General features: G+C 72.4%; 97 protein-coding genes and 1 pseudogene (1 of these 98 only partly in view). 59 read left to right on the top strand and 39 right to left on the bottom strand.

Annotated elements, in window-relative coordinates; genetic code table 11:
• The first annotated feature begins 14 nt into the window (after nucleotides 1–14).
• On the top strand, nucleotides 15–575 hold the full coding sequence (locus FHU30_RS11660; RefSeq protein ID WP_253874839.1) for a hypothetical protein: 561 nt from the start codon (nucleotides 15–17) through the stop codon (nucleotides 573–575).
• A gap of 124 nt (nucleotides 576–699) precedes the next feature.
• Here the strand turns inward: FHU30_RS11660 and FHU30_RS11665 are convergent, their stop codons facing one another.
• Nucleotides 700–1,833, bottom strand: a complete 1,134-nt coding sequence (locus FHU30_RS11665) for a hypothetical protein (protein ID WP_253874840.1) — start codon at nucleotides 1,831–1,833, stop codon at nucleotides 700–702.
• Nucleotides 1,834–3,190: 1,357 nt separating this feature from the next.
• Between FHU30_RS11665 and FHU30_RS11670 the strand changes: the two genes are divergently transcribed.
• Complete coding sequence (locus FHU30_RS11670; protein WP_253874842.1) at nucleotides 3,191–3,370, top strand: hypothetical protein; 180 nt, start codon at nucleotides 3,191–3,193, stop codon at nucleotides 3,368–3,370.
• Nucleotides 3,371–4,366: 996 nt separating this feature from the next.
• Nucleotides 4,367–6,250, top strand: a complete 1,884-nt coding sequence (locus FHU30_RS11675; RefSeq protein ID WP_253874844.1) for a serine/threonine protein kinase — start codon at nucleotides 4,367–4,369, stop codon at nucleotides 6,248–6,250.
• A 167-nt stretch (nucleotides 6,251–6,417) separates the two neighbouring features.
• Here the strand turns inward: FHU30_RS11675 and FHU30_RS11680 are convergent, their stop codons facing one another.
• Together FHU30_RS11680 and FHU30_RS11685 are read right to left on the bottom strand one after the other, a co-directional pair.
• Entirely contained in the window at nucleotides 6,418–6,720 is a 303-nt protein-coding gene (locus tag FHU30_RS11680) for a DUF397 domain-containing protein (RefSeq protein ID WP_253875320.1), read from the bottom strand.
• Nucleotides 6,720–7,586, bottom strand: coding sequence for a Sco1979 family transcriptional regulator (locus FHU30_RS11685; protein WP_253874846.1), 867 nt, complete (start codon nucleotides 7,584–7,586; stop codon nucleotides 6,720–6,722). Before FHU30_RS11685 ends, FHU30_RS11680 begins: the two co-directional genes overlap by 1 nt.
• A gap of 293 nt (nucleotides 7,587–7,879) precedes the next feature.
• On the opposite strand from FHU30_RS11685, the gene FHU30_RS11690 reads away from it, so the two are divergent.
• The 6 genes from FHU30_RS11690 to FHU30_RS11720 all read left to right on the top strand — a co-directional run bounded on the left by FHU30_RS11690 (nucleotide 7,880) and on the right by FHU30_RS11720 (nucleotide 15,696).
• Nucleotides 7,880–8,563, top strand: coding sequence for an ATP-binding protein (locus FHU30_RS11690; RefSeq protein ID WP_253874848.1), 684 nt, complete (start codon nucleotides 7,880–7,882; stop codon nucleotides 8,561–8,563).
• Nucleotides 8,564–8,664: 101 nt separating this feature from the next.
• Nucleotides 8,665–9,045, top strand: coding sequence for an STAS domain-containing protein (locus FHU30_RS11695; RefSeq protein WP_253874850.1), 381 nt, complete (start codon nucleotides 8,665–8,667; stop codon nucleotides 9,043–9,045).
• A gap of 218 nt (nucleotides 9,046–9,263) precedes the next feature.
• Nucleotides 9,264–10,523, top strand: a complete 1,260-nt coding sequence (locus FHU30_RS11700) for a M16 family metallopeptidase (protein WP_253874852.1) — start codon at nucleotides 9,264–9,266, stop codon at nucleotides 10,521–10,523.
• Complete coding sequence (locus FHU30_RS11705) at nucleotides 10,520–11,875, top strand: M16 family metallopeptidase (RefSeq protein ID WP_253874854.1); 1,356 nt, start codon at nucleotides 10,520–10,522, stop codon at nucleotides 11,873–11,875. The genes FHU30_RS11700 and FHU30_RS11705 overlap by 4 nt, the downstream gene beginning before the upstream one ends.
• 108 nt (nucleotides 11,876–11,983) lie before the next feature.
• The gene (locus FHU30_RS45985) at nucleotides 11,984–13,792 is read left to right on the top strand and encodes a sporulation protein (protein ID WP_308211271.1); all 1,809 of its coding nucleotides are present in this window, start codon (nucleotides 11,984–11,986) and stop codon (nucleotides 13,790–13,792) included.
• A gap of 1,004 nt (nucleotides 13,793–14,796) precedes the next feature.
• Nucleotides 14,797–15,696 carry a hypothetical protein gene (locus FHU30_RS11720; RefSeq protein ID WP_253874856.1) on the top strand — a complete coding sequence of 300 codons (900 nt, stop codon included), beginning with the start codon at nucleotides 14,797–14,799 and terminating at the stop codon, nucleotides 15,694–15,696.
• Between the two features lie 1,773 nt (nucleotides 15,697–17,469).
• On the opposite strand, the gene FHU30_RS11725 is transcribed toward FHU30_RS11720, so the two are convergent.
• Both FHU30_RS11725 and FHU30_RS11730 read right to left on the bottom strand, forming a co-directional pair.
• The gene (locus tag FHU30_RS11725) at nucleotides 17,470–18,249 is read right to left on the bottom strand and encodes a hypothetical protein (protein WP_253874858.1); all 780 of its coding nucleotides are present in this window, start codon (nucleotides 18,247–18,249) and stop codon (nucleotides 17,470–17,472) included.
• A gap of 1,968 nt (nucleotides 18,250–20,217) precedes the next feature.
• Nucleotides 20,218–21,099, bottom strand: coding sequence for a hypothetical protein (locus FHU30_RS11730; RefSeq protein WP_253874860.1), 882 nt, complete (start codon nucleotides 21,097–21,099; stop codon nucleotides 20,218–20,220).
• 413 nt (nucleotides 21,100–21,512) lie between these two features.
• Here FHU30_RS11730 and FHU30_RS11735 point away from each other — a divergent pair, with 413 nt between their 5' ends.
• From FHU30_RS11735 to FHU30_RS11760, 6 genes are all read left to right on the top strand, one after another.
• Nucleotides 21,513–22,487, top strand: a complete 975-nt coding sequence (locus FHU30_RS11735) for a TetR/AcrR family transcriptional regulator (RefSeq protein WP_253874862.1) — start codon at nucleotides 21,513–21,515, stop codon at nucleotides 22,485–22,487.
• Nucleotides 22,488–22,986: 499 nt separating this feature from the next.
• Entirely contained in the window at nucleotides 22,987–23,589 is a 603-nt protein-coding gene (locus FHU30_RS11740; RefSeq protein WP_253874864.1) for a sigma-70 family RNA polymerase sigma factor, read from the top strand.
• A gap of 1,401 nt (nucleotides 23,590–24,990) precedes the next feature.
• Complete coding sequence (locus FHU30_RS11745; protein ID WP_253874866.1) at nucleotides 24,991–25,284, top strand: SSI family serine proteinase inhibitor; 294 nt, start codon at nucleotides 24,991–24,993, stop codon at nucleotides 25,282–25,284.
• A gap of 145 nt (nucleotides 25,285–25,429) precedes the next feature.
• Complete coding sequence (locus FHU30_RS11750; RefSeq protein ID WP_253874868.1) at nucleotides 25,430–25,831, top strand: CBS domain-containing protein; 402 nt, start codon at nucleotides 25,430–25,432, stop codon at nucleotides 25,829–25,831.
• A 44-nt stretch (nucleotides 25,832–25,875) separates the two neighbouring features.
• On the top strand, nucleotides 25,876–26,607 hold the full coding sequence (locus FHU30_RS11755; protein ID WP_253874869.1) for an ANTAR domain-containing response regulator: 732 nt from the start codon (nucleotides 25,876–25,878) through the stop codon (nucleotides 26,605–26,607).
• A 1,333-nt stretch (nucleotides 26,608–27,940) separates the two neighbouring features.
• On the top strand, nucleotides 27,941–29,935 hold the full coding sequence (locus tag FHU30_RS11760; protein ID WP_253874870.1) for a SpoIIE family protein phosphatase: 1,995 nt from the start codon (nucleotides 27,941–27,943) through the stop codon (nucleotides 29,933–29,935).
• Nucleotides 29,936–30,055: 120 nt separating this feature from the next.
• Here the strand turns inward: FHU30_RS11760 and proS are convergent, their stop codons facing one another.
• Nucleotides 30,056–31,504 carry a proline--tRNA ligase gene (proS, locus tag FHU30_RS11765; RefSeq protein ID WP_253874871.1) on the bottom strand — a complete coding sequence of 483 codons (1,449 nt, stop codon included), beginning with the start codon at nucleotides 31,502–31,504 and terminating at the stop codon, nucleotides 30,056–30,058.
• Between the two features lie 77 nt (nucleotides 31,505–31,581).
• On the opposite strand from proS, the gene FHU30_RS11770 reads away from it, so the two are divergent.
• The 8 genes from FHU30_RS11770 to FHU30_RS11805 all read left to right on the top strand — a co-directional run bounded on the left by FHU30_RS11770 (nucleotide 31,582) and on the right by FHU30_RS11805 (nucleotide 40,470).
• Nucleotides 31,582–33,294 (top strand): proline--tRNA ligase, encoded by a 1,713-nt coding sequence (locus FHU30_RS11770; protein WP_253874872.1) that lies wholly within the window; start codon nucleotides 31,582–31,584, stop codon nucleotides 33,292–33,294.
• 33 nt (nucleotides 33,295–33,327) lie between these two features.
• Nucleotides 33,328–34,971: an ABC-F family ATP-binding cassette domain-containing protein gene (locus tag FHU30_RS11775; protein ID WP_253874873.1), complete on the top strand. Its 1,644-nt coding sequence runs from the start codon at nucleotides 33,328–33,330 to the stop codon at nucleotides 34,969–34,971.
• 128 nt (nucleotides 34,972–35,099) lie between these two features.
• Nucleotides 35,100–36,011: an NAD-dependent epimerase/dehydratase family protein gene (locus FHU30_RS11780; RefSeq protein ID WP_253874874.1), complete on the top strand. Its 912-nt coding sequence runs from the start codon at nucleotides 35,100–35,102 to the stop codon at nucleotides 36,009–36,011.
• The gene (locus tag FHU30_RS11785) at nucleotides 36,008–37,303 is read left to right on the top strand and encodes a glycosyltransferase family 4 protein (RefSeq protein WP_253874875.1); all 1,296 of its coding nucleotides are present in this window, start codon (nucleotides 36,008–36,010) and stop codon (nucleotides 37,301–37,303) included. The genes FHU30_RS11780 and FHU30_RS11785 overlap by 4 nt, the downstream gene beginning before the upstream one ends.
• Nucleotides 37,304–37,306: 3 nt before the next feature.
• Nucleotides 37,307–38,053, top strand: coding sequence for a hypothetical protein (locus tag FHU30_RS11790; RefSeq protein WP_253874877.1), 747 nt, complete (start codon nucleotides 37,307–37,309; stop codon nucleotides 38,051–38,053).
• Nucleotides 38,050–38,508 carry a hypothetical protein gene (locus FHU30_RS11795; RefSeq protein ID WP_253874879.1) on the top strand — a complete coding sequence of 153 codons (459 nt, stop codon included), beginning with the start codon at nucleotides 38,050–38,052 and terminating at the stop codon, nucleotides 38,506–38,508. The genes FHU30_RS11790 and FHU30_RS11795 overlap by 4 nt, the downstream gene beginning before the upstream one ends.
• Nucleotides 38,508–39,665 (top strand): glycosyltransferase family 4 protein, encoded by a 1,158-nt coding sequence (locus FHU30_RS11800; protein WP_253874881.1) that lies wholly within the window; start codon nucleotides 38,508–38,510, stop codon nucleotides 39,663–39,665. Before FHU30_RS11795 ends, FHU30_RS11800 begins: the two co-directional genes overlap by 1 nt.
• A gap of 16 nt (nucleotides 39,666–39,681) precedes the next feature.
• The gene (locus FHU30_RS11805) at nucleotides 39,682–40,470 is read left to right on the top strand and encodes a hypothetical protein (protein ID WP_253874882.1); all 789 of its coding nucleotides are present in this window, start codon (nucleotides 39,682–39,684) and stop codon (nucleotides 40,468–40,470) included.
• Here FHU30_RS11805 and FHU30_RS11810 read toward each other — a convergent pair.
• The 5 genes from FHU30_RS11810 to FHU30_RS11830 all read right to left on the bottom strand — a co-directional run bounded on the left by FHU30_RS11810 (nucleotide 40,467) and on the right by FHU30_RS11830 (nucleotide 46,228).
• A complete protein-coding gene (locus tag FHU30_RS11810) occupies nucleotides 40,467–41,741 on the bottom strand; it encodes a serine hydrolase domain-containing protein (RefSeq protein WP_253874883.1) in 1,275 nt (424 codons plus the stop codon). The genes FHU30_RS11805 and FHU30_RS11810 overlap by 4 nt on opposite strands.
• 69 nt (nucleotides 41,742–41,810) lie before the next feature.
• A complete protein-coding gene (locus FHU30_RS11815; RefSeq protein WP_253874884.1) occupies nucleotides 41,811–42,614 on the bottom strand; it encodes a VanW family protein in 804 nt (267 codons plus the stop codon).
• Nucleotides 42,615–42,855: 241 nt separating this feature from the next.
• A complete protein-coding gene (locus FHU30_RS11820) occupies nucleotides 42,856–44,061 on the bottom strand; it encodes an amidohydrolase family protein (protein WP_253874885.1) in 1,206 nt (401 codons plus the stop codon).
• Nucleotides 44,058–45,377: an amidohydrolase family protein gene (locus tag FHU30_RS11825; RefSeq protein WP_253874886.1), complete on the bottom strand. Its 1,320-nt coding sequence runs from the start codon at nucleotides 45,375–45,377 to the stop codon at nucleotides 44,058–44,060. Before FHU30_RS11825 ends, FHU30_RS11820 begins: the two co-directional genes overlap by 4 nt.
• Before the next feature lie 68 nt (nucleotides 45,378–45,445).
• Entirely contained in the window at nucleotides 45,446–46,228 is a 783-nt protein-coding gene (locus FHU30_RS11830) for an acetoacetate decarboxylase family protein (protein ID WP_253874887.1), read from the bottom strand.
• 138 nt (nucleotides 46,229–46,366) lie between these two features.
• Between FHU30_RS11830 and FHU30_RS11835 the strand changes: the two genes are divergently transcribed.
• A complete protein-coding gene (locus tag FHU30_RS11835; RefSeq protein WP_253874889.1) occupies nucleotides 46,367–47,035 on the top strand; it encodes a sulfotransferase family protein in 669 nt (222 codons plus the stop codon).
• Between the two features lie 33 nt (nucleotides 47,036–47,068).
• A complete protein-coding gene (locus FHU30_RS11840; RefSeq protein WP_253874891.1) occupies nucleotides 47,069–47,731 on the top strand; it encodes a TetR/AcrR family transcriptional regulator in 663 nt (220 codons plus the stop codon).
• A gap of 50 nt (nucleotides 47,732–47,781) precedes the next feature.
• Here the strand turns inward: FHU30_RS11840 and FHU30_RS11845 are convergent, their stop codons facing one another.
• Nucleotides 47,782–48,006 (bottom strand): DUF6158 family protein, encoded by a 225-nt coding sequence (locus FHU30_RS11845; RefSeq protein WP_253874893.1) that lies wholly within the window; start codon nucleotides 48,004–48,006, stop codon nucleotides 47,782–47,784.
• 115 nt (nucleotides 48,007–48,121) lie between these two features.
• Between FHU30_RS11845 and FHU30_RS11850 the strand changes: the two genes are divergently transcribed.
• Nucleotides 48,122–48,562, top strand: coding sequence for a 2,4'-dihydroxyacetophenone dioxygenase family protein (locus FHU30_RS11850; RefSeq protein WP_253874895.1), 441 nt, complete (start codon nucleotides 48,122–48,124; stop codon nucleotides 48,560–48,562).
• A complete protein-coding gene (locus FHU30_RS11855; protein ID WP_253874897.1) occupies nucleotides 48,559–49,731 on the top strand; it encodes a cytochrome P450 in 1,173 nt (390 codons plus the stop codon). The genes FHU30_RS11850 and FHU30_RS11855 overlap by 4 nt, the downstream gene beginning before the upstream one ends.
• A gap of 23 nt (nucleotides 49,732–49,754) precedes the next feature.
• On the opposite strand, the gene FHU30_RS11860 is transcribed toward FHU30_RS11855, so the two are convergent.
• Nucleotides 49,755–51,314 carry a bifunctional phosphatase PAP2/diacylglycerol kinase family protein gene (locus tag FHU30_RS11860; RefSeq protein ID WP_253874899.1) on the bottom strand — a complete coding sequence of 520 codons (1,560 nt, stop codon included), beginning with the start codon at nucleotides 51,312–51,314 and terminating at the stop codon, nucleotides 49,755–49,757.
• Between the two features lie 236 nt (nucleotides 51,315–51,550).
• Here FHU30_RS11860 and FHU30_RS11865 point away from each other — a divergent pair, with 236 nt between their 5' ends.
• The 7 genes from FHU30_RS11865 (at nucleotide 51,551) to FHU30_RS11895 (ending at nucleotide 58,426) form a co-directional block, all read left to right on the top strand.
• A complete protein-coding gene (locus FHU30_RS11865; RefSeq protein ID WP_253874900.1) occupies nucleotides 51,551–52,534 on the top strand; it encodes an ABC transporter permease in 984 nt (327 codons plus the stop codon).
• On the top strand, nucleotides 52,527–53,321 hold the full coding sequence (locus tag FHU30_RS11870) for an ABC transporter ATP-binding protein (protein WP_253874901.1): 795 nt from the start codon (nucleotides 52,527–52,529) through the stop codon (nucleotides 53,319–53,321). Before FHU30_RS11865 ends, FHU30_RS11870 begins: the two co-directional genes overlap by 8 nt.
• Nucleotides 53,322–53,497: 176 nt before the next feature.
• Nucleotides 53,498–54,904 carry an ABC transporter substrate-binding protein gene (locus FHU30_RS11875; protein ID WP_253874902.1) on the top strand — a complete coding sequence of 469 codons (1,407 nt, stop codon included), beginning with the start codon at nucleotides 53,498–53,500 and terminating at the stop codon, nucleotides 54,902–54,904.
• Between the two features lie 7 nt (nucleotides 54,905–54,911).
• Nucleotides 54,912–56,006 (top strand): ABC transporter ATP-binding protein, encoded by a 1,095-nt coding sequence (locus FHU30_RS11880; protein ID WP_253874903.1) that lies wholly within the window; start codon nucleotides 54,912–54,914, stop codon nucleotides 56,004–56,006.
• 32 nt (nucleotides 56,007–56,038) lie between these two features.
• Nucleotides 56,039–56,920 (top strand): carbohydrate ABC transporter permease, encoded by an 882-nt coding sequence (locus tag FHU30_RS11885; protein ID WP_253874905.1) that lies wholly within the window; start codon nucleotides 56,039–56,041, stop codon nucleotides 56,918–56,920.
• A 26-nt stretch (nucleotides 56,921–56,946) separates the two neighbouring features.
• Nucleotides 56,947–57,855 carry a carbohydrate ABC transporter permease gene (locus FHU30_RS11890; protein ID WP_253874907.1) on the top strand — a complete coding sequence of 303 codons (909 nt, stop codon included), beginning with the start codon at nucleotides 56,947–56,949 and terminating at the stop codon, nucleotides 57,853–57,855.
• 46 nt (nucleotides 57,856–57,901) lie between these two features.
• The gene (locus FHU30_RS11895; RefSeq protein WP_253874909.1) at nucleotides 57,902–58,426 is read left to right on the top strand and encodes a YbhB/YbcL family Raf kinase inhibitor-like protein; all 525 of its coding nucleotides are present in this window, start codon (nucleotides 57,902–57,904) and stop codon (nucleotides 58,424–58,426) included.
• 34 nt (nucleotides 58,427–58,460) lie between these two features.
• Here FHU30_RS11895 and FHU30_RS11900 read toward each other — a convergent pair whose 3' ends face one another.
• Complete coding sequence (locus FHU30_RS11900; RefSeq protein ID WP_253874910.1) at nucleotides 58,461–58,937, bottom strand: MarR family winged helix-turn-helix transcriptional regulator; 477 nt, start codon at nucleotides 58,935–58,937, stop codon at nucleotides 58,461–58,463.
• A 94-nt stretch (nucleotides 58,938–59,031) separates the two neighbouring features.
• Between FHU30_RS11900 and FHU30_RS11905 the strand changes: the two genes are divergently transcribed.
• Together FHU30_RS11905 and FHU30_RS11910 are read left to right on the top strand one after the other, a co-directional pair.
• On the top strand, nucleotides 59,032–59,364 hold the full coding sequence (locus FHU30_RS11905) for a DMT family transporter (protein WP_253874912.1): 333 nt from the start codon (nucleotides 59,032–59,034) through the stop codon (nucleotides 59,362–59,364).
• A gap of 21 nt (nucleotides 59,365–59,385) precedes the next feature.
• On the top strand, nucleotides 59,386–59,706 hold the full coding sequence (locus tag FHU30_RS11910; RefSeq protein ID WP_253874914.1) for a DMT family transporter: 321 nt from the start codon (nucleotides 59,386–59,388) through the stop codon (nucleotides 59,704–59,706).
• Nucleotides 59,707–59,708: 2 nt separating this feature from the next.
• Here FHU30_RS11910 and FHU30_RS11915 read toward each other — a convergent pair whose 3' ends face one another.
• The gene (locus FHU30_RS11915; RefSeq protein WP_253874916.1) at nucleotides 59,709–61,286 is read right to left on the bottom strand and encodes an ATP-binding protein; all 1,578 of its coding nucleotides are present in this window, start codon (nucleotides 61,284–61,286) and stop codon (nucleotides 59,709–59,711) included.
• A gap of 63 nt (nucleotides 61,287–61,349) precedes the next feature.
• Between FHU30_RS11915 and FHU30_RS11920 the strand changes: the two genes are divergently transcribed.
• The 4 genes from FHU30_RS11920 to FHU30_RS47010 are packed head-to-tail and all read left to right on the top strand — an operon-like array spanning nucleotide 61,350 to nucleotide 64,672.
• Entirely contained in the window at nucleotides 61,350–62,078 is a 729-nt protein-coding gene (locus tag FHU30_RS11920; RefSeq protein WP_308211273.1) for an ABC transporter ATP-binding protein, read from the top strand.
• Complete coding sequence (locus tag FHU30_RS11925) at nucleotides 62,075–62,818, top strand: ABC transporter permease (protein ID WP_253874918.1); 744 nt, start codon at nucleotides 62,075–62,077, stop codon at nucleotides 62,816–62,818. Before FHU30_RS11920 ends, FHU30_RS11925 begins: the two co-directional genes overlap by 4 nt.
• A 19-nt stretch (nucleotides 62,819–62,837) precedes the next feature.
• Complete coding sequence (locus FHU30_RS11930) at nucleotides 62,838–63,497, top strand: response regulator (RefSeq protein ID WP_253874920.1); 660 nt, start codon at nucleotides 62,838–62,840, stop codon at nucleotides 63,495–63,497.
• 8 nt (nucleotides 63,498–63,505) lie between these two features.
• Nucleotides 63,506–64,672 (top strand): sensor histidine kinase, encoded by a 1,167-nt coding sequence (locus FHU30_RS47010; protein ID WP_253874922.1) that lies wholly within the window; start codon nucleotides 63,506–63,508, stop codon nucleotides 64,670–64,672.
• 2 nt (nucleotides 64,673–64,674) lie between these two features.
• On the opposite strand, the gene FHU30_RS11940 is transcribed toward FHU30_RS47010, so the two are convergent.
• Nucleotides 64,675–65,667, bottom strand: coding sequence for a helix-turn-helix domain-containing protein (locus FHU30_RS11940; protein WP_253874924.1), 993 nt, complete (start codon nucleotides 65,665–65,667; stop codon nucleotides 64,675–64,677).
• Nucleotides 65,668–65,726: 59 nt separating this feature from the next.
• Between FHU30_RS11940 and FHU30_RS11945 the strand changes: the two genes are divergently transcribed.
• The gene (locus FHU30_RS11945) at nucleotides 65,727–66,965 is read left to right on the top strand and encodes an MFS transporter (protein ID WP_253874926.1); all 1,239 of its coding nucleotides are present in this window, start codon (nucleotides 65,727–65,729) and stop codon (nucleotides 66,963–66,965) included.
• Between the two features lie 220 nt (nucleotides 66,966–67,185).
• Here the strand turns inward: FHU30_RS11945 and FHU30_RS11950 are convergent, their stop codons facing one another.
• The gene (locus FHU30_RS11950) at nucleotides 67,186–68,496 is read right to left on the bottom strand and encodes a KamA family radical SAM protein (RefSeq protein ID WP_253875321.1); all 1,311 of its coding nucleotides are present in this window, start codon (nucleotides 68,494–68,496) and stop codon (nucleotides 67,186–67,188) included.
• Between the two features lie 727 nt (nucleotides 68,497–69,223).
• Here FHU30_RS11950 and FHU30_RS11955 point away from each other — a divergent pair.
• The 7 genes and pseudogenes from FHU30_RS11955 (at nucleotide 69,224) to argS (ending at nucleotide 77,792) form a co-directional block, all read left to right on the top strand.
• Nucleotides 69,224–69,985, top strand: coding sequence for a DUF998 domain-containing protein (locus FHU30_RS11955; RefSeq protein ID WP_253874928.1), 762 nt, complete (start codon nucleotides 69,224–69,226; stop codon nucleotides 69,983–69,985).
• Nucleotides 69,982–70,890: an alpha/beta fold hydrolase gene (locus FHU30_RS11960; RefSeq protein ID WP_253874930.1), complete on the top strand. Its 909-nt coding sequence runs from the start codon at nucleotides 69,982–69,984 to the stop codon at nucleotides 70,888–70,890. The genes FHU30_RS11955 and FHU30_RS11960 overlap by 4 nt, the downstream gene beginning before the upstream one ends.
• A 146-nt stretch (nucleotides 70,891–71,036) precedes the next feature.
• Nucleotides 71,037–71,387 (top strand): hypothetical protein, encoded by a 351-nt coding sequence (locus FHU30_RS11965; RefSeq protein WP_253874932.1) that lies wholly within the window; start codon nucleotides 71,037–71,039, stop codon nucleotides 71,385–71,387.
• 122 nt (nucleotides 71,388–71,509) lie between these two features.
• Nucleotides 71,510–71,911, top strand: coding sequence for a hypothetical protein (locus FHU30_RS11970; RefSeq protein WP_253874934.1), 402 nt, complete (start codon nucleotides 71,510–71,512; stop codon nucleotides 71,909–71,911).
• A 177-nt stretch (nucleotides 71,912–72,088) separates the two neighbouring features.
• Nucleotides 72,089–73,180, top strand: a pseudogene (gene plsX / locus FHU30_RS11975) (phosphate acyltransferase PlsX); the annotation flags it as partial.
• A 478-nt stretch (nucleotides 73,181–73,658) separates the two neighbouring features.
• Nucleotides 73,659–76,019, top strand: coding sequence for an HAD-IC family P-type ATPase (locus FHU30_RS11980; protein ID WP_253874936.1), 2,361 nt, complete (start codon nucleotides 73,659–73,661; stop codon nucleotides 76,017–76,019).
• Nucleotides 76,020–76,028: 9 nt separating this feature from the next.
• The gene (gene argS / locus FHU30_RS11985; protein ID WP_253874939.1) at nucleotides 76,029–77,792 is read left to right on the top strand and encodes an arginine--tRNA ligase; all 1,764 of its coding nucleotides are present in this window, start codon (nucleotides 76,029–76,031) and stop codon (nucleotides 77,790–77,792) included.
• Between the two features lie 93 nt (nucleotides 77,793–77,885).
• Here argS and FHU30_RS11990 read toward each other — a convergent pair whose 3' ends face one another.
• Both FHU30_RS11990 and FHU30_RS11995 read right to left on the bottom strand, forming a co-directional pair.
• Nucleotides 77,886–78,278, bottom strand: a complete 393-nt coding sequence (locus tag FHU30_RS11990) for a hypothetical protein (RefSeq protein WP_253874941.1) — start codon at nucleotides 78,276–78,278, stop codon at nucleotides 77,886–77,888.
• 199 nt (nucleotides 78,279–78,477) lie between these two features.
• Entirely contained in the window at nucleotides 78,478–78,723 is a 246-nt protein-coding gene (locus FHU30_RS11995) for a DUF2630 family protein (RefSeq protein ID WP_253874943.1), read from the bottom strand.
• Nucleotides 78,724–78,857: 134 nt separating this feature from the next.
• On the opposite strand from FHU30_RS11995, the gene FHU30_RS12000 reads away from it, so the two are divergent.
• Nucleotides 78,858–79,976, top strand: a complete 1,119-nt coding sequence (locus FHU30_RS12000) for a hypothetical protein (RefSeq protein WP_253874945.1) — start codon at nucleotides 78,858–78,860, stop codon at nucleotides 79,974–79,976.
• An 82-nt stretch (nucleotides 79,977–80,058) separates the two neighbouring features.
• Here the strand turns inward: FHU30_RS12000 and FHU30_RS12005 are convergent, their stop codons facing one another.
• The 5 genes from FHU30_RS12005 to FHU30_RS12025 form a co-directional block, all read right to left on the bottom strand.
• Nucleotides 80,059–80,916 carry an aldehyde dehydrogenase family protein gene (locus FHU30_RS12005; RefSeq protein WP_253874948.1) on the bottom strand — a complete coding sequence of 286 codons (858 nt, stop codon included), beginning with the start codon at nucleotides 80,914–80,916 and terminating at the stop codon, nucleotides 80,059–80,061.
• Between the two features lie 96 nt (nucleotides 80,917–81,012).
• Nucleotides 81,013–82,443, bottom strand: coding sequence for an aldehyde dehydrogenase family protein (locus FHU30_RS12010; RefSeq protein WP_253874950.1), 1,431 nt, complete (start codon nucleotides 82,441–82,443; stop codon nucleotides 81,013–81,015).
• A gap of 5 nt (nucleotides 82,444–82,448) precedes the next feature.
• Nucleotides 82,449–83,363 (bottom strand): deoxyribose-phosphate aldolase, encoded by a 915-nt coding sequence (deoC, locus tag FHU30_RS12015; protein ID WP_253875322.1) that lies wholly within the window; start codon nucleotides 83,361–83,363, stop codon nucleotides 82,449–82,451.
• A gap of 63 nt (nucleotides 83,364–83,426) precedes the next feature.
• Entirely contained in the window at nucleotides 83,427–84,524 is a 1,098-nt protein-coding gene (locus tag FHU30_RS12020; protein ID WP_253874952.1) for a hypothetical protein, read from the bottom strand.
• A complete protein-coding gene (locus tag FHU30_RS12025) occupies nucleotides 84,521–85,003 on the bottom strand; it encodes a SigE family RNA polymerase sigma factor (protein ID WP_253874954.1) in 483 nt (160 codons plus the stop codon). Before FHU30_RS12025 ends, FHU30_RS12020 begins: the two co-directional genes overlap by 4 nt.
• An 87-nt stretch (nucleotides 85,004–85,090) precedes the next feature.
• On the opposite strand from FHU30_RS12025, the gene FHU30_RS12030 reads away from it, so the two are divergent.
• Nucleotides 85,091–85,843 (top strand): inositol monophosphatase family protein, encoded by a 753-nt coding sequence (locus tag FHU30_RS12030; RefSeq protein WP_253874956.1) that lies wholly within the window; start codon nucleotides 85,091–85,093, stop codon nucleotides 85,841–85,843.
• A gap of 63 nt (nucleotides 85,844–85,906) precedes the next feature.
• Here FHU30_RS12030 and FHU30_RS12035 read toward each other — a convergent pair whose 3' ends face one another.
• From FHU30_RS12035 to FHU30_RS12050, 4 genes are all read right to left on the bottom strand, one after another.
• Nucleotides 85,907–86,134, bottom strand: a complete 228-nt coding sequence (locus FHU30_RS12035; protein ID WP_253874958.1) for a hypothetical protein — start codon at nucleotides 86,132–86,134, stop codon at nucleotides 85,907–85,909.
• Nucleotides 86,131–87,018, bottom strand: a complete 888-nt coding sequence (locus FHU30_RS12040) for an RpnC/YadD family protein (RefSeq protein WP_253874960.1) — start codon at nucleotides 87,016–87,018, stop codon at nucleotides 86,131–86,133. Before FHU30_RS12040 ends, FHU30_RS12035 begins: the two co-directional genes overlap by 4 nt.
• Before the next feature lie 211 nt (nucleotides 87,019–87,229).
• Nucleotides 87,230–87,502: a hypothetical protein gene (locus FHU30_RS12045; protein WP_253874962.1), complete on the bottom strand. Its 273-nt coding sequence runs from the start codon at nucleotides 87,500–87,502 to the stop codon at nucleotides 87,230–87,232.
• Between the two features lie 59 nt (nucleotides 87,503–87,561).
• The gene (locus tag FHU30_RS12050; RefSeq protein ID WP_253874964.1) at nucleotides 87,562–89,277 is read right to left on the bottom strand and encodes an LLM class flavin-dependent oxidoreductase; all 1,716 of its coding nucleotides are present in this window, start codon (nucleotides 89,275–89,277) and stop codon (nucleotides 87,562–87,564) included.
• A gap of 176 nt (nucleotides 89,278–89,453) precedes the next feature.
• Here FHU30_RS12050 and FHU30_RS12055 point away from each other — a divergent pair, with 176 nt between their 5' ends.
• A complete protein-coding gene (locus FHU30_RS12055; RefSeq protein WP_253874966.1) occupies nucleotides 89,454–90,512 on the top strand; it encodes a CaiB/BaiF CoA transferase family protein in 1,059 nt (352 codons plus the stop codon).
• A gap of 41 nt (nucleotides 90,513–90,553) precedes the next feature.
• Entirely contained in the window at nucleotides 90,554–93,454 is a 2,901-nt protein-coding gene (locus tag FHU30_RS45995; RefSeq protein WP_308211274.1) for a helix-turn-helix transcriptional regulator, read from the top strand.
• Between the two features lie 732 nt (nucleotides 93,455–94,186).
• Here the strand turns inward: FHU30_RS45995 and FHU30_RS12070 are convergent.
• The 3 genes from FHU30_RS12070 to FHU30_RS12080 form a co-directional block, all read right to left on the bottom strand.
• Complete coding sequence (locus FHU30_RS12070; protein WP_253874968.1) at nucleotides 94,187–95,008, bottom strand: class I SAM-dependent methyltransferase; 822 nt, start codon at nucleotides 95,006–95,008, stop codon at nucleotides 94,187–94,189.
• Between the two features lie 179 nt (nucleotides 95,009–95,187).
• Nucleotides 95,188–96,321, bottom strand: coding sequence for a lipoyl protein ligase domain-containing protein (locus tag FHU30_RS12075; protein ID WP_253874969.1), 1,134 nt, complete (start codon nucleotides 96,319–96,321; stop codon nucleotides 95,188–95,190).
• Nucleotides 96,322–96,604: 283 nt separating this feature from the next.
• A complete protein-coding gene (locus tag FHU30_RS12080; RefSeq protein WP_253874970.1) occupies nucleotides 96,605–98,611 on the bottom strand; it encodes an acyl-CoA dehydrogenase family protein in 2,007 nt (668 codons plus the stop codon).
• Nucleotides 98,612–98,799: 188 nt separating this feature from the next.
• Here FHU30_RS12080 and FHU30_RS12085 point away from each other — a divergent pair, with 188 nt between their 5' ends.
• The 3 genes from FHU30_RS12085 (at nucleotide 98,800) to FHU30_RS12095 (ending at nucleotide 102,379) form a co-directional block, all read left to right on the top strand.
• Complete coding sequence (locus tag FHU30_RS12085) at nucleotides 98,800–99,558, top strand: IclR family transcriptional regulator (protein WP_253874971.1); 759 nt, start codon at nucleotides 98,800–98,802, stop codon at nucleotides 99,556–99,558.
• Between the two features lie 138 nt (nucleotides 99,559–99,696).
• A complete protein-coding gene (locus FHU30_RS12090) occupies nucleotides 99,697–100,896 on the top strand; it encodes an MFS transporter (protein WP_253874972.1) in 1,200 nt (399 codons plus the stop codon).
• A 76-nt stretch (nucleotides 100,897–100,972) separates the two neighbouring features.
• Nucleotides 100,973–102,379, top strand: coding sequence for a polysaccharide lyase 6 family protein (locus FHU30_RS12095; protein ID WP_253874973.1), 1,407 nt, complete (start codon nucleotides 100,973–100,975; stop codon nucleotides 102,377–102,379).
• Between the two features lie 64 nt (nucleotides 102,380–102,443).
• Here the strand turns inward: FHU30_RS12095 and FHU30_RS12100 are convergent, their stop codons facing one another.
• The 4 genes from FHU30_RS12100 to FHU30_RS12115 form a co-directional block, all read right to left on the bottom strand.
• Complete coding sequence (locus tag FHU30_RS12100; RefSeq protein ID WP_253874974.1) at nucleotides 102,444–103,226, bottom strand: enoyl-CoA hydratase/isomerase family protein; 783 nt, start codon at nucleotides 103,224–103,226, stop codon at nucleotides 102,444–102,446.
• 91 nt (nucleotides 103,227–103,317) lie between these two features.
• Nucleotides 103,318–104,451, bottom strand: coding sequence for an acetyl-CoA C-acetyltransferase (locus FHU30_RS12105; RefSeq protein ID WP_253874976.1), 1,134 nt, complete (start codon nucleotides 104,449–104,451; stop codon nucleotides 103,318–103,320).
• Between the two features lie 164 nt (nucleotides 104,452–104,615).
• On the bottom strand, nucleotides 104,616–106,655 hold the full coding sequence (locus FHU30_RS12110; RefSeq protein ID WP_253874978.1) for an MFS transporter: 2,040 nt from the start codon (nucleotides 106,653–106,655) through the stop codon (nucleotides 104,616–104,618).
• 225 nt (nucleotides 106,656–106,880) lie between these two features.
• Nucleotides 106,881–107,288: a hypothetical protein gene (locus FHU30_RS12115; protein WP_253874979.1), complete on the bottom strand. Its 408-nt coding sequence runs from the start codon at nucleotides 107,286–107,288 to the stop codon at nucleotides 106,881–106,883.
• Between the two features lie 101 nt (nucleotides 107,289–107,389).
• On the opposite strand from FHU30_RS12115, the gene FHU30_RS12120 reads away from it, so the two are divergent.
• From FHU30_RS12120 to FHU30_RS12130, 3 genes are all read left to right on the top strand, one after another.
• Nucleotides 107,390–107,551, top strand: coding sequence for a hypothetical protein (locus FHU30_RS12120; protein WP_253874981.1), 162 nt, complete (start codon nucleotides 107,390–107,392; stop codon nucleotides 107,549–107,551).
• Nucleotides 107,552–107,773: 222 nt separating this feature from the next.
• The gene (locus FHU30_RS12125; RefSeq protein ID WP_253874982.1) at nucleotides 107,774–108,589 is read left to right on the top strand and encodes a class I SAM-dependent methyltransferase; all 816 of its coding nucleotides are present in this window, start codon (nucleotides 107,774–107,776) and stop codon (nucleotides 108,587–108,589) included.
• A 33-nt stretch (nucleotides 108,590–108,622) separates the two neighbouring features.
• The gene (locus FHU30_RS12130) at nucleotides 108,623–109,603 is read left to right on the top strand and encodes a zinc-dependent alcohol dehydrogenase family protein (RefSeq protein ID WP_253874983.1); all 981 of its coding nucleotides are present in this window, start codon (nucleotides 108,623–108,625) and stop codon (nucleotides 109,601–109,603) included.
• A 77-nt stretch (nucleotides 109,604–109,680) separates the two neighbouring features.
• Here the strand turns inward: FHU30_RS12130 and FHU30_RS12135 are convergent, their stop codons facing one another.
• The 4 genes from FHU30_RS12135 to pdxH all read right to left on the bottom strand — a co-directional run bounded on the left by FHU30_RS12135 (nucleotide 109,681) and on the right by pdxH (nucleotide 115,196).
• The gene (locus FHU30_RS12135; RefSeq protein ID WP_253874984.1) at nucleotides 109,681–111,951 is read right to left on the bottom strand and encodes an ATP-binding SpoIIE family protein phosphatase; all 2,271 of its coding nucleotides are present in this window, start codon (nucleotides 111,949–111,951) and stop codon (nucleotides 109,681–109,683) included.
• Between the two features lie 255 nt (nucleotides 111,952–112,206).
• Nucleotides 112,207–112,905: an iron-dependent transcriptional repressor DtxR gene (locus FHU30_RS12140; protein WP_308211275.1), complete on the bottom strand. Its 699-nt coding sequence runs from the start codon at nucleotides 112,903–112,905 to the stop codon at nucleotides 112,207–112,209.
• A gap of 222 nt (nucleotides 112,906–113,127) precedes the next feature.
• Nucleotides 113,128–114,540 carry an MFS transporter gene (locus FHU30_RS12145; protein WP_253874985.1) on the bottom strand — a complete coding sequence of 471 codons (1,413 nt, stop codon included), beginning with the start codon at nucleotides 114,538–114,540 and terminating at the stop codon, nucleotides 113,128–113,130.
• Nucleotides 114,537–115,196: a pyridoxamine 5'-phosphate oxidase gene (pdxH, locus tag FHU30_RS12150; protein WP_253874986.1), complete on the bottom strand. Its 660-nt coding sequence runs from the start codon at nucleotides 115,194–115,196 to the stop codon at nucleotides 114,537–114,539. Before pdxH ends, FHU30_RS12145 begins: the two co-directional genes overlap by 4 nt.
• 107 nt (nucleotides 115,197–115,303) lie before the next feature.
• On the opposite strand from pdxH, the gene FHU30_RS12155 reads away from it, so the two are divergent.
• Nucleotides 115,304–115,343: the 5' end (the start) of a citrate synthase 2 gene (locus FHU30_RS12155; RefSeq protein WP_253874987.1), read on the top strand. 1,073 nt of this gene lie beyond the right edge of the window; only the first 40 of its 1,113 coding nucleotides appear in the window; it begins with the start codon at nucleotides 115,304–115,306; its stop codon lies off the right edge, out of view.

Raw genomic sequence — 115,343 nt, forward strand, 5'->3', positions numbered from 1 at the left:
TACCGCAGCAGACGGTGGAGCGGCTGGTGCCGCAAGCCGTGTACTCGGACGTCGGGTCCGGCCCGATGAAACCGAGCGAGGAGCGGACCTGCGACTGGGACCAGCCAGGTCACGAAACCGACGTCAGCCGGCAGAGCCGCCACCTCACGCTGTCCCTGACCCTGGACGAGCCGAACAACAACGACGGTCTCACCGCACAGCGCAGCTTCGCGTTGGACAAGGAGGCCGCGGAGAAACGTTCCGGCAACTACGCGAACCTCACGCCGACCAAGGACAGCCGGATGGTGGAAGGCCCGTTCAGGCCGGTGGCCGGCCTGGGTGTCGACGCGTTCACTTCCGAGTACCGGACCGTCGAGGGGCCACCACTGCCGACCGACACCCAGGCAGTCGAGCTGAAGTTCGCCTATCGCGGCCTGCTGGTCGAGATCACCTACAGAGGCGAGGACACCGTCGCCGGCAAGCCGGGCGAGCAGAGCGTCACCCCACTACCAGCAGAAACCGCCCGAACAGAGACGCTCGCCGTGGCTCGCGAAGTGATCACCACCCTGAACACATGCCGCACCTGCGGCAGCTAGCGTTCACCCACATCCCCGGCCGACTCACCATGAACCCAACCGAACATCCGAGCACTGAACGAGGCCAGAGGACGCGGCGGGCAGGCATACGGCGCCGCTGCTTGGCGTGCTCGCGCCGCCCTATTCAAGGGGTGCGGCGGCGGATCTCGTTGATGATCTTCTGCATGTCCTCCTTCTCGTCGGGTGGACCGGTGAGCTGGACGGCCACGGCGGTGTCGATGGGGCCGCCCTGGCGGGAGGCGAAGACGTGGCTCATGGCGACGCGGACGACCTTCTCGTTCTTGGTGTTGGTGCCGGTCTCCTCGGCGTACTGGGTGGTGGGGTCGGTGGCGCGCCAGTCCTTGGCGGTGATGACCATGGCGTTGCGGGCGGACTCGCGCTGGGTCGGGCCGCAGCCGGACGGGCAGGGCTGGATCGCGACGAGGCCGCCGGCGCTGGTGCCGCCGGTCGGCGGGAAGCCCTTGCCCTCGTGGGCGCAGATCCAGCGGTCGGAGAAGGGCGGTTTGTCGCTGCGCATGCAGCCCCACTCGTCCGGGACGTTGAAGTTGAAGGGGAAGCCGTTCAGCTTCATGAAGTAGAGCTTGTCGCCGCTGCCGAAGCTGGGGCCCGCGACGTGGGCCTTGTCGTCGGTGGCGTTGAGTTTCGGGACGTCCGTGGTCGACGGGGACGGGGTGGTACTGGGAGTATCGGGCGCCACGCGCGGCGGGGCGGGTGAGTCCGCCGTCGTCGTGCTGCCAGAACGGTCTGCGATGACGAAGTAGGCGACCGCGGCCCCGGCGATCACGATGGCGGCGAGGGCGACGACCGGGATCAGCAGCGGCGCGCGGGACTGCCTGGGCGCGGGCGCGTAGACCGGCGGCGGGTTGTGCGGCTCGGGCGACCAGTGCGGCGCAAAGCCAGGGACATGCGCGGGACTCGGCTCAGCGGTTGACAGGGCAGTGGTGTCCAGCAAGCCGAGGACATCGTGGACCGCGCCGCCGATGTAAGGGACGGCCACCCAGATCGGCGGGTTGGTCGTCGAGGACGCCACGATCTCGCGGTTCTCGGCGAGCGCGCCGACAGCGGACGCGAACCGCGCGCGGACGCCGGGGTCGGCGGCGGCCGTCGGGTACGGGACGCCGAGGACGACCTGGGCGCGCCGGTGATCCTCGGCGAGGAAGAGCGTGCCGGCGCCGTGCGAGCTGAGGCGGCCGAGCAGCGTGAACCCGCCCATCAGCCTGGGGTCGGCGATCCGCAGCGGTTCCGGGTTCGGCTCCACGGGACTCCCTTCGTCCAAGGCCCGAATTCCGGGCCGACAGGGCGCTTCTGCGGCAATTCGGCAAGGTTAGGCCAGACAGCCCGCCCAGACGCCCCCGTAGGCCCCCGTCCAAGGCAGGCCCCCGCCCCGAAACCGAAAAGCGCCCAGTGCAGATCAAGGCGGGATCGCCCAAAGGCGTCCCACGGGTACCGGTCACAAGCAGACGCCGGGTCCAAAGCTGCCGCTCGCGGACGGCCGGGATCGTGCGGACGGCCGGGATCGTGCGGACGTAGAGAAGGCACGGACACCGACACAGGACGGGCGCGATCGCGATACCGGCACGAGCCCGGGCGCTGGTCGCGGACGCGGGCGGTACCAGCACTAGGGACGGCACGACCGCAGGCGGGACCAGCCGTGCACGGGCGCGAGCGCGGCACAGGGACGGCGCGGCCGCGGCATAAGCGCGGGTGCGGCAAGGACACGGGGATTACGGGCTCGGGGGCGGGGTGGCGAGCTTGGGGACGGAGTGGCGAGCTCGGGGACGGAGTGGCGAGCTCGGGGACGGCACGGACGTGGGCGTGGCGCAGGCACGCCGTGGGGCGCGGAGCATGGGGTGCGGGCACAGGACGGGCGCGAGCGCGGCAGGGGGACGTCGCGGGCGCGGCAATAAGCGTGGGTGCGGCACGGACACGGGGGTTACGGGCTCAGGGGCGGCACGGACGCGGTAGCGGCGCGGGGCGCAGGCACAGGACGGGCGCGAGCGCGGCACGGACGCAGGCACGGGCACAGGGCGGGCGCGGTACCAGCACGGGACGGCGTGGGCGCGGCATAAGCGCGCGGGCGGCACACGGACACGGGGGTTACGGGCTCGGGGACGACACGGACGCGGTAGCGGCGCGGGCGCGGGTGTGGCGTGGGCACGGCGCGGAGGGGCGCCACGAGGAACGGGCACGGGGGCGGTACCGGTGCGGGGCGGGCGCGAGGGTTGGAGCGCGTGGGCAGGAGTGCCGTGCGGGGGCCGCGGGCGGGGGGCGTTGTGCAGGGCGGGGCTGGAGGCGGGGTTCGCCGTTGGGTGTGGGCAGACAGGGGTGGCGTGGTGATCAGGGGCGATGTGGGCGATCAGGCGTGATGTGGGCGGACGAAGCGATGTGGTCAGTTGGGCCGAGAAGGAGGGCGGGGCCGAGGAGGGCCGCGAGGCCGGGGAGGGCAGCGGGGAGGGGGAGGGCGGCGGGGAGGGGGATGAAGTTAGCGGTGCGAAAGTTTTTTGGGGAAGCGGCCGCTCGGCAGGAATAGCCGGAAGGATCTTGCGGTTGCAACCATCGACGCGTACAAGATCCCGCACAGCGGGTGACCCCTGCTCGACACGAAGGAGATCATCATGCAGAGCAGCATTCCGAAACCCCGCCAGGACGAGCGTCCTGCCGTCCGAACCCGCTCGCTGCGGGCGCTCGCGGTGGCGGCGCGGCTGGAACGCCATCACGCCCCCGAGGCGCCGCCAGGCTCCAGGGTGGGGCGCGCCGCACACCGGCCCGCCCAGCGGGCCGCCGAGAACGCCTGAGCCCTAGCCCCCACAGCCACCCCACCCGCGCGCCGGGCCTGCGCCTGAACGCCCGCCCCGGCCATCACCCCGGCCGCAAATCCTGTAGCTGCCCGGCCCGCAGGCCCGACCGTCGCCTGAACGACCAGCCCGCCCGGCGCCTCATCCGGAGGCCCGGGCGGCGCCCGCGTTACAGGTCGCGTCCGGACCTGAGTCGCAGGGCCGGACGGGGCCTGAGTTGCAGGCTCTTCCGGCGGCTGAGGCGCAGAGCCGGGCGGCGTCTGCGTCGCGGGCCCCGTTGGGGCCGGAGTCGCACGTTCCCCCGGCGGCTGAACCGCCAGGCCCGGGCGGCATCTGCATCGCAGGTTCGGCTGGGGTCTGAAGCACAGGCCCCGTAGGGGCTTTAGCCGCAGGTTCTCCCGGCGGCTGAACCGCCGGGCCGGGCGGCTTCTGCATCACGGGCCCGTTGGGGCCTGAGTCGCAGGTCCCTCGGGCGGCCGAACCGCAGGGCCGGTCGGGGCTTGAGTTGCAGGTTCTCCCCGGCGGCTGAACTGCCAGGCCGGGCGGCGTCTGCATCTCGGCCCTGTTGGGGCCGGAGTCGCAGGTTTCCCCTGCGGCGGAACCGCCGGGCCGAGCGGCGCCTGCAGCTCGGGCCCGTCCGGACCTGAGTCGCAGGCCCCTCCGGCGGCCGAACCACAGGGCCGAGCGGCGTCTGCAGCTCGGGCCCGTTGGGGGGCCTGAGTCGCAGGATCTCCCGGCGGCGGAACCGCCAGGCCGGGGGTGTCTGCGTGACGGGTTTCGTTGGGGGCTGAAGTGCAGGGTCCGTAGGGGGTTGAGGCGTGGGGGCCTGCGGCGGTTGAGGTGCGGGTTTGGGCGGGGTTTGGGACGTGGGTGCTTTCGGGGCCCTCGCGCGAATATTCGTGCGGGGGCCTCGGGCGCACCACGGACAAACTAGGATTTTCCAACCAGACCACGGGAACGGAAGCGACGGGAGCGAGCCGAGTGACGGACAGGACGATGCCCGACGCACAACCGCTGCGGGCCGGCGATCCGAGCGGCCTCGGCGCGTACGAGGTGCTCGGACGGCTCGGCGAGGGCGGGCAGGGCTCGGTGTTCCTGGGCCGTAGCGCGGCCGACCGCACCACGCTCGTCGCGATCAAGCTGATGCACACCGGGCTGGCCGGGGACGAGGGGGCGCGCGCCCGGTTCGTCCGCGAGCTGGAGGTCGCCAAGCGGGTCGCGCGGTTCTGCACCGCGCAGGTTCTCGACGCGGACGTGGCGGGCGACCGACCGTACATCGTCAGCGAGTACGTGCCGGGGATGTCGCTGCAGCGGCTCGTCCTGGAGGACGGCCCGCGCGCCGCCGGCGCCCTGGAGCGGCTCGCGATCGGGACGCTGACCGCGCTGCAGGCGATCCACCAGGCCGGGATCGTGCACCGCGACTTCAAGCCGCACAACGTGATGATGGGCCCGGACGGCCCGCGCGTGATCGACTTCGGCGTCGCGCGCGCCCTGGGCGCGGCGGGCGAGACGCAGAACGTCGGCACTCCGGCGTACATGTCGCCGGAGCACTTCACGGGTGGCTCGGTCGGCCCCGCGGCCGACATGTTCGCCTGGGGCACCACGATGGCCTTCGCCGCCAACGGCCGCCCCGCCTTCGGCAACGACGACATGGCCGGCGTGATGCACCGCATCCTGACCGGTGAGCCCGACCTCGGCACTCTCCCCGACCCCCTTCGCTCGATCGTTCTCGCTTGCCTGGACAAGGACCCCGCCCGCCGTCCCGGCGCCAAGGAGGCACAGGAACGCCTGGTCGGCGCCGCGACGGGCGTCACCCCCGTGCCCGCGCCGCAGCAGGCCGTGTGGCCCGCCCCCATGGACGCGGCGACCGTCAGCGACCATTCTGGCGCCCCGGGTGACGCCGGCAACTCCGACGCCCAGCCTGTGGATAACCTCGGCGCAAGTGGCCCTTCGCCCTATCCGATCGCTTCGGGATTCCCCAGCGCACCCGGTCTGCAAGGCGCCGACACCCCGGGCAACAGCCTGCCTGGCAACAGCTCCCCCGGGATGCCTGGAGCCGGCGCGTCCGGTATGCCAGGGGCCGAGGTCGGCGCGTTCGCTCAGGGCGCCTCTGGTCCCTGGGGCCACGCGTCCGGTGCAGGGCCGGTCAACTCGGATGGACGGACGAACCCCGGCGCTCCCCCCGGAGGCTGGAACGGCGCTCATCCCAACGGAAGCAACGGTTCCGGTAAGGGTCGCCGAAAGCTGGCCATCCCGATCGCAGCCGCAGCGGCCGTCCTGGCCATCGTGGCAGGCGGATCGGTCTGGGCGGCCACGCGCTCCGGGGGCGACGGCGGCAAGGACAAGACGATCGCCCAAGGCGACGGCGCGAACGGCAATACCCCGACGGGCGGCCCGGGCGGAGGCGCCGCCAACAATCTCGGTGGCAAGTCCTCGTCGCCGAGCGGGAAGCCCAGTCCGAAGCCGTCCAGCAATAGCCCTACCAAGGACAGCTCACCGAAGCCCGGTTCCAAGCCCGGTCCAGATGGCAAGTCGCCGTCCGGGCAGGAGCCGCCTAACAAGTTCACCGCGCAGGGCGCGTGCGACTCTGGCGGGCACGGCGGCGGCTTCGTCGTGCTGCGTTCCATGCCAGTCACGGGCGGGACGGCCTACCTGCTCTACAACAACGCCACCGACTACAACTGCGCCGTCACCATGAAGAGCACAGGTGTAGGCCGCAACACGGCGGTTTCGGTGTGGGTCCAGGCAACCGGAGGCGGCCAGATCGCCGACTCCGGCTCGTACCAGTGGTACGCGGGCCCGGTTTTCGTGAAGGCGCCTAAGAAGTGCGTTCGGTTCGGTGGGAACGGAGCGTCCGCCCCCTGGGGCAACTGCGGCTGATCTGAGGCGCCCACCGCGCTACCGCGCCCACCGCGCCATCACGCCTATCACGCTCTGCCCGCGCCTACGGGCGCGGGAAACGGGCAACGAGCGCGTGGGACGACACGAGAGCGCGGAAAGGGCGTATACCGGCGTCCTAGGGGCCGCTGGCGGCCCCTAGAGCGGTCTCAGTTGTCGGACGGTGTGATGAGGTGGTCGAAGTCGCCGTCCTTCGCGCCGAGGATCAGCGCCTCGATCTCGGGACGGGTGTAGATGAGGGCCGGGCCCTCGGGATGGCGTGAGTTTCGCATGGCGACGCGGTCGCCGGGCAGCTCCGCGATCTCGACGCAGTTTCCTTGGGAGTTGCTACGGCGCGACTTGAGCCAGCGCGCGCCGCGCAGACTGGTCGCGGGGATCCCGTTGTACGGATAGGGGACGGCGTGGGGCCGACCGTCACCGGTCGGGAGCGGGGGCTCGTCGGTCGGGAGCATCATGTCTCTCTGAGGAAATCACCGAGAAGCTCGACGGTGTGCTCCGGGGTCGCACTGTCGACGGACAGGCGTTCCATGGCCTGGAGGTACGTGTCGACGTCGTCGCGCTTGTCGAGGTACATCGCGCCGGTGAGGCTCTCCACGTACACCACGTCCGGAAGGTCCTGCTCGGGGAACCGGAGGATGGTGAACGCGCCGCCCTCAGCGGCGTGCGCGCCGAACTTGAACGGCATGACCTGGATGGTGACGTTCGGCAGCTTGGACACCTCGATGAGGTGCTCCAGCTGGCCGCGCATCACCTCGGGGCCGCCGATCGGCCGCTTCAGCGCGCTCTCGTCCAGGACGGCCCATAGCCGGGGCGCGTCCGGAGCGGTGAGCCGTTCCTGGCGCTGCAGGCGCAGGCTCACGCGTTGTTCGATCTCGCTTTCGGGTGCGCCCGCGTTGCCCTGCTGGATGATGGCCCGCGCATAGCCCTCCGACTGCAGAAGCCCCGGAACGAACTGCAGCTCGTAGGTGCGGATGAGCGCCGCCGACTCCTCCAGACCGACATAGGTCTGGAACCAGCTCGGCAGGACGTCGGTATAGCGGTGCCACCAGCCGGGCGTGTTCGCGTCGCGGGCGAGCTGCAGAAGTGCGTTCCGCTCGCGCGCGTCGCTCACGCCGTACAGGGTGAGCAGGTCTTCAACGTCGCGTTCCTTGAAGCTGACCCGCCCGAGCTCCAGCCGGCTGATCTTGGACTCGGACGCGCGGATGACGTATCCGGCGTCCTGGCGGCTCACGCCCTGCGCCTCGCGCAGGCGTCGGAGCTGTGAGCCGAGCAGGATACGGCGGACCGTCGATCCGGTACCCGGCGTCTCTGGAGCCACGCCCAACCTCCCGGCCGTTCTGGCGGACAGCGAACCTAGTGTGCCATCGCCCGGCGAGATCCGCCGGGGGGCGCGGGGATCATGATCCCCGGACGACTGTTGACCTTGGATTCCTTCTCCCGGGTACCTCCGATCCGGTGCTCCGCGCGGTGTACTGGAGCGTGCAGGCGCCAGATGCACGTGCATCGGCCGATGCATTTGGCTCTTGCATTCGCACGCTACGATGCGCAGGATAACGCACGAGACTTCCGAGCCATGGCTGCACAACGAGATCACTCTGCGGGGTCCCGGGAATGACGTCACGCCACGCGCACGACGACACGCGCTGGAGGGTCGAGTCCGCCGCGCGCGCAGCGTCCTCAGCGCCCTCCGCCATGCCGGCCGCCGCGTCGGCCGCCGCGTCGGCCGCCACGCCGCTCCCGGGGTCGCCCGGCGCGTCCGCGACGGGGGTGCCGGAGGCCGCAGACCTCCCGGCGCACCTCGACCACGCGCTGCGCGACCTGGTCCTGCCGTGCGGTACCACGGTGACCTTCACCGTCCTGCCCGACCCCGAATCGGTCACCGCGGCGCGGCATTTCACCCTGACCCGCCTCACCGAGTGGGGCCTCGCGCCGCTCGGCGACGACGTCGGCCTGGTCGTCTCGGAACTGGTCACCAACGCCCTGCGGCACAGCGGCGGTACCAGCTCCTGGTGGACGAGCCCGGACGGGCACCGCGGCGACGTGCACGAGTTCGGCGACGCGGACGACCCGCTGTGCTCGGCCCCCACCGCCATCCGGCTCCGGCTCCTGCACCGCGCGGACTGGCTGCTGTGCGGAATCTTCGACGCCAGCTCCGACGGACCGCGCCGCAAGGAGCCCGACTACATCGCCGAGACCGGACGGGGACTCCACCTGGTGGAGTCGTTCAGCTCCCGATGGGGCTGGTCGTCCCTGCCGTTCGGCAAGGTCGTCTGGGCCATGTTCCAGACGACCTGACCTCGCCCGAGGGGATTCCCGGCGGCTCCTCCGCGTGGGATAACCGGCGGCTCCCCGGGTATAGCCATCACCCATCCGGAGCGCGCTGACAGGGAGTGGTCGTGGAATTCGCCGTCGAGCACAGGGCCGTGCGGGACCTCACCGTCGTCAAGATCAGCGGCGAGATCGACGTCTTCACCAGCCCGCGCCTGCGCGAGATGCTGCTCGACATCATCGACAACGGTGGCCTGCACCTGGTGGTCGACCTCGGCGAGGTGACCTTCCTGGACTCCACGGGCCTCGGCGTCCTCGTCGGCATCTACCACCGCCTGCGCGCACGAGACGGCTCCATGTCGTTCATGGGGGTCAACGAGCGGGTCCGGCGCGTCTTCCACGTCACGCAGCTCACCAAGATCTTCGTCCTTCACCGGGACCTCGAAGAGGCGCTCGCCGCCCACGAGTCCGACAACGCGTCCAGCGAAACCCCGTCGTCCGCCTCCTGACCTCACGCGCGCGACCCCACGCGCGCGCTAACCCCACGCGCGCGTAGGACGCCAGACGCGAACCACGGCGTGCGGTGGGCGCGGGCGAGACCGGGGTGCGCGGGCACGCATGAGGGGAAGTCCCAGCCGGTACGGTGAATCCGGGGATCAAGGCCGCTCCAGGGCGAGCGGCGACGCTTCCCCGGGAACCGATCCACCGACCGGACTGGAGCGCTTTCGTGGCCGAACAGCCGCTGCACGAGCACACGCTCGGCAATGGCCTGCGGGTGGTGGTCTGTGAGGACCATGTCGTCCCGCTGGCAGCCGTCAACATCTGGTACGGCGTGGGCTCGCGGCACGAGCGCGCCGGCCGCACGGGCCTGGCCCACCTCTTCGAGCACCTGATGTTCCAGGGCTCGGGCAACGTCGCCGAGGGCGAGCACGCCGCGCTCCTGGAGGCCGCGGGCGCGTCCTTCAACGCCAGCACCTCCTTCGAGCGCACCAACTACTACGAGACCGTCCCGGTCAGCCATCTGGAGCTCGCGCTCTGGCTGGAGGCCGACCGCATGGGGACGCTCCCCGCCGCGCTCACGCAGGCGAACCTCGACAACCAGCGGGACGTGGTGAAGAACGAGCGCCGCCAGCGCTACGACAACCAGCCCTATGGGACGGCGTTCGAGCGCCTGTGCCGCCTCACGTTCCCGGCCGGCCACCCGTACGCGCACACGCCGATCGGCTCCATGGAGGACCTGGACGCCACCACGCTCGACGACTGCCGGGACTTCTTCGGCACCTGGTACGCGCCGCACAACGCGGTGCTGTCCGTCGTCGGCGACGTCGACCCCGAGGAGACGCTGAGAGCCGTCGAGAAGTACTTCGGGGGCATCCCGGCGGGTCCGGCCACCCCCGAGGCGCGTCCGGGCGATCTGGGGCCGCTCAGCGGCGTCACCGGGGAGCCGGTGGACGAGGACGTGCCGTCCCCCGCGTACTTCGCGATGTTCACGCTGCCGACCGACGGCGGCGACGACATCGAGGCCGCCGAGATGGCGGCGGAGATCCTCGGCGGCGGGTCCGGTTCGCGGCTGTACGACCGGATGGTCCGCCGCGACCAGATCGCCACCGAGGTGTGGGCCGGCGTCACCCGGCTCGCGGGCGGCCCGTCGCTCGCGCTGGTCGAGGCGGTCGGCTCCGACCCGGAGAAGATCTCCGCGGTGCTGGACGAGGAGCTGGCCAGGTTCGCCGCCGAGGGCCCGACCGAGGACGAGACCGCGCGCGCGACCGCGCAGGCCGAGCGCGGGTTCCTGGAGCGCACCGAGACCGTCACCGGACTCGCCAACGCGCTCTCCCAGAACGCCACCCAGTTCGGCGACGCGTCCCGGGTGTTCACCGCGCCCGCGCGCGCGGCCGCCGTCACGGGCGACCAGATCAAGCAGATGGCGGGCCGCTGGCTGGCGCCGGGCGCCCGCACCGCGCTGACCTACGGAGGTACGGCCAAGTGACCGAGGTGAGGCTCGCCGAGCGCCCCGTCCCCGGCCCGTTCCCGGCCTGGGAGTTCCCGGCCGCGGTGTCCGGGCAGGTGCCGTCCGGTCCCGGGACGCTGCGCTGCGAACTGCCGGGCCGCCGTCTCGCGGCCGTCCGGCTCGTCCTCGACGCGGGCGCGGGACGCGAAGGCACCGGCCAGGACGGCGTCGCCACGATGACCGCGCGCGCGTTCCTGGAGGGCACGCAGGCCGGTGGTGGGACGGCCCTGACGAACGAGTTCGAACGCCTGGGCGCGTCCCTTTTCGCTTCAGCCGACCTGACGGCCCTGCGCATCGCCCTGGACGCCCCGGTCACGCGCCTTGCTCCGGCGTTGGAACTGTTGGGTGAAGTCCTGCGCGCGCCCGCGTTGGCCGATTCCGACGTCCAGCGTTTGGTGAACGAGCGTCTGGAAGAGATCGCCCAAGAGGACGCCGACCCGGGCTCGCGCGCGGCGCGCGAACTGCGCGCGGTGCTTTTCCCTGCCGAGGCGCGCGCTTCGCGTCCGACAGGAGGCTCGCGCGCGTCCGTCGAGGGCCTTACGGGCGAAGGTGTCCGTGCGTACTTCGGCTCGATCGTCCCTGCCGAGGCCACTGCCGTGGTCGCCGGTGACATCGCCGGTACCGATGTGGACGCTACGCTGGCTGCGGCGCTGTCCGGTTGGACGTCGTCCGGTCCCGCGCTCCCCACGGCCGACACCATCGCGCCCGTGGACGAGGCGCGCATCGTCATCGTGGACCGTCCGGGCTCTGTGCAGACGTACCTGAACATCAGCCACAGCGTCCCGGACCGTACCGACCCGGACTGGCCGCTCCTGTCGGTCGCGGCGCATGTGCTTGGCGGGGGCCTCACGTCCCGACTGAACGCGGTGCTGCGTGAGGAGAAGGGCTACACGTACGGCGTGCGCACGGGAATCCTGCGGATGCCGTATTGCGGCGTGTTCGTCACGCAGGGCTCGGTGCACACCGAGGTCACCGGCGACGCCGTCGCGGACGCCCTGACCCAGCTGCGCTCCATCCGCGAGCGCGGTATCGAGGCGGACGAGACGACCGCCGCGATCAGCGCCCTCGCCGACCGCGCGCCGAGCGAGTACGAGACGTCCCGATCGGTCGCGGTGGAACTCGCCGACGCGTCCGCGAGCGGTCTCGGCGTGGACTACCCGTCCCGCTACCTGGCCGCCGTCCGCGCCGCGACGCCGGAGTCGGTCGCGCGCGCGTACACGAGCAACGTCGACACCGACCGCCTCACGGTCATCGCCGTAGGCGACGCGTCGCAGATCCGCGAGCCCCTCGAAAAGCTCGGCTACGCGAGCGTGACGGTGACGGCCAAGTAGCCGTCGCCTGGGTTTTCGCGGAGTTTTCCACAGCCCCGGCGGTCGTTCGGCCGCCGGGGCGGGCCGGGCGTAGTGTGCCGCTTGTCGATGACGAGAGGAGATCGTCCAGTGGCATACGGGGGACCGTCGGTGGACACCGTCCTGGCCGAGCCGCGCTGCGCGCCCGGCGGGGCCGTGGCGGGCAACGTCCACCTGCGCGGCGGGGCCGCGCCCACCGACATCCGGCACGTCACGATCGCGCTCATGCCCCGCATGCGCGACGCGTGGGGCCGCGACATCGCCGGGCCCGAGGTCTACCGCGGCGCGCTGACCCGCTCGTTCGTGCTCGGCCCCGGCGAGGAGCGGGCCCTCCCGTTCTCGATCCCGCTGCCGTACGAGCTGCCGTTCACCACCGTCCTCGGCCGCGAGCTGCCCGGCTTCACCCTCGGCCTGTGCACCGAGGTGGACGTCCGCGGCGGCCCCGACCCCGGCGACGTCGACCCCATCTCGGTCGAGCCGCTCCGCTCGCAGCAGTGGGTCCTCGCCGCGGCCGCGCGGATGGGCTTCACGATCACCACCGTCGCGTTCGAGACGACCAAGGTGCAGGGCCTGTCCCAGCAGTTCCCCTTCCACCAGGAGATCCTGCTCAACCCGCCACCCCACCTGCACGGACGGCTCGACGGCGTCGGCCTCACCTTCATCGCCAGCCCGACCAGCATGGGCTTCAAGCTCCGCGCCCTGGGCCGCAGCGCCCCGCACGACGACGACTCCTTCGGCGCGTTCGTCGTCGAGCACCCCGAATCCGCCGAAACCGACTGGACGGCCCGCCTCACCGACTGGCTAGACTCCGCCGCCTCCCTGCCACCCCGCCTGGACCACACCCCCGGCCCACCCGGCGCCCACCCGCCCTCCGGCCCCGGAGGCTTGGCCGGCCCTCCCGCCCTCCCACCCGGCTTCGCCCCACCCCCCGGCCCGCCCTCCCCAGCCGTAGGCATGCCAAGCCCCGGCATGCCCCCCGCCCCCGGAATGCCCGGCCCCGTCCCAGGACCCGGTGGGCCAGGAATGCCCGGCCCCGGCGGCCCCGGAGCATTCGGCCCCGGTGGGCCTGGAATGGCCGGCCCGGGCGGCCCCGGAGGCCCAGGGCCGGGTGCGCCCGCGTTCGGGCCAGGCGGGGCCGCGCCGCCAGCGTTCGGCCCTGCCGCAGGCGGCATGCCGCCCAACCCGGTCGGCCCAGGCAGACAGCACGGTCCCGCCGGACCGGCCCCCGCCGCTCCCTTTGGCGCACCCCCGGTGCCACCTGGCCCCGGAATGCCAGGCCCCGCCGTCCACGGATCGCCCGGCCTGCCACCTGCGGGCCCGTCAGGACCAGGCATGCCGGGCCCAGGTGGGCCAGGAATGCCGCACCATGCGAGCCCGCCCGGCCCAGGAGGGCATCCCGCCCCGCACGGCGCCCTGCCAAGCCCGCCAGGCCCACCGTTTCCCGGGTCTCCCGGCATGCCCCCTCCAGGGCCGCAGGGCCCGCCCCCAGGGCCGCACGGTGCACCGCTGCGCCCGGGCGCGCCCGGCCCCGGGCCCGGCATGCCCGCATATCCGCCGCTCGCCGCGCCTCCGGGTGGTGGAGCCGCTCCACCCGCGCCGTTCCCAGGCCATCCGGGAGCTCCGCCGCCTCCACCGCCGGGCGCAGCGCCCTTCCCACCACCGCCAATGCATCCGGGCCCAGCGATGCCCCCGCCAGCGGCGCCGTTCCCGCCCGCGATGCATGGCGCCCCGATGTATCACCACCACGGGCATCCGCACTATGGCGCGTCCTACCACCCAGGCGCGGACGTGGCCGCAGCAGGCGCGATCATCGCAGGCGGCATCGTCGCCGGCGCCGCGGTCCACGCTGCAGTGGACGGCGCCGACGCCTTCCTAGACATGCTCGACCTGTTCGGCTAACCCACTGCCCGCTCCCAAATCCGCAGATCAGGTTCAGTGCGCAGACGCCAGCCAGGCACCTGCACACTGAACCCGACAGCTCCCCATCCCGTCAGGCAAGACGCCAACGGCTGCCCCAAACCGCACCTTCGCTTCGCCGCCGCCTCCGCCAACCACAGGCCCGCTTCCACTGCCGACGCTTCCTCGTGTTCGGCTGGCAAGCACTACCGTCCGAAAGCGCAGCTCAGGACATCGGAAGCGCGCCGTCCACGCGCCTCCGAACGGAGCCGCTCACTCCGCAGCCTGTTGGACGAGATCCCGTGGGCCAGCGCGCGAACCTGTGGCCTGGTTCGTCGCCATTGTCCCAACCTTCGTGGCTTTGGGTGGCGTCACGGGGCCCCTCGGCGTGCTCGCGTGTTCGAGTTGGCAGAGTGCGGCGCCGGCCAGAGCCACGGCATGGGTTCGTGGCCGACAGTGTGGGGCGCATGGCGATGGACGGCGCGGCGTCGTCCTCGACATTCTCGACTCGTCCCGAGCACGCCGAAGGTCGACCGCCTGAGAGCGCGGCGCAGACTCATCGCGGACGGCGCCGTCGACGCGGCAACGGACGGAGCCTTTGGCTTTCTGGGCCCGTTGAGGGAGGGCGTTGGTCGGCGTCCGTAATTGTGGCGTGGTTCGTCGCCGGGCCGTGATCCACACGGCTGCGAGTGGGTTCCCCGACATGTTCGCTTGGTCGGGTAGGACGAGGGCAGCGACGCCTGGAGCTGTGGCTTTGGTTCGCGGCTGGCGGTTGGGGACGCGTGGCACGGGACGGCGTGGCGTCGGCCTCGACGTACTCGGCTCGTCCGCGATGGGCGTGCTGAGGGATTGTCCGAAAGTGCGGGTTTGGTTCGTCCGGTGCGCGAGGGGAGGTGGGTAACAGACCAGAATTGAGCGTCTGATTCGGACGAGTTGCGGCGCGACAGGGGTCGGTTCGGCCTGCGGTGGTTAGGGTCGAGTGTGGTGCCCGCCCCCGAGGGAGCTGTATGACCACCACTGTGATCCTGGTGCTGCTCTGCCTGGCGATCGCCGGGCGCGAACTGTATCTGGCGTCCGACAAACGACTCCCCCGCGCGCAGGCGGAACTCCGCGAGCTGCGCGACCGCGTGGCCGACCTCACCCGTCGGCAGGACGCCTTGCGTGCCGAGGTCGACCGGTCCATCCAGAGTCCGGCTTCAGAGCTGCGGCCTGTCGAGGTGAGCGGGACGCCTCCAGAGCAGTCCGGGCGGCTTGACGACCTCGCCGACCGCGTGGACCGGGCCGAGAAGGAACTCGGCGCGTTGTCCGGACGGTTCGCCGAACTGGAACTCGACCGGGACGCGCAGCGCGCCCTCGCCAGTTCCCTGGACGACGTCGAGCAGGACGTCCGGGAGCTTCGCCAAGAGATGCTCGACCGGCTCGCGTCCGAAAGGGGCGTGGTCGCGGGGCTGCTGCTGAGCGAGGAGGGCGAGGCCGGAGCGCTGCTGACCGAGTCGTTCGAGCGCTGCGCGGCCGAATACGGGTTGCGTATCCGGATCCGCGAGGAGCGCATGGCGGAGGCCGGCAACGGCGGGTTTGCGGGGACGTCGTACTACCTGTCCGGGCGACGTCCGGACGCGCTCGCAGAGGAGCTGTTCGGACACGTGCGGAGCCTGTACGACCCCCAGGATCCGTCCGGGCTGACGGCGCTCCTCACGGAACTCGCCCATCTGCGCGGCGGCGGACTCGTCCGCTTCGGCGCCTTCACGGCCGTCCGAACGCACGACATCCTGCTCTGCGGCTTGCTTCCGGAGGACGACGCGTCGTCCGCTGACGAATCAGGCGATCCCTGGACCCTCGCCGCCCGCGTCCGCGACCTGCCCGACGACCAGCAGTGCGACCTGACCTGGCTACACGCCGACGAGTAACCAGGATCCCCCGTCGGACTCGACGGCTCACCCAGCCGCGTCCGGCGCCTCAACAGCACCATCAAATTTTCGCGCCCGAGCCGACGGTTCTCGGGCTGTAATGAGCTGGCCGGCCTGGTCTCGTCCCGTCCTTGGTCCTGTCGCACCGTCTGCTTCCGGCCTCGGGCCGCCAGCGGGCCTCTCCTTATGCGGTCAAGCAGCTCCAGCTTCACCGGCCCTTGAGTTGAGGCCGCTGGCGCAGGCTTGTAAGCGCCTGCCGCAGGGCTGCTGTGCTGGTCGTGCGTTCGGGCGTCGCACAAGGAGGCCAACGCCCTCCGCGCAGCGGCCGGTGCACCCCACGCGGCCGTGGGTGCGGCCTCGCAGGGGGCTGGTGCGCTCCGCGGAGTGCACCAGCGTGATCCCGCGCGGCGGCAGTGCGCTCCGTTGCCGCAGGGCTGGTCGCGCCGTTCTCGCAGTCGGGTGTCGCGCAAGGAGGTCGGCGCGCTCCGCACGGAAGCCAGCGCCTCCCCCGCGACCGCGGGTGCACTCCGCGCGATGGCGGGTGCACGCCGCACGATCGCGGCTGCGCTCCGCGCGAAGGCGGGTCCGTTCCACGGCGAAAGCGGCTGCGGTCCTGCACGAAGGCGACTACGGGCCCACACGAAGTCGGGGGTGCGCTCCACGCGGCGGTGAGTGCGCTCCACGCGGAGGCGGGTGCCCTCTGCGCGAAGGCGGGGTGCGTTCTCGCACGGCGGTGCGTGCACCCGCACGAGGGTGGCCCCGCTCCACACGGCGGTGGCCCCGCTCCGCGCGTGGGTAGCCCCGCCGCGCGGCGGTGACTCCCTGCGCGTGAGGGTGGGCGCACTCACGCGCGAGGCGGGTGCGTTCCTGCACGAGATCGGCGCGCTCCCGCGCGGCCGCAGGTGCATCCCCGCGCGGCGGCTAGTACACCCCGCACGAGGTCGGCCCCGTTCCACACGAGCGTGGGCGCACTCGCGCAGTGGTGGCCCCGCTCCGCGCGTGGATGGCCCCTCCGCACGGCGGTGGCCCCGTTCCGCGCGAGGGTGGGCGCACTTGTGCGCGAGGGGGGTGCGTTCCTGCGCGAGGTCGGCGCGCTCCCGCGCGGCCGCAGGTGCGTCCCCGTGCGGCGGTGAGTGCAACCGTACGAGGGTGGCCCCGCTCCACACGAGCGTGGGCGCACTCGCGCGGCAGTGGCCCCGCTTCGCGCGGGTGGCCCTTCCTCGCGAGGCTGCGCGCGCACTCGCGCGAGGCGGGTTCGTTCCTGCGCGAGGTCTGCGCGCTCCGCGCGGCTGCAGGCGCGTCCCCGTGCGGCGGTGAGTGCGCTCCGCACGAGGGTGGCCCCGCTCCGCGGGGAGTGGATCCACTCCGCACGGTGGCAGGTGCATTCCCGCTCGGCGGCGGGTGCACTCCCGCGCAGGGCGGGTCCCCTCTGCGCGACCCGGTTGCGTTCCCGCGCGGGGGGTGCGCTCTGCACGGAGGCGGATGCGCTGCTGCGCTAGGCAGGCCCGCTTCCGGACGGCGGCGGGTGCTCCTGCGCGGCAATGAGTGAGCTCCCCCGCGGCGCCGGGCCCGCTCTGCGCGGAGGCGGGTGCGCTCCCGCTCGGAGGGCGGGCCGAGGCGGGTGCGATTCTGCGCTAGGCGGGCGCGCTCGCGCGGGCGGCGAGTGCGCTCCTTGTCGGAAGGGCGGGCCCGCTCCGCGCGAGGCGAGTGCACTCCCGCGCAGGGCGGGCCGAGGTGGGGGCGATCCTGCGCGGGTGGGTGGGTTTGTTTGGGTTAGGGGCGGATGAAGCGGGGGGTGCTGACGTCTGTGCGGTTGATTCGGAAGGCTAGGAGGCAGCGGGGGGTGGCTCGGTCGTCCAGGGCTAGGCATAGGCCGAGGCCGAGGCGGGGGTCGACGATGACGACGCGCCTCAGCGAGCGCAGCGTCCGGCGGGCGCGCGGCCATGTTTCGGGACGGCGCGGGTCGCGCAAGGTGTCCGCGACGATGCGGGAGGCGTAGCGCCAGATCGCGGGCGCGTTCAGGACGCGGACACCGGCCGCCGTCAGATCGGCGACGATCACCACGCCGGTGTCGTCCTCGTCCTCCCTGGTGTGGCGGACGTCGCGCTCGTCCGGACGGTCGAAGGGAGCCGGGGTGCGCATTCGGCCGAACGCGGTCGGCGGGTCGTTGAGCGGATCCGCATCGTGGTCGGCGTCGTGCGGCGCGCTGGGTCCGCTTACGGGGCGGTGGTAGCGAAGTGGGTCGATGGTGTCGACGACCAGCGCCTTCGGGTATGGCCGGGACGCGCGCGCACGAGGATGGGCCGGGTGCTGGGAGGTGGGGCGCCAATGCGCGCTGAGGTCTACGACGAGTCCGCTCGGGCCGATCCAGGCGGGCACGCCTAGGCGGGTTACGGCGCCGCGTTCGTCCAGTGGTGCGATTTCACGCCATATCTCGCCTGCGGACGTGGCGAGATTTGCGGCGATGTCCAGCCCGGGGAACGCGCCTTCCAGGACGACTAGGAGTGCTTGCCAGGTGGAGCCTCCGACGAGATCGCCAACGAACTCGTCCACCAGAGCGCGTCGCGCCCTCGGATCCAGGCGGGACAGATCATCGGCAGGTGCGGGAGCCTTGATGCGCTGCTCTCGACGCGGAGGTGTCGGGTGGCTCGGCATGCTGTCGCGTGCTGTGACGTCCGGCCTTGTTCTGGACGTCTCGGATTGCGCATCGACTGGGTGTTCGGGGGGTTGGTTTACGTCCCGGAACGCTTCGGGGCGGGTGGTTGGACGGCTTGGAGGCTCGGAGCCTGGGGCGGACGCGTTTTCGGGCGGGTCGTCGTCCCTCAGCGGCTGGTCGGAGAGCCCGTTGCTTTCGGCAGGGCCTCGGTGGGCGCCAGGCTGCCCTGTTGACCGTCCAGGCGCGGGTTCCGGGGAACGGTGACGTCCACCGGGTGAGGCCGGCATCCATGTGCCTGGGGCCGAGGCTGCGGGCGGGTCGGCTGCGCCGAAGGACGGCGGGCTCGCCTCGGCGCCTATGGAAGGCGTCTGGAATGTGGTCGCCGGTTCTTCAGGTTGGCCGAGTCGTTTGTCGCCGGTTGCCTGGGTTCGATCTGCGTCATCGTGCGCGGGACGAATCGCTGGTGCGTGGGGGGATGTCCTGGGTCCCTCGTGCGCGCGCGGGTCGTCGGGCTTGGTATCGGGCAGCGGTGAGGTCGCGCGCTCTTCGTTCGGGCGGAAGTCTTCGTCCTCGCTAGCCACGTCCGGGCTGGAGGCGGCTGATGCCTGGTTCGTTTGGGACGTTGGCACGCTGTCTTGGCCGGTCGGCGCGTCGCGGCGGGTGACAGAGGGGCCGGTGGCGTCGGGCTTGCGCACTGTCATCCAGAGTTCGTCTTCTTCTTGGGCGGGGGCATCATCGGTTCGCGCGGGGGGCGGTCGCTTGATCGCGGTTCGCCACACGTCTCCTGCGTCGGGAGGTGGGGTGGCTCTTTGGGGGCCTTCGTCCGCGCCAGGTGGAGCGGCCTCGACAGCTCTCGCTGGGTCGCTATGCGGGGACGGGGCGTCCGGCTTCGGTACGTGTGGCTGTGGTTCTGCAGTGTCGCGAGGGGACTGTCTCTCGGGGGTGGGAGCGGCGCGTCCGTCGTCCGTCGGTTGCGGGACGCGGCGGGGCACGGATGACTTCGCCCATTCCGATCCGCTGAAACTGGTCCAGGGCTCGTCTCTGTCGTCCGGCGCGGGCGTGGGTTCCGGAACGTGATCGGACGGGGCCTGAGCCGCTTCCCTGTTTCGCGGCTCAGACGCGGGGTGTCCTGGCGCCTCGTCCGAATCCGGAGTTCCGGCGGAGGCGAAATCGTGTGGGCGAGACGTCTGGGGAGCGACGGGGTTCGCTGTTACGGGCGTCCAGTCCGACAGCGCGGATGTGCCCTCGTCCGTCTGCCCTGTAGGCGCAGGCGGGGCATCCGGTGAGGCCTGGGACATCGGCGAGGGGATCTCAACGGTCGGCGTCCTGGGCCCTACGGCACCAGGGCGCGTGGGCGGCGTATCGGACACGACGGGCGGAGCCGCATCGGTCTTCGGCTTCGCCGAGGACGCCTCGGATGCGGGCCCGCCAGTCGGGTCCGCATGAGCGGACGGGGGCGGTCCGGCAGGGGCGGACGGAGAGGAGTCGGCGGGAGGGGCCGGGGTGCCGAAGGCGGTTGACGGCGAGGGGTCAGTGGGCGGGTGAGCGGCCGCGGCCTGTTCGGCGACGGTGGGACGGCGGGGTGGACCGCCCGCGACCCGGATGTCGCCCGGATGCGGCACCGGCGCGGGCGGCACCGGCGCGGGGCGTGAGGGCCTGGCCGGGGACGGGGACGGAGACGATCCGGGACGCCGCCGCCGGGCGGGCTCGTGATCGTCGGGCTCGTCGGAGGGCGGGCCGGGATGGTCGCGTGGGCCGAATCTCACGTGCACGATCCTGTGCAGAGATCAAGATCGTCGGCAAGCTCTGCGCTGATCATCTTCTCCTCGATCGAACGCCGTCGCGGGGGTGGTGGAGGGGCCGGTTCACGACGGCCCGAAAAGCGCCGCGCAGAGGTGTTCGAGGCGGTCGGGACCGTCGTCCGCGGCGAGGACGGTCAGGACGGCGGGCGCGTCGCCCTCCGGATCGTCCAGGCGGAGCCGGACGAACACTTCGCGGCGCATGGCCTCATCAGTGCCCTGAGCTGCCGCGACGTCCTGGAGGCCGACGGAGACGACTTCCGGCAGATCGACGAAGACGGGCAGTTCGTCCACGGGAAGCTGCTCCACCCAGAGGTCGAGTAGGCGGCGGGCCAGGCCGTTCAGCAGGCGTCCCCAGGATTCGACGAGCTGCGGCGGGACGTTCTCGGTCTGAAGTTCGGGAAGGCCGAAACGGGCCAGGCCGTTCGTGGTGAACCAGAAGCCGTGCGGTCCCCGGGTGTGCGGGAGGAGGATCCAGTCGGTGAGCCGGATCGTCCCGTCCGGACCGGGCAGGGAGCGTTCCAGCCGGTCGCGGCCGAGGACCTCGGGCGTGAAGCCGTCCACGACCGGCATGCTCAGCGCCGTCCCGACCGCCCCGGCGACGGCCCGCGCCGCCCATTCGTGCGCGGGCGGCCATCCCGGTCGATATGCCGCACGAACGGCCAACAGGTGTGACGCGGCGGAAATCGCACCCAACTCACCTCTGGACGCGCCATAAGCCGCGAGCAGATCCACCGGAAGGGGAGGAAATTCCCTGGCCGGGCGCATATCGATCGTGAGCAGCGGACTGGCCAGCATCCCGAGGACGAGATCGCGCAGCGGCGGCCGGATCAGCCGTCCCACCTCGGCACGGGCCAGCTCGCGCGGATCGGCGGGCGGCGCGGCGAGCGCCACGGCATAGGTCGCGTGCAGGTTCTCCGGAACCGGCAGCGTCAGAATCTCGCCCAAAGTGCCCACTCCCCGACGACACCGGCCCGACAGAGCCCGGCGTCACCCGACCGACACTACAGATCCGACGAGAGACCCACCCGAAAACGATCTATCGCAAAAGCGACAATTTCCTACCGACGCCGCTTACCCGAATAGCGCACCACCTCATCCGCCCCACCTCGCGCACCAGGCGCAAAACAATCAAGCCCGGACGGCGAGGGCCGGCAAATGATCGTTGAGTCGCGTGCCGCCATACTGGGTGAGTACTCACTCGCGGTGGGTGAGCATTCACTCACCACGAGTAAGCGTTCACTCACCCCCTCGCGGACGTCCCTGCCGTCGGGGCTCGCCGCCACGGTGCGCCGTGGCGCAGCGCCGCCGCCGGCGGCAGCAAGGGACGAGCCCGGGTGAGAAGTCGAGAGGAGTTCGCAGTGCCGTCCAGCCCCGCGACGACGCGCGACCGCATCCTTGCCGCCGCCATTGAGGTGATCAAGGCGCGCGGCGTCACGGCCGCGACGACCAAGGAGATCGCCCGCTCCGCCGGGGTCTCCGAGGGCAGCCTCTACAACCACTTCGCGAACAAGACGGCGCTCTTCGCCGCCGCACTCGGCGAAGTGACCGGCACCGCCAGGACGGCGATCACGACCTTGATCGGTTCGGCGGGCCAGGCGTCCGTCCAGGAGAACCTCACGCGCCTGGCGTCCGGGATGATCGGCTTCTACGCGGAGCTCCTCCCGATGACCGGCCCCGTGCTCGCCGACCCCGACCTCATCGCCTGGCTCCGCACCCACACGACGTCCCCGATCACGCCGCCCGAGCCGTCCGCGAACGGAACGGCAGCACCGAACCGGCCAGCCGCACCTACCTCGCCCGCGGCTTCACCCTCCTCCAACGCCCCGGCGGAGACCTCTAACACGCCCCCAGCGCCGGGCCCGGCGGTCGACTCTGCCCCATCCCCCGATGCGTCCTCGGCGGCGGATTCGCCTTCGGCTTCGGAGGCACCTTCGGGTCAGGAGACGGCGCCTTTCTCAGGCCCGGCGGTGGAGCCGCCCACGGCAGATGCGTCTCCTAGGGGCGGGTCCGGCACAGCCGGCTCGGCGAAGGCAGGCGAAGCGGTTCCGGGAGTTGGGCTTTTCGGGGCAGGGGCCTTGGCGGGGCCGGTTTTGGGCGTTGCAGGCGTTGCGGGGTACCTGGAGGCGGAGCAGCGGCTGGGCCGGGTAGCCGAGGGAGCCCCGGTGGCCTACCTGGCGGCGGCGCTGCTCGGCGGATGTCAGATGCATGCCTTTCTCGTCCGCTTGGCGGGGGTTGAGGCGGTCGAGGCCGGCGCCCGGCTTCCCGGGACGCCCGAGGAGTATGCGGTCGGGCTCGTGAACGCCGTAATGGCAGGCCATATCACCAGAGAGTGATCAAATAATCACCCCACGCATACGGGCTCGCGATAATGGGTTGCGGGATTCGGACGGGCTCTATACCGTGCGCCAGACGTGGACTGGGACAGTTGGCCGCGAAATGTGACTGACGCCACGCAACCGTTTGGACCGTCCCAAGCGTCTTACTCATTGAGAACGCCACCTAAGAGTGGACGGCTCGATCGGACAAGGCCCGCGACGTCCCGCGAACCGGGGTCGCCCTGGCGAAGCCGATCCGGCCTCATCCCTCCCTCGGCCCACCCTCCACGCGTGGCCGAGACCCCGCCCGGCGCGAACACTCACCCTTCTGGGAGACGTCGCCTGCGCGCATGAGCCCCCGGCTCGTCCGCGCGACACGTCATGAGTCCGCGCCGAACCGGCCGGGCCGGTGGCACGTACGAAACAGCAACGGGGGGCGGTCCGTCCGCCCGAACTGCAAGCGCCTACCGCGCGCCGCCACCGGCCCCACCCGGGCCTCGACCCTCGGGGAGCGACGATGACCGCTGTGACCACGGCTGTCCGCCCACAGGACGACACCAACCGCCACGACGTCGACCGCTACGAGCGTGACGTGCTTCCGCTCGTCGACCCGCTCTACGCCAGCGCCGTCCGGATGACCCGGAACAGCGCCGACGCCGAGGACCTCGTGCAGGAGACCCTCGCCAAGGCCTACGTGAACTTCCACCAGTTCCAGGAGGGCACGAACCTCAAGGCCTGGCTGCACCGCATCCTGACCAACAACTTCATCAACACCTACCGCAAGAAGCAGCGCGAGCCGCAGCGCGCGGGCTCCGAGGAGCTCGAGGAGTGGCAGATCACGCAGGCCGAGGCGCACTCGGAGGGCTTCCGCTCCGCCGAGTCCGAGGCCCTGGACCGCATCCCCGACCAGCGCGTCGTCACCGCCCTGCGCTCCCTGCCGCAGGACTTCCGGGACGCCGTCTACCTCGCGGACGTCGAGGGCTACGCCTACAAGGAGATCGCGGCCATGATGGGCACCCCCATCGGCACCGTGATGTCCCGCCTGCACCGCGGCCGCAAGCAGCTCCGCGAGGCCCTGGCCGACCACCCGGCCCGCCCCGTCCACGAACTCGCCGCCTGACCCACACCTCCCCCACCAACCCCCGAGGGTGCGACCGAAAGGTCGCACCCTCGCCCTTTTCCCACCCCACCTCACCCCGCGCCACTCCCCCAGCCACCTTGCCCGCGCCCCAACGCCCCTCTCCCGACGCCCCCTCTCAGCCCACACAACCCCAGCCCCCAACACAGCCCCACCCAAACCAACATCCCCGCCCCGCCCCGCGCCCGCGCTAGCTCGCTTCGGACGGCGCCCGCGCTCCCGGACGGCCCGTCTCGGACGGCATCCGCCCGCCCCGCCGGCCCTGCTCAGGCCTTGCTGATCGCCCCCGGACAGCCCCACCTGAACCGCGCCCGCTCACCTCGCGATCGCATGTCCAGATGGCCTCGCTTGCACCAACGCTTGCTCGCCGACCGCCCCCGGAACGCGTTCCGAGCGCCTGCGCCCAGGCCACGCAGCGAGCCATGGTCCATGGCCTAACGAGCGCCGAGCTTGGCTCCCCTGCCAGTTCGAGTCGCAGTCCGTGTAGCCCGGACGCATGGGCCCGCAGCGCACGTCCCACAGCCTGCACTACGCGACGGCGGCACCAACGCTCCACAGGCGCGGGCGCAATACGAGCACGAGCGCGGGCCCGGACGGACGCGGGCGCAGGACGGGCGCGGGCACTGCACAGAACACGGGCACGGAGCACAGGCACCGGTGCGTCACGGAGCGCGGGGTATGGGGAGCGGGCACGGGCGCGGGTACGCCGGAGGCGAGCCGCATGGACGCGGGTGCGGTACGGGCGCGGGCACGTCACGGACGTGGCGAAGGCACGGACACCAGCACGGGACGGCTGCGAGCGCGATACCGGCACGAGCACGGGGGCACAGGTCGCGGGCGCGGCACGGACACGGGGCGACACCGGCACGGGGACGCGGGCGCGGGCGGTACCAGCTGCGGCACGGGCGCGAGCGGGACGGGTGCGAGCGCGGCACGGACGCCTGCACGGGCACAGGCACAGGACGGGGGTACCGGCTCGGTGGGGCGGTAGCAGGCGCGGGGACGGGGCGCGGGCGTGGTGTGGCCGCGGGCACGGCATATGCGCGGGTGCGGCACGGACACGGGGTTACGGACGCGGGGCGGGACGGATGCTAGCGCGGGTGCGGGGTGGGCGCGGAGGGGTGGAGCGCGCGGGCGGAGGTGCGGTGCAGGGGTGTTGTGCAGGGTGGGGGTCGGGGGCTTGGCGTTTGGGTGTGTGGCGGGGCGGTGGAGGAAGTTGGGAAGGTTGGGCGCGAAGAGTAGTTGGTTGGATACAGTAGGCGACGGTTCTTCCTGGGATTGTGGGGAGTGGTTGTGAAGTACCTGGTTGCTGGGGTTCTTGTGGGGGCGCTTGCCGTTGGTGGGACGGGGGTTGCGGAGGCGTCGGGGGCTGGGGGGACGAGTTTGCAGCTCACGCTGGCGTATCCGGGGGACGGGGTCTCGGGGACGCGGATGGTCGTCCTGGCGTGTGATCCGGCAGGTGGGACGCATCCGGAGGCCGGGCCTGCGTGTGCGGATCTGGCGGGGCACAACGGGGCGTTCGATCACGATCCGGCGGAGGGGATCTGCGCGATGATCTACCGGCCGGTCGTCGCGCGGGCCTCCGGGAGCTGGCGCGGGAAGGCGGTGGCCTTCTCGAAGGAGTACGGGAACGAGTGCCTGATGCACGCGCGTACGGGGAAGGTCTTCGCCTTCTGAACGGCTCTACCGGACGGCCCGAAGGATCCGATCCGGCCGTTCGGCATACCCGGCTTAGGGCTGGGTAGAGCGCGCCCGTAAAGGGGCATGGGCGCGAACGGAGGTACCGGCGATGTCCCCTGGAGGCCCGAGGGTGAGCGAGGTGATGACCGTGCGTCCGCGGTCCCTCCCCCGCGACGCCACTCTGCACGACGCCGCCCGGCTGATGCGGGACGCGGGGATCGGCGACGTCCTGGTCACCGTGGCCGGACGGCTCTGCGGCATGATCACCGACCGGGACATCGTGGTGCGTGCCGTGGCCGAGGACCGCGATGCCCGGATCATCTCGCTCGGCGAGGTCTGCACCGCCGACCTGGCGACCGTCCGGCCGGACGACGACACCGCGACGGCCGCGCGGCTGATGCGGGAGCGGGCCGTCCGGCGGCTGCCGGTCGTGGACGAGGCGCGGCGGCCGGTGGGGATCGTGTCGCTCGGCGACCTGGCGATCAACGACGGGGTGTCCGCGCCGACACTGGAAGAGATCTGGAGGGCGCCTCCCAACGTTTAGGTGCGCTGGACCGTTCTGTGGTGTGAGGGGATACCGTCGGGAGGGTGCCGCCCACCACCGTCCTGACCGACCGGCTTGCCGTGGAGATCGCCCGCCTCGGCATGGTCGGCGAGTCCTCCGACGTGGGGACGCTGAGCCGCGTCTCCGAGCTCGCCGCGCAGGCTGTCCCGGGATGCGCCGGGGCCTCCGGCGTGCGCTGGGCCATGCCTGATGAGGGGGCGCAGGACGAGGAGCCGGAGCCGCTCGCGCACGCGGCCAGCCACCCGGAGCTGGCCGAGATCACCGACCGCCAGCTCGCCCGCGGAAGGGGTCCGGTCTTCGACGTCGTCGCGACCCGGCGTCCGCTGGCCGCGGACGACGTGCTGGCCGAGGCGCGCTGGTCCGAGGCGACGTCCGACATGCTGCGGCGCGGCGTGCGCTGCTTCAGCACGACCCCGCACGACAGCCCGCCGGTGCTGGTGACGCTCACGCTGTACGGGGTCACGCCCGGCGCCCTGGCCCCGGGGCAGCATGCGCTGGCGTCCCTGCTCGCGGCGACGGGCAGCGCCGCCGTGTCCAACTCGCTCCAGTACGACGAGGTGCACCGGACGGCGGCCCAGCTCCGCGAGGCCGTCGAGTCCCGCGCCATCGTCGACCAGGCCAAGGGCATCCTGATGCACGCCCTGGGCTGCGACGCCGACCAGGCCTTCGCCGAGATGCGCCGTATCTCCCAGACCCGACACCTCAAGCTCACCGCCCTCGCCCAGCGCATCGTCGGCGGCCGCGGCGTCTCCTGATCACACCCGACACGGCCCGACCGAGCACTCCCTGTGGACGCCCCGTCTCCCGATTGCCTCCGACTCGTCCCCGGCCCAGCCCCTTCGGCAGCCGACACGGGTTCCGACCGCACCCGCCCGTCCCGTCCAAGCCCCCGGCAACTGGGGCGCCCCTGATCAGACCCCCGCTGCCCCCGGCCAAACGCTCCCGGCGGCTAGGGCGTCCCGCAATCAGATCCGCCGCGCCCCGGGCCGAACGCCCCGGGCCGAGCGCTCCGGCAGTCTGGACGCCTCCCGGTCAGCCCCCGGCCGAGCGCCCCGACGGTCGCAGCGGCCCGTGATCAGACCTGCGTCGCCCCCGAGCCGAGCGCCCCCGGTGGCCGGGTGCCCCTTGATCAGTTCCGCGACGTCCGGATCCGAGCGCCCCGGTGGTCTGGGCGCCTGCTGATCAGACTCGCGTCGCCCCCAGCCGAGGCCCCGACGGTCGCGGCGTCCCGCGCTAAGACCTGCGTCGCCCCGGCCAAACGCGCCCGGCGGCCGAAGCGTCCCATGATCAGATCCGCGTCGCCCCCGAGCCGAGCGACCCGGAGGTCTGGGCGCCTCATGATCAGACTCGTGTCAGTCCCGGCCGAGGGCCTCGATGGTCGCGACGTCTCTTGATCAGATCTGCGTCGCTTCGGGCCGAGCGCCGCGGCGGGCGGGGCGCCCATGATCAGATCCGCGTCGCGCCGGGTCCAGGGCCTCGGCGGCTTGGGGGCCTCCTGATCAGTCCCCGTGTCGGCCCCGGCCGAAGGCCCTGGCGGTCGCGGGGGGCCTTGATCAGATCCGCTGCGGCCCCGGGCGAGGGGGTCGGTGGCGGGGGCGGGCCTTGATTTGGCCTGCGTTGGCCCCCGGGCGAGTGGGGCTGGTGGTCTGGGGTGCCTTGATCAGGTTGGGGTTTGGGCGGTGCTGGCGGTTTTGGCGGGGCGTGATCGCGCGTGCGTCGGCCGCGGTCAAGGGTGGGTTGTCTGGAGAGGGGTGGGGGGTGCGGGTGCTGGCGGCGAGGGGGGTTTGGGATTGGGCGGTGGGGGGTGTTGGGCGGGCCGATTTGGGGGTGGGGGCGGGGCAAAGCGGGGTGTTCCTGGTAGCGGGCGTTCCGGCGTGGGTGGGGGCGTTGGCGTGGGGGTACGGCTGGGGTGGGGTGGGGGGCGGCGGCGATCGGGATGGGGGTGGCCGGGTGGGGATGATCGGGGGCGGGAGGTTCGTCTTCGTACAGCGGGGGCCATTCCGGGAATAGGCTGCGAAGGCCGGTCGGCAGGTCGGGCCGGTGGTCGGCGTGCGCCGATCTCGCGTCGTCGAGGACAGGAGGGGTTCGATGCCCGAGCAGCTCGACCCCGAGAGCGTGCTGCGCGAGGTCGCGGGCCTGGAGGGGCGGATCGAGGAGCTGCGGCAGGCCGCCGGGCTGCCCGACTCCGACACGCGGGCGACGCTGGACGCGGCGCTGGTCGAGCTGGAGCTGGCCCTCGCGGCGCTGCGGACGGTCGGCGGGGAGCAGAGCGGCGCGTCCGGGCGGACGGCGGCGGCCGAGGACGAGCGGCGCGTCCTGAAGACGGTGTTCACCGACGCGCCCGTCCCGATGTTCCTGCTGGACCGGGACGGCGGGGTGCGGCGGGTGAACCGGCAGGCGGCGGACCTGCTCGGGACGTCCACCGGGTACGTGTCGGGCAAGCAGTTCACCGCGTTCTGCGACCTGGCCACGCGGGCGCCGCTGCGGTCGCAGCTCGCCGCCGTGGTCCGGACGGGGCGGCGGTGCCGGGTGCCGGTGCGGTTCCTCGGCGGGGAGCGTCCGGTGGACGCGGTGGTCACGCTGGCCCGGGTCTGGATCCGCGGCGAGCCGGACCCGATGGTCGTCGCGGTCGCCGGGCCGACGACGACGCCCATCAGGATCTCCGCCACGTCCGTCCCCGCGGCCGAGCGCGCGGAAGGCGACGAGGCGGACGACGACCGCGCGTTCGGCGAGCCCTCAGTGGTCGGCGTGGAGACGTCCGGGGACGAGGCGGTCGCGTCGCTGGTGCACCGGATGGACGTGCTGGCGGCCGTCACCGAGATGCTGCTGGACGAGCCGGTGTTCAACGAGACCGTCGCGGTGCGGCGGTGCGCGCGGCTGCTCGCGGCCGAGCTGGCCGAGTGGGTGTTCATCGACCTGGTGCCGCAGCGGCAGAGCGACGGCGGCGGGCAGGTCGTGGCGGCGCGGAACGGGGACGCGGCGCCCCGGCGGCACGTGGTCCTCGGGCCCGAGGACGAGGCCTCCGAGGAGGCCGCCCGGCGGCTCGCCGAGCTCGACCCGGCGTCCGGCACGCTGCCGTGGACGGTGTTCGAGAGCGGCCACAGCGCGCTGCGGGCGCACGCGGAGGAACTGGACCTGCTGGGCGCCGACGCGGACGGGCGGCCCGTGCTCAGCATGATCGGCGCGACGTCCGTGCTGGGCGTCCCGGTGACCGACGGGGACCGGACGATCGGCACGATCACGCTCGCGGGCAGCGGCGAGCACGGCCCGTTCTCGCTGCTGGACCTGTCGGTCTGCCAGCGCATCGGACGGTACCTGGGGCTGGTCATCCGGGCGGCGCGGCTGTACCGGCGGCGGGCGGAGGTGGCGGCGACGCTCCAGGCGAGCCTGCTCCCGCGGACCCTGCCGGAGATCGACGGCGTGGAGCTGGCCGCCCGCTACACCTCGGCGACGCACGGCACCGATGTCGGCGGCGACTTCTACGACGCGTTCCCCACCAAGGACGGCTGGGGCCTGGTGCTCGGCGACGTCTGCGGCAAGGGCGAGGACGCGGCGGCGGTCACCGCGACGGCCCGGCACGGCGTCCGGCTGGTGTCCCGGTGGCGGACGCATCCGGCGGAGGTGCTGGCGGCGGTGAACGAGGCGCTGCTGAGCGAGGACCGGTTCGTCACGGCCGTCCTCGCGGGGATCGCGCCGCGGGGCGAGGGCCTCCGGGTGACGCTCGGCATCGCGGGCCACCCGCCGGCGATCGTGGTCCGCGCGGACGGCGTGATCAGGACGGCGTCCCGGGGCGGCGTGCCGCTCGGCCTGTTCGACGACTTCGAGGCCGGGCTGGACACGCTCGACCTCGCGCCCGGCGACACGCTCGTCCTGCACTCGGACGGCCTCCTGGAGGCCTGCGCCGCCGACCGCCGCCAGTTCGGGCAGGCGCGCCTGCTGGAGACCCTGGCCGCGCACGCCGCCGACCCGGTGAACGACATGCTCGGCGCGGTCGAGCGCACCCTGCTCGACTTCTGCGACGGCGACCTGCGCGACGACGTCTCGATGCTGGCCCTCCGCGTCCTCCCCCCGTCCCTCAACTGAAACCCGACCCGAGGACGAACCGGACCCCGACGCCCCGAAAGGCAGATCAGCACACCTGCGCACGCCGCAAATGCGGAACGGGCCGGAGCGAGTTGTCGCTCCGGCCCGTTCGGTTGGAAATCAGTAGGCGCGGCCGAAGATGACGCGCTTGCCGTACGCGGACGGCTGGCCGCACTTGACGCAGGTGCCGGTCTCCTCCGGGGCGTCCATGGGGATGACGCGGGGGGTGGCGGCGGTGTCGGCCTTGATCTCGTCCTCGCACTCGGCGCGGCCGCAGTGGAAGGCGCGGGCCCAGCCCTCGGCGACCTGGGCGGTGAAGGCGTCCCAGGTGTCGACCTTGGCGGTGCGGTCCTCGCGGAACGCCTCGGCGCGGGCGAGCAGGAAGGCCTGGAAGTCGGCGAGGATGCCCGGCAGCAGCTCGGGCACCTTGTCCAGCGGGATCTGCTCCTTGCCCTGGCCCTCCACGGTGGGCAGGCGGCGGGCGAGGGTGGCGACGCCGTTCTCGATGTCGCGCTTGCCGAGCTCGATGCGGACGGGCACGCCGCGCATCTCCCACTCGTTGAACTTGAAGCCGGGCGACAGCTGCGGGCGGTTGTCGTCCACGTGCACGCGGATGCCCATGGCCTTGATCGCGCCGGCCAGGCGGCGCGCCTCGGCGGCGGCCTCCTCACCCTGCTCCTTGCGCCCGATCGGGACGATCACGACCTGGTAGGGCGCCAGCCGCGGCGGCAGCACCAGGCCCTTGTCGTCGCCGTGGGTCATGATCACGCCGCCGATCATGCGGGTGGACATGCCCCAGGACGTGGTGTGCGCCAGGGTGAGCTGGCCGTCCTCGTCCTGGTACTGGATCTCGAACGCCTTGGCGAAGTTGGTGCCGAGGTAGTGCGAGGTGCCGGCCTGCAGGGCGCGGCCGTCCCGCATCATGCCCTCGATCGTGTATGTCCGGACGGCGCCGGCGAACCGCTCGCCGGGGGTCTTCTCGCCGGCGACGACGGGCATCGCGGCGAGCTCGCGCGCGACCGAGGCGTAGGCGTCCAGGGCCCACATGGTCTCGCGCATGGCGTCGGTCTCGTCGACGTGCGCGGTGTGCCCCTCCTGCCAGAGGAACTCGGTGGTGCGCAGGAACATCCGGGGCCGCATCTCCCAGCGGACGACGTTCGCCCACTGGTTGAGCAGCAGCGGCAGGTCGCGGTGCGAGTCGATCCACTTGGCCATGTACTCGCCGATGACCGTCTCGGACGTCGGCCGCACGACCAGCGGCTCCTCCAGCTGCTTGCCGCCCGCGATGGTGACGACGGCCAGCTCCGGCGAGAACCCCTCGACGTGCTCGGCCTCGCGCTTGAGGTAGGACTCCGGGATGAACATCGGGAAGCACGCGTTGTCGTGCCCCGCGTCCTTGATCCGGCGGTCCAGGTCCGCCTGGAGCAGCTCCCATACCCGGTACCCGTACGGGCGGATGACCATCGTGCCGCGCACCGGGCCTCGGTCGACGAGCTGCGCCCGGACGACGAGCTCGTTGTACCAGGCGGAGAAATCCTCGCTCTGCGGCGTCACACCTTCTCGACTCACGCCCCCAAGGGTACTGACGAGCGGGACGCGCCAAAACGCGATTCCTCCGGCGCGCCCACACCGTTATGGTCGGCCGCATGCGCTGGTCACACCTGTTCGTCCCGACCCTGCGGCAGGATCCGGCGGACGCGGACGCCCCGAGCCACCGGCTGCTGCTGCGCGCCGGGTACGTCCGGCGGCTGCACGCGGGGCACTACAGCCTGCTGCCGCTGGCCGTCCGGGTCCGGGCGAGGATCGTCCAGATCGTCCGGGAGGAGCTGGACCGGATCGGGGCGCAGGAGATGCTGCTGCCCGCGCTGCACCCGGCGGAGCCGTGGCGGCGGTCCGGACGGTGGGATCTGGTCGGTCCGGAGATGTTCCGGCTGACCGACCGGCGGGGTAACGAGCTGGCCCTCGGCATGACGCACGAGGAGATCTTCACGACGCTCGCGCAGGAATTGACCTCGTACAAGCAGCTTCCGCAGCACTGGTACCAGTTCCAGACCAAGTTCCGGGACGAGCCGCGCCCCAAGGGCGGGCTCATGCGCGTGCGCGAGTTCACCATGAAGGACGCCTACTCCTTCGACATCGACCAGGACGGCCTGGACGCCTCGTTCGAGGCGTACCGGGCGGCCTACCTGCGGATCTTCAAGCGGCTCGGCATTCCGGCCGTCCCGGTCGAGGCGTCCAACGGGGCCATGGGCGGGACGGGCTCGACCGAGTTCGCCTGCCCCGCCGAGGTGGGCGAGGACACCGTGGCGCATTGCCCCGCCTGCGGTTACGCGGCGAATGTCGAGAAGGCCACGTCCCGCCTCGCGCCCGTGACCGACGAGGACGGCCCGGACGCGCCGGAACCCTTCGACACCCCCGGCGTCCGGACGATCGAGGATCTCGCCACCGGCTACGGCACGCCCGCCGACCGGCAGATCAAGACGCTCGTCTACGTCGTCGACGGCAAGCTCACCCTCGTCCTGCTCCGCGGTGATCATGCGCTGCACGAGCAGAAGCTCGCGGACGCCGCCGCCGCGAACGATCTCCGTCCCGCCGAGCCCGACGAGATTCGAGAAGCCCTGGGCGCCCTGCCCGGCAGCCTGGGCGCGGTCGGCGTGACGGGCCTGCCCGTCCTCGCGGACCAGGCGCTGCGCGGCCGCCGGAACATGGTCACCGGCGCGAACCGCGACGGCGTGCACCTGCGCGGCGTGGACGTGGCGCGCGACATCCCGTCCGCGGCCTGGGCCGACCTGCGCGAGGTGGCCGCGGGCGAGCCGTGCCCCGCCTGCGGGACGCCCCTGGAGGTGTTCGCGGCGATCGAGGTCGGGCACATCTTCAAGCTCGGCGACCGGTACACCCGCGCGCTGGACGTGACCGTCCTGGCGGCGGACGGCGGGCGCGTCCACCCGCTGATGGGCTGCTACGGCATCGGGATCGAGCGGGCGCTGGCGACGATCGTGGAGGTCCACCACGACGAGAACGGGATCATCTGGCCGGCGGCGGTGGCGCCCTTCATGGTCGCCGTCGTCCCTGCTCAGACGGACGATCCGGACGTGGCCGAGACCGCCGAGCGGCTCTACCGCGAGCTGCGCGAGGCCGGACTCGACACCGTGATCGACGACCGTCCCGAACGCGCGGGCGTGAAGTTCCGGGATATCGAGCTGTCCGGAATCCCCTACCGCGTGACCGTCGGACGCCGAAGCCTGGCCGAAGGTGAGGTGGAACTCACCGTCCGGGCCACCTCGGAGACCACCCGGATCCCGGTGGACGGGGCCGTCCAGCGCCTGAAGGACGTGGTCGGAGGCGCGAAAAGGATTTGACCCCCATGCCCCCGGGTCCAGAGACTCTGGGGCATGGGGCACGTCGAGGTGGGACATGTCAGCCATACGCTGCCGGATGGGCGCGTATTGCTGGAAGACGTGTCGTTCAGGGTCGGAGACGGCATCACGGCGGCGCTCGTCGGGCCGAACGGGGCCGGGAAGACGACGCTGCTGCGGACGATCGCCGGTGACCTGACCCCGCAGGAGGGCTCCGTCGCGCACAGCGGCGGGCTCGGCGTGATGCGGCAGTTCGTGGGGAACGTCCGGGACGGCTCGTCCGTCCAGGACCTCCTGCTCACGACCGCCCCGCAGCGCCTGCGGGACGCGGCCGGCCGGCTGGAGGCCGCCGAGCTCGCGATGATCGAGCAGGACGACGAGCCGGCCCAGATGCGGTACGCCGAGGCGCTGACCGGCTGGGGCGACGCGGGCGGCTACGAGGCCGAGGTGCTGTGGGACTCCTGCACCACCGCCGCGCTCGGCGTCCCCTTCGACCGCTGCCGGTACCGGGACGTCTCGACGCTTTCGGGCGGGGAGCAGAAGCGGCTCGTCCTGGAGGCGCTGCTGCGCGGCCCGGACGAGGTGCTCCTGCTGGACGAGCCGGACAACTACCTCGACGTTCCCGGCAAGCGGTGGCTGGAGGAGCGGCTGCGCGAGACGTCCAAGACGGTGCTGCTCGTCTCGCACGACCGCGAGCTGCTCGACCGGGCGGCCGACCGGATCGTGACCGTGGAGTCCGGGACGGTCTGGATCCACGGCGGGCGGTTCGCGACGTACGCGCAGGCGCGCCGGGACCGGATCGAGCGGCTGGAGGAGCTGCGCCGCCGCTGGGACGAGGAGCACGCCAAGCTCAAGCAGCTCGTCCTGATGCTGAAGGCCAAGGCGACGTACAACGACGGCCTCGCGTCGCGGTACCAGGCGGCGCAGACGCGGCTGCGGAAGTTCGAGGAGGCCGGGCCGCCGGAGGTGCCGCCGAAGGACCAGAGCCTGAAGATGCGGCTGCGCGGCGGACGCACCGGCAAGCGGGCCGTGATCTGCGAGGACCTGGAGCTGACCGGGCTGATGCGGCCGTTCGCGGCCGAGTTCTGGTACGGCGAGCGGATCGCGGTCCTCGGATCGAACGGATCGGGCAAGTCGCACTTCCTGCGGCTGCTCGCGCATGTCGCGGAGGTGCTGCCGCGCGGTGCGACGCCGGTCGAGCCGGTGGCGCACACGGGCGTCGCACGCCTCGGCGCGCGCGTGGTGCCGGGACTGTTCGCGCAGACGCACGCCCGTCCCGACCTGGCCAGGCGGACGCCCTGCGAGATCGTCATGACCGAGCACGCGCGGCTGCGGAACGACGCGATGAACGCGCTCGCCCGGTACGAGCTGCAGTTCTGCGCGGAGCAGCCGTTCGAGACGCTGTCGGGCGGGCAGCAGGCGCGGTTGCAGATCCTCCTGCTGGAGCTGGGCGGCGCGACGCTGCTCCTGCTGGACGAGCCGACCGACAACCTCGACCTCGCCAGCGCCGAGGCGCTGCAGGAGGGCCTGGAGTCGTACGAGGGCACGGTCGTCGCGGTGACGCACGACCGGTGGTTCGCGCGGTCCTTCGACCGGTACCTGGTGTTCCGCTCGGACGGCTCGGTGGCCGAGTCCCCGGAGCCGGTCTGGGACGAGCGCCGCGTCGTCCGCGCCCGCTGAACCCCCGTTCCGAGCCTTCCGGGCGGCCGTTCCGCGGCCTTCCGGGTACCCGTTCCGCGCGCCTTCCGGATACCCGGACGCATCGTTCGGGTACGCAGAGCACTGTCCGGTCTCTATATGGTGCTTCGGTGCGGGTTGTGGTGACAGGGGCGGCCGGGTTCATCGGGAGCCGCGTGGCGGAGGCGGCGGCGGAGGCCGGGCACGACGTGCTGGCCGTGGACGCCCCCGACCGCGCGCTCGCGCCCGGGACCGCCCGCCGCACCTGGGACGCGCTCCCCCTGGACAAGCGCGAACTCGACCTCGCGACGGCCGACCTCACCCCGCTGACCTCGGCGGACGTGGTCGTCCACCTCGCCGGACGGCCCGGGATCAGGTCGTCCTGGGGCGCCGAGGACGACATCCACCGGGACAACGTCGTCGCGACCCGGCGCGTCCTGGACGCCGCCCGGAACCGGATCGTCGTGGCGTCCAGCTCGTCGGTCTACGGCTCGGCGGGACGGGACCGCCCGACCCGCGAGGACGACCCGCTCGCGCCCGCCAGCCCGTACGCGGTGAGCAAGGCGGCGGTCGAGCGGCTGGCCCGGCGGCGGCCGGATGCGGTCATCCTCCGCTACTTCTCCGTCTACGGCCCCGGCCAGCGCCCGGACATGGCGTTCCACCGGTTCGCCGAGGCCGCGCTCGCCGGGCGTCCGCTGCCGGTGTTCGGCGACGGCCGCAAGGCCCGCTCGTTCACGCACGTGGACGACGTGGTGGCCGCGACGCTCGCCGCGATGACGGCCGAGACGCCCGCCGGAGCGGCGATCAACGTCGGGCATCCGGAGCCGGTGACCGTGCGGGCGGCGATCGCGCTGCTCGGCCGGATCCTGGACGTCCGGCCGGAGATCGAGAGCACCGCGCCGGTCGCCGGGGACGCCGACCGCACCTGGGCCGACCCGTCCCTCGCGCGCGAGCTGCTCGGCTGGACGCCCCGGATCGCCCTCGCGGACGGCCTCGCCGACCAGATCGCCTGGCACCGCGCCAACGCCCTGGCGGCCGCATGACGGACCGGCGCCCCGACACCCTCCAGCCTCCGTACGCCACCGGGCATCGGGCGGCGTACTTCGCGTTCGACCTCTTCCCGTCCACGAAGGGCGCGGCCGTCCACATCGCGCAGATGGCGGACGAGCTGTTCGCGCGCTTCGGCGGTGGCCTGCTCGGCGTGACCGGCGGCGGGCGGCTGCCGCGCCGGCAGGTCGAGGACGGCCGGGAGATCGTCCGGTTCGACGACGCCGTGCCGAACCTGCTCGGCCGCTTCGAGGCGTTCTCGTCCTGGGTGGCCGGGCACGTTGCCGAGCACGCCGGGACGCTGGAGCTGTGCCACGTCCGCGACCCGTGGGGCGCGCTGCCCGTCGTGGACGCCCCGGGCCGCCGCTACCAGGTGGTCTACGAGGTGAACGGGCTGCCGTCGATCGAGCTGCGGCACACCCGGCCGGGCCTCCCGGAGCGGACGCTCGCCAAGATCCGCGAGCTGGAGCGGCACTGCCTGCACGCCGCGGACGCGATCATCGTGCCGTCGCGGGTGAACGCCGAGGCCGTCCGCGGCTACGGCGTCCCGGACGGGAAGGTCACGGTCGTCCCGAACGGCGCGGACGTCCCCGACCCCCGTCCAAGGCCGGACGACGCGCCCGACCGGTACATCATCTACGTCGGAGCGCTCCAGCCCTGGCAGGGCCTGGACGTCCTGATGCGCGCGTTCGCACGCCTCGCCGACCTGCCGGACCTGCGGCTCGTGGTCTGCTCGTCCGTCCAGGCGCGGCGCGCGAAGCCGCTGCGGCGGCTGGCCCGGCACCTGGGCGTCGAGGACCGCGTCGAGTGGCGGTTCACCGTCCCGCACGCGCAGGTCGCGGCCTGGCTCCAGCACGCGGAGCTGTCGGTCGCGCCGCTCACCGCCTGCGCCCGGAACCTCGACCAGGGCTGCGCGCCGCTGAAGGTGCTGGAGTCGATGGCGGCCGGGACCCCGGTCGTCGCGTCCGACCTGCCGGTGGTGCGCGAGCTGATGGCCGACCGGGAGCACGGACGGCTCGTCCCGGCGGACCGTCCGGCCGAGCTGGCGCGTGCCGTCCGGGTGCTGCTGGAGTACCCCGACACCGCGCGCGACATGGGCGCGCGCGCACGAGAGCACGTCGCGAGCACGCTGACCTGGGACGCCTCGCGCGCCCGGCTGGCCGAGGTCTACCGTACGCTGGCCGCGCACCCTGCAGTTCCCACGCGCCCAATGGTCCCTACGGTTTCCGCCGGAACCGCGGATTCCGCTCGACCCACGTTGTCCGCTCGACCCGTCGATCGGTGGTGACGCATGTTCTGGCGTAAGCAGCGCCGGGCGTTCGAAAGCCTGCACCCCCTGCACCGGCAGCTCGTCGAGGAGCACAGGTTCTCGGCGACGCTGCCCGCCGCGGAGTGGTCGGCGCTGGTGGCGAGCCTCGCCTCGCACGAGGGGACGATCACCCGCCGGAGGTGGCGGCTGCCGCGGCATGCGCCGTCGGTGCTCGTGCCGATGATCCGAATCCTCCAGGAGGACATGGAGCCGGGCGGGGCGCTCGGCGTCAGCACGGACCTGCGCGGCCCGAACGTGCCGGAGAAGCGCGGGCCGTCGCGGCAGCTGAACGTCCGGTACCCGGTCCGGCGCGGGTCCGAGACGCTCAAGGTCGACCCGTGGCTGCTGCTCCGCGCCGAGCTGCGCGACGGCAGCGTGCTGGACGTCGCGGTGGTCGAGCGGGTGCGGGAGCGGCGGTTCACCAAGACCAGCCGCAGCGGCAAGACCAAGCACAAGTCGAAGACGAAGACGGTCCGGGTCGTGCAGGCCACGCGGCGGCTGCCGAAGGGCATGGCCGTCAGGCAGCCCGCGCAGCCCCCGCCGCCGTGGCTGGCCGTCCGCGTCCAGCAGAAGGAGAACGGCCGTGCGGTGCTGCGCGCGTCGGCGAAGCTGCACCCGGTCGCGGATGTCCAGACGCCCGGGCAGATCCTGACCGTTACGGGCGAGCTGTTCCGCTGGACGCCCGCCGCGTCCGCCCCGTCCGCGGCGTCCCCGAGGAGGACCCGTTGAACATGCCGCCGATGCCGCCGCAGGGCGGCCCGGTTCCCGGCCCGGTCGCCTGCTCGGTGCTGACCGGGTTCTTCGTGCTGCGCCGCTGCGACCGGTACGCGGCCGGGCCGTGCGTCCGGTGCGGCCGACCCGCCTGCGGGCACCACCTCGGCCCGGACGGCCACTGCCCCGAATGCTCGGGCTACGGGAGCCGGAACCCCTACGACCGGAGCTGGACGCACGGCTACCGCCGCAGCCACTACCACCACACCACGACCGTCTACGGGAACGATGGCTGGTACTCGTCCTTCGACCAGTACGACCGCGACTCGTTCGAGTCGAGCGGTTCGGGCGGCGACGGCGGCGCGGGCGAGTGGGCGGCGGCGTCCGGCGACTTCGGCGGGGACGACTGGGACGGCTCGGACAGCGGCTCGGACGACTGGGACTCCGGCGGCGACGGGCTCGTGGACAGCTGATGCCCCAGCCGCCGATCTCCCAGCCGCCGACAGCTCAGCCGCCGCCAGTTCAGCCGCCGGGGCACCGGGTGCTGTGGCTCACCGAGCACTACCCGCCGAGCAAGGGCGGGATGTCGGAGTCGTGCGACCGGATCGTGCGCGGCCTCCGGGCCGCCGGGGCGGAGATCGACCTCGTCCACCTCAGCCGCCGCGACCTGCCGTGGGACCTGCGGCGCGAGGTCGGCGGGCGGCGGGTCACCGCGCCGCTCGGCGCCGACCCCGAGCACGCGCTGCGCCGCCTCTGGACGCAGCTGACCGCCGCGCGCATGACGGACTACACGCACGTCGCCGCGTTCGGCGGGGTGTTCGCGACGCTCGCCGCACCCGTCCTGTCCGCGCTGCTGGACGCCCCGCTGATCACGCTGCTGCGGGGCAACGACATCGACGTGGGCGTGTTCTCGATGCGGCGGCGCGGGACGCTGACCGATGCGCTGCGCGCGTCCGCCCGCGTCTGCGTCGTCGCGCGGTCGCACATCCCGCTCGTCCATGCCCTCGCGCCCGGCGCGGACGTGGCGTTCGTGGCGAACAGCGTGGACACCTCGTCCTGGGAGCTGCTGCCGTCCGAGCGGCGCCGCGCGGACCAGTGGCGGGCCGCGAACGTCGCGGACGGCCTCCGCACGCTCGGCGTGGTCGGGCAGCTCAAGGCCAAGAAAGGCGTGGACTTCCTTCTCGACGCGCTCCCGCCGGACGCCTTCCACCTCGTCCTCGCCGGTGAGGTGGACGAGGCCGTGACCGCGCGGCTCGGCCGGTTCGCGCACTCGGTGCTGCCGTTCCAGGAGCGCTACGACCTGCCGTCGGTCTACGCCGCGTGCGATCTGGTGGCGCTGCCGTCCTTCTACGACGGGATGCCGAACGTGGCGCTGGAGGCCGCCGCGCTGGGCGTCCCGCTGCTGTGCTCGGACGCGGGCGGCCTCGCCGACGTCGCGGACGACGCGATCGGCTTCACCTTCGCGGCGGGCGACGCCGGCGGCTGCCGCGACGCGGTCCGGCGGGCGGTCGCCGCCTCGGGCGCCGAGCTGGCCAAGCTCGGCGCGGCCGGGGCCGAGCGCATCCGCCGCGACTTCACCCCGGCCGCCGAGACCGCGGGCTACCTCCGCGTCCTGGACGGGACGGGATGAGCGGGGCCGGAGAACGGTGATCGCCTGCTACGCGCACGGCGCGGGGCTCGGGCATCTCACCCGGGTCCGCGCGGCGCTGCGCGCGCTCGGCCGCGAGGACGAGCCGGTCACGATCGTCTCCGACTCGCCGTTCATGCAGCGCGTCCTGCCCGGCTGGGACGTCGCGGCGTCGCTGGCCGACGTGCGCGCGGACGAGGTGTGGGTCGACGCCTTCCCCGCCGGGATCGACGGCGAGCTGGAGATCCCGAGCGGGCAGCATGTCGTCCACCTCGCGAGGCTTCTGCGCTGGCCCGTCTACGAAGCGCTGCTGCCGGCCAAGCGCCCCAGATTCGACATCACCTACATATGCGAGCCCCTCGCGCCCGCGCACGAGGCGTTCCTACGCGAGGTGTCGGACGAGGTGAAACCGCTCGAACTGGTAGACCCGCCCGCGGCTCCGCACGACATCGAGATCGACGGGTGGCTGATCGTCCACTCGGGCCCGGACGACGAGATCCGCGAGCTGGTCGCCTACGCCACCGACATCGCGGCGGCCGAGGGCCTGAGCCCCGATTTCACGCTCGTCGCGCCAAGACTCCCGGACGGCCTGCCCGTCGAGGTCGTCCACCACGACGTGTACCCGGCGTGGCCGCTCGGCGCGCAGGCCGAGCGGATCGTCACGGCGGGCGGGTTCAACGCCGTGCGGCAGTTCGCGCCGTGGCGGGAACGGCACCGGATCATGCCGTTCCCGCGCCGCCTGGACGACCAGTTCGCGCGCGCCGCCCGCGTCCGGAACGAGACCCGGATCAGAAGTACGCGCGCTTAGAAGTACTTCGGGTACAGGTCGCCGGTAGGCCACCTGGTGACGGCGTTGGCGGCCTTGTGCAGCGCGCCGTCGATGTCGCCGTAGGACGGCTGGTTGCCCTCCTGCCGCTGGTCGAACAGCACCGCCCAGGTCAGCCCGTCGAAGCGGCGGACGAGCAGCGTGCTCGTCCCGGCGAGGCTGCCGTCGTGCCAGGTGTTGCGGCCGCCGGTCACGGGACGGACCATCCAGCCGGTGCCGTAGTACCAGCCGTTGGAGTTGACCCCGGTCTCGGGCTTGGCGAACGCGCGCGCGATCGACGCCGAGTTCAGCACGGACGTGCCGCCGTCGTAGATCTGCGCGAACCGGGTCAGGTCGACGGCGGTCGAGAGCCAGCCGCCGTGCGCGTCCATGTTCTCGATGTTGAACCCGCCGTACGGGAACGGGACCTGCTTGCCCGTGTTGTCGTAGACGGTCGTCCCCTTGTACGAGGAGTAGTAGGGGACCTCGCCGGTGGCCTTGGACAGGCCGTGCGCGAGCTTCATCCGCTTGATGCCGCGCGGTCCGAGCACCTTCTGCTGGACGTAAGTGGAGTAGCTCTGCCCGGAGACCTTCTCGATGATGCGGCCGAGCAGCATGAAGCCGTAGTTGCTGTAGGCGTAGGTCGAGCCGGGCTTGTGGTCGAGCTTGCGGCCCGACTCCCACTTCATGATGTCGGCGCGGCTGACGGGGAGCCTCTTGTGCAGCGCGCGGGCGATGTTCGCGTCCTGGAACATCGGGTCGGGCGAGATGTCGCGGTCCCAGCCGCCGAGGTGCTGGAGCAGCCGCAGGACGGTCACGTCCTTGAGCCGCGGGTCGGCGGTGGTCGGGAGCCTGAGCAGCGTCGCGACCTTGTCGGTCGGCTTGAGCCTGCCCTCCTGGATGAGCCGGAGGACGGCGGTCGCGGTGATCGGCTTGGACACGCTGGCGATCCGGAACAGCGAGGTCGGCTGCGTCTTGAGCGCCGCGTCCGAGCTCCACGTGTAGCCGCGCGCGAGCAGCAGCTTGCCCTTGCGGACGACGGCGAGCTGCCCGCAGGGGATGTTCCGCGCCTGCATGAAGCTCTTGACCGTGGAGTCGAAGCCGCCGAGGCCGGTCAGCGCCGACCCGGTCACCTTCCAGGTGCGGGTCGCAGCCACGGAGGACGCGTCGTGGGAGTCACCGCCCTCGCCGCACGCGGCCAGCAAGGCGGGGCCGCCCACACCGAGCGCCGCCAGCCTGCCGAAGTCCCTTCGCCTGAACGCCGGAGTTTCCATGCTTCGCGACCGTAGCGCACGTTGATCGCTTATGTCGGGTCGAATGGAGATCATCCGGCCGGGTTACGGTCAGCGCCCTGTGCAGGTGACTTTGGGTTCCGGCTGGTAGACGGTGTGGAATCGGTCCCGCCGGATCATCCGGCCCTGGTGCGAGAGCGTCCGGTACACGTCGATCTGGAAGCCGGGCCCGCCGGGCATCGGGACGCAGCGGCGGCTCGCGTCGACGAACGTCCCGGCGCGGGTGTAGCCGTACCGCTTGGACGTGACGGTCTTCACCTGGTACTTCGGCGTGCCCCACAGCGAGACGGTCAGCGTGTCGGCGGTGACCTCGGTGCGGAGCCTGATCGGGCCGGCCGAGTCGTTGCGCCACACGAAGTCGAGCGACGGCCAGGCGACGGCCGCCTCGCGGCCCTGCGGGTACTCGGGCATCCACAGGGTGTGCGGGTGCGACTCGGTGATCTTGAGTCCGGCCTGGAACACCGCGTTCCACAGCGTCGCCGAGACCTGGCAGATGCCGCCGCCCAGATCGTCCACGAGGCGGGAGCCGACGATCGTCGGCGCGGACACGTAGCCGCGCGAGGCGCTCCGTGGGCCGACGACCTTGTTGAACGAGAACGCGCGGCCCGGCTTGACGACGTACCCGTCGATGGCCTTCGCGCCGATCCGGATGTTCTGGACGCGCGCCTCACCCGGCTTGAACCTGGTGGTGTACCCGGCGAGCTTCTGCGAGCCGTCCTGCGGCCCGGCGATCATGGGACGCGCCCGGGGAGAGTCGGCGGGACGGCGCTGGTCGGAGCCGGAGCCGGAGCCGAGGCCCGAGCCGAGCGCCTGGGTGCCTCCGTTGGTGGCGATGTACCCCGCGCCGAGCGCCACCGCGGCGACCGGAACGCAGGCCGTGACGGGCCACCACCGGCGCAGGCGCGCCCTCCTTTTCGGACGCCTCCTCCGATGCCGAACCATGGCCGGGCCCCACCCCCAAAAGCGGACAACCCGGCCAACGTTACGCACAGGCGGCGGCGAGATGCCCACTTTCGGACGTCCCGAATGACATAGATCACCCGAGGTAAACCGGACGGCGGTCTCGGCCGTCGTCGGTACGTCTCAGCAGGTCAGATCACCAGGCCCGGACGATGGTGCGGGGATTGAAGACGGGACTGGTCGCGTCCGCCGGAAGGACCTCCAGGGGCCGCGCGATCTCCTTTTCGGTCAGGCCCACACGGTCGGCTACCGGGCGTAGGGCGTCCAGGTCGAAGCCGTAGACGCGGGCCGCGTTCGCGGCGACGATCCGGTGCAGCTCGTCCGCCGGGACGTCGTGGAAGGACCGCCGCAGAGCCTCCCGGCTGTAGGGGAACGTGCCCTCGTCGTGCGGGAAGTCGCTCCCCCACATCAGCCGGTCCACGCCGATCGCGTGCCGCAGCGGCGTCTCGGACGGCTTCATGAACGTCGCGCCGACCATGCAGTTGCGCGCGAAGTACTCGCTCGGACGCAGCGACAGCCCTGCCACGGCAGGTCCGCCGAACTTCGCCTCGGCCGTCGCGTCCCCTGAGCGGAACCGGTCGAAGTAGTAGTCCAGGGTGTCCAGCACGCCCGGGATCCAGTCCGAGCCCTGCTCGGTCAGGACGAGCCGCAGGTCCGGATGGCGCTCGAAGACGCCGCCGAGGATCAGGTGCCAGAGCGCCCGGTGCGCGTACCAGCTGACCTCCACGATGAAGATCGCGAGCGCGACGTGGTTCGGCTCCAGACCCGGCGCGCCGGTGCCGCCGTGATGGTTCACCGGCATCCCCAGCTCGGCGCACGTCCGCCAGATCGGCTCGTAGACCGGGTCGTGCAGCGGCGGGACGGGCGCTCCTGGCGCGACTCCGGGCAGCAGCACGCCACCGCGCAGTCCCGCGCCGTGCGCCCAGCGGATCTCCGCTACGGCGTCGTCCACGTCGTTCAGCAGGATCTCGGCGACACCTGCGCGGCGTCCGGGCGCCTCGGCGCAGAAGTCGGCAAGCCAGCGGTTGTGCGCGCGGCATCCGGCCCAGCGCAGCTCGTACTCGGCGGCGGTCGGATGCGGCGCGGTCAGGTTCGCGGACGGGAAGAACGGCGGGATCGTGTTCGGGAACAGCACCTCGGCGACGATCCCGTCCTGCTCCAGCTCGCGCAGGCGGCGGCCGGAGTTCCAGTTCCGCTCGGCCTCCGGCGCCTGGAGGTCGGCGAACGGGTTCACGTACGCCTTCGCCCAGGCGTCGAACTCCTCGCGGTACCGGGCCTCCAGGTACGGCCGGTAGTCGAGCAGGTCGGCGCCCGCGTGCCCGTCGGCGGAGATGACGATCAAGGGTTCCCTCCCCTGCGGGCCGCGCCCACGACGGCCGGAACGTCCGGTCCGGACAGCCAGTGCCGTCCGGCCTCGCGCGCCTGGTCCCAGATGGACGTGTCGGCCTTGTCCTGGCCCAGGTCGGACGGTCTCGGGCCGATGCGATCGGCGAGCGGACGGAGTCTCGCCACGTCGAAGGCGTAGTTCTCGGCGGCCGAAAGCCCGAGCATCGCGCGCGTCTCGTCCACCGGGACGTCCGAGAACGCGTGCACGAGCCACTCGCGGGTGTGCGGCCAGGTGCCCTCGGGGTGCGGGAAGTCGTTCCCCCACAGCAGGTTCCGGACGCCCACCTCATACCTTTGGGACAGCTCCCGGCGCTTCGGCGTGGACATCCCGAGGAAGCAGTTCCGGTCGAAGTACTCCGACGGGCGCATCGTCATGTGCTCGCCGAACGAGGCCAGCTTGCGGGTGCCGTGCTCGCGGTCGAACGCGACGTCCATCTGCCAGAGCAGGTTCCCGGCCCACCACACGCCCGCCTCGGTGACGCCGAACCGCAGGTCCGGATGGCGCTCGAAGACGCCCGTCCAGATCAGGAACCACAGCGGACGCGCCGACCACCAGCCCACCTCGGTGATGTAAAGCCCCAGGTAGGCGCCCAGCTCGTCGCGCGGCGCCGCGCCCACATGGGTGTGGACGGGCAGGCCGAGTTCGGTGCACACCGCCCACAGCGGGTCGTAGCGGCGGTCGTGGTACGGCGGCTGGCCGTGCCCCCACACGGACGGGATCATGACGCCGCCGCGCAGGCCGTCCGCGTGCGCGCGGCGGATCTCGGCGACCGCGCCCGCGACGTCCCCGACGACCGGCGCGACGATCACGCCCCGGCGTCGGTCCGGCGACTCCTGGCAGAGCCCGGCGAGCCAGCGGTTGTGCGCGCGGGCCCCGGCGAGCGCGAGTTCCGGGTCGTCACCGGGCCCGGCCATGCCGAGGCCCGCGCCGAAGGGCGCCTGCGTCCCGGCGGCGACGGCGTCCGCGTCGGGGAAGATCACCTCGCCGGCCACGCCGTCCGCGTCCAGCTCCCGGTCGCGGCGGCCGGCGTCCCAGCCGGCGCGCAGCTCCTCCTCGTGCTCGCCGAACCACTCCTCGGCGAACTCCTCGTTCTGGAGGCCGAACTCGCGGCGCGCCTCGGCCATCGCGTCCTGCTTGGCGAGGAACCCGTCGAACGCCTCGCGGTACGCCGGATCGAGGTAGGGGCGGTACTCGGCGGTCGGCAGGCCCGCGTGGGTGTCCGCCGAGATGATCAGGTACGGCTCGTCCGGATTCCTCGTGCTGTCGGTCATGGCACTTCCCGTCGAGTGCGGTCGGGCTCAGGCGTCTGCGGTCGGGCTCAGGCTTCTGCGGTCGCGGCTCAGGCGTCGAGGACCTGCATCGGGTCGTCGTAGCGCTGGTGGACGAAGGGCAGGACGGCCTCTGCGGGCACCCGCTCGGCGATGCGGCCCTGCTGGGAGGACGTCCGCTCCCCCAAGGTGATCTCGACCAGGCGGCGGACGGGCAGGTCGGCGACCGGGTCGTACGGCGACTCGGCCAGCGTGACCGTGCCGTCCACCCGGCGGAGGCGGCGCGTCCGCCCGCGCCGCGTGCAGTGGACGAGCGCGGCGTCGGAGTCGAGGCCGTCCCCGTCCGGCGCGGGCAGGAACTTGAGGTAGAAGTCGAGGTCCTCGTGCGGCGGCGGGATCTCCAGATCCTCGCCGATCACCCCGCTGACCTGCACGAACGCGATGCCGTGCCGGACGAGGGAGGCGTCCAGCCGCCCGCCCGCCACGGTGACGCGCACGTCGCCGAGCTTCTTCGGCTCGCCGAACACCTCGCGTCCGCCGGTCAGCGCGCGCTCGGTCGTCATCGGCATGACCAGCGGGTAGTCGCCCTCGCGCCCGTCGTGGACGGCCCGGACCGCCACCGACCCCGCGCCGAGCGCGTGCCCGCCGGGCAGGTCAACCCGGCTGAGCGTGGCCCGGACGAGCGGGCGCGCGGCCGGTTTGAGCGGCGGCGGGAGCACCTGCGCGGCGGCGTCCGGATCGGTCTCCCAGACGGCCGTGACCCCGGTCGACCAGACGTCCGGGATCCGGGCCGCCGCCTCGCGCGCGGCTCGCAGTTCCTCGGCGGATCGTGGACCGTAGCGGATGCGGCGCATCGCCCCTCCTCGGTGCCGGGCCCCCTGCGATCGGGCTCCTGTAACACCGTTACAGGGACCGGCAGGGCCGTCGAGACCACCGCGCGGACAGGTCTTTGTCACCTTGCTGGACGCGTCGCGGGGTGGTTCCGTCACTCTGTGGATGTCATCGGCGCCGGGTACGGACGCACCGGCACGCTGTCGTTGAAGACCGCCCTGGAGCAGCTCGGCTTCGGGCCCTGCCACCACATGCTGGAGATGCAGCGGCCCGGCCAGTTGGAGGCGTGGCTGGCCAAGACGCGCGGCGAGCCCGTCCCCTGGGAGACCCTCTTCAAGGGCTACCGCTCCTGCGTGGACTGGCCGTCCGCCGCCTACTGGCGCGAGACCACCGAGCACTACGAGGACGCGAAGGTCGTGCTCAGCGTCCGGGACCCGCGCCGCTGGGTCGCCAGCATGCGCAAGACGATCCTCGGCGAGCGGGCCAAGCAGAACCGGCCCGACCGAAAGGCGCTGGTGATGCTGTCCTCGGCGCTCGGCACCCAGCTCGCGTCCTTCGTCCGGATGACCTCGGCCATGCCCGGCACGCAGGGGCTCGACCGGCTCACCGACGAGGGCCTGGTCGCCGAGTTCGAGCGGCACACGGCCGAGGTGGTCGAGGCCGTCCCGGCCGAGCGGCTGCTGGTCTACGAGGTGGAGCAGGGCTGGGAGCCGCTGTGCAAGTTCCTTGAGGTGCCGGTGCCCGACACGCCGTTCCCGCAGGTCAACGACACGGCCGAGTTCGCCGCCCGCGCGCAGCGCATGGTCCTGCGGATGGCGGTGACCCGGTAGCGCGGGGTGGAGGGCAGGCGCGACACTCACGAGGTGCGACACGAGCGCGGAGCGCAGGGTGGGCGCGGGGTGGAGGCGGCGGGGCTGAGCCGGGAGGCGGTGCTCGACACGGCGCTGCGGATCGTGGAGGCGCGCGGCCTCGCGGCGCTGACCATGCGCGGCCTGGCCGCCGAGCTGGGCGTGGCCGCCACCGCGATCTACTGGCACGTCGGCAACCGGGACGCCCTGATCGCCGCGCTCACCGACCGCATCCTCGGCGACTTCGGCGACCTCGCCCCGCCCTCGCCGGACGCGCGGGAAGAGCCCGCGGAACGGATCGTGGGGATCGGACGGGCCCTGCGGCAGCGGATCGCCGCGCGGCCGCACGCCATCGCGCTGCTGCACGAGCAGGGCCGGACGGCGGTGATGATGCGTCCCGCGCAGCGCGCGCTCGCGGCCGAGGTCGCGGCGGCCGGGCTGGATGGTGAGCGTGCGGCGACGGTCGTCCGGGCCGTCCTGCACCACGTGGTCGGGTTCGTCCTGCTGGAGCGGGCGGTCGAGCGCGGGCCGGAGCCGCGTCCCGGGCCGGACGAGGTCTGGCGCGACCCGGACGGCGTCGACCCGGCGCTCGCGCGCGAGCTGGGCCGCCCGCACGACCCGGACGCCTTGTTCGAGGTCTCCCTGTCCGCCCTGGTCAGGGGGCTTCTGGCGAGCTGATCAGCGGGCGCCGGCCCGCAGTTGATCAGCGCGCGGGGGCGCGCAGTTGATCAGCGGGCGCGGGCGCCGGCGCGCAGGCGCTCCGGGTCGATCTCGCGGGCGGGTTTGCGGCGCAGGTACTCCGCCTCGTACTGGTTCATCCGCCGGGTGTGCTCGCTGAACGCGTTGTCGGAGCCGTGCCGCAGCGTCTCCATCCGGGTCGCGTAGAGGTGTCCGAGCTCCCGCAGGAGGTCGTCCTCGCCGAGATCGCCCGGGTTCACTCCGCCCGCCATCATGATTCTCCCTCCGCGCGGGTTTCGGACAGCACCGTTTGCTCCTTTACCCGTCCGCGCCAGGACGAACCGGACGGACCCTTGCGCCCGGCGGAGACACCTACCTAGCGTTTGCTCCATGACTGAGACGATCACGGTCGGGCACGTCCACGACGACGATCTCCCCTGGGTGCAGGCGGGTCCGGTGGGCCTGAAGGTGCTCCGGGCCTCGGCGGACACCTGGGTCGTCCGCAACCGGTTCGCGGCCGGGTTCCGGCTGCCGACGCACAAGCACACCGGCGGCGTCCACGCGCACACGTTCTCGGGCCGCTGGCAGTACGCCGAGTACGGCATCGACTACGTCGCCGGGACCTACATCTACGAGCCGCCGGGAAGCGTCCACACCCTGACCGTCCTGGAGGACGACACCGACATCCTGTTCGTGATCCAGGGCGCCTTCATCGAGTTCGGCGACGACGGGCAGATCAGCGGCGTCGTGGACGGCGAGTCCACGCTGAACGCCTACCTCGCGCTGTGCGACGCCGCCGGGATCCCGCGTCCGACCGGCATCCTGCGGTGATCTCCGAGCGCTTCCCCGACGACGGCTCGTACGAGCACGGCCATCCATTCGAGCTGTACGCGCGGATCCGCGAGCGCGGCCCGGTCCGGCATCCCGCGCTGCCGCTGTGGATCGTCGGCACGCATGCGCACGTGCACCGGATCGCGTCCGATCCGGTGGCGTTCCGGTCCGGGGACGGGATCCTGATCCCGGAGATAGGGCACAGCTACGACGCGCCGCCGACGCTCCTGCACACCGACCCGCCGGAGCACACCCGCTACCGGGGGCTGGTCGCGCCCGCGTTCCGCCCGGCCCTCACGCGGACACTCTCCGGAGCCGTCCGCGACCGGGTCCGCACCCTGCTGGACGCGCTGCCACCCGCGTTCGACGCGGTCGGCGCGCTGGCCGTCCCGCTGCCGCTCCAGGTGATCTGCCTGCTCCTCGGCATCCCCGAGTCGGACTGGCCGCGGTTCCACCGCTGGACCGACGCGATCATCCCCGGCGTGTCCGGGCTGCCCGAGGACGAGCGGAACGCGCTGCGCGCCGAGTGCGGCCTCTACCTGCTGGAGACCGCGCACCGCCGCCGCCTCGACCCGCGCGACGACGTGATCTCCGGCCTCGCACTGGCCGAGCTGGACGGTGACCGGCTGACCGACCTCGAACTGGTGATGTTCCTGATCCAGCTGCTGGTGGCCGGGAACGAGACGACCCGGCACGCGGTCTCCGGCGGGCTGCTGGCGCTCGCGACCCACCCGTCCCAGTGGACGGCCCTCCGCGACCGGCCGGGCCTGCTGCCCTCGGCGGTCGAGGAGATCCTCCGCTGGACGTCGCCGGTCTCCTACTTCCTGCGCACCGCGACCCGCGACGTCCCGCTCGGGGACGCGGTGGTCGGCGCGGGCGAGCACGTGATGCTGCTGTTCGGGTCGGCGAACCACGACCAGGCGGCCTTCGGGGCGAGCGCCGGGCGCTTCGACATCACGCGCGAGCCGTCCGCGCCGGGCCTGGCCTTCGGCCACGGGCCGCACTTCTGCCTCGGCGCGGCGCTGGCCCGGATGGAGATCCGCATCCTGCTGGAGGAGGCCGCGCTCCGCCATCCACGCCTGACGCTGACCGGCACGCCCGTCTGGAACGGCTCGCCGATCGTGACCGGCCTCACCCGCCTCCCGCTGGACGCCACCGCCCGGCGCTGACATCCGCCCTGCGGGCGCGTCCGCTAGTGCGGCTTGCGCGGGACGAAGACCTGGAGGGCCCGCGGGTCGATCGTGAAGCGGACCGTGGACGGCAGGTCGGTGACCTCGCCGTCGTAGGCGAGCCTGAACCCGCCGGACCGGTCGGTGATGTCGAGCGAGCCGCCCTGCCACGCCTTGAAGCCGGGCGCCACGTGCAGGCCGCCGCCCAGCACGGACGCCAGGGCCCGCAGGCGCGGGACGCGGCGGCCGATGTGCACGATCCGGACGTCGAAGAGGCCGTCGTCCAGGTCCGTCCGCCAGGTCGGGGCGGGGCCGCGCGAGCCGTAGACGCCGTTGCCGACGAACGCGAGCCAGACCTTGCGCGGGCGGCCGTCGATGATCATTTCGCGCGGCTCGAAGTCGCGCAGCGTCCGGATCGCGGCGACGGCGGTCGCGGGCCACTTCCCGAGCCGTCCCTGGAGCCTCTCGCGCAGCGCGACCAGGTCGGTGTAGGCGCCGAAGCTCGCGGTGTTGAGGAAGACCGCGTCGCCGGGCGCGATCCGGCCGACGTCGACGCGACCGAGGCGCCCGCCCCGGTAGGCCGCCACGGCGTCGGTGACGGTCTCGATGCCGAGCGCGCGGACGAAGTGGTCGAACGTCCCGCCCGGGACGGCCAGCAGCGGGACCTTGTGGGCGAGCGCGGCGCGGGCGGCGGCGTTGACCGTGCCGTCCCCGCCGACGACGGCGAGCGCCTCGGCCCGGGAGGCGGCGGCGTCCAGCACGGCGGCCAGGTCGCCGCCGGGCTCGAACCGGACGATCTCGGCGTCCGGCAGCTCGCGCTCCAGGATCCGGGCGACCGACTCGGCCCGGCTCGGCAGCCGCGAGTCGTCCCGGTGGTTGGCGCCGGAGCCCATGTTGATCACCGCGACCACGCCGCGCCCGTCGCCCTGGACGACGACCTGCTCGGTGGTGGTGTGCGAGACCTTCGCCACGGCCGGACGGGCGGGCCAGACCAGCCGGGTGCCGAGCGCGGCGGCAGCCCCCACGGCCGCGCCCGCCAGCACGTCCCCCGGATAGTGGGCGCCGGTGTAGACGCGGGAGAAGCAGACGGCGGCCGCCACGCCCGCGATCGGGACGGCGACGGCCGGCGGGGCCTCCATCGCCACGCCGGTGGCGAACGCGGCCGCCGAGGCCGAGTGGCCGGACGGGAAGGCGTGCGAGGTCGGCAGCTTCCACCGGATCCGGACGGGCGGGACGAGGTCGACGACCGGGCGCCGGCGCCGGAACGCCTGCTTGCCGAGCAGGTTGACGACCGGGCTGGCCACCGCGATCCCGATCAGCCCGCGGAGCGCGGCGCGGCGCAGCCGGGGGCGGCCCGACGCGCCGAGCGCCGCCGCCGTCCCGAACCAGAGCAGCCCGTGGTCGGCGGCCCGGGACAGCCGGGGCAGGACGTACTCCAGGCCGGGCAGCCGGGCCTCGGCGACCCGCTCGAACGCGTCCCGGTCGAGGCGGCCGAGCCGCGCGAGGGGTCCCCGGCCCGCCCTCGGCCCGCCGTCGGTGACCGAGAGCGGCAGGGACGGTGACGTACGGTGAGTCGCGCGCATGTCTCGGGTATCCCCAGGTAGCGGGACATGATTCCCCGAAGATCGCAACCGGACGGTCAGCGCCGGGTCCGCAGGTCGGAGGGCGGGGAGCGGGGTGCGCGGCCGGGGCGGAGCAGGGTGTGATGTCTGCCACAAATCGGCTGACCATCCCAGAACCTCCCGTTTTCGGTCGGTGTGGGGCGTCAAATAAGGGCGAACGTCTCGCACAGAGCGCGGTCTGCAATAGGCTTCCGAGCATGAGTCACCCGGATCCGACCGGCTCCTCGGGTGGCGAGTCGGTCGGCACGCTCGCGGAGCCTCCACGCAGAAACGTCGGAAGCAGCGAGTCCCTGGCCGCCTACGCCACCCGCTTCGGCCTGAAGCAGAGCTCGGCCCGCCCCCCGCTGCGCAAGTACCTCGCCGACGTCTGGCAGCGACGCCACTTCATCTGGGCGTTCGCCTCCGCCAAGAACATCGCGATGTACAGCGACTCGCGCCTCGGCCAGGTGTGGCAGCTGCTCACCCCGCTGCTGAACGTCGGCGTCTACTTCCTGATCTTCGGCCTGCTGCTGAACACCTCGCGCGGGCTGCCGGACTTCCTGCCGTTCCTGGTGACCGGCGTGTTCATGTTCGGGTTCATGCAGCGGTCCATCCAGTCCGGCTCCAAGTCGGTCGGCGACAACCTGTCGCTGATCCGGGCGCTGCACTTCCCGCGCGCCACGCTGCCGCTGGCCATCGCCGTCGTCGAGTTCCAGCAGCTGCTGCTGTCGCTGGCGGTCCTGATGATCATCGTGCTGGCGTTCGGCGAGCCGCTGAGCCTGCACATGCTGCTGTTCGTCCCGGTCGTCGGGCTCCAGCTGATGTTCAACGTCGGCGCGGGCATGATGATGGCCCGGGCGGGCGCGTTCAACCGCGACATCACCCAGCTGCTCCCGTTCATCACCCGCACCTGGCTGTACCTGTCCGGCGTGATCTGGTCCATCCCGGTCCTGCTCAAGGACAGCCACTTCCTCAAGACGCACGCCTGGATCGGCGAGATCCTCAAGGCGAACCCGGGCTATGTGTACGTGGAGCTGAGCCGGCACACCCTGCTCGGCAAGTACCGGCACTACGTCCACCACCATCTGCACGAGCACTCGACCACCCAGCTGTGGATCTACGCGGTGGCGTGGTCGGTGGTGTTCCTGGTGGCCGGGTTCATGTACTTCTACCGTGCCGAGGAGCGATACGGCCGTGGTTAACGCCCAGCTGGCGCAGAGCCCCGTGGTGATCGACCCCGAGCGGGAGCCGATCGTCGTGGTGGACGGCCTGCACATCATCTACCGGGTGTACGGCGCGGGCGGCAAGGGCAACGCCGCGTCCGCGATGTCCCGGGTGATCAAGCGGCAGAAGCGCCCGAGCATGACCGAGGTGCACGCGATCAAGGGCCTGTCGTTCGTCGCCTACCGCGGCGAGGCTGTCGGCGTGATCGGCACCAACGGGTCCGGCAAGTCCACGCTGCTCCAGGCGATCGCGGGCCTGCTGCCGCCGGCCCGCGGCGGCGTCTACACCGACGGCCAGCCGTCGCTGCTGGGCGTGAACGCGGCGCTGATGAAGGACCTCACCGGCGAGCGCAACGTCGTGCTCGGCTGCCTGGCGATGGGCATGACCCCGCAGGAGACCCGGGAGAAGTACCAGGAGGTCGTCGACTTCGCCGGCCTCAAGGAGGGCTTCATCAACTACCCCATGCGGACGTACTCGTCCGGCATGGGCGCCCGGCTCCGGTTCGCGATCGCCGCGGCCAAGACGCACGACGTGCTGCTGATCGACGAGGCCCTGGCCACCGGCGACGCCAAGTTCCGCACCAAGTCGCAGCGCCGGATCGAGGAGCTGCGCAGCGAGGCCGGCGCGGTCTTCCTGGTCGCGCACCAGCTCGACGTCGTCCGCGAGACCTGCGACCGGGTGATCTGGCTGGACGACGGCCAGATGCGCATGGACGGCGACCCGGACGAGGTCATCGACGCCTACACCGAGGCCACCCAGAAGTAAACGCGTTCGCGACGGACCCCGCCTGATTGGCCGTGACCGGCCAGGGGCGGGGTTCGCTGTTTCCTGAGTGGCGGGTGGGGCCGGTGCAGCGCGTCGTTCCCCAGCGGCCCCTGGATGCGTCCCGCGTCCCGTCCTAACGTCGAACGAGGAGACGGTCGACGACGCGAGGTGCGGGCATGGCCGACGGCATCAGCAGGCGCGGGTTTCTGGGGACGGCGGCGGTCGCGGGCGGGCTCGCGGCGGCGGGGGCCGCGTCCGGGTGCGCGAGCGACACGAGCGGGCCGAAGGCGAAACCGTCCGGGCAGGGCCCGGCCGAGGTGTTCACCACGCCGACGAGGAAGCTCAAGGGCTCGCTGACGATCCTGATGTGGAGCCACTTCGTGCCCCGGCACGACACCTGGTTCGACAAGTTCGCGGCGGACTGGGGCAAGCGGGTCGGCGTGAGCGTCCGGGTGGACCACATCAACACCGTGGACGTGCCGAGGCGGGCCGCGTCGGAGATCCAGTCCGGGCACGGGCACGACCTGATCCAGCACATCGCGCCGCTGTCGCAGTACGAGCCGTCCGTCCTGGACATGGCGGACGTCGCGCAGGAGGCGACCCGGCGCTGGGGCCAGCAGCTGGAGCTGTGCCGGAAATCCAGCTACAACCCGAACACGCGGAAGTTCTACGCGTACTGCCCGGGCTGGGCGCCCGATCCGGGCGACTACCGGAAGTCGATGTGGCAGAAGGTCGGCCTGCCGAACGGTCCGGGCAGCTACGACGACCTGCTGCGGGGCGCGGCGGAGATCAAGCGGACGACCGGCATCCCGTGCGGGATCGGGCTGTCGCCGGAGACCGACACGAACATGGCGATGCGGGCGCTGATGTGGTCGTTCGGCGCGTCCGAGCAGGACGCGGACGAGCGCGTGGTGATCAACTCGGACGCGGCGGTCGCGGCGGTCGACTTCATGGCCCGGCTGTGGAAGCAGGCCGAGACCAGCGAGGTCTTCTCCTGGACGCCCGCCTCGAACAACCAGGCGCTGATCGCGGGCCGCTCGTCCTACATCCTCAACTCGATCTCCGCGTGGCGGACGGCCCAGGCGACGAACGCCGCGATCGGCGACGACATCTTCTTCGTCCCGGCGCTGCGCGGGCCGAAGGCGGCGCTGGCGGCGCAGCACGTGATCCAGCAGTGGATCATCCCGAAGTACTCCCCGAACGCGGACGCGGCGAAGGAGTTCCTGCTGCACTACACGGCCAACTTCGCGTCCGCGTCCTACTACTCGAAGCTGTACGACTTCCCCGGCTGGCCGTCGCTGGTGCCGCAGCTGGACGGCTGGCTCGACAAGGACCCGTGGGGCGCGCGCCCGGCGAACAAGCTGGCGCTGCTGAAGACGGCCGTGTCGTGGAGCGCGAACATCGGGTATCCCGGGCCGTCCAACCCGGCGGTCGGGGAGATCTTCAACACCAACGTGCTGCCGACGATGTTCGCGCGGGCGGCGCGCGGCCAGGTCACCGCGAAGCAGGCGGTCGCCGAGGCGTCCGGCCAGGTCAACGCGGTCTTCGCGAACTGGCGGGCGCGCAAGCTCGTCGGTGGGTGAGGCGGCGGTGGCGGATGCGGTGCGGGCCGTCCAGGCGGTGCGGTCCGTCGAGGTGCGCTCGCTGGTCAAGGTGTACGAGGGGCACCGGCGGATGGGGTCCGGGACCGTCCGCGCGCTCGCCGGAGTGGACCTGGCGGCCGAGCCGGGCGAGTACCTGGTGCTGCTCGGGCCGTCCGGATGCGGGAAGACGACCCTGCTGCGCACGATCGCCGGGCTGGAGCAGCCGACCGAGGGCGAGGTGCTGATCGACGGGCAGGTGGTGAACGGGCTGCCGCCGCGCGTCCGGCAGGTCGCGATGGTGTTCCAGTCCTACGCGCTTTACCCGCACAAGACCGTCCGGGCGAATATCGAGTTCCCGCTAAAGGCGGAGCGCTCGCTGGGCAAGGCGGCGCGGGCGGAGAAGGCGCGCTGGGCCGCCGGGCTGCTCGGCATCGAACCGCTCCTGGACCGGCGTCCGCGGCACCTTTCGGGTGGGGAGCGGCAGCGGGTGGCGCTGGCGAGGGCGCTCGTCCGGGATCCGGCGGTGTTCCTGCTGGACGAGCCGCTGTCGAACCTGGACGCCAAGACCCGCACGGCCGCGCGGGACGAGCTGAAGCGGTTCCAGCAGCGCGTCGGGACGACCACGGTGTACGTCACGCACGACCAGGCCGAGGCGATGGGCCTCGGCGACCGGATCGCCGTCCTGTCCGAGGGGCGGGTGCGGCAGGTCGGGACGCCCGCCGAGGTCTACGACGACCCCGCGGACACCTTCGTCGCGACGTTCATCGGCGCGCCGCCGATGAACCTCGTCCGGCGGGACGACCGGCTCGTGGGGTTCCGGCCCGAGCACCTGCTGCCGGTCGAGGCCGTCCCGTCCGGCGCGCGCGCCGAGCGCGTGACGATGCCGCTGCGCGTCGAGCGGATGGAGTACCTGTCCGGCGACCGGCACGTCTACGGGACTGCCGGCGGGCTCGGCGCGGACACGCGGGTGATCGCGCGGCTCCCTGCCAACGTCGAGACGCCATTGCATCCGGGTGAGACGCACGAGTTCGCCGTGGACGCGTCGCGGCTCCGCTTCTTCGACGCCGAGTCTGGCGTGCGGGCATCGGCGGTCCGGCTGTGAGCGCGGCGGAGTCGTCGGGACGGGCGCGGAAGGTGCGGCTTTCGGATCGGGAAGGGTTCCTGGCCTGGGCGATGCTGCTGCCGTCGGTGGTCTACATCGTCGCGCTGGTCGGCGTGCCGTTCCTGCTGGCGATCGCGTTCGCCTTTTCGGACGTCACGACCGGCGACCCGTCCTACCACTTCGTCGGGTTGCGGAACTTCCGGGCGATCTTCCATGACGGGGTGTTCTGGCAGGCGCTCGGGAACACGCTGCTGTTCACCGCCGCGTCCATGGCGCTGATCGTGGTGTTCGGCAAGATCCTGGCGAACATCCTGGTCGCGGACTTCCAGGGGAAGTGGTTCGTCCGGTTCCTGGTGCTGCTGCCGTGGACGACGCCGGTCGCGCTGTCGTCGATCTCCTGGCTGTGGTTCCTCGACTCGATCTACTCGCCCGTCGACTGGACGCTGCGCCGGCTCGGCCTGCTGCACGGGAACGTGATCTGGCTCGGGCACTCGGGCACGGCGATGCTGTCGGTGGTGTTCGTCCAGGCGTGGCGGCTGACCCCGCTCGCGGCGGTGATCGTCATGGCCGGGCTGGTCGCGATCCCCCGCGACCTGGACGAGGCGGCCCGGGTGGACGGCGCGGGCTACTGGCGGCGGATGTTCGAGGTGACGATCCCGCTGACGCTGCCAGTGATCGCCGTCGCCGCGCTGTTCGGCGCGATCATGACGTTCACCGACATGACCGTCCCGTACGTGCTGACCCGCGGCGGGCCCACGCACGCGACCGACGTGCTGGCGTCCTGGGCGTACTTCCGCGGCATCGAGGGCGGGGACGTCGGGCAGGGCGCGGCGATCGCGCTGTTCCTGTTCCCGATCCTGCTCGCGGCGGCGATCGCCGTGCTGCGGGCCGTCCGGCGCCTGGGGCTGCGATGAACGCCGAAGACACGGCGGGAGCTGCGATGAGCTCCGAAGACGCCGCGGCGGCTGCGATGAGGGCCGATGGCGTCGCGGGGCTGCGGCGCCGGTACGCGCGGCGGTACGTGATGGGACGCGTCGCGCTGTACGCGATGGCGGTCATGGCGGCCCTCGTGTGCGCGCTGCCCTTCCTGTGGAGCCTGATCAGCGCGTTCAAGCAGAACCAGGACCTCTACAACCCCGACAACGACCCGTTCGTGTTCAACAAGCCCGCGACGCCCGACCACGTCCGCTACCTGTTCGCCGACACCGGGTTCCCGACGTTCGTGGGGAACACGCTGCTGGTCGGGACGGCGGTCGTCGCGGTCACGCTGCTGCTCGCGCTGCCCGCCGCGTACTCGCTGGCCCGGCTGGACCGGCCGTGGGGCACGCCGATGGGCATCGGGATCTTCCTGGTGTACCTCGTCCCGCCGTCGCTGCTGTTCCTGTCGCTGACCCGCGTGGTGGTCGCGCTGGGCCTCGCCGACTCGCTCTGGTCGATGATCGTCATCTACCCGACGTTCACCGTGCCGGTGTCGGTGTGGCTGCTGATCGGGTTCCTCAAGGCCGTCCCGAAGGACGTCGAGGAGCAGGCGATGGTGGACGGGCACAGCCGGCTCGGGGCGTTCGTCCGGATCGTCCTGCCGCTGGTGTTCCCCGGAATCGTCGCGGTCGTCGTGTTCGCCTTCACCCTCACCGCGAGCGAGTTCGTGTACGCGCTGGCGTTCGTCTCGGCCGCGCCGGGGATGGTCGTGAGCACCGGCGTGCCGACCCAGCTCGTCCGCGGGGACGTCTTCTACTGGCAGTCGCTGCAGGCCGCCGCGGTCTTCACGGCCGTCCCGATCGCGTTCGCGTTCAACCTGTTCCTGGACCGGTTCGTCACCGGCTTCACCATGGGCGCGGTGAAGACATAGACCCTGATAGGTATGGGAGAAACGGCTATCAGGAGGAGGACTGACCATGGCCGGTAAGCCGCCGCTCCCGCACGAGCACCTGCCGGAGGTCCCGTCGTTCACGCTGGAGAGCGACGACATCGCCGACGGCGAGCACCTGGCGAACAAGCACGTCTTCAACGACTGGGGCTTCTCCGGCGAGAACCTCTCGCCGCAGCTGCGCTGGTCCGGCTTCCCCGCGGAGACCAGGAGCTTCGCGGTGACCTGCTACGACCCGGACGCGCCGACCGGCTCCGGTTTCTGGCACTGGGTCCTGTTCGACGTCCCGGCGGACGTGACGGAGCTGCCGACCGGCGCGGGCACCGCGGACGCCAAGATCGGCGTGCAGGCCCGCAACGACTACGGCAACAAGGAGTTCGGCGGTGCGGCCCCGCCGCCCGGCGACCCGCACCGCTACGTCTTCACCGTGCACGCCCTGGACGTCGACTCGCTCGGCATCCCGTCGGACGTGATGCCCGCGGTGGCCGGTTTCAACATCACCGCCCACACGCTGGCCCGCGCGACCCTGGTCCCGGTCTACGGCACCAAGTGACCGCCGGTGAGGGTGCCCTCGCCCGAAGGCGCCCTCACTCCCCCGGCCGCTCCTCCGCGCCGGCGGCCGCCTCGGCTGCGTCGGCGCACCTCCGGCGCGCCTCGCCGAGCATCTCGGACGCCTCCTCCGCCTCGTCCAGCATGGCGGTGAGCGCCTCCTCGTAGGCGGGACGGGCCTGCCGGTACCGCTCCCGGCCCGCCTCGGTGACCACCGTGTAGACGCCGCGCTTGTCGTCCGGGCAGAGGTCGCGGTAGACGAACCCGGCGTCGTTGAGCCGCCCGACCAGCCGGGTCACCGAGCTCTGGTTGAGGCCGAGGCCCCCGGCGAGGTCCTGCATGCGCAGCTCGCCGTCCGCGGCCTCGGCGAGCAGCGCGAGCGCCCGGTACTCCGACAGCCCGAGCCCGTGCTGCCGCTGCAGGACCGTCCCGAGCCGGTGCTCCACCCGCGCGTGCAGCGCGAGCAGCCGGTTCCAGAGCCGCGCGTCCGCCTGCCCCTGAAGCGTCGTTCCCATCGCGCCGTCCTCTCGTTGACACCAGCTTACTTGTACATGCATACTCTTGCTCGTCCCAAGAACTTGCATATACATACAACTACTTGGAGTCCCGATGGCCTGGCTCTTCCTGCTGATCGCCTCCGTCTTCGAGGTGGTGTTCGCGCTCGCCACCAATGCCACGCACGGCTTCACCGAGCTCTGGCCGTCCCTGCTGACGGCCGGCGCCGCCGCGGGCGGGATCTACTTCCTCAGCCAGGCGCTCCGCACCCTGGACGTCGGCGTCGGCTACACCGTCTGGACCGGCATCGGCTCGGTCGGCACCGTCCTGTTCGGCACGGTGATCTTCCACGAGTCCATGAACCCCTGGAAGGCGCTGGCGTTCGTCCTGATCATCGGCGGCGTCCTCGGCCTCAAGCTCGCCGACAAGCTCGCCCCCTCGAACTGAACCCCCTGAAGGAGCACCACCATGGCCTGGATCTTCCTCGCGCTCGCGATCGTCTTCGAGATCGCCTTCGCCCTCGGCACCAACGCCACCCGCGGCTTCACCCGCCTGTGGCCCTCGGTCCTCACCCTGCTGGCCGCCAGCGGCGGCATCTTCACCCTCAGCCTCGCCCTCCGCACCCTGGACGTCGGCGTCGGCTACACCATCTGGACCGGCATCGGCTCCATCGGCACCGTCCTCTTCGGCGCCCTCATCTACAAGGAGAAGATCACCCTCCCCAAACTCCTCTCCTTCGCCGCCATCATCGCCGGCGCCATCACCCTCAAACTGGCCTCCGGCCTCTGACGCTAGGCGTGGATGAGCGTGATCTTCCGGCCGGACGGCGACTTGACGGTCTCGATGCCCGCCCGTTCGGTGATCGGCGGAGCCGACGGGCGGCGGTCGAAGACGATCAGGGTGCCGGTGTCCAGACCGAGGCGGTCGATGTAGCGGTCGAGCTGCTCCAGACCGTCCGCGACCTGGTCACCGGTCTTCTCGGTGCGCACCTTCAGCTCGAAGGCCGACTGCTGCACCGCCCGGCCGCCGTCCGCACCGGTGTACGGCTTGTGGATCATCAGATCGAGACGCATCCGGCCGAGCGCGTACTCGCGGTCGATGATGGCCCCGCCGTTGACGACCCGCTGGAGGAACGCCTGGAAGACCAGGTGGCACGCGGCCTCGTGGTAGGTGTGCTCGGCGTCGAGGATCTCGGCGTTCGCCTTCCAGAACGCGACGAAATCGCGGTGGATCTTGGGGATGTCGAGCCGCCCGTCCGGCATGAGGAACGCCCTCGGCTCGGCATCGATCATGTGCTGGACGGGAAGGGACAGCACGCGGACGATCACCTCCTGGTACGCCGGGTTGGCGATGAGAGGCGGCGACGTGCGAGTGATCAGGCCCAGGTCACGAACGTAGGACAGGTCGTCGTCGTAGGAGGCGTCCCAACGCGGGTCCCCACCAGTGATCATCGGCTCGATGAACCGGCGGACGCGCGGTTCGTGCAGCCGGGCGACCAGGGAGTCCAGATGGGTGGCCCGCTGCACGATGAGGCGCTCGACGGCCCGGTCCATCAGCTCGTCGGTGATCTCCTGGTCCGCCGGAACCTTCATCACCTGGATGATGTCCCGGGCCAGGGCGTTGACCAGCCATGGCTGCCCCTGGCTCGCGTGGTAGGCGCGCTCGACGGCCTCATCGGTGAACTTCTGGCCGGTCAGCTCCGTGTGCTGACCGTAAAGCGAGGCCATCTCGCTCATGGAGAAGTCGTCGATCCGCAGGGATCCGGCGCTGATGTTGAAGGGGCTGGACGTGCTCAGCCGAGTGGGGTCGCCTCCCGAGGCCGCCTTGTAGTCGCGCACGTTCCGCATCCCGCACAGCACCACCGAGTGGGGGAACCGGACGTTCGCGGAGGTGTAGCCATCGCGGAGCGATCCCAGCACCCCCATCAAGACCCGCCCCTCCAGGGCGTCGATCTCGTCGATGAGCAGCACAAGCTTGCGAGGGCACTGCTTGGTCCATGCCTGCAAGGCGCTGAACAGCCGCGCTCCGGGCGTACTGTCCGGCCAAGGCATGGGCGGCAGGCACTCCGGGTCGAGTCCGGCCATCTCCGCCTCTGCCCTGATCGCGTCGAGGACCTCCGGCTGCGCTTCCGCAGGGTCGCTGAAAATGCGCGCGCGCTCGCACGAGAAGCGGACGGCGGCGTACTCACCGGTGGCGTTGAGCGTCTCGGCGAGGGACGCGAGCGTCGTCGTCTTGCCGGTCTGGCGAGGCGCGTGCATCACGAAGTACTGGCCGTCCTCCACGAGTTCGAGTGCCTCCGGCAGCCGAGGGAGCGGCGGCAGCATGTAGTGCTTGCCAGGAATGCACGGTCCGGCCGTGTTGAATTTCATCACCCTCCGCACACTAGCCGTCACATATGACAGTCGTCCTGCGGGTTGAGGGACTGTGGGGCGATGTGCTCTCGGCGGGGCGGTGTGAGCGTTGGGGGTGTGATCGAAGTTGATGGGTTGACGAAGCGGTACGGGGCGGTTTCGGCTGTGGACGGGGTTTCGTTCGTGGCGCGGCCTGGGGTGGTGACGGGGTTTCTGGGGCCCAATGGGGCCGGGAAGTCGACGACCATGCGGATCTTGCTCGGGTTGGCTTCGGCGGATTCTGGTCAGGCGCTTTTGAGTGGGCGTAGCTATCGGGAGATCGAGCGGCCCTTGTGCGAGGTGGGGGCGCTTTTGGAGTGTGCGGCGCCGCATCGGGGGCGGAGTGGGTACGCGCATCTGCTGTGGCTCGCGCGGTCGCATGGGATCGGGGTGCAGCGGGTTCGGGAGGTGCTCGGGCTCGTCGGGTTGGAGGACGCGGCGCGGCGGCGGGTCGGCGGGTACTCGCAGGGGATGCGGCAGCGGCTCGGGCTCGCGGCGGCGCTGCTCGGCGATCCCGGGATCGTGGTCCTGGACGAGCCGGCCAACGGGCTCGATCCGGAGGGGATCCGGTGGTTGCGGGGGTTGTTGCGCGGGCTCGCCGGAGAAGGGCGGACGGTCCTTGTTTCCAGCCACCTGATCGGTGAGGTCGCTCGGACGGCCGATCGGCTTGTCGTCGTGGCGCGCGGGCGGCTGGTCGCCGATGCGGACACGGCCGATTTCACCGGCGATCTGGAGGACGAGTTCCTGCGGCTGACGGGCGGTGCGAGGTGATCGATGCGGTGCGGGCCGAGCTGCTCAAGCTGCGGAGCGTCCGGGGGCCGGTGATCGCGCTGGCGCTGGTGCCCGTGATCAGCATCGGGGTCGGGGCGCTGGACGGGTGGTCCGGACGGCGGGCGATGGACGCGCACAACCCGCTGCTGCGGCCGGACTTCACGGCGCAGCAGGCGGGGTTCGACGGCGTCCAGTACGGGATGCTCGCGCTGATCGCGTTCGGCGTGCTGGCCGTGTCCGGGGATCCGCTCGGGCCCGCGCTGCTGGCGGTGCCGAGGCGCGCGCGGTTCCATGCCGCGAAGCTGGCCGCGATCGCGGTGGTGGCGCTGCCGGTCGTCGCGTTCTCGGTGGTCGGGTCGGACCTCGCCACGCAGATCGCGCTTGGGCCCTACGGGAAGTCGTTGGGGGCGGACGGGGTGCCGCGGTCGTTGGCCGGGGCCGTCCTGTATCTGATGCTCATGTGCCTGTTCGCGGCCGGGTGCACGGTGATGGCGCGGAACGCGCTGGTGCCGCTGGCTGTGTTGTTGCCGCTGGTCACGGTGGGGTCGCAGCTGATGTCGGTCGCGCAGTCGAGCCGGTACGCGGCCGATCTGCTGCCGGACCGGGCGGGGGCGCAGCTGCTGACCGTCCGGCCGGAGCATGATGCGCTGGGGCCCGCGCTCGGGGGTCTGATCCTGGTGGCGTGGGCCGTTGCGGCGATGGTCGGCGGGTTGGCCGTGTTGCGGCGGCGGGACGTCTGACAGTTACGCTTTCGGGCATTTGGGAGGCGTTCTGAGCGAGTCGGTCCGGGTTCTTATCGCGGAGGACCAGGCGTTGCTGCGCGGCAGCTTCCGGTTGCTCGTCGACTCCGCGCCGGGGCTGGAGGTCGTCGGCGAGGCGGGCGACGGCGAGCGTGCGGTCGAGCTGGCGCGGCGGCTGCGTCCGGATGTGGTCCTGATGGACGTCCGGATGCCCGTCCTGGACGGGGTGGAGGCGACCCGCCGGATCTGCGGCGACCCCGAGGCGGGCGGCGCGCGGGTGCTCGTGCTGACCATGTTCGACCTGGACGCGTACGTGTTCGCGGCGCTGCGCGCGGGCGCGAGCGGATTCCTGTTGAAGGACACGCGTCCGGCCGACCTGCTGGAAGGGATCAGGGTCGTGGCGTCCGGGGAGAGCATGCTCGCGCCGTCGGTCGCGCGGCGGCTGGTCGAGGCGTTCGCGCGGCGCTCGGAGGTCGCGATCGACGGCATCACGGATCGGGAGCGGGACGTGTTGAAGCTGGTCGCCGAGGGGCTCAGCAACACCGAGATCGCCGAGCGGCTCCGGCTCGGCCTCCCGACGGTGAAGACGCACGTCGGACGGCTGCTCAGCAAGCTGCACGCCCGCGACCGCGCCCAGCTCGTCATCATCGCCTACGAATCCGGACTGGCCGGACGATGAAGCGGGACGTGCCGGTGGCTTTCGGCCTGGCCGTTCTGCCGCCGCTGGCCGGGCTCCAATCGCTGAGCGCCTGGGCGTGGATCGTGTCGGTGGCGGCGGCGTTGCCACTGGTAGTGCGGCGGCGCTGGCCGGTTGCGGCGTTCGCCGTGTCGGCGGCGGTGTCCGTCGCCGGGATCGCGGTGGGAGCGGGCGCGTTCCTCGCTGCGGCGCTCGCGCTCTACACGGTCGCGTCCACGCGGGACGCGCCGCGCGGGCCGTCCACCGGGCTCGTCGGCGGGTTCAGCGCGGCGGGGGCGGTGGCGCTGGCCGCCGTGGGCGCTCCGGCGGGCACGTTCGCGAGCGCCGTGCCGCGCGGGCTGCTCGGGCTGGTGCTGCTCGGCGGCGCGTGGACGGCCGGACGGGCCGTCCACGAGCGGCGGCGCAGCGCCGAGCGCGAGATCGAGCGCGCCCGGATGGACGAGCGCCTGCGCATCGCGCGCGAGATGCACGACGTCGTGACGCACGGGATGGGCCTCATCGCCGTCCAGGCGGGCGTCGCGAACCACGTCGTCGGCGAGCACCCGGAGGAGGCGCGGCGGGCGCTCGCCGTGATCGAGGACGTCAGCCGCAGGTCGCTCGGCGAGATGCGGGCGATGCTCGGCGTCCTGCGCGGCGAGGCGGACGAGGCCGCCCTCGAACCCGCACCCGACCTCTCCGACCTGCCAAAACTCGTCCAGGACGCCGGGGCAGAACTGGAATTCGACACGTCCGGCCCGCAGAACGAAGCACAGCCCGCCCCGGACGGCGCGCCCTCCGGGATGCGATTCGACGCGGACGGCACGCCGTCCGGAGGGCGGCTTGGTACCGACGGTGCGGCGGACGGGGTCCGACTCGGCGTGGACGGGGTGCCGTCTGGGGTGCAGGTTGCGGCGTTTCGGATTGTTCAGGAGGCGCTGACGAATGTGCGGCGGCATGCGGGGGCGGCGGCGCGCTGCCGGGTCCGTGTCCACTCTCGGCCAGGGCGGCTCGACGTGGAGATCCGCGACACCGGGACCGGGGTGTCGGGTGTTCGGGCGGCGGGTGGGGGTTTCGGGCTGGTCGGGATGCGGGAGCGGGCGCTGGCGCATGGCGGGGAGTTCGAGGCCGGGCCGGTGGACGGCGGCGGGTTCGCCGTGCGGGCGACCTTGCGTTACTGAGGTCAGTGGACGAGTTCGGGGCTGAGGAGCGCGTCGCCGAGTTCGGTGCGGCGGTACAGGACGGACCGTCCGTAACGGTCCCGGGCGACCAGGCCGGAATCGCGCAGGACGGCCAGGTGGTCGCCGACGCAGCCGAGGCTCAGGTTGAGCAGGGCGGACAGCCGGGTCGTGGTGGTCGGCTCGTCCAGGGTGCGCAGGACGTCGGCGCGGGTGCGGCCGATGAGCTTCGGCAGGCCGTCGTCGGGCGGTGCGTCGCGGGACCAGAGGTTGGCGACGCCGCGCGCCCGGTAGGACAGGGTGTTCTGCCAGGGCGGTTCGGTGGAGTAGCCGAGGCCGGCGAAGACCGACGGCAGGAAGAGCAGCCCGCCGCCGTTCAGGGCCGTCCGGGAGTCGTTGAGTCCGACGAGCTCGATCGTCCCGCCGGTCTCGGACGGGTGCCAGCGGACCCGCGGGGACAGCCCGGCGAGGGCTTCGGCCCACCCGTAAACGGCGAGACGACCTGCCCGGTAGAGCAGGTCCCGCTCGAAGATCGTCCGCATCGCGGGCCATTCCGGCGCGATCAGCGCGGCGAACGCCCGGCCGAGGCCCTCGGCGAGCAGTTCCACGACGTCCGGGGCGTCCAGGACGGACCGGACGCCGCGGTCCGGCTCGGGCAGCCCGGCGCGGTTCTGCGCCAGCTCGTGCCGCGCCAGGTCCAGCGGCGTGGCCCTGACCTGCGCGAGCTGCTCCTCGATCGAGATGTGCACGCGCTCGGGCGGCGGCGTGACGAAGTCGGTCATGTAGCCCTGGCGGCGGCGCAGGTAGACAAGCGCGCGGACGGCCGGGTCGTCGAGCAGCGACCGGAACACAGGCCGGACGCGCTGAACCCACGGCCCGAGCGGCCCGAGGGCGTGCCGGCCCGACACCACGCCGAGCGCGCTGTTCACCTCTACCAGCGGAGACACCGCGAACCGCGACGCGGTGACGTCCCCCGGACCGACCTCGATCCACGCCATGTTTCGCTCCTGCCCGAAAGCTTAGCCTGGACGGCCACCTGCCCGCGAAGGTGCGGTTCGTGACGACGACTCCTACTACGTCCCCCGCCACCGTCGCCTACCGCGACATCTTCGCCGTCCGCGAGTTCCGCGTCCTGTTCGCGCTCCGGGTGATCCTCGTCGGCGGCGACATGGTGCGGATGCTGGCGCTGTCCGTGCTGGTCTACCAGCGCACCGGATCGTCGCTGCTCGCGGCGCTCGCCTACACCGCCGAGATGTTCCCCTACGTCATCAGCGGCGCGTTGCTGCTCTCGCACACCGACCGGCTGCCGCCGCGCCGCCTGCTGGTCGGCGTCTACCTGGTCCAGTCGGCGACCTCGGCGGTGCTCGCGCTGGACGTGCTGCCCGTCGGCGGCACGCTCTGCGTGATGTTCGCCCTCGGGCTGCTCATGCCGCTCGCGTCCGCGTCCACCTGGGCGATGCTCAGCGAGATCCTGCCCGGGGAGGGCGGCTACGTGCTGGGCCGGTCCGTCTTCACCATGACGGCGGGCGGCGCGCAGATCGCCGGGCAGGCGTTCGGCGGGCTGATGATCGCGGCGGTCGGGCCGTCCAGCACGCTGTGGATCTCCACCGGGACCGCCGGGTGCGCCGCCGTGTTCGCGCGGATCGGACTGGCCGCCCGTCCGCCGCGGGTCGAGGGCGACCGCGAGGACGGGGCCGCGCGGGAGACCTGGCGGGTCAACCGGGCGCTGCTCCGCGACCCGGTGATCCGCGGGACGCTCCTCGCGATGTGGCTGCCCACGGCGCTCGCGACCGGCGCGGAGGGCGTGGTGATCCCGTACGCCGCGTCCATCGGGAAGCCGGAGCAGGCGGGTTTCGTGCTCGCCGCGATCGCGGCCGGGATGCTGCTGGGCAGCTTCGTCGTCGGACGGTTCGTCCCGCTGGCGCTGCGCGAGCGGATCGGCCTGCTGCTGGCGGTGCTGAACGGCGCGCCGCTGGTCCTGTTCGCCCTCGAACCGGGCATCGCGATCGCCTGCGTGCTCGGGCTGGCGGGGGCGGCCGGGCTGAGCTACGAGCTGAGCATCCAGCAGCGGTTCGTGGACGCCGTCCCGGAGGAGCGCCGCGGCCAGGCGTTCGGCCTGCTCACCACCGGGACGATGACCCTCCAGTCCGGCGCGATGGCCGGTGCGGGCGCGGTCGCCGAGGGCCTCTCCCCCGGCCTCACGATGGCGATCTTCGGCGGGGCGTCGGTGTGCGTGGCCCTCTCCCTGGCCCGCCACCTGCGCTGGAGCCCGCCGGCCGCGGTCGTCGCCGACTAGAACCCGCCGGCCGGGAGTCGTTGGTCCGGGCCGTTGATCACGGGCTGTTGCCTGAGTCGTTGCCGACCGGGGAGATCCGCCCTGGACTCCCCGGTCGCACCCGTCGGATTCCGCCGTGGGAATTACGGTCCCGGAGTTACCGGCTGGGAGTTACGTGCCCGGAGTTCCGGTCCTGGAGTTACGGGCCGGAAATTACCCTCCGGGAGTTACGCGTCCGGAATTACGCCTCGAACGGGAACTTGGTGTCGAAGGCGGGCTTCAGGTCGTCCAGCCAGACCGCCTCCGGGTCGTACTTGGCGTAGAAGGGCCGGTTCACCAGCGACGAGTCGCGCGCCTGGATGAAGTGCAGCGCGAAGACCTTCTCGCCGAACAGGTCCAGGACGCCGTCCACGCAGACCTTGCCGGGCGTCGCGGACATGGACGGGCCGCGCACCGTCCGGGAGAGGCCCGACACGTTCGCGTAGGCGTCCCGGAAGATCTCGTAGGCCTCGCCCAGCGGGACGGCGAAGTAGTCCTGCGGTCCCGTGTCGCGCTCGACGAACATGTAGTAGGGCACCAGGCCCATGCGGGTCTGGGTGCGCCACATGTCCTCCCAGACCTTCGGGTCGTCGTTGATCGTGCGGATCAGCGGGGCCTGCGTGCGGATCACCGCGCCGGTGTCCTGGATCCGGCGGCACGCCTCGGCGACCATCAGCGGCTCCAGCTCGCGCGGGTGCGTGAAGTGGGCCATGAACGCCAGGTTCTTGCCGGACCGGACGACCTGCTCGAACAGCCGCAGCATGTCGTCGGCGTCCGGGTCGGTGACGAACTTCTGCGGCCAGTACGCCAGCGACTTGGTGCCGATCCGGATCGACTCCAGCTGCTCCAGGTCGAGCAGCGGCTCGACGTAGCGGCGCATCACCGGCTCGCCCATGATCATGGCGTCGCCGCCGGTGAACAGGACGCTGGTCACCTCGGGATGCGCGACCAGGTACTCGCGCAGCTGCGCCGGCCCGTCCCCGGCCATCTTGAGGTCGGGCTCGCCGACGAACTGCGCCCAGCGGAAGCAGTACGTGCAGTACGCGTGACAGGTCTGCCCCTGCTTGGGGAAGTAGAGCACGGTCTCGTCGTACTTGTGCTGCAGGCCCGGGATCTTCCCGTCGCCGAAGGTCGGGATGTTCAGCTCCATCTGCCCCGCCGGATGCGGGTTGAGCTTCATCCGCACCGCGTGCGCGGCGGCCTCGACCTCGGCCTTGGGCGCCTCCCGGCGCAGCAGGTCCGAGAGGTGCGCGACGTCCGCCTCCGGCAGCATGTCCTCCTGCGGGAAGACCAGCCGGTAGATCGGGTCGTCCGGCGCGGCGGACCAGTCGATGAGCTCCTCGATGACGTAGGCGTTGGTACGGAACGGCAGGACGGTCGCCACCGCCCGTACCGCCAACTGCTGGTCCGGCGTCAGTCCGGCACGGGCGGTCAGCTCGTCCAGATGCTTCGCCGTGAAGGCGCGGAACTTGCGACCAGTGGATCGCGTGCCGGGAGCCGCGTCGTTCACCATCGTCACGTGTGGGTACTCCTTGAGTTCAGCGGGGATGCGGGCACCGCGCCCGGGGGACGGTGATCGTCCTGGAAGCCGTACCCGCCGGGGGGTTCACTTCGTCACGGACAGTCATCGGTCGGGTCCGGGCCACCCCCATTGAAGCGCCGAAAATCGGTTCATGCCGAATGGATACCCCCTAACCGGTACAAAGATGCAGGTCAGCGGCAGACCACCGCAGCCGTCCGGGCCAGGAGCCCCGCACCGCCACCAGATACAACGATTACGCGGCGTAAAAGTGGCGAGCCGGTCCGCCTGCCTATGCTGGTGGGGAGATACTTGCGAAGGGAACGCCCGGTGCGAGCGGGGCGTTCGACGCAGTACGGACGAGCAGGACGGACGACTCCGCGCGGGTGACCGCGAGCACCCAGTGCCGATGGCCGCGACCGACGCTTGAGGGGGGCCGGTGAAAGCGACCGGGCACGACACGCCGAACAGGCCGGAGCGGACACCCCAAGCCGACACGGACAGTCAGGACCGCCCGCCCCAAACCGGGACGGACCGACAATATCGGACACCCCAGGCCGATACGGACGGTCAAGGCCAGGCGTCCCGAGCGGACGGTCAAGGCCGGGCGTCCCGAGCCGGGACGGACGGACGAGGCCAGGCCACCCAAGGCGGTAGGGACGGGCAAGGACGGGCCGTCCAGGCCGGTACGGACGCGGGGGATCGGGTATCGAAGGCCGACATGGCCGCGCACGAGCACGTCCCCCACGCCGCCCCCCACGGACGCGACCGCTTGCCGACCGGGGTGGCGCCGCTGTTCGCGGCGGTGCTCGCGGCCGTGGCCGGGGTGAGCTACGCCACGTTCATGCTGGAGCACCTGCTGAGCCCCGCGCTGGACGTCGTGAACGGGTACGTGAGCGAGCTGTCCGCGCGCGACCAGCCGTACCACCTGGTCTACAGCGGCGGCGACCTGGTCACCGGGGTGCTGTCGATCATCGTCGCGGGCACCGCGCTGGCCACGCTGCGCCGCCGGTTCTGGAGCACGCTCGGCTGGGGCTTCCTCGGGCTGTTCGGGTTCTGCGCGATCGGCGACGCGCTGTTCCCGCTGGACTGCGCGCCCAGCCTGGAGACCCGGTGCGCGCTGCGCGAGCGCGCCGACCAGGTGTCGTTCTCGCACTCCTTCCACTCGGTCACCAGCAGCGCGGTGATCGCCTGCGGTGTCGCGGCGCTGCTCACGCTGTCCATCGCGGCCCGCCGGTACGGCTGGTGGCCCGCGCTGGCCCGGTTCGGCTGGCTGCTCGCGGTCACCGAGACGGTGTTCGCGCTCGGCACCGTGGCGGCGATGCTGGCCGGCGAGTGGCTCGGCATCCTGCAGCGGATCCAGATCATCATCCTGTGCCTCGGCCTGCTCACGATCGCGTGGGCGCTGTGGACCGACTGGCGGACCGCGTGGCGCGCGCCGCACCGGCCGCCCGTCCGGGCGAAGGAGAAGACGGCCCTGTGACGAGCGAGCGGACTTCGGTGGACCCCGGCGGGACGGACGGCCCGGTCGCGCCGGGCGGACGCATCGTGGCGGCGGGCGGCGAGCGGGTGCACGTCGTCGAGTCCGGCCCGCGGGACGCCCCGGCGCTGCTGCTCAGCACCGGCCTGGGCGGCGCCTGGTTCGACTGGGAGCCGGTCATCGGCCTCGTGGGCGACCGGTACCGGGTGATCGCTTTCGACCGTCCAGGGCTCGGGCTCAGCCCCGCGGCGCGGCGTGCGGCGAGCCTGCGGCGGGACGTGGACGTCCTCGCCGACCTCGCGCGCATGAGCGGAAGGCCGGTCACGGTCGTCGCGCACTCGATGGCCGGGTTCCACGCCGAGGCGCTGGCCCGCCTGCATCCCGAGCTCGTGCGCGCGCTCGTCCTGGTCGATCCGAGTTGCGAGGAGCGGGTCAACTGCGCGGGGTTGCGCATCAGCGCCGCCGTTCACCCGGTGCTGCGCGCGACCGGCGCGGGTCTTGAGGCGACACGCCTTTCGCGGGTGATCGGGCCGTTCGGGCGGCGCGTCACGCTGAAACAGGTCACCGCGCGGGACGAGCCGGTCTCGCGGGACGTCGTCCGGTCCGTTTACGGGCGCGGCGCCGTGCTCGGCACCGTCCTGGCGGAGGACGTCGCGTACCGCGAGGCGGCGGCCGACCTGCTGGCGCTGCGCGCGCGGCGGCCGCTTCCGGACATCCCGCTGGAGGTGCTGACCGCGCTCGGCGACGCGGGCGACGGCGCCGAATGGTCGGGCTGCCACCGCCGCCTCGCCGGGATGTCCCCGCGCGGCCACCAGGTGGACCTTCCGGACTGCCCGCACATGGTCCAGTTCGACCGTCCCGACGCGGTCGCGGACGCGGTCGACCGAGCCCACGGAGCAACCCCGTGACCCCGGACGCCCGCCCCCAGCCCCCGGCGCGCGATCGAGGTCAGGCGCCAGCGCGCGTCCGGCCACAGCACCCGGCGCGCGGGCGGGATCGGGGCGTGGCGTCTGCGCGGCGGGGAGCGCGCGGGTGGGGGCGGCGGGTGGGTGTGATGTTGGTCGCGTCCGCGGCCGTGGTCGCGCTGGGCGGATGCGGCGTGATGCAGCGGATCTCCGAGGGCGCCTACCGGAACGCCGTGGCGGACGGGGCGTCCGCCGACCTGCGGGCCCGGGGCGTCCGGCTGGAGGGGCGTCCGGCGTGCCAGACGCCGCCGACCGGCGCCTTCGCCGAGGTCCGCATCGACTGCACCGCGCGCACCATCGAAGGCGAGCCCGTCGAGATCAGCGGGACGGTCAGCGACGCCGACTCGTCCACCCCGCGCGAGCGGTACCAGGTGACCGTCGGCGGGCGGCTGCTGATCGACCGGGACTGCCTCGGCACCGGCTGCAAGCACTCGGCCTGACCTGCGCTTTCGCGACAGGACGCGCCGGGTCGCGGGTGAAGGGCGCGCAACGAGTCCGCATGATCGACAAAAATCGGGGCGGCGGAGGCGTGCCCCGGCGGCCCAGCGGTGACGCTACAGCCGTGAAGATCACGCGGATGAAAGCCCTGGTCATGGGCACGGTAGCCGTCACCGTCACCGTCGTCGCCGCCGGTGTCGTCTACCTGACCTTCTTCAACGGCAAGGAACTGCGCTACAAGACCCAGAACGCGCTGCGGGCCGGGACCGCGCGCTCCGGCGGGACCGAGCTGGCCCGCCGCGGCGTCGCCCTCACCTCCGGCCTGACCTGCGCGGACGAACCCGGCTGGACGAAGCGGAAGATGCGCGTCACCTGCACCTCCACCACCGCGGACCACCGCCCGGTGCAGGTGATCGGGGCGGGCGAGGACGAGACGCAGGCGCAGTACTACACGATCCTGGTCGGCGGACGTCCGATCGTGCAGAACGCCGACTGCCTCGGGACGGACTGCCGCAAGAAGCACTGATCCGGAGGCGGGCGGGCGGCCCGTCCCCTGCGGGGGGCCGGGGCGGCGGGGGCTCGGCGATCGCTGGATACCATGCGATGAGCTGCCGCGTCGCGGTGCGGCGCGTCTCTCCCCGTCCCTTCTGGAGTGCTGATGACCGGCAAAGGCGAGCAGGCACGGCCCTCGCCGGCCGGCGGCATCCGCCCCACGCCGGACGCGCGCGCACGCGAGGCCCGTCCTGACGCGCGCGCACGGGAGAACCGTCCCAGACCGGCGCCGATCGCCGTGGACACCATGGGCGGCGACCACGCGCCGGAAGAGATCATCGACGGCGCGGTGGCCGCGTTCCGCGAGCACGGTGTCCGGGTCGTCCTGGTGGGGCAGGCGCCGCGGATCCGCGCCAGGCTCGACCTGCTCGGCATCGCCGGGGAGATCCCGATCGTGCACGCGGACGAGGCGCTCGACATGGGCGAGGGCGCGCTCGCGAGCTGGCGCAAGCCGCGCTCGTCGGTCGCGATCGCGTGCCACCTGGTCAAGCAGGGCCGCGCGTCGGCGCTGGTGTCGGCGGGCTCGACCGCGGGCGTGGTCGCGACGTCCCGGCTGCGGCTGAAGGCCCAGCAGGGCGTGATGAAGCCCGCGATCGCGGTGACGCTGCCGACGCGGCCGCGGCCGACCGTCCTGCTGGACGCGGGCGCCACCGCCGACGTGAAGCCGGAGACGCTCGTCCAGTTCGCCGCGCTCGGCACCGCCTACGCGCAGATCAGGCTCGGCCTCGCGCGCCCGCGCGTGGGGCTGCTCAACATCGGATCCGAGGCGGGCAAGGGCAACAAGCTCGCCAAGCGCGCGCACGAGCTGCTGGTGTCCGGCCACCACGGCGTCGAGTTCGCCGGGAACGTCGAGGGCCACGACCTGCTGGCGGGCCGGGTCGACGTCATCGTCACCGACGGCTTCACCGGCAACGTCGCGCTCAAGACGCTGGAGGGCACCGTCCGGACGGCGTTCGCCGAGATCCGCGAGGCGGTCACCTCGTCCCGGACGGCCCGCGTCGGCGCGCTGCTCCAGCGCCGCAAGCTCACCGAGCTGCGCGACCGGCTCGACTCCGACACCTACGGCGGCGGCGTCCTGCTCGGCCTGAACGGCACAGTGATCATCGCGCACGGCGCCGCCAGGGCCCGCGCCATCACCTCCGCCTGCCTGCTCGCCCACGAGCTGGCCGCGGGCCGCATCGTCGAGCGCATCCGCGACCAGGTCGCCGCCACGAAGACCTCCCGCTTCCCCCGCTGGTCCCACAACGACCGGGACACCCCCAAAGACCCCCGCGAAGCCAAGGATTCACGCGCAGGCAGGCAGTCGCGCGAAACCCCCGACACCAAGGAACCCCGCGACCCCGGCGAAGGACGCGACTCCGGCGAAGGACGCGACCCCCAGGACGCCCGCGAAACGCGCGACATCGTCGAGCCCCGCGACACCGTCGGCCCCCGCGACGCCGCCGGACCCCGCGGCACCATCGAGCCCCGCGACGCCGCCGGAAAGACACCGGACGCCGGACAAGCGCGGGGAAATTCTCGGGGGGATGCACCCAACGTTTCCGGAGCGTCACCCGTTGTAGAGGGTGAGGACGGGCGCGGGGAGGGCTCGGACGGCGAGGCGGCGGGGCGGCCGGTGCCGGGGCGCTCGGGCGAGCGGCCCGACCGGGGGGCCGGGGGGCGCTGAGCACCCCGCGGTTGCCCTAGTCGATCTTGGGGAATGGGCTTGCGACGGGGGGACGATGAGCGAGGTGCAGGCCGGCGGGCTGACCGGGGAGCAGGTCCGCGAGCGGGTCGCGGCCGGGCTGGTGAACGACGTGCCGCGGCCCACCAGCCGGTCGGCCGCCGACATCGTGCGGGCGAACGTGCTCACCCGCTTCAACGCGCTGATCGGCTCGCTGTTCGTGCTGGTCATGGTGTTCGGCGAGTGGCAGGACGGGCTGTTCGGCGGGATCATCGTCGCCAACTCGGCGATCGGCGTCGTGCAGGAGCTGCGCGCCAAGCGCACCCTCGACCGGCTGGCGGTGGTCGGCGAGGCGCCGGTGCGGGTGCTGCGCGACGGCGCGGTCCGCGACCTGCACCAGCAGGAGGTGGTGCGGGACGACCTGGTCGTGCTCGGCGCCGGCGACAAGATCGTGGTGGACGGCCCGGTCGTCTCGTCCGGCGGGCTGGAGGTGGACGAGTCGCTGCTGACCGGCGAGGCCGACCCCGTCCGCAAGGCGCCGGGCGACGAGCTGCAGTCGGGCAGCTTCGTGGTGGCGGGCTCCGGCACGTTCACCGCCGCGAAGGTCGGCGGCGACGCGTACGCGGCCCGGCTCACCGAGGAGGCCAGCCGGTTCTCGCTGTCCCGCTCGGAGCTGATGGACGGCATCAACCGGTTCCTCAAGTACGTCACCTGGCTGATCGTTCCGACCGCCATCCTGCTGTTCGCCAGCCAGTTCCGGTCGGCGGGCGGGGTGTCGAACGCGGTGGTCGGCGCGGTCGCGGGCGTGGTGACCATGGTCCCCGAGGGGCTGGTGCTGATGACCAGCATCGCGTTCGCGGTCGGCGTGGTCCGGCTGGGGCGGCGGCAGGCCCTGGTGCAGGAGCTGCCCGCGATCGAGGGCCTGGCGCGCGTGGACGTGCTGTGCCTGGACAAGACCGGCACGCTCACCGAGCCCGGCATGGACCTGGACGAGGTCGTCGTGCTCGACGGCGACATCCCGGGCGAGCAGGCGCTCGTGGCGCTCGCGCGCGCCGATCCCGATCCGAACGCCACGATGCTGGCGGTGCGGGACGGTCTCGACACCCCCGATCCGGGCTGGGCGCCGGCGGCCGCCGTCCCGTTCTCGTCCGCGCGCAAGTGGAGCGGGGCGTCGTTCGAGCACCACGGCGCATGGGTGATCGGCGCCGCCGACGTGCTGCTCTCCCCCGCCGATCCCGCGCGGACGAAGGCCGAAGACCTGGGCTCCAGCGGCCTGCGGGTCCTCGCGCTCGCGCGGGTGCCGGACGGCGCGTTCGCCGAACCGGACGAGCTCGACGTCGCGTCCACGGCGACCCCGGCGCTCCTGGTCGTCCTGCGCCAGCGGATCCGCGCGGACGCCGGGGACACCCTCGCCTACTTCGACAAGCAGGGCGTCCAGGTCAAGGTCATCTCCGGCGACAACCCCGTCTCGGTCGGCGCGATCGCCACCTCGCTCGGTCTGAAGGGCGCCGATCACCCGGTGGACGCGCGGTCCCTGCCGTCCGACACGTCCGCGATGGCCGAGGTGATGGACCGGAACTCGGTGTTCGGCCGGGTCACCCCGCAGCAGAAGCGCGACATGGTCGCCGCGCTCCAGTCCAAGGGCCACACGGTCGCGATGACCGGCGACGGCGTGAACGACGTCCTCGCGCTCAAGGACGCCGACCTCGGCATCGCCATGGGCTCCGGCAGCGACGCCACCCGGGCCGTCGCGCAGATCGTCCTGCTCGACGACCACTTCTCGACCCTGCCGTACGTGGTCGGCGAGGGGCGCCGGGTGCTCGGCAACATCGAGCGGGTCGCGAACCTGTTCCTCACCAAGACGGTCTACTCGATCATCCTGTCGGTGCTGGTCGGGCTCGTGCACGTCCGGTTCCCGTTCCTGCCCCGGCACCTCACCCTGATCAGCTCGCTGACCATCGGCGTCCCGGCGTTCTTCCTCGCGCTCGCGCCGAACGACGAGCGCGCCCGGCCCGGCTTCGTCCCGCGCGTGCTGCGGTTCGCGATCCCGGCCGGGATCGCCTGCGGCGTCGCGACGTTCGCGGGCTACTGGATCGCCACCCGCGACACCCGCAGCAGCTTCGAGCAGGACTCGTCCGCCGCCACGATCTCGCTGTTCCTGCTGGCCCTGTGGGTGCTGGTGCTGATCGCCCGGCCGTGGAACTGGTGGCGGCTCGGGCTGGTCGGGGCGATGGGCGCGGCCTTCGCGGTCGTCCTCGCCGTCCCGTGGCTGCGGCACTTCTTCGCGCTCCGCCCGGACGACCTCGGCAACGACCTGTCCGCGCTGGTGATCGCCGGAATAGCGGCCGTGCTGCTCACGCTCGTCCTGAAGGCCCTTAAACAGCAAACCATTACCGGTTCCACACCGCCGCGCCGATAACCTTGAGACATGTCCGACCCGCAACTCGTACTCGCTGACAGGGTCCGGGCCGCGCTCGCCGCCGCCTTCGGACCGTCGTTCGCGGACACCGACCCGGTCATCCGGCCGTCGCAGTTCGCCGACCTGCAGGCCAACGTCGCCATGTCGCTGGTCAAGCCGCTCACCCAGGAGCGAGGCGAGAAGCAGAACCCGCGCGGCATCGCCGAGGAGATCGTGGCGGGGCTGGACGTGGACGGGCTGGTCTCCAAGGTCGAGATCAGCGGGCCGGGCTTCATCAACCTCACCCTCGCCGACGGCTGGATCGCGGACCAGGCGCAGGCGGCCCTCGGCGACGAGCGGCTCGGCGTCCCGCTCGACGAGCACCCGCAGAAGGTGATCGTCGAGTACTCCTCGCCGAACGTGGCGAAGGAGATGCACGTCGGGCACCTGCGCACCACGATCGTCGGCGACGCCATCGCCCGGATCGCCGAGTTCCTCGGCGAGAACGTCGTCCGGGACAACCACGTCGGCGACTGGGGCACGCCGTTCGGCATGCTGATCGAGCAGCTGCTCGACGTCGGCGTCGAGGCGGCCGAGCGGGACGACTCGTCCGTCAGCGACCTCACCGCCTTCTACCAGGCCGCCCGGCGGAAGTTCGACTCCGACCCGGCGTTCGCCGAGCGGTCCCGGAACCGGGTCGTCCGGCTCCAGGCGGGCGACCCCGAGACCATGCGGCTCTGGCAGGTCCTGGTGGACGTGTCGAAGCGGTACTTCAACCACGTCTACGCGCGGCTCGGCGTCACCCTCACCGACGACGACATCAAGGGCGAGTCGTTCTACAACGACCTGCTCGCGCCGACCGCCCAGGAGCTCACCGACAAGGGCATCGCCGAGATCAGCGACGGCGCCCTGGTGGTGTTCCCGCCCGGCTACAAGGGCCGGGAGGGCGACCCGCTGCCGGTGATCGTCCGCAAGAGCGACGGAGGCTACAACTACTCCACCACCGACCTGGCGACCATTCGGTACCGGTCCGACACCGAGCACGCCGACCGGGTCATCTACGTCGTCGGCGCGCCGCAGTCCCTGCACTTCCAGATGGCCTTCGCGGTCGCGCGGATGGCCGGCTGGGTCAAGGACGGCATGGTCCTGGAGCACGCCGAGATCGGCAACGTGCTCGGCACCGATGGCAAGATCCTGCGGACCCGGGCGGGCGGCACGGTCAAGCTCGCCGAGCTGGTGGACGAGGCCGTCGTCCGGGCCGGCGCCGAGTTCGACAAGCTCAACCACGACGAGTCCTTCGACACCGCCGAACGCGACGCGATCGTCGAGGCCGTCGGCATCGGCGCCGTCAAGTACGCCGACCTGTCCGTCGCCCGGGACAGCGAGTACGTCTTCGACTTCGACCGGATGATCTCCTTCAAGGGCAACACCGGCCCGTACCTCCAGTACGCGGTGGTGCGGATCCGGTCGATCTTCCGCAAGGGAGGCACCGCCCCGGAGGACGCGCACGGCCCGATCGTGATCACCGAGCCCGCCGAGCGCGCCCTGGCCCTGCACCTGCTCGGCTTCGGGGCCGCCGTCCAGAGCGCCTACGACGCGGCCGAGCCGCACCGGCTGGCGACCTACCTGTTCGAGCTCGCCTCGTTCTACACGACGTTCTTCGAGAACTGCCCCGTGCTGAAGGCCCCGGACGAGGAGACCAAGCAGTCCCGGCTGGCCCTGTGCGCCCTCACCCTGCGCACCCTGGTCACCGGCCTGACCCTCCTCGGCGTCCCGACGCCGGAGCGCATGTAGCCCCGACCGCACAGGAGCCGTCCACCCCACCAGGTGGACGGCTCTTCGGCGTCCGGACCCACTCCGCGCGGCTGCGCGCTGGGGCCGACTGGATCAGCAGTGCGGGACGGAGCCGCTGATGATCTTGATGTAGTGGGCGGCGACGTACTCGTGGCGCGCGCTCGTCAGCCGGTACCAGGTGCGATTGCCGTAGATGCGCTGGCCCGTGACGGAGCATCGGAGCGACACGGACGTGCCGTCCGGCAGCCTCCGGTAGGTCTGGCTCAGGCGATTGGCCTTGGAACGGACGCGAAGAGGCTGCGGCGAATGAACGCGTCCCTGCGCACCCACAGGCGCCGCCCCGCCCAAACCGGCCTTACCGCTCACACCGGTCTGCGTTGACGCGAGGGCGGGCCGCGAGGCGGCCGACGCCTCCGTCCACGTGGCGAGAGGAACGGCCGCGACCAGGGCGGTTCCGGTGGTCGCGGCTAGCAGCAGGCCCTTCACGGCGAAGCCCTCTTCCAGTGGCGGGCGGCGCGCCCGTCCGGTGCCGTCCTCATGGTGAATGAGATGACACCACGGACGGCTCAGGTTGGCAGCGCCCCGCCCTCCCCCGACCGCATCCGGCCAAACCCCACCGCGCACGCGCGTGGCGCCACACGCGCGGGTCGCAGTGACCGCGCGTGCGGGTGTGGGGTGGGGTGGGTTACTGGAGGTAGCCCTCTACCTCGCTGGCGGGGCGGGCGGCGGCTTCGTCCGGGTTCTCGCCGGCGTCGCGGCGGGCCCGGCGCTGCCGGAGCAGGTCCCAGCACTGGTCGAGCTCGATCTCCAGCGCGCGGAGGCGCTGCTGCTCCTCGCCCTGGGACAGCTCGCCCCGCTGGAGCTTCTCGCGCAGCGCGGCCTCCTCGGCGACGTACTCGTCGATGTGGGAAAGGATCTGCTTGTCGTCCATGCGTCCTCCGTAGGCTCGTCCGCTCACCGGCCGAGCCCCGGCCCGCGCGGACGCGGGACAGGGCTCTGCACGGTCGAGCATTCCACCTCCGTCAACCGTTGCCGGACCCCCGGCTCATCCCGGACAGGACGCCGTTGTTCGACGACGCCGACGAACCGACCGCCGTGGTCTTCGGATCGACCAGGGTGGAGCCGGAGGCGGCGGAGACCGCGCCGTTCGAGGCGGCCGTGGCCGGTGAGGACACGGTGCTCCGGGACGCCGGGCGGCGGGCGGACGCGCTCTTGGCGGTGCGCGGACGCCTCGTCGCCGACTTGGTCGCCGTCTTGCGCGCGGTGGTCTTGCGCGCCGTGGTCTTGCGCGGCGACGCCTTCCTCGCGGTGGTGGCCCGCTTGGCCGTCGCCCGCTTGGCGGTCGAGGCCGACGCGGTCGACTTGGCCCGGCCGGACGCGGCGGTCGCCTTCTTGGCGGTGGACGCCTTGCGCGCGGTCGTCTTCTTGGCGGTCGACTTGCGGGCGGTGGCGGCCTTCTTGGTGGTCGACTTCCTGGCCGTCGACTTCCTGGCCGTCGCCGCCTTGCGGGTCGTCGACTTCTTCGCCGTGGACTTGCGCGCGGTCGCCTTCTTGGCGGCGGCCTTGCGCGTGCCCCCGGCGGTCGACCTGGTGCTGCCGACGGCCTTGGCGGCGACGTTCATCGCCTTCGCGGCGTCGGACATCGCCTTGGTCGCCGTGGTCATCGCCTTGGTCATGGCAGTCATGGCCCTGACCGAGGCGTTCGCCTTGGTCGCCACGGACTTCATCTTGGTCGCGGCGGACTTCGCCTGCGTCGCGGCGGTCGTCACCTTCTTGGCGGCGGCCGCCGTGCTGCGGGACGGGGCGGCCGCGGCGGTACGGCGGGTCGCCGTGGTCCGCTTGGCCGCCGTCGACGACGCCCGCTTGGCCGTCGCCTTCCGCGCTGTGGACTTCTTGGCTGCGGTCTTCCGCGTCGCGGTCGCGCGGCGCGTGCCGGTCGCCTTCTTGGCGGCCGTGCCACGCGTCGCGGTCGCCCGCTTTGCGGTGGTCGCCCGGCCGGCGCTCTTGCGCGCCGGTCCGGTGCGTGCCGTGACCGTGGACCTGGACGCCGTCGACTTGGCGGCGGCGCTGGTCCGCTTAGGCGTCCGCTTGGCGGTCGCCGTGGCCTTCCTTGCAGTGCTTCTCGCGCGCCCGGCCGTACCTCGGCTCGAAGTCGTACGCGATGCGGTCCTGGTAGGCACCTGATCTACCCCCCGTGCATGATCAGCTACGGAGAGATCTATTCCACACTTCGCGACGATCTACACACTCGGGCGCGCGAGGGGCACTACACACCCACGGGATGCCAGACCGTCTTGGTCTCCAGGAACGCGGTCATCCGGTCGATTCCGGGCTCGTCCGACCAGTCGCTCAAGCCCGGACGCAGCACGCGTTTGAGGTTGTCGGCGGCGGCCTTCTCCAGGTCCGCGACAGCGTCCGCGGACACGCCCGCGAGATCGATCGCGTTCACGTCCATGTGCGACGCGAGCCACGGCGCGAGTTCGGCGCGCCGTCCCGTCAGCAGGTTCACCACGCCGCCCGGCAGGTCGGACGTCGCGAGCACCTCGGCGAGCGTGATCGCGGCCAGCGGCGCCGGCTCGGACGCCACGACGACCGCCGTGTTGCCCGTGACGATCGCGGGCGCCACCACCGAGACCAGGCCGAGCAGCGGCCCGTCCGGCGCGACGATCCCGACGACACCGGTCGGCTCCGGCGTGGACAGGTTGAAGAACGGCCCCGCCACCGGGTTCCCGTTGCCGACGACCGCGCCGACCTTGTCCGCCCAGCCCGCGTACCAGACCCAGCGGTCGATCGCCGCGTCCACCTCAGCGGACGCCGCGGTCTTGGCGGCCCCCGCGGCGCGCAGCTCCTCCACGAACTGGGCGCGCCGCCCCTCCAGCATCTCCGCCACCCGGTAGAGGATCTGGCCGCGGTTGTACGGCGTGCGGGACGACCATCCCCCGAAGGCCTTCCGCGCCGCCACGACCGCGTCCCGCACGTCCTTGCGGGACGCCTGCGACGCATTGGCGAGGAACCGCCCCTTGGCGTCGTTCACCACGTACGACCGTCCGGACTCCGACCGGGGAAACCCACCCCCGATGAACAACTTGTAAGTCTTACGAACACTCAACCGCTCAGTGCTCATTGGCTCGCCTCCGCTCGCCGCTTCGCGGCCATGAAACCGCGACGTCTTCCCTCGTCACTCGTCCCTCGCTCCTCAGTCCAGACGCCGCGCGGCCGCTCAGACATTGAGATACGCCGACAGGCCGTGGCGGCCGCCTTCGCGGCCGTGGCCGGATTCCTTGTAGCCGCCGAAGGGGGACGCCGGGTCGAACTTGTTGAAGGTGTTGGCCCAGACGACGCCGGCGCGGAGCTTCTCGGCCGCCCAGAGGATGCGGGAGCCCTTCTCGGTCCAGACCCCGGCGGACAGGCCGTACGGGGTGTTGTTGGCCTTCTCGATCGCCTCGTCGGGGGTGCGGAAGGTCAGCACGGACAGGACGGGGCCGAAGATCTCCTCGCGCGCGATGCGGTGCGACTGCGCGACACCGGTGAACAGCGTCGGCGCGAACCAGAAGCCGCGCTGCGGCAGGTCGCAGGGCGGGGACCAGCGCTCGGCGCCCTCGCTCTCGCCGCTGTCGGCCAGATCGCGGATCTTCGCCAGCTGCTCGGCGCTGTTGATCGCGCCGACGTCGGTGTTCTTGTCCAGCGGGTCGCCGACGCGGAGCGTGCCCATGCGGGTCTTCAGGCGGTCGAGCAGCTCGTCCGCGACCGACTCCTGGACGAGCAGCCGCGACCCGGCGCAGCACACGTGCCCCTGGTTGAAGAAGATCGCGTTGACGATCCCCTCGACGGCCTGGTCGAGCGGCGCGTCGTCGAAGACGATGTTCGCCGCCTTGCCGCCCAGCTCCAGCGTCAGCTTCTTGGAGGTGCCCGCGACGGTGCGGGCGATCTGCTTGCCGACCTCGGTGGAGCCGGTGAAAGCGACCTTGTCGATGCCGTCGTGCCCGACCAGCATCCGGCCGGTCTCGCCCGCGCCGGTGATGATGTTGACCACGCCGTCCGGAAGCTCCGCCTGCTGGCAGATCTCCGCGAACAGCAGCGCGGTCAGCGGCGTCGTCTCGGCGGGCTTCAGGACGACCGTGTTGCCCGTCGCGAGCGCCGGCGCGATCTTCCACGCCAGCATCAGCAGCGGGAAGTTCCACGGGATGACCTGGCCCGCGACGCCCAGCGGCCTCGGGTCGGCGCCGAAGCCCGCGTGGCCGAGCTTGTCGGCCCAGCCCGCGTAGTAGAAGAAGTGCGCGGCGACCAGCGGGACGTCCACGTCCCGCGACTCGCGGATCGGCTTGCCGTTGTCGATCGACTCCAGGACGGCCAGCTCCCGCGACCGCTCCTGGATGATCCGCGCGATCCGGTACAGGTACTTGGCCCGCTCGCGGCCCGGCATCGGGCCCCAGACCTTCTCGTAGGCGCGCCGCGCGGCGGCCACGGCCCGGTCGACGTCCGCCGCGTCCGCGCAGGCGATCTCGGCGAGCGGCTCCTCGGACGAGGGGTCCAGCGTCTTGAACGGCTCGCCGTGGCCCTCGGTGAACGCGCCGTCCACGAACAGCCCGTAGGAGGGCCGGATGTCCACCACGCTCCGCGACTCGGGAGCCGGTGCGTACTCGAAGTCCATCGTCCTCAGTCCAGGGTGAAGTGGTCGGGACCGGAGTAGACTCCGGTGGCGAGCTTGCGGCGCTGCATCAGCAGGTCGTTCAGCAGGCTGGACGCGCCGATCCGGAACAGGTCCGGGGTCAGCCAGTCCGGCCCGGCGACCTCGTTCACCATCACCAGGTACTTGATCGCGTCCTTGGTCGTGCGGATGCCGCCCGCGGGCTTCACCCCGACGGTGCGCCCGGTCGCGTCCCGGAAGTCCCGCACCGCCTCCAGCATGATCATCGTGACCGGCGGCGTCGCGGCCGGGGAGATCTTGCCGGTGGAGGTCTTGATGAAGTCGGCCCCGGCCCGCATCGCCAGCCAGGACGCGCGCCGCACGTTGTCGTAGGTGCGCAGCTCGCCGGTCTCCAGGATGACCTTCAGGTGCGCGTCCCCGCAGGCCCGCTTGGTCTCGACGATCTCCTCGTGCACCTTGAGGTAGTCGCCGGCCAGGAACGCGCCCCGGTCGATCACCATGTCGATCTCGGCCGCCCCGGCCGCGACCGCGGCCCGCGTGTCGGCCAGCTTGGCCTCCAGCGGCGCGCGCCCGGCCGGGAACGCCGTCGCCACCGAGGCGACGCCGATCCCGGACCCGCGCAGCGCGTCCACCGCGACCCCGACCAGGTCCGAGTACACGCACACGGCCCCGACCTTCGGCGCGTCCGGCTGCGCGGGGTCCGGCCGGACGGCCTTGGCGCACAGCGCCCGGACCTTCCCGGCCGTGTCCGCGCCCTCCAGGGTGGTCAGGTCCAGCATGGAGATCGCCAGATCGATCGCCCGCGCCTTGGCCGTCGTCTTGATCGACCGCGTCCCGAGGCGCGCGGCCCGCTCGTCCGCCCCGACCTGGTCGACGCCGGGCAGTCCGTGCAGGAACCCGCGCAGCTCGGCCCCGGTGGGCATAGTCTCCGTTGACACCACCCCAGGATCACGCACGGAGCGCGGTGGCACAAACCGGGCTCGCGATCACTTCCCCAGCGGAGTCGTCGTCCACTTGCGCTGGTCAGCCCCCAGGTAGGTGATCCGCCCGAGCAGGCCCTGCGCCCCGCCGGACGCCTTCAGGGCCTGGTAGGCCCGGCCTTCGAGGTCGATCTGCACCTCCATGCCGTGCCAGCCGAACACCATCAGCATCTCCCCCCGGTCGGCGCCCGTCGCGGGATCACGTACCACCCGGTACGTGGCCGGGCTCCCTCCGATCGTGATGTTCTGGATGGACGGTTTGACCTGACCGTCCTTTTCGACCTGCTGCGGCAGCTGGAAGCCCCTCGCCATCGGCGTCAGGCTCACCGAGAGGCCATCGCGATCGGCGGCCCCGCGTTCCGGGGCGAGATCGATATCCGTATCCCCGTTCCCGGCCACCCAGGCCCGCGCGACGCGCATCCCGGACGGGACGCCGCCGATCCGCACCGGGAAGGCCGCGGCCTCGCTCGAACCGAACCGGACGGCTTCGGCGATCCGCCGCACGTTCGCCTCCGTCGCGACGTCCCTGTCCACGATCATCAGCTCGGCCCAGCGCTGGTCGGCGTACTGCCAGCGGAACTCGGCGGGCACCTGGTCCGAGCCGTCCGCGCCCGGCTTGATGATCCAGGACGCCGGACGGCCGTGGACGGGCGCCGCCGGCGTCCTGTGTCCGGGCCGGCCGCCGGGCAGGCGCGGGACCTCGGGCTCCGCGCCCCGGGCCAGCTGCAGGGTGATCCCACCGGCCTTCTGCCCGGGCCGCCCCGCGCTGACCGAGTAATCCCCGTCGCCCTGGACGATCCGGATGTTCGTGTAGCCCTCCGGGACCCAGCCGAAGACCGCCTGCTTGATCAGGACCGTCCCGTACCCGGCCGGAGCCGGCTGGAGGGCCGGCGCCCGTCCGCTGTGGCCGTCCTTGTCCGGGACGGCCAGAGCGACGCCTCCCGCTGCTGCGACCGCGAGGGCCGTGCCGCCGGCGGCCAGGGCGCGGCGGCGGCGCCTGATCCGCCGTCCTCGCCGGACCGCCGCGCTCGGGCTCACCCCGGGCGCGCCCGCTGGACGCGGCGTGGCGGCGATCTGCTCCAGGTCGTCCTTGAGTGCGTTCAACTGCGCGTCTCCTCCAGAGATCGGCGCAGGGCCGCCAGCCCGCGCGCCGTGTGGCTCTTGACCGTCCCGCTCGTGCATCCGAGGACCTCGGCCGTCTGGTCGACCGACAGGTCGCAGTAGAACCGCAGCACGACGACCGCCCGCTGCCGCGCGGGCAGCGACCGCAGCGCCTCCCGCAGGTCGAGCGCGGCGTCCGGGTCGTCCGGCCGGGTAGTCGTGTCCGGGACGTCCTCGACCGTCCGGACCCGCCGCCACCACGCGCCGCGCTGCTCCGCCAGGTACACGCGGACCAGGACGGTCCGGGCGTACCCGTCGAGATTGTCGCTGGCCTCCGCCCGCCGCCAGTTCAGGTACAGCCGGGTGACCGCCGTCTGCACCAGGTCGTCGGCGCGATGCCAGTCCTGGCACAGCAGGTACGCGACCCGCTGGAGCCACGCCGACCGCGCGGTCACGTACGCGGCGAACTCGTCATCGGCCATGTGCCCGCCCAAGCCTCGAATGCCTCACGCTCCCTTGATGCGCCCGGCCGTCCCGCAGGTTGTCATCACCTGCGAGGCTTGTGCGATATGGATGACCTTGCGGTGGCCCTCGCCCTGGCCGACGTCGCCGACGCCATCACCCTGCGGCACTTCCGCAGCGCCGGCCTCGCCATCCGGACGAAGGCCGACCGGAGCCTCGTCACCGAGGCCGACACCGAGACCGAGACCGCCCTGCGCGCGTACCTGGCCGAGCACCGCCCGCACGACACCGTCCTCGGCGAGGAGGAGGGCGGCGTCCTCGGGGACCGCTGCTGGCTGCTCGACCCGGTCGACCACACCGCAAACTTCGCGCGCGGCATGCCCGTCTTCGCCACCCTGATCGCCCTGGCCGAGGACGGCCGCCCGACCGTCGGCGTCGTCTCCGCGCCCGCCATGGGACGCCGCTGGTGGGCGTCCCGCGGCGGCGGCGCGTTCGGCGACGGCGAGCGCCTGCGCGTCTCCACCGTGGACGACCTATCCGACGCCACGCTCTCCATCGCCGCCCTGCACCGCTGGGACGACCGGAACCTGCTACCCGAGATCGCAGCCCTCGCCCGCCGCGCCCGCAACACCTGGGGCTCCGGCGGCTTCTGGTCTCAGATGCTCGTCGCCGAGGGCCGCATCGACGCCTGCCTCGACCCCTGGGGCAAGCCCTGGGACCTTGCCGCCTCCAAGATCATCATTGAGGAGGCCGGCGGCCGCCTCACCGACCTGACCGGCGCCCCCCGCATAGACCAGGACTGCGCCCTGGCCACCAACACCCTCCTCCACCCCACCCTCATAAGGGCGCTGGACCGCTAGGGCGCGAATGGGCGCGCCGCGTTCATCGGCGCGCCCATCCGGTCGCTCGGTATGCCGGTCTCGTCAGCGGAACAGCTCGTCCGCCGAGGCGACGGTCCCCGCCTGGGTCAGCCACGTCCGGAGCCGTTCGGGATCGTCGCAGGTCAGCACGCGTTCGCACTGGGTGCCGGAAACCGCGATCCCGCGCCCCTCCAGCACCAGCAGCACGCCCTCGGCCTGCCCTTCGATACGGCCTTCACGAACTCCCTTGGCACGCGCTTCGGAGGCGTACCGGAAGACGTTGACCGTCACCCGAAGACGTCCTCCTCCGAAACCGCCGTGGCCGCCCGCAGCAGCCAGTCGTCCAGGACGGCCGGGTCGGTGCATCCGAGGACGCGGGCGCGGCTCTTCTCGGAGAGCGCGATCCCGCGCCCCTGCAGAACCAGCAGAACCGCCTTGACCTTCCCCTCGGCACGCCCCTCGGCGATGCCCTCGGCGCGCCCCTCGGCGATGCCCTCCTGGCGAAGGGTCGAGACGTAGCGCGGGTTGTAAGTCTTCACGAAGTGCCTCCAGAGTTCCTGGGTCTCGCCGACGAGACCGGCTTCGACGAACTCGTACAGGTCCCGCTGGGTCGAGTCCCTCGCCTCGCCGAGGACCAGGGCCAGCGGTTCCAGTATCGCATCCGGGTCCGGCGCGTGGCTGTGGACGAGCGCGGAGAGGATCGCGAAGACCGCGTCCTCGCGAGCCTCGTCGAGGGTGGTGATGCGGGGGACGTTGTGGGGCCCGAAGACGACGGCGCGGACGGTGAGGGTCGTCCAGTCCTCGAGGCCGACGATGATCGGCTCCTCGAACCGCCGCGCGTCCGCGGCGTCGTGGGTGATGACGATGAGCAGGACGTCGCAGTCGTACTTGTCGTGGACGAACGCCACGTAGTACGGCCAGCGGCTCTGCTTGATCTCCTTGTTGTCGAGCTGCGCCTCGAAGATCATCGCGATGTCCCGGCCGTCCGTGCGGAGCCTGACCAGGGAGTCAACGCGCCGCTCGACCGCCTCGATGGTGGTCAGATCGACGTTGAGGATCTCCGCGTCCTTGACCGGAGGCAGGCGCAGGCCGTGAACGCGCTCAAGGGCCCGTTCGACGGTCTCGGGGTTGTCTCGCGCTATCTGGTGCAGCGCTTCATGTCGAGGGGTAACCATGACTCGAAGCTACGGTGCGCGCTCGTTCGATTACAGCAAATGAGACCGAACAGCCGGAACTGACTACGGCCACCCACCCGGGGGCGCGCTGGGTGGGTGGTGTTCGCGTTTGGTTTCCTTATGCGGAAGCGGACTAGTTACCTTGCAAAACCGGGTTGCTTAGGCCGGCGCCGGGTTTTGTTAGGGCACGCCTACGGTTTTGGTTAGCGGCCTAGTTGAGGATGAGGTAGGCGCCGGCGGCCGTCTTGGGCAGGGTGGCCTTGGTCCAGGTGCGGCCGTTCCAGTGGCGGACGAGCGGGGTGCCCTTGCGGTTGCCTACCGCCCAGGCGTCCTTGGCGCTGAGCGCGGTGACATCGCGGAACTCGGCGCCCGCGTCGGGGGTGGCGGTGAGGCGCCAGCCCGTGGCCGCCTGGGCGGTGGCCACGGGAGCGAAAACGGCGGCGGCGGCCGTGGCGATCGCCACGGCCCGTACCCGGTTGTTCACATGTATTCCGTTCGGCTGATCGGTGCGGGGTTGGGGCAGCCTAACGGGATTTGGGGTGGTCAGTAGGGGGAGGGGCCGCCGAACATTTCGCTGAGGCGGGGGGCCAGTTCGAAGTCGCCGCGGATTTTCAGGCGGCCGTCCATGAGGAGGGTCGCGGGGCTGGCGTCGCCGGCCAGGACGCGCAGGAAGTCGGGTGTGGACGCGGTGAGGGTGAGGGACGGGTCGGCGGACGGCCCGGGATGCGGGTGGGCGCGGTCGCCGGCGATGGTCATGGTCCAGGTGGTGGACGAGCCGTCCGCGCTGGTCAGGCGGAAGTCGATGTCGCCCTTGAAGCCGCCCGCCATGGACGGGTCGTAGGCGCGGGCCATGCCGGTGAAGAAGAGGCGCTGGGCGCGGGGGCCGAAGCGGCGCTCGATGGTCGCGTCCGAGGCGTTGTGGACGATCCGGAACAGCCCCTTCTGGACGCGGTACCGGGCCTCGTGCCGGACGTCCGACAAGGTCGGGCGGCGCAGGCGGGGGCGGCGGTGCGCGCGGGCTACCTCGGCGTCCTCGTCCATGCGGTAGCCGATGGGCAGGGAGCGGGCGGGCTCGCGGCGTTCCAGGGCGAGTTCGATGGCGGGTGCGAGGCGCGCGGCCTTGTCGGCCTCGCGGGCTTCGCGGTCCTCGGTGAAGCGGGGAAGAATGGATTTGCCGAAGAGTTCGAGCGACTCGCAGATGTGTTCGTGCTTGTTCGGACCGGATTGGAGCACGAAGCCGATCTGGTCGACGCCGACGGCCTCGTAGCGGCGGATGAGTTCGGCGACCTGGTCGGGGGTTCCGATCGCTCCGCGCAGGGAGCCGACGTTCACGTTGAGCGTCTGCGAATTCGCGATGATCTGGTCGCGGTCGAAACCCTGTGCGGCCCGGCGTTCCTGGAATGCCTCCCAGACGTTGGTGCGGCCCGGGTCGTGCGGGGTCGTCCCGTAGTAGTGGGCCAGGGCGAAGCCGAAGAAATGGGCTCCGTCGACTCCCCGGTCGATGGCCGTCGCCTCGTCCTCGTGCAGCATCATCGGCAGGACGACGCAGACGTTCGGGTTCACCGCGAAGCCGGCCGGGACGCATTCGTCCGACTCGATGATGCGGTAGTACTCGTCCACCCATTTGGCGGCGTCCTCGGGTTCGACGAACGAGAACGAGAGCGCGCCGATGCCGTTCCGCGCGGCGAACTGGATCGTCTCGCGCCTCGAACAGGCCACCCACAAAGGCGGATGCGGCTTCTGGACGGGCTTAGGGATCACGTTGCGCGGCGGCATCCGCAGATGCGGGGAGTTCCATCCGGCGAACGGCTCTTCCACGAACATGCGCGTGACGGCGTCGATCGAGTCCTGCCACTGCGCGCGCTTGTCAGTGCGCCGGACGCCGAATCCGCCCAGTTCGGCACTGGACGACGACTCGCCCGTCCCGAATTCGACGCGTCCGTTCGACACCAGGTCGAGCGTGGCGATCCGCTCCGCGACCCGGGCCGGGTGATTGACGGCGGGCGGCAGCTGGACGATTCCGTGCCCGAGGCGAATCCGCTTCGTCCGCTGGGAGGCCGCCGCGAGGAAGACTTCGGGCGCAGAAGAATGGCTGTATTCTTCGAGGAAATGGTGTTCGACTTCCCACACGGCGTCGAACCCGACCCGGTCGGCGATCTCGATCTGGTCGAGCGCGTCCTGGTAGAGCCGCCGCTCCTGGCCGTCGTCCCAGGGCCTCGGCAGCTGGTGTTCGTAGAAGAGCGAGAACCGGATCTCCACCACCTCCACCGTCCTGACCAGGCAGGACAGCCTGGTCGACCATGACCGCCCACCGCCAGCGTCTCCCCCGTTGGACCGGCCGTCAACACCGCCGCGCTATGAAACAAGCGCTCGCTTGACTAATATCGGGCGGGCGGGACGGCGACGGTGGGCGGGAACGGCGACGGGAGGTCGGGATGAGCTTGCTGGCCGGGGTCCGGGTGCTGGATCTGACGATGTGGCGGCCGGGTCCTTACGCGACGCAGCTGCTCGCCCAGCTCGGCGCGGACGTGCTGAAGGTGGAGCCGCCCGGCGGCGAGCCGATGCGCGCGTTCCGCTCCCATTTCGACCTCCTCAACCAGCGCAAGCGAAGCGTCGTGCTGGATCTCAAGTCCGCGGAGGGACGCGCCCGGTGCCTGGAGCTGGCGGCGGCGGCCGAGGTCTTCGTCGAGGGGTTCAGGCCGGGCGTGGCCGATCGGCTCGGCGTCGGGCCCGAGGCGGCGCGGGAGGCCAATCCCGCCCTCGTCTACTGCTCGCTCTCCGGCTACGGGGCCGAGGGCCCGCTGGCGGACGTCCCCGGGCACGACATCAACTACCGCGCCCACGCCGCCGCCCTCGCCCCGGACGCGCTCTCCCCCGCCGCGGACGAACTGCCTGTTGCCGACATGTCCGCCGCGACGATGGCCGCGTTCGCCATCACCGCGGGCGTCCTCCACGCGCGCGTGACCGGCGAGGGCGAGCGCATCGACCTCGGTATGGCCGACGTCATGGCGCACTGGGTCGCGACCGTCCCCCAAGCAACCCGAACACCTCCACCAACCGCCGAGTCGCACCGGGTGGGGCCCGTGCCGGGTTACGGGGTCTACCGGACGAAGGACGGTCGCGGGATCACGCTGGGCGTGGTGTCGGAGGACCGGCTCTGGGCGGCGGTGTGCCGGGCGCTCGACCTGCCCGACCTCGCGGAGCTGGGTTTCGCCGACCGCCTCGGACGGGTCCGGGAGCTGGACGAGGCGGTCGCGGCGGCCGTCGCCCGGCTCCGGGCGGACGAGGCGGTCGTCCGGCTGGCGGCCGAGGGCGCGCCCGTCGCGCCGATCCTGAGCCGGGCGGAGATGATGGCGCACCCGCACTTCGCGGCCCGGGGCGTGGTCGCGGACGGCGGGCTCGGCAGCCCGGTCCGCACGACCGCGGCGAAACCGCTCCCACCTGGGAAGGTGCCGGAGCTGGACGAGCACCGCGGCCAGTCCTGGCTGGAGTGAAAAATGGGGAGATTGTCGGAACCGGCTGGCATGCTGGGGGCGTGAGAGCACACGGGACGTCCCCCATCATGGTCGGCCGGGCCGGGCAGCTCGACCTGCTGACCGAGGCCCTGGCCGCCGCGCCGGGCGCGGTGCTGGTCGGCGGCGAGGCGGGGCTCGGCAAGACGCGGCTGATCCGCGAGTTCGGCCCGGCCGTCAAGGACCGCGCGCGGATGCTCGTCGGGGGCTGCCTGGAGCTCGGCTCGGACGGCCTGCCGTTCGCGCCGTTCACCACCGTGCTGCGCGGGCTCGTCCGGGACATGGGCGTGGACGGCGTGGCCGAGCTGCTGCCGCGCGGCGCGACGTCCGGGCTGGCGCGGCTGCTGCCGGAGTTCGGCGAGCCGGAGACCGACGCGGCGTCCGGCGAGGAGCGCGCGCGGCTGTTCGAGACGATGCTCACGCTGCTGGAGCACCTGGCCGAGCGGTCGCCGGTGGTGCTGGTGATCGAGGACGCGCACTGGGCCGACCGGTCCACCCGCGACCTGCTGACGTTCCTGGTGCGCAACGTCGGGTCCGCGCCGCTGCTGATCGTGGTGACCTACCGGTCGGACGAGCTGACCCGCACCCACCCGCTGCGCCCGCTGCTCGCCGAGCTCGACCGGGTGGAGCGCGTCCGCCGGCTGGAGCTGCCCCGGCTGTCCAGGGACGAGGTGGGCGAGCTGGTCGCCGACATCCTCGGCCGCTCGCCGGAGCCGGAGCTGATCGACACCGTCTGCTCGCGCAGCGAGGGCAACCCGCTGTTCGTCGAGACGCTGGTCGGCTGCGACGGGCGGCTGGTGTGCGAGCTGCCCGAGACGCTGCGCGACCTGCTGCTCGCCGGGGTGCAGCGGCTCCCGGAGGAGACCCAGGAGGCGCTGCGGGACGCCGCGGGCGGCAGCACCCGGATCGAGCACCGGCTGCTCGCCGCGGTGACCAAGCTCGACGACGCGGGCCTGACCCGCGTGCTGCGCCCGGCCGTCGCCGCGAACGTGCTGGTCGTGGACGGGGACGGCTACGCGTTCCGGCACGCGCTGATCCGCGAGGCGCTGCACGACGACCTGCTGCCCGGCGAGCACACCCGGCTGCACACCAGGTACGCCGAGGCGCTGGAGGACGACCCGGACCTCGTCCCCGCCGACCGGCTCTGGCACGAGCTGAGCCACCACTGGCACGCCGCGCACGACGCGCTCTGGGCGCTCGTCGCGTCCTGGAAGGCCGCCGGGGAGGCGCGCCGCCGGGTCGCCTACGCCGAGTGCCTGGACATGCTCGCGCGCGTCCTGGAGCTGTGGGACCGGGTGCCGGAGGCGGCCGAGCGCATCGGCGCGGAGCGGATCGAGGTGTTCGAGCAGGCCGTGGCGGCCGCCGAGAGCGCCGGGGAGCTGGACCGGGGCGTCAGGTTCGCGACCGGGGCGCTGCGGATGCTGCCGGACGTTCCGGAGAACGCGCCGAGGCGCGCCGCGCTGCTGGAGCGGCGCGGCCGGATGCTGTTCGACCAGACCGTCCCGGAGGCGGTGGACGACCTGCGCGAGGCGGTCCGGCTGCTGCCCGCCGAGCCGCCCACGGCGCAGCGCGCGCGGGCGCTCAACACGCTCGCCACGGTCGGCCGGCTGCTGCAGAACTCCGAGGAGCCCAAGCGCGCCGCGCACGAGGCGCTGGCGGTGGCCCGGGCCGTCGGCGACCGGACCGCCGAGGTGGAGGCGCTGCTCACGCTGTCCTGCGTGGACTTCGACTACGGCGCGGGCTACGGGCACGACGGCTCGCCGACCGAGCAGGTGCTGCGCAACTCCCAGGACCTCGCCGACCAGGAGAACGACGACCGGCTGCGGCTGCGCGTCGCGGTCAACTGGTCGCACTTCCTGGAGGGCTGCGGGCGGCACGCCGAGGCCGTGGAGATCGCCCGCGCCGGGGTACAGAAGGCGCAGGCCAACGGGGTCGCCCGCACGCAGGGCGCGTTCCTGGCGATCAACCAGGCCGAGCCGCTGGTCTCGCTCGGCCAGTGGGACGAGGCGGACGCGCTGCTGCGCCGCACCATCGAGCAGCGCCCGCCGCGCAAGATCCGCACCTCGCTGTACGCGCTCGCCGGAGAGGTCGCCGCGGCGCGCGGGGACGTCGAGCAGGCGTGCCGGATGCTGGCGCACGCCCGCGAGGTGACCTGGCCGAAGGTCCAGGATCTGTTCGCGACCCGCCGCCTGGAGGCGGCGCTGCGGCTCTCCCAGGGCCGTCCGGAGATGGTGATCGCCGCGGTCGAGCCCGTGCTCGGCGACCCCGACCGGACGCTCCCGGACGACAGCCGGTACGCCTGGCCGGTCCTGGTGCACGCCGCGACGGCGTGCGCCGAGCTGGGCGGGACGCCCGACTTCGAGCGGGTGGAGAAGCGCGCGCAGGCGACGACGGCCCTCGGACGGCTCCAGGAGGCATGGCAGCTGACCTACCTGGCCACGGCCGCGCGCGTCCGCGGCGATCTGAACGTCGAGGACTGGGATCGGGCGTCGGCGGCCTGGCGTGAGCTCTCCAACCCCTACCAGGAGGCGCAGGCCCTGTCCTGGGCCGGGCAGGCCGCGCTGCACGCCGGGGACCGGGACGCCGCGCGCGACCGCCTGTCCCGCGCCACCGAGCTGGCCCGCGCCCTCCGCGCCGTCCCGCTGCTGGACCGGCTGGACGCGCTGACCCAGCGGGCCCGCCTCGGCGGCACGCACGCCGACCCGGCCGCCGCGCCGTTCGGCCTCACGCCGCGCGAGTTCGAGGTGCTGCGCCTGGTCGCCGAGGGGCACAGCAACCGCGACATCGCCGAGGCGCTGTTCATCTCCGCGAAGACGGCGAGCGTGCACGTCTCCAACATCCTGGCCAAGCTGGACGTCGCGAGCCGCGGCGAGGCGGCCGCCACCGCGCACCGCCTGTCCCTGTTCACCCCCGCCGCCCCCTGACCGGCACCACGCAACCGGCACGGCACGGCGTCGCCGGAAATGCGACGGCCCGGCCATCCTCCTCGGATGACCGGGCCGCCGGCCCAGACCCGCCCCTGGTCCGGTCTGTGTCCGCCGGATGCCGTCCAGCACCCGGTCTCGGACGGGCCACCCCCCGGTCGGCCCGTCCACGCCCCCCAGCGTTCTCCACTGGTGCTGGTGCCGCCGGTCCGGCCATGCCGTGGGAGTAGCACGCCCGGACCGACGGGACCGGCCACCGGCGGCGGGTCCGGCCGCCGCACAGGGACCGTCCCGCCGCCGGCACGCTCCGGCGGTCGCCATCCGCTCCCGGGTCCGGGTCCGATGGCGGGCGCCTCCCCTCCCGGGCACCCGCCACCAGACCGTCGGACCACACGGGAACTTCAGTGGCTGTCCTCGCGGAACGGAGTTCGCGGAAGCCGCGGGGCTCCTCCGCTAGGAGGGGCGCCCTCCGGGCCGCTCGGACTCCACAGAGTCTGCCGGTCGGCGGCGCCGGAAGGCATCGGGAAACATCCCGAGCCGCGTACCTAAAAGCCATACGGATACCGTCCGGCAGTACCGAGACGCACGCTCGGACGACCTTCGGCGTGCGCCCGCCGCCGGACGCTGTCCGCGCCCGCCGCCGGACGCGAGCAGGGCCCGGCACACCGCGCGGTGTGCCGGGCCCTGCCAGGTGAAAGGCGCGTCCGCGCCGGAAGCGCTACTCCGGAAGCGCTACTCCGGGACGCGGGCGACGCAGAGGACGGTCTGCCCGAACGGCGGGCGCACGATCCGCTCGATGGCCCGCGTGGTGGGGATGACCGTCCGGTCGTAGATCTTGACCAGCCGGGGGTCGGGGTAGCCCGCGCCACCGCGCCGGACCGCCGCCCACCAGGCGATTCCGCCCAGGAAGTTGATCGGCTTGAGCACGTCCGGGACGAGGCCGGCCTCGCGGACCGACTTCTCCAGCGTGGTCGGGGTGTACCGCTGGACGTGCCCGACCTTGCGGTCGAAGTCCCCGTACAGCTGCATGTAGCCGGGCACCCAGATGACGATCCGGCCGCCGGGCTCGGTCACGGCGGCGAGGTCGCGCAGCGCCTGGACGTCGTCCTTGATGTGCTCCAGGACGTTCATCATCACGACGGTGTCGACCTTCTGCCGGATGTCGATCGTCGCGGGCAGTTCGAGGTCGAGGACCTCGACGTCGTCGTTGCCGTCGTAGCGCTTGCGCAGCTCGCCGACGCAGTACGGGTCGTTGTCGCTGACGACCAGGTAGTCCAGGCGGCCCGCGAACTGCTCGGAGAAGTGGCCGAGCCCGGAGCCGATCTCCAGGAGCTTGCGCCCGACGTGCGGGGCGACCATGTCGTACTCGTACTTGCGGTAGTTGCGAGCCTCGTCGCCGCCGAGGTGGTTCTCCAGCGCTCCCTCGCCCGCGGCCGGCTGGACGACGTCCTCGCCGGCGGCGGGCGGCGCGGCCGGCCCGGGTTGCTTGGGGCCGCTGCTCAGCAGGCTGAGGACGCCGCCCATGATGCTCTTCTTCTGACCTGGTGACTGCATACTTCCCGCTCGCTCGGATGCTGTGTGACAGACCGATGCCGATCTCGGGCACAAAGGGTCGGGTCAGTCTACCCACAGCCGGTGACCCGGACGGTCCTATCGGCCCGGCCGCGCCAACCTGGGGAAACCGCCAGGTCAGCGCCGGGTGAATGCCCGCTCCCCGCGCGGTTAACCCGCGGTCAGCCGCCGGTGAACTCCCGGGCGGCCCGCCTGGGGCCGGCGGGACCGGAGAGGTTCCAGGTCACGTCCCCGTAGCGGACGCTGTACAGATGGTCGCGGGCGGCCTGCTCGCGCCGGTCCGGACGCCGGGTCCGGGCGATCCCGTACACGTCCATGATCTCGCTCAGCACGGCCGCGCGGACGGTGTCGAGCGTGATCGGCATCCCGAGGTCGGCGAGCGTGTGCCGCTCGGGCCCGGCCGGCCCCGGCGCGCGCCGCCTCCTCCGGCGGTCCGGCGCGGGCGGCATCAGGTAGACCGGCCCGTACGCGTTGATCGGTGTGACGTGCACCGCGACATGGGTGAGGACGGCCTCGTGCGCGTGCAGCCAGGCGGCCTGCACGATCCCGCCTGCGATTCCCCCGGCTCCGCCGCCCGCGAGGACGTGCGGCGGGTAGCCGAGCCGCCCGAGCGCCGTGCCGACCAGGACGTCCAGGTCGGGCTGCTCCGGCGGGACCCGCCGCTCGCCCGGCCGCGGCCGCCTGACCAGGCTGAACAGCAGCGTGCCCGAGTCGGTGTAGACCGCGCCGCCGCCGCTCGCCCGCCGGACGACCCGGACCCCGTCGCGGGCGCAGGCCGCCAGGTCCACGACCTCCTCGACGTTCTGGAACCGGCCGATCACCACGGACGGCGCGTTCTGCCAGACCCGCACCACCGGGATGGACCGCTCCGCCGCCGTGAGCCCGCACGGCCCGTCCAGATGCGGCCCGTCGACCCGCGGCCGGTCGCGGCGCGGACGCTCGATCCCCGCCCCACTAACACGCGACGGCCTGCCGAAGCCGGGCCCACCGAAGTCCGCTCCGCCGAAGTCCGCTCCGCCGAGCCGCAGCCCGCCGAAGTCCGTCCCGCCACCTCGCGAACCTCCCGAATCCGGCCCGTCCAAATCCGGCCCGTCGAAGTTCGGGCCGTCGATGCGCGGGCCGCCGAAGGCAGGGCCTTCCGGGCGCGGTGGCGGCACCGTCCCGGGGCCCGCGGGTCTACCGCGCCGCCCGCCGCTCCGCCACCGCCCGCGCGGGCCGGGCACCCGGACCAGCGCCTCGTCCAGCGCGAGGTTCCACGCCGGCTCCCGCACCTCGTCGACGATCATGCTGAGCATCCCGCCGTCCCTTCGCTCACCTCCGTGCGGCCGTCTCCGCCGATCCGGCCGCCGGGCGCCCCGGCGAACCGCACCACCGCCGGGTGGCTGCAACATATCGACACACCGGGCCGAAGGCAGGCGGAGAGTTTTCATATGGTGACACTGTGCGATGATCCGCAGCTAGTCCGTCCTCCCGGATGTCTCCGCCCAATCGGACGGCAGGGGCGGATGGGGCCCGCGGGTCAGTCGATGAACCCGCGGGTCAGTCGATGAACCCGCGGGTCAGCCGATGAGCCGGCGGTCAGCCGATGAAGCGGTGCACGTCCTCGCGCTCGCTCGGGCCCGGTTCGGCGGGCGCGATCCAGGGGCCGGGGACGGACGGGTCGAGCACGCCCTCCTCCAGCCAGGCGAAATCGCCGTGCAGGACCTCGCGGGCGAGCTTCGCGTCCGCCGCGTCCGTGTTGTGCCACAGCGCCTCGAACAGCTCCTCGACCCGCACCCGCGACTGGCGGCAGAACGCGTCGGCCAGCCGGAGCGCCGAGGCGGGCGGCTGCACGGCGGTCTCGCCGACCGGGTCGCCCTCGGGATGCGCGTCGGCGTGGGCGCGGACGCAGACCGCGCTCATCGCGTAAAGCTCGGCGCCGATGTCGACCATCCGCCCGAGGAAGCCCTGGCGCCGTTCCAGCCCGCCCTGCCAGCGCGCGGCCGCATAGAACGTCGAGCGGGCGAGCTTGCGCGAGGCGCGCTCCACGTAGCGCAGGTGCTTGGCCAGCGGTCCGAACTGGTTGTACGCGCCCGGACGCTGCCCGGACCCCGTGACCAGCGTCGGGAGCCAGCGCGCGTAGAAGCCCCCGGCGCGCGCCGCCGCCTGCGCCTTGTCCTTCGGCGACGCGTCCGGGTCGATGACGTCACCGGCCACCGACAGGTGCGCGTCCACCGCCTCGCGCGCGATGAGCAAATGCATAATCTCCGTGCTTCCTTCGAATATTCGGTTAATTCGAAGATCACGGAAGACCTGCTCGACCGGGACGCCGCGCTCGCCGCGGGCGACCAGCGACTCGGCCGTCTCGTAGCCGCGCCCGCCCCGGATCTGGACGAGGTCGTCGGCGATCCGGGAGGCCATCTCGGACGCCCAGAGCTTCGCGAGCGCCGCCTCGATCCGGATGTCGTTGCGCTCGTCGTCCGCCAGCCGGCTCGACAGGTCGAGCATGGCCTCCAGCGCGTAGGACGTGGCGGCGATGAACGACACCTTCTTCGCGATGGCCTCGTGCTCGCCGACGGGCCGTCCCCACTGGACGCGCTCGGCCGTCCAGCCGCGGGCGATCCCGGTGGCCCACTTCCCCGCCGCCGCGCACATCGCGGGCAGCGAGAGCCGTCCGGTGTTCAGCGTGGTCAGGGCGACCTTGAGGCCCGCGCCCTCGGGTCCGACGAGGTTCGCCGCCGGGACGCGGACGTCGTGGAACCGCGTCACGCCGTTCTCGATGCCGCGCAGCCCCATGAACGCGTTGCGGTTCTCGACCGTGATGCCGGGGCTGTGCATGTCCACGACGAACGCGGAGATCCCGCCGCGGTGCCCCTCGCTCTTCGGGACGCGCGCCATGACCACGACCAGGTCGGCGATCACGCCGTTGGTCGTCCACAGCTTCACCCCGTTGAGGACGTAGTCGTCGCCGTCCGGGACGGCCGTGGCGCGCAGCCGCGCCGGGTCGGACCCGACGTCCGGCTCGGTGAGCAGGAACGCGGTGACCGAGCGCGCGCTGACCGGCAGCCACGCGGCCTTCTGCTCGTCCGTGCCGAACAGCTTGACCGGCTGCGGGACGCCGATGGACTGGTGCGCCGACACCAGCGCGCCGAGCGCCGGGCTGGTCGAGCCGATCACCATCAGCGCCCGGCCGTAGTGGTACTGGCTGAGGCCGAGCCCGCCGTACTCCTCGGGGATCTTCATGCCGAGCGCGCCGAGCTCGCGCAGGCCCTTGACCACCTCGTCCGGGATGCGGGCCTCGCGCTCGATCCGCATCGGGTCGACGCGGGTGGCGCAGAACTCGCGCAGCCGCGCGAGGAACTCCTCGCCCTTGCGGTGGGACGCGGCGTCCCCACGCGGATGCGGATGGATCAGATCGAGGCGGAAGTCGCCCAGGAAGAGCTGCTTGCCGAAGCTGGGCAGGTGCCACTCGGCCTCGCGGGCCTCCTCGGCGACCCTGCGGGCGGTGCGCTCGTCCACCTGCGTTCCGGCCTGGGCGCCGCTCTGCGTTCCGGCCTGGGCGGCGTTCCGCGTTCCGGTCTGGGCGGCGTGGTCCGGCTGGTTCATGCCGACTCCTCGGACGTGCTCCCGGGGGCTCTCCCCGCGAAGTTACTCCCGAGTGGTACCGATGAGTAGGGGTGCCTCCAAGACCGACTTGGCGAAAACGCCCGCCGGTCCGCACGGAAGGTGATCCAATGGTCGCGTACCGCCCATGTCCTTGGCCGCTGCCCGGCCGGAGGGGTTCGCTGTGCGTGATGGATGAGACACGGAGACCTACTCTCATCTCCTCGGTGCAGCGCGCGTTGCGGCTCATGGAGGCCGTGGCCTCGCACCCCAACGGCGCGCCCGCCAAGCAGCTGTCCCGTGAGGCGGGACTGCCGCTCGCAACCACATATCACCTGCTCCGTACCCTGGCCCACGAGGGTTACGCCCTGCGGCTGACCGACGGCGCGTGGGTGCTGGGCGACCGCGTCCACTCGCTCCAGGGCCAGGCGCGGGCGCAGCAGCTGCTGACCCGGATCCGCCCGGCGCTGGTCGCGCTGCGCGACGAGCTGGGCGTCGCGTCCTACTTCGGCATGCACGTGGACGACGAGATCCGCATCGTGGACATCGCGGACGGCCCGCGCGCGCCGCGGGTGGACCTGTGGGTCGGCTTCGACGAGGCCGCGCACGCGACCGCGATCGGCAAGTGCATGCTCGGCCAGCTCGACGAGGACCGGCGCCGCGACTACCTGTCCCGGCACCCGCTGGTCGACCTGACCCCGCACACGATCACCGAGCCGCGCCGCCTGATGCACGTGCTGGACGAGCAGACCGGGCTGTCCCTCGACCACGAGGAGTACGCGATCGGCACCGGCTGCGCGGCCGTCCCGGTGACCGACGCGACGGGCGGCCTGGTCGGCGCGCTCGCGATCTCGTGCCGGTCGACGAAACTGCCCAAGGTGGAGGCGCGGGTGCACCGGATGCAGGCGACGGCGGCGCGCATCCAGCGCACGCTCAGCCTGACGCTGTGATCCCCGGCACTCCGCCGATGTAACTGTCGAAACGGGATTGACCGGTTACGGCATGCCCGCCTACCGTCGTGACTGTCATTCTTGCAGATGGCAGTTACGGAGGACGTCGTGAGGGGAAGCGGGCAAGGCCGGGGCCGGTTGCCGCGGAGCGTGTGGCTGCTGGCCGCCGCGCGGGCGGTGAACCGGCTCGGCGCGTTCTCGGTGCCGTTCCTCGCGGCGCTGACCGTCGTCCGGTTCGGCGCGAGCCCGGTCACTGCCGGGCTGGTCACGGCCGCGTTCGGGGTGGCGACCATCCCGTCCCGGCTGCTCGGCGGGCGGCTCGCCGACCGGATCGGGCGCCGCCGCTCGATCGTCCTCGGGCTGGCCGGGTGCGCGGTCGCGCAGCTCGCGATCGCCGCCGCCGGGACGGTCTGGCAGGTGCTCGCGTTCGCGGTGCTGCTCGGGCTGGTCTACGAGATCTACGAACCGGCGAGCCAGGCCATGATCGCGGACGCGGTCGGGCCGGCCGACCGGGCCCGCGCGTACAGCCTGTTCAGCGCCGCCCTCGCCGCCGGCGGCACCGGCGCCGGGCTGATCGCGGCCGCGGTCGGGCGCTGGGACCTGCGCTGGCTGTTCGTGATCGACGCCGCGTCCTGCCTGGCGTGCGCGGTGGTGGTCCGGCGCGTCCTGCCGCTGGACCGCCCGCTCCGCGCCGGGACGAAGCGGACCGGCGCGTCTCCCTGGCGCGACCCGGCGCTGCTCGCGCTGCTCGGCTGCGGGACGTTCTACGCGCTCGTCTACACGCAGGTCACGGTCGCGCTGCCGCTGTCGATGCGGCACAGCGGCCTGGACGCGGCCGACGCCGGAATCCTGTTCACCGTCGCCGCCGTCAGCACGGTCGCGGGCCAACCGCTGCTGCGGCTCGGACGGCTCGCCGCGCTCTCCACGCCCGTGATGCTCGCGAGCGGCTGCGTCCTGCTCGCCGCCGGTTTCGCGGGGTACGCGTTCGTGCAGGGCCTCGTCCCGCTCGCGCTCGCGACCGTCGTGTGGAGCGCCGGGGACCTGCTCATCTTCGGCCGCGTGTACGCGACCGTCGCCGATCTCGCCCCGCCGGACGGCCGCGGCCACTACCTGTCGGTATACGGGCTGAGCTGGGGATTCGCCGCCGTCATCGCGCCGGTCACCGCCACCTGGACGCTCCAGCACGCGGGCGTCGCCGCGCTCTGGACCGGCACGGCCGCCCTCTGCCTCGTCCTCGCCGCGTTCCAGTTCCTCGTCGTGAAACCGCTGCTCCCGGACGCGCCGCGGGACGACGCGCCCGTCCTCCTGGAGCCGGCGCCCGCCCCGGCCGCTAGTTGAACACTTGGGGTTTTCGTCCCCGTGGACGGCGGTTCGCCCCTACACTGCCGCCAGCCCAGACGATCACGGAGGTCCCATGGCGAGGCGACGGACGGCACGGATCACGCTCATCACGGCGGGCGCGGGCGCGCTCGCCTGCGGGGCCGCGGCGGCGGTCGCGGTGGCGACGACCGGCGGCGGGCACGGGACGGCGGTCTCGGCGGTCGCCGGGCGGACGGTCCTGGCGTCCTCCCCGGCCGACCTCCAGAAGAAGGTCGATGCGGCGCGGCCGGGCGACACCGTTTTGCTCCGCGACGGTTCGTACACGCTGAACGCGCCCGTGGCGATCACCGGACGCGCCGGGACGAAGCAGGCCCGGATCACGGTCGCCGCGCAGCACACCGGCAAGGTCGTCCTGACCGGGACGGGCGGCATCACGATCGCGCGCTCGCCCTACGTGACGCTCGCCGGGTTCGTTTTCCACACCCGGCAGGCGCCGGCCGTGCCCGCCGACTCGCCCGGCGTCCGGTTCACCCGCAACACGTTCCGGCTGGCCGAGCCGTCCGGCAAGAACAACTGGGTGAGCGTCGAGGCCGACGACGTCCAGGTGGACCACAACACGTTCGCGCACAAGCGGTCCCAGGGCGTGTACCTGCAGATCAACGGCCCCGGCAAGGCCATGGCCCAGCGGACGCACGTGAACGCGAACCTGTTCAGCGACCACGGCTACAGCGGGTCCAACGGCGGCGAGTGCATCCGGCTCGGCTACGGCGACAAGGGCGCCGTTCCGGCGCACGCGCTCATCGAGGGCAACCTGCTCGACCGCGCGAACGGCGACGCCGAAGGCATCTCGGTCAAGTCGTCGAACAACGTCGTCCGGTACAACACGTTCCGGAACAGCAAGGGCTGGATCGTCCTGCGCTTCAGCAACGACTCGCAGGTCTACGGCAACGACCTGTTCGGGACGTCCGGCATCCGCTTCTACGGGCGCGGCCACGACATCCACACCAACTACGTCGAAGGCGGCGTCACCGTCGGCGGCGGGACGTCCGACCCGAACGCCTACTGGCCCGCCGACCACGTCCGGTTCACGCACAACACCGTCCTCGGCCAGGTCAAGAGCGACCACTCGGGCGGTGGCAAGGCGCATGACCTGACCTTTGCCGACAACGTCGTCCGGACGTCCACGGCCCCGGCCGTGAGCGTCAGCGTCCTCAACTCGTCCTTCGCGGGCAACCTGTTCTTCGCGCCTGCCAAGGGCGCGCCGGGCGTCCCGGCGTCCGGCTACCGGTTCGCCGATCCGAAGCTGAAGCCCGCCGGCGGCCTCCAGCACCTCGCCAAGGGCAGCCCGGCCGTGAACGCCGCGAAGAGCCCCTTCCAGGGCGCCGACATCGACGGCCAGGCGGCGGTCGGACGCGCCGACATCGGCGCGGACGAACTCTCCACCGCCCGCGTGTCCCGCGTCCCGCTGACCACCGCGAACGTCGGCCCGTCCGCCCGCTGACCCCGGCGCGACCGCCTTCCTCGAAACCTCAGCCGCGCGCCCAGCGGCGCGCCCAGCGGCGGGCTCAGCGGCCCTTGAAGTCGGGGGTCCGCTTTTCGAGGAAGGCGGTGATGCCCTCCTTGGCGTCCTCGGTCGCCGCGAGCGCGACCAGCTCGCCGAGGAGGTGCTCGACGGCGTCCTCCAGTGGACGGCCCTCGATCGCGAAGAAGGCGTCCCGGCCGCGCCGCAGCCCGATCGGCGACTTGGACGCGATCGTGCGGGCCAGCCCGTCCACCCGGGCGTCCAGGTCGGCGCGCGGGACGACCTCGGTGACCAGCCCGATCTCGCGGCCCTCGGCGGCGGTGATCCGCTCGCCGGTGTAGTACAGCTTGAACGCGTGCTTGGGCGCGACGTTCCGGTTGATGATGGCCATGATCATCATGGGCCACAGCCCCACGTTGACCTCGGGTGTCGCCAGCTTCACGTCGTCGGCGGCGAGCACCAGGTCGCACGCGGCGGCGAGGCCGAGCCCGCCCGCCACGGCGTGCCCGGCGAGCCGCGCGAGCACCGGCTTGCCGATCTTCGGGAACGCGGTGAACAGCCGGAACGGCGCGCTCGCCCGCAGCTCCTCGGGGGTGGCCGCCACGCCGGACGCGGCCAGCCCGCCCAGGTCGGCCCCGGCGCAGAACGCCCGGTCCCCCGCCCCCGTCAGCACGATGACCCGGACCTCGTCGTCGTCTCGTGCGCGCGCGAAGGCGTCGAGCAGCTCGTCCACCATCGCGTCGTTCAGCGAGTTGCGCGCGTCGGGCCGGTTCAGTGTGATGCGCGCGATCCGCTCGGACACGGAGTACAGGATCGTCGAGTACACAGCGCCTCCCAAGGCCACAGGCCCCTGTTCCAAGATGAACGGGCGGGACCGGCCACGCGGTCCCGCCCGAACGATGCCAGAAAGCGGACGGCTAGAGGCGCTCGATGATGGTGGCGTTGGCCTGGCCGCCGCCCTCGCACATCGTCTGGAGGCCGTAGCGGCCGCCGGTGCGCTCCAGCTCGTGCAGCAGCTTGGTCATCAGGATGCCGCCGGTCGCGCCCAGCGGGTGGCCGAGGGCGATCGCGCCGCCGTTCGGGTTGGTCTTCTCCAGGGACGCGCCGGTCTCCTGCGCCCACGCCAGCGGCACCGGCGCGAACGCCTCGTTGACCTCGAACACGTCGATGTCGCCGATGGACAGGCCGCTCTTGGCCAGCGCCTTCTCGGTCGCCGGGATCGGGCCGGTCAGCATGTAGACCGGGTCCGAGCCGGTGACGGCCAGGGTGTGGATGCGGGCGCGCGGGGTGAGGTTGTGCCGCCGGACGGCCTCCTCGGACGCGATGAGCAGCGCGGACGCGCCGATGGAGATCTGCGACGACACGGCCGCGGTGATGACGCCGCCGTCGCGCAGCGTCTTCAGCGTGGCCATCTTCTCCATCGAGGCGTCCGGACGGGCGCCCTCGTCCTTGGCGAGGCCGGCGAGCGGGGCGATCTCGCGGTCGAAGTGGCCCGCCTCGATCGCCTTGGCGGCGCGGCGGTGCGACTCCAGCGCGAACCGCTCCAGGTCCTCGCGGCTGTAGCCCCACTTCTCGGCCATCAGCTCCGCGCCGCGGAACTGGGAGATCTCCTGCATGCCGTACCGCTCGGCCCAGCGCTCGCCGTACGGGAAGTCCAGGCCCTGCACGATGGACGCGCCCATCGGGACCTTCGCCATGTGCTCGACGCCGGACGCGACGACCAGGTCCTGCGTGCCGGACAGCACGCCCTGCGCGGCGAAGTGGATCGCCTGCTGGGACGAGCCGCACTGCCGGTCGATGGTCACGCCGGGCACGTTCTCCGGCAGCCCGGCCGACAGCCACGCGGTGCGCGCGATGTCCAGGGCCTGGCCGCCGACCTGCATGACGCAGCCCATGATGTTGTCCTCGACCGCGGCCGGGTCGACCCCGGTCCGGTCGACCAGCTCCTTCAGGACGTGCGCGCCGAGGTCGGCGGGGTGGACGTCCTTCAGTGCGCCCTTCTTGGTACCGACGGGGGTACGGACCGCGCCGACGATGTACGCCTCGGCCACTGCGCCTCCAAAAGCCAGGGGTTGGGGTTCCGTCCCGAAACCGAGTGAGATTCGGTCAGTCAGTATGAGATTACAACGCCCCCGGCGCAATCTCCTGTGACCTGGGTCTCGGTACTGTCCGCACGTCTCCGGGCAAGGGGCCCGCGCCCGTGGATCCGGCCAGGCTAGCGGCGGCCGGACCGCTCCGCCCGGTGCCGCCCGCGCCCGTGCACGGCGCGTCCCTCGGCGTCGTCGCCCAGCGTGGCGCGGGTGAGCCGGGTGAGGACGTCGGCCAGCTCCGGGTTCTCGTCCGGCGACCAGTCGGAGATCTGCCGGGCGAGCCCGGCGCGCCGCGCCCGGACGAGCCGCTCGGCGACCTCGGTCCCGCGCTCGGTCGGCGCGAGGGTCGTGCCGTCCGAGGTCACCAGGCCGTCCTCCACCAGCCCGCGGACGTGCGGGCGCCCCTCCTCGACCGTCACGCCGGCGCGTTCGGCCAGGTCCTCGCCGCGGACCGAGCCGTCCTTGGCGATCCGGCACAGCGCCCACATCTGCTCGGGCGGCAGCGACACCCCGGCCGCCTGCGCGAGCCGTCCGTACAGCTCCAGCGCGGACGGGTCGTTCCGGATCAGCTCGCTGAGCGCGCGCTCGGCCTCCGTGCGCGACGAGCCGTCCCCGAGCGGCTGGACGGCGTCGACCGCGCCCGCGCCGGACCGCAGCGGCGTCTCCTTCATGAACCAGGTCAGGACGCACGCGACCAGCGCGACCGGCACCGCGTACAGGAACACCTTGGAGATCGCGTCCGAGTAGGCGTGCAGCAGGTCCAAGTGGACGTTCGGCGGCAGCTTGTCCAGCAGCTTCGGGTTGCCCTGCACGGCCGCCGGGTTGAACCCGCCGCGCAACTCGCCCTTCTTGGCCAGGTCGGTGATGTTGCCGGCAAGCCGGTTGGCGAACACCGTGCCGAACGCCGCGACGCCGAACGACCCGCCGATCTGCCGGAAGAACGTCACCGCGGACGTCGCGACCCCGAGGTCGGCGTAGTCCACCCGGTTCTGCACCGCGATGACCAGCACCTGCATGACCAGGCCGAGGCCGAAGCCGAGCAGCGCGAACCGCAGGCTCATCGACAGCGTGGACGACCCGACGCCCATCCGGGACAGCAGGAACAGCGCGAGCGCGACGATCGGCGTGCCGATCATCGGGTAGATCCGGTACCGGCCGTTCTTGCTGATCAGCTGGCCGGACCCGATCGAGGCGACCAGCAGCCCGAGCATCATCGGGAGCAGGTAGACCCCCGACATCGTCGGCGACACGCCGTGCACGACCTGCAGGAACAGCGGCAGGTAGGTCATCGCGCCGAACATCGCGAAGCCGACCACGAACCCGATCGCCGAGGACAGGTCGAAGGTGGAGTCGCGGAACAGCCGCAGCGGGATGATCGGCTCGGCGGCGCGGTGCTCGGCGTACACCCAGAGCACGATCAGCACCACGGCGAGCACGCCGAGCCCGATGATCTGCGGCGACACCCAGTCGTACTCGGTGCCGCCCCAGGTGGTCATCAGCACCAGCGCCGTCGCCCAGCCGATGATCAGCAGCGTGCCCAGGTAGTCGATCCTGTGCTTGTGCCGGACGGGCCTGGTGTGCAGCGCGAACGCGATCGCGGCCAGCGCGAGCAGCCCGATCGGCAGGTTGATGTAGAACACCCAGTGCCAGGACAGGTTGTCGACGAACCAGCCGCCGAGCAGCGGCCCGCACACGCTGGAGACGCCGAACACCGCGCCGAACAGGCCCTGGTACCGGCCGCGCTCGCGGGGCGGCACCACGTCCCCGACGATCGCGATCGCCAGCACCATCAGGCCGCCGCCGCCCACGCCCTGGATCGCGCGGAACGCGATCAGCTGGCCCATGCTCCCCGCTACCCCGCACAGCGCGGACCCGGCCAGAAAGATCACGATGGACGCCTGGAACAGCCGCTTGCGCCCGTACTGGTCGCCGAGCTTGCCCCACAGCGGCGTGCACGCGGTGGACGACAGCAGGTACGCCGTCACCACCCAGGACAGGTGGTTCAGCCCGCCGAGGTCGCCCACGATCGTCGGCAGCGCCGTGGCGACGATCGTCTGGTCGAGCGCCGCCAGCAGCATCGAGAGCATCAGCGCCCCGAGGACGACCGCCAGCTCCCGGCCCTTCGGCATCTCGCGCGCGGCAGGTTCAGCCGTCGTTGTGGACATCCGCCCCCCAAAGCCCGTCCGGTCCCCCCGAACCGTCCGTTCATGTCCCAGGGGACCTACCCGCACCCGCGCAAAGATCACGTGCCGGGCGCGCCCACGCTCCCCGACCGGGCCGCCCCCGGGGCAGGAGAGGACGTTCCGGGGACGGGAGAGGACGTCCTGGGGTCGGAGTGGACGTCCCGGCCTGGGGAAGGACGTCCCGGCTCGGGAGGGGCCGCCCCGGGGTCAGGGGAGGAGGTCGCGGGTGACCTTGGCGGCGCCGAGGGCGGTGGCGCCCGCGGCGATGCCGGTCGCGCCCGCGGCCACCCAGAGCGGGAGGCCCGGACGGCTGCGGAGGCCGTTGACGGTGTCCAGGCCGTCCACGACGAGGCCGAGCCGCGCCCAGGTCTTGCGGGCGGGGCCGCGGCTCAGCAGGTAGCCCGCGCCGAGCGCGAGCTCGCGCGCCGCGAACATCCGGGTGACGTAGTCGCGTCCGGCGTCCGCGTGCCCGCCGAGGCCCATGGCCTTCACGGTCAGCCTGGGGGCGGCGAAGGCGGCGACGCCCACCGCGATCCGGGCGCGGGCGACGTTCAGCATGACCGCGTCGAGCCGCTCGGCGACGCCCTTGTTCTCAGTTTCCGTCACATCAGCCACGAACCGGAGGTTATCCCCCGGCGCGACCGGCCGGTGACCCGGCTCTGACCGAGTTATGGTCATGGTTGTAGCCCGTCCTCCCGGAACGAAGGTGGCCGTCCATGCAAGCACTGCTCGCCCTGGCCGTCACCGGGCTGCTCGTCGCGTTCTGCGTGCGGTGGGTCGCGGCGAGGCTCAAGCTGGGCGCGCCGACCCGGATGGCCGTCATCACCGTGTTCGTGCTCGTCGCGCTGGCCCTGTTCGGGCACCAGCTCGGCAGCTAGCGCGCTCCCCGGCCGGAACCGGCGGCCGCCTCCGGCCAGGTTTTCCGGGAACCGGACGGAGATGTTCTACATCGGAGTCGAACCTATCGCCGGGTCACGGAGTCATAACTGACGAAACCGGCTTCACCCCTCCCCGCTCACGCCCGCCGGACGTCCTCGACCGGCGGCGGGCGGGTGGGTCCCCGCCGCACCGCCGCCCCCGAGCCGAGGGAGAGTCCAGACGTGCCGCATCCGGCGACCACACTCCAGGAGCCCGGCCGCGCCGTCGCCCCCCACCTGCGGCGGCTGCTCGACTTCGCCGAGCCCCGCGCGGGCGACGTCTGCCTGGACGTCGCGCGCGGCCCGGGCCCGCTGCCCGCCGCCCTCAGCGGCCTGGTGCGGCGGGTGACGGCGGTCGACGCGGCGTCCCCGCTGCGGTCCCGGAACGCCCGCACGGCCACGACCACCTTCGGCACCGGCCCGGTCCGCATCGCCGACCTCGGCGAGGAGCCGGTGGACGCCGTCCCGCCGTCGCACGCCCTGCCGTTCGAGGCGCGCAGGCTCCCGGCGGGGGCCGTGCGCGCCGACGCGTCCGCGCTGCCCTACCAGGACCGCTCGTTCTCCCTGGTCACGACGAGGTTCGCGCTGTTCCACCTGGGCCGTCCCGAACGCGTCCTGCGCGAGCTGCTGCGGGTGTGCCGCCGGGACGGGCGGGTCGTCATCGCCGACCTCGTGCGCGGCAACACCGCCGGCACCGACCGGGACCGGATCGAGCGGCTGCGCGACCCGAACCACCCCGGCACGCCGTCCATCGCGGGCCTCACCGAACTGATCGTCTCGGCGGGCGCGAACGTCCAGCGGCTGGACGTGTTCACCGTCGAGCGCCCGCTCGAACCGTGGCTGGCCGGGGCGTCCGACGCGGACGCCGCCGACGTGATCCGCACCGAGCTGCTGGACGAGGTGGACGGCGGCCCGCGCACCGGCGCCAAGCCGCGCATCATCGGCGGCGAGCTGTGGTTCACCCAGTCCTGGGCGCACCTGGCCGCCGAACCCATCTGAGGCACCCGGAACCGCGCGGCGTAGCTTGGAGAAATGCACGCGTGGACGGTCCCCGAGCCGGGGACGCTGCGGCGGACCGAGCGGGACGCGCCCGAGCCCGGCCCCGGCGAGCTGCTGGTGAAGGTGCTGGCCTGCGGGGTGTGCCGCACCGATTTGCATGTCCTGGACGGTGACCTGCCCGTCCATCGCAAGGGCGTCGTACCGGGCCACGAGATCGTCGGCGAGGTCGTGGCGGCCGGCCCGGACTGCGTGCACGAGTCCGGCGACCGCGTCGGCGTCGCCTGGCTGCGCGGCACGTGCGGCAAGTGCAAGTTCTGCCGCCGCGGCGCGGAGAACCTCTGCCCGTACTCCGTCTACACCGGTTGGGACGAGGACGGCGGTTACGCCGACTTCGCGCTCGCCGTGGACGCCTTCGTGTACCGGCTCCCGGACGATCTCGACGCCGTCCGCACCGCTCCGCTGCTCTGCGCCGGGATCATCGGCTACCGCGCGCTGCGCCGCGCGGACGTCCCGCCCGGCGGGCGCCTCGGCATCTGGGGCTTCGGCGGCTCCGCCCACCTCGCCGCGCAGGTCGCCCTCGCCGAGGGCACCGAGGTCCACGTCTACACGCGCGGCGAGAAGGCACGCGAGCTGGCCCTGGAACTGGGCGCGACGTGGGCGGGCGAGTCCTTCGACGAAGGCCCGGCGCTGCTCGACGCCGCGATCTGCTTCGCGCCCGCCGGGGAGCTCGTCCCGGCCGCGCTCGAACGCCTCGACCGCGGCGGGACGCTCGCCATCGCGGGCATCCACCTCAGCGACGTCCCGTCCCTGGACTACCAGCGGCACCTGTTCCAGGAGCGCCAGGTGCGCTCGGTGACGTCCAACACCCGCGCGGACGGCGAGGAGTTCCTCACCATCGCCGCGCGCCTCGGCCTCAAGGTCACCACACACGAGTATCCGCTGGACGAGGCCGACAAGGCCCTGGACGACCTCCGCGCCGGACGCTTCGCCGGCGCCGCCGTCCTCGTCCCGTAAGGCCCGGGCCGTACGCCCTCTAACGCAAGGGCAGCTGGAACCAGACGGCTAGCGCAGGGGCAGTCGGGACCAGACGGCTAACGCAAGGGCAGTTGGAACCAGACGGCCTTGCCGTTCTGCGTCGGACGGGCCCCCCAGCGCGTCGCGAGCTGGTCGACCAGGTACAGCCCGCGGCCGCCCTCGTCGGTCTCGCCCGCGCTGCGGATGCGCGGCAGCCGCATGTCGGCGTCGAAGACCTCGACCCACACGGCGTCCGCGCCCTTGCGGAGGCGGACCCGGAACTCCTTGGTGACCGGTTCGCGGCGGCCGAGGTCGGAGCCCAGCACGTCCACGGGGTCGGCCCCGCCCTCCGGCGGCAGGCTCCAGTCGTCCTCGTCCAGGTTGAAGTGCACCGGCGGGCCGCCGTCCAGGACCAGCTCGCGCCGGGGCGCCGGTGTCGCGGCGGCGTGCAGGACGACGTTGGTGACGACCTCCGACACCAGCAGGCACGCGAGTTCGGCCTGCTCGGCGGGCATGCCCCAGGCGGCGAACGCGTCGGAGGCCATCCGCCGCGCCTCCGACACCATGATCGGCTCGGCCGGGAAGGTGCGGTCGGCGACGGCCAGCTCCTCCGGCGAGGTGCGGATCACCACGATCGCGACGTCGTCGGCGATATCGCCGGGGATGGCGTCGTAGGCCGCGCCCGCGATCGCCTCCACGTCCTTGCGGGCGACGGACGCGACGGCCCTGCGGACGGCCTCGCGCGCCTGCTCGCGGCTGTAGTAGCCGCCGTCCTCGCGCGGGCGGCGGTCGATCAGCCCGTCGGTGTAGAGCACCAGCGTGGAGCCGGGCTTCAGCTCGGCGGTCTCCTCGTTGAACAGGATCTCGCCGCCGATGCCCTGGGCGCGGACGCCGAGCATCGCGCCCTCGCTCTCGAACTTCAGGTCGTGGACCTCGCCGTCCACCAACAGCAGCGGCGGGTCGTGCCCGGCGTTGGCGAACTCCAGCACCCGCGACCACGCGTCGTAGACGAAGTAGGTGCACGACACCAGCGGCGGGCGGACGAGGTCGTCGTTGCTCCAGCCCGAGGTCATCCGGGACGGCCGGGTCATCGTGCGGACCCACTCGTCCAGCTTGCGCAGGATGTCGGCGGGCGGCTTGTCGTCCTGCGCGAACGCGCGCAGCGCCGCGCGGAGCTGGCCCATCACCGCGGCGGCCCGCGCGCCCCGGCCCTCGACGTCGCCGATGACCAGCCCGACGCGTCCGGCCGACAGCGGGATCACGTCGTACCAGTCGCCGCCGACCTGCGTCTGGATGCCGTGGCCGTGCGACTCCAGCGGCCGGGCGGGCTCGTACCGCCAGGCGATCTGCAGGCCGTCCGGGCTGGGCGGGCGCTCGCCGGGCAGCAGGTGCTTCTGGAAGGCGAGCGCGGTCTCGCGCTCCTCCTCGAACAGCAGCGCGTTGTCGACGGCCAGCGCGATCCGGGACGCGATCGCGCCGATCAGGTCGCGGTCGAAGCCGTCGTAGTGCGGGTCCGGGCGGCGGGACAGGTTCGACAGCGCCAGCGACATCACGCCGAGCAGCTCGCCCCGCGCGATCAGCGGCGCGGCGATCACCGAGGTGATGCCCATCGCGTCGCCGAGCCGCTGGGACTCCTGGGTCGGCGCGGCGAACCGGTGCTGCAGCATGTCCTCGACGAGGACGGCGTCGCGGCGGTTCATCGCGCGGGTCGCGAAGTGGCCCGGCGGGTAGGACACCGGCTCGCCGGTCTCGGCCCAGGTGCCGGGCGGCGGCTCCCAGCCGCCCGCGTGCGCGGACACCCGCCGGTAGAGCCGGTCGCCGCTGAACAGGTCGATGAAGCAGTGGTCGGCGAACTGCGGGACGAGCGTGTCGGCGACCCGCTGGAGCGTCGCGGCCAGCTCCAGGGACGCCGAGAGCCGCTCCCCTATGCGTTCCAGGATGCCGTAGCGGTCCTGCTCGCGCTGGTTGGAGCGGAGCGCCTCGCGGGCGAAGATCACGATGCCGTCCACCGCGCCGGACGGGTGCCGCAGCGGGACGGCGTGCGCGCGGGTGTAGACGGTCGAGCCGTCGGCGCGCTGGTTGCAGAAGGTGCCCTCCCAGACACCGCCCTTGAGCACGTGCTTGGCCAGCTCGGTGGCCTGCTCGTGGTCCTCCTCGGCGATGCCGAGGGACAGGATCGAGTGCCCGATGACGTCGTCGCCGCCGAACCCGAACAGCTGCCGCGCGAAGTGGTTGCCGTAGATCACGTTGGAGAACCGGTCGCACACCACGACCGCCATCTCCATCTGGGCGAGGACGGTCTCGGGCGGCAGGTGCGCCTCGAACGGCGACTCACCCCAACGCTTCATGACCCACTCCCCCGGGGGGCGACGCGCCGGTCCCGGGCGGGGCGCGCCCCACCCGTTCCGGCCTCGCCGGTCTCCGCTCGTCCGCTCACCACAGCCCTTCCGCGCGACGCGTCCCGGGGCGGACGGTCTCGCCGACCCGCGCCGGACGCCACTTGAGGTATTGAACGACGAACCGGCCCCCCGGACACGCCGGATCGTGGCGACGAAACGGAGATCTTTGGTGTGGAGCCGCCCATGGGGGCAGGGGCGGCGCCGTCAGCGGCGGCTGACGAACACGTGTCCGGCGATGTCGGCCGGAAGGTCGGTCTCCGGGCCGTCGGTCTCGTCGTCACAGACCACCCGCACCCCGTCGTCGGTCGTCCGAAGAGTCACCTCTCGTCCCGGTTGTATCCCGATCTGCTTGAGTCTAAGCATCAGATCGCTGTCACTCTGCACCTGTTCGGAAATACGCCGAACAATCGCCTGCGTGCCGTGCGCGGACGCCGCCGCGGACATCGGCACGACGGGAGCCTCGTCGAGTCCGTCATGACCGCCCAGGTCGGACAGGCCGGGGATCGGGTTGCCGTGCGGGCAGATGGTCGGGTTGTCCAGCAGCGCGACCAGCCGCCGCTCGACCTCCTCGCTCATCACGTGCTCCCAGCGGCACGCCTCGATGTGCACGTCCTCCCAGGGCAGGCCGATCACGTTCACCAGCAGGCACTCGGCCAGCCGGTGCTTGCGCATCACCGACACCGCCAGGCTGCGGCCGGAGTCGGTCAGTTCCAGGTGCCGGTCCCCCTCGACCCTGAGCAGGCCGTCCCGCTCCATGCGGGCGACCGTCTGGCTCACCGTCGGGCCGCTCTGCGAGAGGCGCTCGGCGATGCGCGCGCGGAGGGGGACGATCCCCTCCTCTTCGAGCTCGAACACCGTTCGGAGGTACATCTCCGTGGTGTCGATCAGGCCGTGTGAGGTCACGAGCTCCCTCCAGTGTTGTGGCCATCGAGTCTACTTGCTGCGGCCCTTCCGGACCGGGGCGAGTGAATATCCTCTCCGGCGCCGGGTACGGCACAACGCCGGAGGACCGCCCGATCTTCCCGCCCCGTCCGGCCGGGCGGCCGCAAGCCCCGGTCAGCCCCGCGTGTCGCGGTCCATCCCGCCCCGGGCGCGTCCGGGGACGTCCCCGCCTGGTTCCGGATCTCAGTCGCCGCTCGCGCCGGGGGCGTAGGTCATCAGGGACGGGACGGACAGCCCGACGATCACCACCAGGACGGCGCAGACCACGCCGCCGCCGACCCAGGACGCGCCCGCCCCGGCCACCGACGCCACCGCGCCGGCGCGCAGGTCGCCGAGCCGGGGCCCGCCCGCCACGACCACGGTGAACACGCCCTGGAGGCGGCCGCGCATCTCGTCCGGCGCGTAGGTCTGCAAGATCGACTGGCGGAACACCGAGGACACCAGGTCGGCCGCGCCGCCCACGGCGAGCAGCGCGAACGCCAGCCACAGCGCGTGCGCGAGCCCGGCGGCGGCCACGGCCACGCCCCAGACCGCGATGGACGCGACGAGCGCCGCGCCCTGCCGGTGGATCCGCCCGATCCAGCCGGACAGCAGCCCGCCGAGCAGCGCGCCGAACCCGATCGCGGCGACCAGCCAGCCGACCGCCGCCTCGCTGTGGAACCGGGTCTCGGCCATCTCGGGGAACAGCGCGCGGGGCATCGCGACGACCATGGCGATCAGGTCCACGACGAACGACATCAGCAGGACGGGCTGGGTGGCGATGAAGCGCAGCCCGTCCACGACCGAGCGCAGGCCGAGCGGCCCCGTGCCCGCGCCGAGCGGCGGGATCGCGGGCAGCCGGACGGCCGCGTACAGGCCGACGGCGAACAGCGCCGCGTCCAGCGCGTATGCGGCCGGGTAGCTCCAGTGCGTGAGGATCAGCCCGGCGAGCAGCGGCCCGGTCAGCGTGCCCACGGTCTGGACGGTGAAGTTCAGCGTGTTGGCGGCGGGCACGAGCGGTTCGTCCAGCAGCCGGGGGATGATCGCGCCGCGGGTCGGCGAGGACACCGCGAACCCGACCGACTGGACCGCGACCGCCCCGAGGATCAGCGCCAGGCTGCCCGCGTGCAGCAGCGCCTGGAGCATCAGCACCAGCGTGGCCGTCCAGGACACGCAGGACGCCGCGAGCAGCAGCTTCCGCCGGTCCATGTGGTCGGCGACCGCGCCGCCCCACAGCCCGAAGACGATCAGCGGGACGAGGTTGGCGATGCCCAGCACGCCCACCCACAGCGACGAGTGCGTCATCTCGTACACCTGGACGGGCACGGCGACCGACGTCACCTGGAACCCGACGAACGACACGCCCTGGCCGAGCCAGAGCCGCCGGTACGCGGGATGCGCCAGCGGCCGCGTGTCGATCGCCACCCGCCGCCACAGCGCCGTCTTCTCGTCCGCTCCGGCCGTCGCGCCTGCTCCGGCAGGCTCGGCGGAGTCGGTAGAGGCGGCCTGCTCGTCCGGGGGGAGGACGGTCGAGGCGGCCGGGACGGCCGGCGGGGGCTGCTGGGAGGGGATGTGGTCCTGTCGCTGTTCGGGGGTCTGGTTTTCGGGGGAGCTCACGGGGAGAGTCTCTCGACCTTCCATTCGTCGCCTGTACGGCGGTACCGGATCCTGTCGTGCAGGCGGTTGAGGCGGCCCTGCCAGAACTCCACCGCCTCGGGGACGACCAGGTAGCCGCCCCAGAAGTCCGGCAGCGGCACCTCGCCGGGCCAGCGCTCGTTCAACGCCGCGTAGCGGTCCTCGATTTCCGCCCGGGTCCCGATCACCTCGGACTGGTGGCTCGCCCAGGCCCCGATCCGGGACCCGTGCGGGCGCCCCTCGAAGTACAGCCGGACGTCCTCGCGGGGTAGCTCCTCGACCGTCCCCTCGATCCTGACCTGCCGGTACATCGGGTGCCAGGGGAAGACGAGCGCGGCGCGCGGGTTGGCGGCCAGCTCGTGCCCCTTGCGGGACTCCAGGTTGGTGAAGAACCGGAAGCCGTCCTCGCCGAAGCCCTTCAGCAGGACGGTCCGCGCCGACGGCGCGCCGTCCGGCGAGGCGGTCGCGAGGACCATCGCGTTGGGCTCGGGAAGGCCCACCGCGGCGGCCTCGGAGAACCAGGCCGCGAACAGGGGAAGCGGCTCGGCGGGGAGGCCCTCATCGGGGAGTTCTCCGGCTGCGTAGGATTCCCGGAGCCGTGCGGGATCGGGCGCACTCACATCGTTCGAGCCTCTCACCTGGGCATTGTGCAACTCACAGGGGCCTGGGTACTAGCCAGTAGGGCGGACAGGGTTCAATGGCACGGCACCGCCTTATCACTCATGGGGACGAAAGGCAGGACGACATGTCCGACTTCAAACCCGGTCTAGAGGGGGTCGTAGCCT

The organism is Actinomadura rupiterrae (genome assembly GCF_024172125.1).
Classification (GTDB): domain Bacteria; phylum Actinomycetota; class Actinomycetes; order Streptosporangiales; family Streptosporangiaceae; genus Spirillospora; species Spirillospora rupiterrae.

Coding starts and splice junctions, on each gene's coding strand:
- FHU30_RS11670 (WP_253874842.1), top strand. CDS start 3,191: ATGCAGAGCAGCATTCCGAAACCCCGCCAGGACGAGCGTCCTGCCGTC.
- FHU30_RS11675 (WP_253874844.1), top strand. CDS start 4,367: ATGCCCGACGCACAACCGCTGCGGGCCGGCGATCCGAGCGGCCTCGGC.
- FHU30_RS11680 (WP_253875320.1), bottom strand. CDS start 6,720: ATGCTCCCGACCGACGAGCCCCCGCTCCCGACCGGTGACGGTCGGCCC.
- FHU30_RS11690 (WP_253874848.1), top strand. CDS start 7,880: ATGACGTCACGCCACGCGCACGACGACACGCGCTGGAGGGTCGAGTCC.
- FHU30_RS11720 (WP_253874856.1), top strand. CDS start 14,797: ATGACCACCACTGTGATCCTGGTGCTGCTCTGCCTGGCGATCGCCGGG.
- FHU30_RS11740 (WP_253874864.1), top strand. CDS start 22,987: ATGACCGCTGTGACCACGGCTGTCCGCCCACAGGACGACACCAACCGC.
- FHU30_RS11750 (WP_253874868.1), top strand. CDS start 25,430: ATGACCGTGCGTCCGCGGTCCCTCCCCCGCGACGCCACTCTGCACGAC.
- FHU30_RS11760 (WP_253874870.1), top strand. CDS start 27,941: ATGCCCGAGCAGCTCGACCCCGAGAGCGTGCTGCGCGAGGTCGCGGGC.
- FHU30_RS11770 (WP_253874872.1), top strand. CDS start 31,582: ATGCGCTGGTCACACCTGTTCGTCCCGACCCTGCGGCAGGATCCGGCG.
- FHU30_RS11775 (WP_253874873.1), top strand. CDS start 33,328: ATGGGGCACGTCGAGGTGGGACATGTCAGCCATACGCTGCCGGATGGG.
- FHU30_RS11785 (WP_253874875.1), top strand. CDS start 36,008: ATGACGGACCGGCGCCCCGACACCCTCCAGCCTCCGTACGCCACCGGG.
- FHU30_RS11790 (WP_253874877.1), top strand. CDS start 37,307: ATGTTCTGGCGTAAGCAGCGCCGGGCGTTCGAAAGCCTGCACCCCCTG.
- FHU30_RS11800 (WP_253874881.1), top strand. CDS start 38,508: ATGCCCCAGCCGCCGATCTCCCAGCCGCCGACAGCTCAGCCGCCGCCA.
- FHU30_RS11810 (WP_253874883.1), bottom strand. CDS start 41,741: ATGGAAACTCCGGCGTTCAGGCGAAGGGACTTCGGCAGGCTGGCGGCG.
- FHU30_RS11825 (WP_253874886.1), bottom strand. CDS start 45,377: ATGACCGACAGCACGAGGAATCCGGACGAGCCGTACCTGATCATCTCG.
- FHU30_RS11830 (WP_253874887.1), bottom strand. CDS start 46,228: ATGCGCCGCATCCGCTACGGTCCACGATCCGCCGAGGAACTGCGAGCC.
- FHU30_RS11845 (WP_253874893.1), bottom strand. CDS start 48,006: ATGATGGCGGGCGGAGTGAACCCGGGCGATCTCGGCGAGGACGACCTC.
- FHU30_RS11850 (WP_253874895.1), top strand. CDS start 48,122: ATGACTGAGACGATCACGGTCGGGCACGTCCACGACGACGATCTCCCC.
- FHU30_RS11860 (WP_253874899.1), bottom strand. CDS start 51,314: ATGCGCGCGACTCACCGTACGTCACCGTCCCTGCCGCTCTCGGTCACC.
- FHU30_RS11865 (WP_253874900.1), top strand. CDS start 51,551: ATGAGTCACCCGGATCCGACCGGCTCCTCGGGTGGCGAGTCGGTCGGC.
- FHU30_RS11875 (WP_253874902.1), top strand. CDS start 53,498: ATGGCCGACGGCATCAGCAGGCGCGGGTTTCTGGGGACGGCGGCGGTC.
- FHU30_RS11890 (WP_253874907.1), top strand. CDS start 56,947: ATGAGCTCCGAAGACGCCGCGGCGGCTGCGATGAGGGCCGATGGCGTC.
- FHU30_RS11895 (WP_253874909.1), top strand. CDS start 57,902: ATGGCCGGTAAGCCGCCGCTCCCGCACGAGCACCTGCCGGAGGTCCCG.
- FHU30_RS11900 (WP_253874910.1), bottom strand. CDS start 58,937: ATGGGAACGACGCTTCAGGGGCAGGCGGACGCGCGGCTCTGGAACCGG.
- FHU30_RS11905 (WP_253874912.1), top strand. CDS start 59,032: ATGGCCTGGCTCTTCCTGCTGATCGCCTCCGTCTTCGAGGTGGTGTTC.
- FHU30_RS11910 (WP_253874914.1), top strand. CDS start 59,386: ATGGCCTGGATCTTCCTCGCGCTCGCGATCGTCTTCGAGATCGCCTTC.
- FHU30_RS11915 (WP_253874916.1), bottom strand. CDS start 61,286: ATGAAATTCAACACGGCCGGACCGTGCATTCCTGGCAAGCACTACATG.
- FHU30_RS11920 (WP_308211273.1), top strand. CDS start 61,350: ATGTGCTCTCGGCGGGGCGGTGTGAGCGTTGGGGGTGTGATCGAAGTT.
- FHU30_RS11940 (WP_253874924.1), bottom strand. CDS start 65,667: ATGGCGTGGATCGAGGTCGGTCCGGGGGACGTCACCGCGTCGCGGTTC.
- FHU30_RS11950 (WP_253875321.1), bottom strand. CDS start 68,496: ATGGTGAACGACGCGGCTCCCGGCACGCGATCCACTGGTCGCAAGTTC.
- FHU30_RS11955 (WP_253874928.1), top strand. CDS start 69,224: ATGGCCGCGCACGAGCACGTCCCCCACGCCGCCCCCCACGGACGCGAC.
- FHU30_RS11965 (WP_253874932.1), top strand. CDS start 71,037: ATGTTGGTCGCGTCCGCGGCCGTGGTCGCGCTGGGCGGATGCGGCGTG.
- FHU30_RS11980 (WP_253874936.1), top strand. CDS start 73,659: ATGAGCGAGGTGCAGGCCGGCGGGCTGACCGGGGAGCAGGTCCGCGAG.
- argS (WP_253874939.1), top strand. CDS start 76,029: ATGTCCGACCCGCAACTCGTACTCGCTGACAGGGTCCGGGCCGCGCTC.
- FHU30_RS11995 (WP_253874943.1), bottom strand. CDS start 78,723: ATGGACGACAAGCAGATCCTTTCCCACATCGACGAGTACGTCGCCGAG.
- FHU30_RS12005 (WP_253874948.1), bottom strand. CDS start 80,916: ATGAGCACTGAGCGGTTGAGTGTTCGTAAGACTTACAAGTTGTTCATC.
- FHU30_RS12010 (WP_253874950.1), bottom strand. CDS start 82,443: ATGGACTTCGAGTACGCACCGGCTCCCGAGTCGCGGAGCGTGGTGGAC.
- deoC (WP_253875322.1), bottom strand. CDS start 83,363: ATGCCCACCGGGGCCGAGCTGCGCGGGTTCCTGCACGGACTGCCCGGC.
- FHU30_RS12025 (WP_253874954.1), bottom strand. CDS start 85,003: ATGGCCGATGACGAGTTCGCCGCGTACGTGACCGCGCGGTCGGCGTGG.
- FHU30_RS12030 (WP_253874956.1), top strand. CDS start 85,091: ATGGATGACCTTGCGGTGGCCCTCGCCCTGGCCGACGTCGCCGACGCC.
- FHU30_RS12040 (WP_253874960.1), bottom strand. CDS start 87,018: ATGGTTACCCCTCGACATGAAGCGCTGCACCAGATAGCGCGAGACAAC.
- FHU30_RS12055 (WP_253874966.1), top strand. CDS start 89,454: ATGAGCTTGCTGGCCGGGGTCCGGGTGCTGGATCTGACGATGTGGCGG.
- FHU30_RS12070 (WP_253874968.1), bottom strand. CDS start 95,008: ATGCAGTCACCAGGTCAGAAGAAGAGCATCATGGGCGGCGTCCTCAGC.
- FHU30_RS12075 (WP_253874969.1), bottom strand. CDS start 96,321: ATGCTCAGCATGATCGTCGACGAGGTGCGGGAGCCGGCGTGGAACCTC.
- FHU30_RS12080 (WP_253874970.1), bottom strand. CDS start 98,611: ATGAACCAGCCGGACCACGCCGCCCAGACCGGAACGCGGAACGCCGCC.
- FHU30_RS12085 (WP_253874971.1), top strand. CDS start 98,800: ATGGATGAGACACGGAGACCTACTCTCATCTCCTCGGTGCAGCGCGCG.
- FHU30_RS12095 (WP_253874973.1), top strand. CDS start 100,973: ATGGCGAGGCGACGGACGGCACGGATCACGCTCATCACGGCGGGCGCG.
- FHU30_RS12110 (WP_253874978.1), bottom strand. CDS start 106,655: ATGTCCACAACGACGGCTGAACCTGCCGCGCGCGAGATGCCGAAGGGC.
- FHU30_RS12120 (WP_253874981.1), top strand. CDS start 107,390: ATGCAAGCACTGCTCGCCCTGGCCGTCACCGGGCTGCTCGTCGCGTTC.
- FHU30_RS12130 (WP_253874983.1), top strand. CDS start 108,623: ATGCACGCGTGGACGGTCCCCGAGCCGGGGACGCTGCGGCGGACCGAG.
- FHU30_RS12135 (WP_253874984.1), bottom strand. CDS start 111,951: ATGAAGCGTTGGGGTGAGTCGCCGTTCGAGGCGCACCTGCCGCCCGAG.